This window comes from Shimazuella kribbensis DSM 45090, from assembly GCF_000428065.1.
Lineage (GTDB): Bacteria > Bacillota > Bacilli > Thermoactinomycetales > Thermoactinomycetaceae > Shimazuella > Shimazuella kribbensis.
This window is the reverse complement of record NZ_ATZF01000004.1, coordinates 57,672-173,014: the sequence shown is the minus strand read 5'-3', so window position 1 is coordinate 173,014 and position 115,343 is coordinate 57,672. Positions and strand designations below refer to the sequence as shown.

General features: G+C 39.4%; 125 protein-coding genes, 3 pseudogenes and 1 riboswitch (2 of these 129 cut by a window edge). Of the genes and pseudogenes, 33 read left to right on the top strand and 95 right to left on the bottom strand.

What is annotated here, in order from left to right:
* The 10 genes from A3GQ_RS25635 to A3GQ_RS28215 form a co-directional block, all read right to left on the bottom strand.
* On the bottom strand, positions 1–340 hold the beginning of the coding sequence (locus tag A3GQ_RS25635; RefSeq protein ID WP_028776665.1) for a murein hydrolase activator EnvC family protein. The gene continues 719 nt to the left of window position 1, outside the view; the window shows 340 of its 1,059 coding nt (coding positions 1–340); it begins with the start codon at positions 338–340; the stop codon falls past the left edge of the window.
* 32 nt (positions 341–372) lie between these two features.
* A complete protein-coding gene (gene ftsX / locus A3GQ_RS0108335) occupies positions 373–1,269 on the bottom strand; it encodes a permease-like cell division protein FtsX (RefSeq protein ID WP_028776664.1) in 897 nt (298 codons plus the stop codon).
* Positions 1,259–1,945, bottom strand: a complete 687-nt coding sequence (ftsE, locus tag A3GQ_RS0108330; RefSeq protein WP_028776663.1) for a cell division ATP-binding protein FtsE — start codon at positions 1,943–1,945, stop codon at positions 1,259–1,261. Before ftsE ends, ftsX begins: the two co-directional genes overlap by 11 nt.
* A gap of 519 nt (positions 1,946–2,464) precedes the next feature.
* Positions 2,465–3,895 carry an argininosuccinate lyase gene (gene argH, locus A3GQ_RS0108325; protein WP_028776662.1) on the bottom strand — a complete coding sequence of 477 codons (1,431 nt, stop codon included), beginning with the start codon at positions 3,893–3,895 and terminating at the stop codon, positions 2,465–2,467.
* Entirely contained in the window at positions 3,840–5,099 is a 1,260-nt protein-coding gene (locus A3GQ_RS0108320) for an argininosuccinate synthase (RefSeq protein ID WP_028776661.1), read from the bottom strand. Before A3GQ_RS0108320 ends, argH begins: the two co-directional genes overlap by 56 nt.
* A 221-nt stretch (positions 5,100–5,320) precedes the next feature.
* On the bottom strand, positions 5,321–5,653 hold the full coding sequence (locus tag A3GQ_RS0108315; protein ID WP_156877615.1) for a hypothetical protein: 333 nt from the start codon (positions 5,651–5,653) through the stop codon (positions 5,321–5,323).
* A gap of 387 nt (positions 5,654–6,040) precedes the next feature.
* Positions 6,041–6,451: a hypothetical protein gene (locus A3GQ_RS0108310; protein ID WP_028776659.1), complete on the bottom strand. Its 411-nt coding sequence runs from the start codon at positions 6,449–6,451 to the stop codon at positions 6,041–6,043.
* Between the two features lie 422 nt (positions 6,452–6,873).
* Positions 6,874–7,311 (bottom strand): hypothetical protein, encoded by a 438-nt coding sequence (locus A3GQ_RS26825; protein WP_156877614.1) that lies wholly within the window; start codon positions 7,309–7,311, stop codon positions 6,874–6,876.
* 804 nt (positions 7,312–8,115) lie between these two features.
* The gene (locus A3GQ_RS26820; protein WP_156877613.1) at positions 8,116–8,655 is read right to left on the bottom strand and encodes a hypothetical protein; all 540 of its coding nucleotides are present in this window, start codon (positions 8,653–8,655) and stop codon (positions 8,116–8,118) included.
* A gap of 150 nt (positions 8,656–8,805) precedes the next feature.
* A complete protein-coding gene (locus A3GQ_RS28215) occupies positions 8,806–8,940 on the bottom strand; it encodes a hypothetical protein (protein ID WP_281170818.1) in 135 nt (44 codons plus the stop codon).
* A gap of 308 nt (positions 8,941–9,248) precedes the next feature.
* On the opposite strand from A3GQ_RS28215, the gene corA reads away from it, so the two are divergent.
* Positions 9,249–10,211: a magnesium/cobalt transporter CorA gene (gene corA, locus A3GQ_RS0108290; protein WP_028776657.1), complete on the top strand. Its 963-nt coding sequence runs from the start codon at positions 9,249–9,251 to the stop codon at positions 10,209–10,211.
* Positions 10,208–11,053: a polysaccharide deacetylase family protein gene (locus A3GQ_RS23810; protein WP_037464334.1), complete on the top strand. Its 846-nt coding sequence runs from the start codon at positions 10,208–10,210 to the stop codon at positions 11,051–11,053. Before corA ends, A3GQ_RS23810 begins: the two co-directional genes overlap by 4 nt.
* A gap of 33 nt (positions 11,054–11,086) precedes the next feature.
* On the opposite strand, the gene A3GQ_RS0108280 is transcribed toward A3GQ_RS23810, so the two are convergent.
* The 17 genes from A3GQ_RS0108280 to metK all read right to left on the bottom strand — a co-directional run bounded on the left by A3GQ_RS0108280 (position 11,087) and on the right by metK (position 29,088).
* On the bottom strand, positions 11,087–12,352 hold the full coding sequence (locus A3GQ_RS0108280) for a glutathionylspermidine synthase family protein (RefSeq protein WP_051271412.1): 1,266 nt from the start codon (positions 12,350–12,352) through the stop codon (positions 11,087–11,089).
* Positions 12,318–12,557 (bottom strand): hypothetical protein, encoded by a 240-nt coding sequence (locus A3GQ_RS23805; protein WP_037464331.1) that lies wholly within the window; start codon positions 12,555–12,557, stop codon positions 12,318–12,320. Before A3GQ_RS23805 ends, A3GQ_RS0108280 begins: the two co-directional genes overlap by 35 nt.
* Complete coding sequence (locus tag A3GQ_RS0108270; RefSeq protein WP_028776655.1) at positions 12,554–13,252, bottom strand: TerC family protein; 699 nt, start codon at positions 13,250–13,252, stop codon at positions 12,554–12,556. Before A3GQ_RS0108270 ends, A3GQ_RS23805 begins: the two co-directional genes overlap by 4 nt.
* Before the next feature lie 246 nt (positions 13,253–13,498).
* Positions 13,499–14,605 (bottom strand): ankyrin repeat domain-containing protein, encoded by a 1,107-nt coding sequence (locus A3GQ_RS0108265; RefSeq protein WP_028776654.1) that lies wholly within the window; start codon positions 14,603–14,605, stop codon positions 13,499–13,501.
* An 85-nt stretch (positions 14,606–14,690) separates the two neighbouring features.
* Positions 14,691–15,362, bottom strand: a complete 672-nt coding sequence (locus A3GQ_RS0108260) for a hypothetical protein (RefSeq protein ID WP_028776653.1) — start codon at positions 15,360–15,362, stop codon at positions 14,691–14,693.
* Positions 15,363–15,389: 27 nt separating this feature from the next.
* Positions 15,390–16,202 carry an enoyl-CoA hydratase/isomerase family protein gene (locus tag A3GQ_RS0108255; protein ID WP_245596754.1) on the bottom strand — a complete coding sequence of 271 codons (813 nt, stop codon included), beginning with the start codon at positions 16,200–16,202 and terminating at the stop codon, positions 15,390–15,392.
* A 135-nt stretch (positions 16,203–16,337) separates the two neighbouring features.
* Positions 16,338–17,507 (bottom strand): RNA-guided endonuclease InsQ/TnpB family protein, encoded by a 1,170-nt coding sequence (locus tag A3GQ_RS0108250; RefSeq protein WP_028776651.1) that lies wholly within the window; start codon positions 17,505–17,507, stop codon positions 16,338–16,340.
* Between the two features lie 221 nt (positions 17,508–17,728).
* Positions 17,729–18,839, bottom strand: a protein-coding gene (gene prfB, locus A3GQ_RS0108245; RefSeq protein WP_156877608.1) for a peptide chain release factor 2 whose coding sequence is annotated in 2 segments (ribosomal slippage) — positions 17,729–18,766 and positions 18,768–18,839 — 1,110 coding nt in all. Because the reading frame shifts where the segments join, the coding sequence is not laid out codon by codon here.
* A gap of 18 nt (positions 18,840–18,857) precedes the next feature.
* Positions 18,858–21,377 (bottom strand): preprotein translocase subunit SecA, encoded by a 2,520-nt coding sequence (gene secA, locus A3GQ_RS0108240; protein WP_028776649.1) that lies wholly within the window; start codon positions 21,375–21,377, stop codon positions 18,858–18,860.
* Positions 21,378–21,579: 202 nt separating this feature from the next.
* Positions 21,580–22,824, bottom strand: a complete 1,245-nt coding sequence (locus tag A3GQ_RS0108235; protein WP_028776648.1) for a glycosyltransferase family 4 protein — start codon at positions 22,822–22,824, stop codon at positions 21,580–21,582.
* 1 nt (position 22,825) lies between these two features.
* Positions 22,826–23,890, bottom strand: a complete 1,065-nt coding sequence (gene wecB / locus A3GQ_RS0108230; protein ID WP_028776647.1) for a non-hydrolyzing UDP-N-acetylglucosamine 2-epimerase — start codon at positions 23,888–23,890, stop codon at positions 22,826–22,828.
* Between the two features lie 116 nt (positions 23,891–24,006).
* On the bottom strand, positions 24,007–24,204 hold the full coding sequence (locus A3GQ_RS0108225) for a cold shock domain-containing protein (RefSeq protein ID WP_028776646.1): 198 nt from the start codon (positions 24,202–24,204) through the stop codon (positions 24,007–24,009).
* 311 nt (positions 24,205–24,515) lie between these two features.
* The gene (locus A3GQ_RS0108220) at positions 24,516–24,791 is read right to left on the bottom strand and encodes an HU family DNA-binding protein (protein WP_028776645.1); all 276 of its coding nucleotides are present in this window, start codon (positions 24,789–24,791) and stop codon (positions 24,516–24,518) included.
* Between the two features lie 190 nt (positions 24,792–24,981).
* Complete coding sequence (locus A3GQ_RS23800; RefSeq protein WP_051271409.1) at positions 24,982–25,701, bottom strand: ComFC family protein; 720 nt, start codon at positions 25,699–25,701, stop codon at positions 24,982–24,984.
* A gap of 6 nt (positions 25,702–25,707) precedes the next feature.
* The gene (locus tag A3GQ_RS0108210) at positions 25,708–27,072 is read right to left on the bottom strand and encodes a hypothetical protein (protein WP_028776644.1); all 1,365 of its coding nucleotides are present in this window, start codon (positions 27,070–27,072) and stop codon (positions 25,708–25,710) included.
* 59 nt (positions 27,073–27,131) lie between these two features.
* On the bottom strand, positions 27,132–27,548 hold the full coding sequence (locus A3GQ_RS0108205) for a hypothetical protein (RefSeq protein ID WP_028776643.1): 417 nt from the start codon (positions 27,546–27,548) through the stop codon (positions 27,132–27,134).
* Positions 27,549–27,903: 355 nt separating this feature from the next.
* The gene (metK, locus tag A3GQ_RS0108200; RefSeq protein WP_028776642.1) at positions 27,904–29,088 is read right to left on the bottom strand and encodes a methionine adenosyltransferase; all 1,185 of its coding nucleotides are present in this window, start codon (positions 29,086–29,088) and stop codon (positions 27,904–27,906) included.
* A gap of 262 nt (positions 29,089–29,350) precedes the next feature.
* Here metK and A3GQ_RS23795 point away from each other — a divergent pair, with 262 nt between their 5' ends.
* Positions 29,351–30,400, top strand: coding sequence for an LCP family protein (locus tag A3GQ_RS23795; RefSeq protein WP_051271406.1), 1,050 nt, complete (start codon positions 29,351–29,353; stop codon positions 30,398–30,400).
* A 52-nt stretch (positions 30,401–30,452) separates the two neighbouring features.
* Positions 30,453–31,073 carry a YigZ family protein gene (locus A3GQ_RS0108190; protein WP_028776641.1) on the top strand — a complete coding sequence of 207 codons (621 nt, stop codon included), beginning with the start codon at positions 30,453–30,455 and terminating at the stop codon, positions 31,071–31,073.
* An 89-nt stretch (positions 31,074–31,162) separates the two neighbouring features.
* Here the strand turns inward: A3GQ_RS0108190 and A3GQ_RS0108185 are convergent.
* The 20 genes and pseudogenes from A3GQ_RS0108185 to A3GQ_RS23775 all read right to left on the bottom strand — a co-directional run bounded on the left by A3GQ_RS0108185 (position 31,163) and on the right by A3GQ_RS23775 (position 50,214).
* A pseudogene (locus tag A3GQ_RS0108185) lies at positions 31,163–31,644 on the bottom strand (DUF4241 domain-containing protein).
* 574 nt (positions 31,645–32,218) lie between these two features.
* Positions 32,219–33,634, bottom strand: a complete 1,416-nt coding sequence (locus A3GQ_RS0108175) for an alpha/beta hydrolase family protein (RefSeq protein ID WP_028776638.1) — start codon at positions 33,632–33,634, stop codon at positions 32,219–32,221.
* 456 nt (positions 33,635–34,090) lie between these two features.
* Positions 34,091–34,300, bottom strand: a complete 210-nt coding sequence (locus tag A3GQ_RS0108170) for a hypothetical protein (protein ID WP_028776637.1) — start codon at positions 34,298–34,300, stop codon at positions 34,091–34,093.
* A gap of 762 nt (positions 34,301–35,062) precedes the next feature.
* On the bottom strand, positions 35,063–35,869 hold the full coding sequence (locus A3GQ_RS0108160) for a MetQ/NlpA family ABC transporter substrate-binding protein (RefSeq protein WP_028776635.1): 807 nt from the start codon (positions 35,867–35,869) through the stop codon (positions 35,063–35,065).
* A gap of 85 nt (positions 35,870–35,954) precedes the next feature.
* Positions 35,955–36,623, bottom strand: a complete 669-nt coding sequence (locus A3GQ_RS0108155) for a methionine ABC transporter permease (RefSeq protein ID WP_028776634.1) — start codon at positions 36,621–36,623, stop codon at positions 35,955–35,957.
* Positions 36,613–37,371 (bottom strand): ATP-binding cassette domain-containing protein, encoded by a 759-nt coding sequence (locus tag A3GQ_RS23790; RefSeq protein ID WP_051271403.1) that lies wholly within the window; start codon positions 37,369–37,371, stop codon positions 36,613–36,615. Before A3GQ_RS23790 ends, A3GQ_RS0108155 begins: the two co-directional genes overlap by 11 nt.
* A 75-nt stretch (positions 37,372–37,446) precedes the next feature.
* A riboswitch (SAM riboswitch) is annotated at positions 37,447–37,552 on the bottom strand.
* Positions 37,553–37,727: 175 nt separating this feature from the next.
* Positions 37,728–38,282 carry a GNAT family N-acetyltransferase gene (locus A3GQ_RS0108145; protein WP_028776633.1) on the bottom strand — a complete coding sequence of 185 codons (555 nt, stop codon included), beginning with the start codon at positions 38,280–38,282 and terminating at the stop codon, positions 37,728–37,730.
* Between the two features lie 637 nt (positions 38,283–38,919).
* Positions 38,920–39,213 carry a hypothetical protein gene (locus tag A3GQ_RS0108135; RefSeq protein ID WP_028776632.1) on the bottom strand — a complete coding sequence of 98 codons (294 nt, stop codon included), beginning with the start codon at positions 39,211–39,213 and terminating at the stop codon, positions 38,920–38,922.
* 180 nt (positions 39,214–39,393) lie between these two features.
* The gene (locus A3GQ_RS23785; protein ID WP_051271400.1) at positions 39,394–40,731 is read right to left on the bottom strand and encodes a D-alanyl-D-alanine carboxypeptidase family protein; all 1,338 of its coding nucleotides are present in this window, start codon (positions 40,729–40,731) and stop codon (positions 39,394–39,396) included.
* A gap of 203 nt (positions 40,732–40,934) precedes the next feature.
* Positions 40,935–41,564: an exopolysaccharide biosynthesis polyprenyl glycosylphosphotransferase gene (locus A3GQ_RS0108125; protein WP_028776631.1), complete on the bottom strand. Its 630-nt coding sequence runs from the start codon at positions 41,562–41,564 to the stop codon at positions 40,935–40,937.
* Positions 41,565–41,718: 154 nt separating this feature from the next.
* Complete coding sequence (locus A3GQ_RS0108120) at positions 41,719–42,651, bottom strand: SDR family oxidoreductase (RefSeq protein WP_028776630.1); 933 nt, start codon at positions 42,649–42,651, stop codon at positions 41,719–41,721.
* 67 nt (positions 42,652–42,718) lie between these two features.
* Entirely contained in the window at positions 42,719–43,465 is a 747-nt protein-coding gene (locus A3GQ_RS0108115) for an acyltransferase (protein WP_037464326.1), read from the bottom strand.
* 14 nt (positions 43,466–43,479) lie between these two features.
* On the bottom strand, positions 43,480–44,793 hold the full coding sequence (locus A3GQ_RS0108110) for a nucleotide sugar dehydrogenase (protein ID WP_028776628.1): 1,314 nt from the start codon (positions 44,791–44,793) through the stop codon (positions 43,480–43,482).
* 8 nt (positions 44,794–44,801) lie between these two features.
* Complete coding sequence (locus tag A3GQ_RS0108105) at positions 44,802–45,905, bottom strand: DegT/DnrJ/EryC1/StrS family aminotransferase (RefSeq protein ID WP_028776627.1); 1,104 nt, start codon at positions 45,903–45,905, stop codon at positions 44,802–44,804.
* Positions 45,905–46,951 (bottom strand): Gfo/Idh/MocA family protein, encoded by a 1,047-nt coding sequence (locus A3GQ_RS0108100; RefSeq protein WP_028776626.1) that lies wholly within the window; start codon positions 46,949–46,951, stop codon positions 45,905–45,907. Before A3GQ_RS0108100 ends, A3GQ_RS0108105 begins: the two co-directional genes overlap by 1 nt.
* Positions 46,952–47,080: 129 nt before the next feature.
* Positions 47,081–47,524, bottom strand: a complete 444-nt coding sequence (fabZ, locus tag A3GQ_RS0108095) for a 3-hydroxyacyl-ACP dehydratase FabZ (protein ID WP_037464323.1) — start codon at positions 47,522–47,524, stop codon at positions 47,081–47,083.
* 108 nt (positions 47,525–47,632) lie between these two features.
* The gene (gene pgsA / locus A3GQ_RS0108090) at positions 47,633–48,157 is read right to left on the bottom strand and encodes a CDP-diacylglycerol--glycerol-3-phosphate 3-phosphatidyltransferase (RefSeq protein WP_051271395.1); all 525 of its coding nucleotides are present in this window, start codon (positions 48,155–48,157) and stop codon (positions 47,633–47,635) included.
* A gap of 64 nt (positions 48,158–48,221) precedes the next feature.
* Entirely contained in the window at positions 48,222–48,878 is a 657-nt protein-coding gene (locus A3GQ_RS23780) for a DNA-directed RNA polymerase subunit beta (protein ID WP_037464322.1), read from the bottom strand.
* A 196-nt stretch (positions 48,879–49,074) separates the two neighbouring features.
* The gene (gene spoIIID, locus A3GQ_RS0108080) at positions 49,075–49,356 is read right to left on the bottom strand and encodes a sporulation transcriptional regulator SpoIIID (RefSeq protein ID WP_028776623.1); all 282 of its coding nucleotides are present in this window, start codon (positions 49,354–49,356) and stop codon (positions 49,075–49,077) included.
* A 174-nt stretch (positions 49,357–49,530) separates the two neighbouring features.
* Positions 49,531–50,214: a M23 family metallopeptidase gene (locus A3GQ_RS23775; RefSeq protein WP_083964158.1), complete on the bottom strand. Its 684-nt coding sequence runs from the start codon at positions 50,212–50,214 to the stop codon at positions 49,531–49,533.
* 184 nt (positions 50,215–50,398) lie between these two features.
* On the opposite strand from A3GQ_RS23775, the gene A3GQ_RS0108070 reads away from it, so the two are divergent.
* Both A3GQ_RS0108070 and splB read left to right on the top strand, forming a co-directional pair.
* The gene (locus A3GQ_RS0108070) at positions 50,399–50,614 is read left to right on the top strand and encodes a hypothetical protein (RefSeq protein ID WP_028776622.1); all 216 of its coding nucleotides are present in this window, start codon (positions 50,399–50,401) and stop codon (positions 50,612–50,614) included.
* A 240-nt stretch (positions 50,615–50,854) separates the two neighbouring features.
* Positions 50,855–51,874, top strand: a complete 1,020-nt coding sequence (gene splB, locus A3GQ_RS0108065; RefSeq protein WP_051271390.1) for a spore photoproduct lyase — start codon at positions 50,855–50,857, stop codon at positions 51,872–51,874.
* 85 nt (positions 51,875–51,959) lie between these two features.
* On the opposite strand, the gene A3GQ_RS25625 is transcribed toward splB, so the two are convergent.
* The 7 genes from A3GQ_RS25625 to A3GQ_RS0108010 form a co-directional block, all read right to left on the bottom strand.
* Complete coding sequence (locus A3GQ_RS25625) at positions 51,960–52,151, bottom strand: hypothetical protein (RefSeq protein WP_028776620.1); 192 nt, start codon at positions 52,149–52,151, stop codon at positions 51,960–51,962.
* 562 nt (positions 52,152–52,713) lie between these two features.
* Positions 52,714–53,709 (bottom strand): stage II sporulation protein D, encoded by a 996-nt coding sequence (gene spoIID / locus A3GQ_RS0108045; RefSeq protein WP_245596753.1) that lies wholly within the window; start codon positions 53,707–53,709, stop codon positions 52,714–52,716.
* Between the two features lie 502 nt (positions 53,710–54,211).
* Positions 54,212–55,507: a UDP-N-acetylglucosamine 1-carboxyvinyltransferase gene (gene murA / locus A3GQ_RS0108035; RefSeq protein WP_028776617.1), complete on the bottom strand. Its 1,296-nt coding sequence runs from the start codon at positions 55,505–55,507 to the stop codon at positions 54,212–54,214.
* 21 nt (positions 55,508–55,528) lie between these two features.
* A complete protein-coding gene (locus A3GQ_RS25620) occupies positions 55,529–56,242 on the bottom strand; it encodes a YwmB family TATA-box binding protein (protein ID WP_028776616.1) in 714 nt (237 codons plus the stop codon).
* A 69-nt stretch (positions 56,243–56,311) separates the two neighbouring features.
* Positions 56,312–56,554 carry a DUF1146 family protein gene (locus A3GQ_RS0108025; protein WP_028776615.1) on the bottom strand — a complete coding sequence of 81 codons (243 nt, stop codon included), beginning with the start codon at positions 56,552–56,554 and terminating at the stop codon, positions 56,312–56,314.
* A 716-nt stretch (positions 56,555–57,270) separates the two neighbouring features.
* Positions 57,271–57,804, bottom strand: a complete 534-nt coding sequence (locus tag A3GQ_RS0108015; RefSeq protein ID WP_028776614.1) for a DUF4309 domain-containing protein — start codon at positions 57,802–57,804, stop codon at positions 57,271–57,273.
* A gap of 679 nt (positions 57,805–58,483) precedes the next feature.
* Positions 58,484–58,921, bottom strand: coding sequence for a hypothetical protein (locus A3GQ_RS0108010; protein ID WP_028776613.1), 438 nt, complete (start codon positions 58,919–58,921; stop codon positions 58,484–58,486).
* Positions 58,922–59,125: 204 nt separating this feature from the next.
* On the opposite strand from A3GQ_RS0108010, the pseudogene A3GQ_RS23765 reads away from it, so the two are divergent.
* Positions 59,126–59,398, top strand: a pseudogene (locus A3GQ_RS23765) (DoxX family protein); the annotation flags it as partial.
* Between the two features lie 5 nt (positions 59,399–59,403).
* On the opposite strand, the gene A3GQ_RS0108000 reads toward A3GQ_RS23765, so the two are convergent.
* Positions 59,404–59,730, bottom strand: a complete 327-nt coding sequence (locus A3GQ_RS0108000) for a hypothetical protein (RefSeq protein ID WP_028776612.1) — start codon at positions 59,728–59,730, stop codon at positions 59,404–59,406.
* A gap of 189 nt (positions 59,731–59,919) precedes the next feature.
* Between A3GQ_RS0108000 and A3GQ_RS0107995 the strand changes: the two genes are divergently transcribed.
* The gene (locus A3GQ_RS0107995) at positions 59,920–61,236 is read left to right on the top strand and encodes a helix-turn-helix transcriptional regulator (protein ID WP_028776611.1); all 1,317 of its coding nucleotides are present in this window, start codon (positions 59,920–59,922) and stop codon (positions 61,234–61,236) included.
* An 82-nt stretch (positions 61,237–61,318) separates the two neighbouring features.
* Here A3GQ_RS0107995 and A3GQ_RS27995 read toward each other — a convergent pair.
* A pseudogene (locus A3GQ_RS27995) lies at positions 61,319–61,420 on the bottom strand (IS3 family transposase); the annotation flags it as partial.
* A gap of 307 nt (positions 61,421–61,727) precedes the next feature.
* On the opposite strand from A3GQ_RS27995, the gene A3GQ_RS28490 reads away from it, so the two are divergent.
* From A3GQ_RS28490 to A3GQ_RS0107985, 3 genes are all read left to right on the top strand, one after another.
* A complete protein-coding gene (locus A3GQ_RS28490) occupies positions 61,728–61,868 on the top strand; it encodes a transposase (RefSeq protein WP_083964155.1) in 141 nt (46 codons plus the stop codon).
* 72 nt (positions 61,869–61,940) lie between these two features.
* Positions 61,941–62,468, top strand: coding sequence for a hypothetical protein (locus A3GQ_RS0107990; RefSeq protein WP_028776610.1), 528 nt, complete (start codon positions 61,941–61,943; stop codon positions 62,466–62,468).
* A gap of 198 nt (positions 62,469–62,666) precedes the next feature.
* The gene (locus tag A3GQ_RS0107985) at positions 62,667–63,173 is read left to right on the top strand and encodes a hypothetical protein (protein ID WP_028776609.1); all 507 of its coding nucleotides are present in this window, start codon (positions 62,667–62,669) and stop codon (positions 63,171–63,173) included.
* 321 nt (positions 63,174–63,494) lie between these two features.
* Here the strand turns inward: A3GQ_RS0107985 and A3GQ_RS0107980 are convergent, their stop codons facing one another.
* On the bottom strand, positions 63,495–63,965 hold the full coding sequence (locus A3GQ_RS0107980; protein ID WP_028776608.1) for a hypothetical protein: 471 nt from the start codon (positions 63,963–63,965) through the stop codon (positions 63,495–63,497).
* Between the two features lie 443 nt (positions 63,966–64,408).
* On the opposite strand from A3GQ_RS0107980, the gene A3GQ_RS0107975 reads away from it, so the two are divergent.
* The 4 genes from A3GQ_RS0107975 to A3GQ_RS0107960 all read left to right on the top strand — a co-directional run bounded on the left by A3GQ_RS0107975 (position 64,409) and on the right by A3GQ_RS0107960 (position 68,232).
* Entirely contained in the window at positions 64,409–65,065 is a 657-nt protein-coding gene (locus tag A3GQ_RS0107975; protein ID WP_028776607.1) for a Crp/Fnr family transcriptional regulator, read from the top strand.
* 66 nt (positions 65,066–65,131) lie between these two features.
* On the top strand, positions 65,132–65,689 hold the full coding sequence (locus tag A3GQ_RS23760; protein ID WP_169818263.1) for a peroxiredoxin family protein: 558 nt from the start codon (positions 65,132–65,134) through the stop codon (positions 65,687–65,689).
* Between the two features lie 1,158 nt (positions 65,690–66,847).
* Complete coding sequence (locus A3GQ_RS0107965) at positions 66,848–67,165, top strand: hypothetical protein (protein WP_028776606.1); 318 nt, start codon at positions 66,848–66,850, stop codon at positions 67,163–67,165.
* A gap of 713 nt (positions 67,166–67,878) precedes the next feature.
* A complete protein-coding gene (locus A3GQ_RS0107960; RefSeq protein WP_028776605.1) occupies positions 67,879–68,232 on the top strand; it encodes a hypothetical protein in 354 nt (117 codons plus the stop codon).
* A 45-nt stretch (positions 68,233–68,277) separates the two neighbouring features.
* Here A3GQ_RS0107960 and A3GQ_RS0107955 read toward each other — a convergent pair whose 3' ends face one another.
* Positions 68,278–68,490, bottom strand: coding sequence for a hypothetical protein (locus A3GQ_RS0107955; protein ID WP_028776604.1), 213 nt, complete (start codon positions 68,488–68,490; stop codon positions 68,278–68,280).
* 255 nt (positions 68,491–68,745) lie between these two features.
* Between A3GQ_RS0107955 and A3GQ_RS23755 the strand changes: the two genes are divergently transcribed.
* Positions 68,746–69,144 (top strand): hypothetical protein, encoded by a 399-nt coding sequence (locus A3GQ_RS23755; protein ID WP_051271388.1) that lies wholly within the window; start codon positions 68,746–68,748, stop codon positions 69,142–69,144.
* Between the two features lie 221 nt (positions 69,145–69,365).
* Here A3GQ_RS23755 and A3GQ_RS0107945 read toward each other — a convergent pair whose 3' ends face one another.
* Positions 69,366–69,986, bottom strand: coding sequence for a Vat family streptogramin A O-acetyltransferase (locus A3GQ_RS0107945; protein WP_028776603.1), 621 nt, complete (start codon positions 69,984–69,986; stop codon positions 69,366–69,368).
* Between the two features lie 105 nt (positions 69,987–70,091).
* On the opposite strand from A3GQ_RS0107945, the gene A3GQ_RS23750 reads away from it, so the two are divergent.
* Positions 70,092–70,436, top strand: coding sequence for a hypothetical protein (locus tag A3GQ_RS23750; protein ID WP_037464318.1), 345 nt, complete (start codon positions 70,092–70,094; stop codon positions 70,434–70,436).
* 43 nt (positions 70,437–70,479) lie between these two features.
* On the opposite strand, the gene A3GQ_RS0107935 is transcribed toward A3GQ_RS23750, so the two are convergent.
* From A3GQ_RS0107935 to A3GQ_RS0107880, 12 genes are all read right to left on the bottom strand, one after another.
* Positions 70,480–71,928 (bottom strand): NADH-quinone oxidoreductase subunit N, encoded by a 1,449-nt coding sequence (locus A3GQ_RS0107935; RefSeq protein WP_028776602.1) that lies wholly within the window; start codon positions 71,926–71,928, stop codon positions 70,480–70,482.
* Between the two features lie 3 nt (positions 71,929–71,931).
* Complete coding sequence (locus tag A3GQ_RS0107930) at positions 71,932–73,395, bottom strand: complex I subunit 4 family protein (protein ID WP_028776601.1); 1,464 nt, start codon at positions 73,393–73,395, stop codon at positions 71,932–71,934.
* Positions 73,395–75,239 (bottom strand): NADH-quinone oxidoreductase subunit L, encoded by a 1,845-nt coding sequence (nuoL, locus tag A3GQ_RS0107925; protein WP_245596752.1) that lies wholly within the window; start codon positions 75,237–75,239, stop codon positions 73,395–73,397. Before nuoL ends, A3GQ_RS0107930 begins: the two co-directional genes overlap by 1 nt.
* A 14-nt stretch (positions 75,240–75,253) precedes the next feature.
* Positions 75,254–75,559, bottom strand: a complete 306-nt coding sequence (nuoK, locus tag A3GQ_RS0107920; RefSeq protein ID WP_028776599.1) for an NADH-quinone oxidoreductase subunit NuoK — start codon at positions 75,557–75,559, stop codon at positions 75,254–75,256.
* A gap of 3 nt (positions 75,560–75,562) precedes the next feature.
* Complete coding sequence (locus tag A3GQ_RS0107915) at positions 75,563–76,060, bottom strand: NADH-quinone oxidoreductase subunit J (protein WP_028776598.1); 498 nt, start codon at positions 76,058–76,060, stop codon at positions 75,563–75,565.
* Positions 76,057–76,518 carry an NADH-quinone oxidoreductase subunit NuoI gene (gene nuoI / locus A3GQ_RS0107910; RefSeq protein WP_028776597.1) on the bottom strand — a complete coding sequence of 154 codons (462 nt, stop codon included), beginning with the start codon at positions 76,516–76,518 and terminating at the stop codon, positions 76,057–76,059. The genes A3GQ_RS0107915 and nuoI overlap by 4 nt, the downstream gene beginning before the upstream one ends.
* Before the next feature lie 17 nt (positions 76,519–76,535).
* Positions 76,536–77,513 carry an NADH-quinone oxidoreductase subunit NuoH gene (nuoH, locus tag A3GQ_RS0107905; protein ID WP_028776596.1) on the bottom strand — a complete coding sequence of 326 codons (978 nt, stop codon included), beginning with the start codon at positions 77,511–77,513 and terminating at the stop codon, positions 76,536–76,538.
* Positions 77,513–78,613: an NADH-quinone oxidoreductase subunit D gene (locus A3GQ_RS0107900; RefSeq protein ID WP_028776595.1), complete on the bottom strand. Its 1,101-nt coding sequence runs from the start codon at positions 78,611–78,613 to the stop codon at positions 77,513–77,515. Before A3GQ_RS0107900 ends, nuoH begins: the two co-directional genes overlap by 1 nt.
* 4 nt (positions 78,614–78,617) lie before the next feature.
* Entirely contained in the window at positions 78,618–79,175 is a 558-nt protein-coding gene (locus tag A3GQ_RS23745) for an NADH-quinone oxidoreductase subunit C (RefSeq protein WP_051271384.1), read from the bottom strand.
* On the bottom strand, positions 79,172–79,645 hold the full coding sequence (locus A3GQ_RS0107890) for a NuoB/complex I 20 kDa subunit family protein (protein WP_425423368.1): 474 nt from the start codon (positions 79,643–79,645) through the stop codon (positions 79,172–79,174). Before A3GQ_RS0107890 ends, A3GQ_RS23745 begins: the two co-directional genes overlap by 4 nt.
* Positions 79,646–79,680: 35 nt before the next feature.
* Positions 79,681–80,055 carry an NADH-quinone oxidoreductase subunit A gene (gene ndhC / locus A3GQ_RS0107885; protein WP_028776593.1) on the bottom strand — a complete coding sequence of 125 codons (375 nt, stop codon included), beginning with the start codon at positions 80,053–80,055 and terminating at the stop codon, positions 79,681–79,683.
* Positions 80,056–80,821: 766 nt separating this feature from the next.
* Positions 80,822–81,964 carry a hypothetical protein gene (locus tag A3GQ_RS0107880; RefSeq protein ID WP_028776592.1) on the bottom strand — a complete coding sequence of 381 codons (1,143 nt, stop codon included), beginning with the start codon at positions 81,962–81,964 and terminating at the stop codon, positions 80,822–80,824.
* A 265-nt stretch (positions 81,965–82,229) separates the two neighbouring features.
* Between A3GQ_RS0107880 and A3GQ_RS23740 the strand changes: the two genes are divergently transcribed.
* Positions 82,230–82,799: a M23 family metallopeptidase gene (locus tag A3GQ_RS23740; protein WP_051271381.1), complete on the top strand. Its 570-nt coding sequence runs from the start codon at positions 82,230–82,232 to the stop codon at positions 82,797–82,799.
* Positions 82,800–83,216: 417 nt separating this feature from the next.
* On the opposite strand, the gene A3GQ_RS26800 is transcribed toward A3GQ_RS23740, so the two are convergent.
* Positions 83,217–83,387: a hypothetical protein gene (locus A3GQ_RS26800; RefSeq protein ID WP_156877604.1), complete on the bottom strand. Its 171-nt coding sequence runs from the start codon at positions 83,385–83,387 to the stop codon at positions 83,217–83,219.
* 297 nt (positions 83,388–83,684) lie between these two features.
* Between A3GQ_RS26800 and A3GQ_RS0107865 the strand changes: the two genes are divergently transcribed.
* From A3GQ_RS0107865 to A3GQ_RS0107845, 5 genes are all read left to right on the top strand, one after another.
* Positions 83,685–84,014, top strand: coding sequence for a PadR family transcriptional regulator (locus A3GQ_RS0107865; RefSeq protein ID WP_028776591.1), 330 nt, complete (start codon positions 83,685–83,687; stop codon positions 84,012–84,014).
* On the top strand, positions 84,001–84,558 hold the full coding sequence (locus A3GQ_RS0107860) for a DUF1700 domain-containing protein (protein ID WP_028776590.1): 558 nt from the start codon (positions 84,001–84,003) through the stop codon (positions 84,556–84,558). Before A3GQ_RS0107865 ends, A3GQ_RS0107860 begins: the two co-directional genes overlap by 14 nt.
* Positions 84,555–85,625, top strand: a complete 1,071-nt coding sequence (locus tag A3GQ_RS0107855; RefSeq protein ID WP_028776589.1) for a DUF4097 family beta strand repeat-containing protein — start codon at positions 84,555–84,557, stop codon at positions 85,623–85,625. Before A3GQ_RS0107860 ends, A3GQ_RS0107855 begins: the two co-directional genes overlap by 4 nt.
* 25 nt (positions 85,626–85,650) lie before the next feature.
* Positions 85,651–86,115: a hypothetical protein gene (locus A3GQ_RS0107850; protein ID WP_028776588.1), complete on the top strand. Its 465-nt coding sequence runs from the start codon at positions 85,651–85,653 to the stop codon at positions 86,113–86,115.
* Positions 86,116–86,207: 92 nt separating this feature from the next.
* Complete coding sequence (locus A3GQ_RS0107845; RefSeq protein ID WP_028776587.1) at positions 86,208–86,537, top strand: YciI family protein; 330 nt, start codon at positions 86,208–86,210, stop codon at positions 86,535–86,537.
* 80 nt (positions 86,538–86,617) lie between these two features.
* Here A3GQ_RS0107845 and A3GQ_RS0107840 read toward each other — a convergent pair whose 3' ends face one another.
* From A3GQ_RS0107840 to A3GQ_RS0107780, 12 genes are all read right to left on the bottom strand, one after another.
* Entirely contained in the window at positions 86,618–87,013 is a 396-nt protein-coding gene (locus tag A3GQ_RS0107840; protein ID WP_028776586.1) for a F0F1 ATP synthase subunit epsilon, read from the bottom strand.
* 15 nt (positions 87,014–87,028) lie between these two features.
* Positions 87,029–88,429: a F0F1 ATP synthase subunit beta gene (gene atpD / locus A3GQ_RS0107835; protein WP_028776585.1), complete on the bottom strand. Its 1,401-nt coding sequence runs from the start codon at positions 88,427–88,429 to the stop codon at positions 87,029–87,031.
* A gap of 326 nt (positions 88,430–88,755) precedes the next feature.
* Positions 88,756–89,619 (bottom strand): ATP synthase F1 subunit gamma, encoded by an 864-nt coding sequence (gene atpG / locus A3GQ_RS0107830; RefSeq protein ID WP_028776584.1) that lies wholly within the window; start codon positions 89,617–89,619, stop codon positions 88,756–88,758.
* Between the two features lie 39 nt (positions 89,620–89,658).
* Positions 89,659–91,173, bottom strand: a complete 1,515-nt coding sequence (gene atpA, locus A3GQ_RS0107825; protein ID WP_028776583.1) for a F0F1 ATP synthase subunit alpha — start codon at positions 91,171–91,173, stop codon at positions 89,659–89,661.
* A 22-nt stretch (positions 91,174–91,195) separates the two neighbouring features.
* Positions 91,196–91,726: a F0F1 ATP synthase subunit delta gene (locus A3GQ_RS0107820; protein WP_028776582.1), complete on the bottom strand. Its 531-nt coding sequence runs from the start codon at positions 91,724–91,726 to the stop codon at positions 91,196–91,198.
* The gene (atpF, locus tag A3GQ_RS0107815) at positions 91,723–92,211 is read right to left on the bottom strand and encodes a F0F1 ATP synthase subunit B (protein WP_028776581.1); all 489 of its coding nucleotides are present in this window, start codon (positions 92,209–92,211) and stop codon (positions 91,723–91,725) included. The genes A3GQ_RS0107820 and atpF overlap by 4 nt, the downstream gene beginning before the upstream one ends.
* A 188-nt stretch (positions 92,212–92,399) precedes the next feature.
* Positions 92,400–92,624 (bottom strand): F0F1 ATP synthase subunit C, encoded by a 225-nt coding sequence (gene atpE, locus A3GQ_RS0107810; RefSeq protein ID WP_083964153.1) that lies wholly within the window; start codon positions 92,622–92,624, stop codon positions 92,400–92,402.
* Between the two features lie 22 nt (positions 92,625–92,646).
* On the bottom strand, positions 92,647–93,384 hold the full coding sequence (gene atpB / locus A3GQ_RS0107805; RefSeq protein ID WP_028776579.1) for a F0F1 ATP synthase subunit A: 738 nt from the start codon (positions 93,382–93,384) through the stop codon (positions 92,647–92,649).
* An 8-nt stretch (positions 93,385–93,392) separates the two neighbouring features.
* On the bottom strand, positions 93,393–93,767 hold the full coding sequence (locus A3GQ_RS0107800; RefSeq protein ID WP_028776578.1) for an ATP synthase subunit I: 375 nt from the start codon (positions 93,765–93,767) through the stop codon (positions 93,393–93,395).
* 8 nt (positions 93,768–93,775) lie between these two features.
* Positions 93,776–93,991: an AtpZ/AtpI family protein gene (locus A3GQ_RS0107795; protein WP_028776577.1), complete on the bottom strand. Its 216-nt coding sequence runs from the start codon at positions 93,989–93,991 to the stop codon at positions 93,776–93,778.
* Positions 93,992–94,209: 218 nt separating this feature from the next.
* Positions 94,210–94,839 carry a uracil phosphoribosyltransferase gene (gene upp / locus A3GQ_RS0107790; protein WP_028776576.1) on the bottom strand — a complete coding sequence of 210 codons (630 nt, stop codon included), beginning with the start codon at positions 94,837–94,839 and terminating at the stop codon, positions 94,210–94,212.
* Between the two features lie 413 nt (positions 94,840–95,252).
* Positions 95,253–96,611: a hypothetical protein gene (locus A3GQ_RS0107780; RefSeq protein ID WP_028776575.1), complete on the bottom strand. Its 1,359-nt coding sequence runs from the start codon at positions 96,609–96,611 to the stop codon at positions 95,253–95,255.
* Positions 96,612–96,820: 209 nt separating this feature from the next.
* Here A3GQ_RS0107780 and A3GQ_RS0107775 point away from each other — a divergent pair, with 209 nt between their 5' ends.
* The 3 genes from A3GQ_RS0107775 to A3GQ_RS0107765 all read left to right on the top strand — a co-directional run bounded on the left by A3GQ_RS0107775 (position 96,821) and on the right by A3GQ_RS0107765 (position 98,352).
* Entirely contained in the window at positions 96,821–97,222 is a 402-nt protein-coding gene (locus tag A3GQ_RS0107775; protein WP_051271378.1) for a hypothetical protein, read from the top strand.
* 73 nt (positions 97,223–97,295) lie between these two features.
* Entirely contained in the window at positions 97,296–97,697 is a 402-nt protein-coding gene (locus A3GQ_RS0107770) for a nuclear transport factor 2 family protein (protein ID WP_028776573.1), read from the top strand.
* A gap of 265 nt (positions 97,698–97,962) precedes the next feature.
* The gene (locus A3GQ_RS0107765) at positions 97,963–98,352 is read left to right on the top strand and encodes a hypothetical protein (protein ID WP_028776572.1); all 390 of its coding nucleotides are present in this window, start codon (positions 97,963–97,965) and stop codon (positions 98,350–98,352) included.
* Between the two features lie 138 nt (positions 98,353–98,490).
* Here the strand turns inward: A3GQ_RS0107765 and A3GQ_RS0107760 are convergent, their stop codons facing one another.
* A complete protein-coding gene (locus A3GQ_RS0107760) occupies positions 98,491–99,054 on the bottom strand; it encodes an NUDIX hydrolase (protein WP_051271375.1) in 564 nt (187 codons plus the stop codon).
* Between the two features lie 172 nt (positions 99,055–99,226).
* Positions 99,227–100,456 carry a serine hydroxymethyltransferase gene (locus A3GQ_RS0107755; protein WP_028776570.1) on the bottom strand — a complete coding sequence of 410 codons (1,230 nt, stop codon included), beginning with the start codon at positions 100,454–100,456 and terminating at the stop codon, positions 99,227–99,229.
* Between the two features lie 171 nt (positions 100,457–100,627).
* Here A3GQ_RS0107755 and A3GQ_RS0107750 point away from each other — a divergent pair, with 171 nt between their 5' ends.
* Entirely contained in the window at positions 100,628–101,866 is a 1,239-nt protein-coding gene (locus tag A3GQ_RS0107750) for a macrolide family glycosyltransferase (RefSeq protein ID WP_028776569.1), read from the top strand.
* Positions 101,867–102,757: 891 nt separating this feature from the next.
* Here the strand turns inward: A3GQ_RS0107750 and A3GQ_RS0107735 are convergent.
* The 7 genes from A3GQ_RS0107735 to A3GQ_RS0107705 form a co-directional block, all read right to left on the bottom strand.
* Entirely contained in the window at positions 102,758–103,303 is a 546-nt protein-coding gene (locus A3GQ_RS0107735) for a TIGR01440 family protein (protein WP_028776568.1), read from the bottom strand.
* Positions 103,304–103,747, bottom strand: coding sequence for a ribose 5-phosphate isomerase B (rpiB, locus tag A3GQ_RS0107730; RefSeq protein ID WP_028776567.1), 444 nt, complete (start codon positions 103,745–103,747; stop codon positions 103,304–103,306). It lies immediately after the preceding gene.
* A gap of 6 nt (positions 103,748–103,753) precedes the next feature.
* Complete coding sequence (locus A3GQ_RS0107725; RefSeq protein WP_028776566.1) at positions 103,754–104,203, bottom strand: low molecular weight protein arginine phosphatase; 450 nt, start codon at positions 104,201–104,203, stop codon at positions 103,754–103,756.
* Between the two features lie 103 nt (positions 104,204–104,306).
* Positions 104,307–104,870 carry a manganese efflux pump MntP gene (locus A3GQ_RS0107720; protein WP_028776565.1) on the bottom strand — a complete coding sequence of 188 codons (564 nt, stop codon included), beginning with the start codon at positions 104,868–104,870 and terminating at the stop codon, positions 104,307–104,309.
* A 240-nt stretch (positions 104,871–105,110) separates the two neighbouring features.
* The gene (locus A3GQ_RS0107715; protein WP_028776564.1) at positions 105,111–105,587 is read right to left on the bottom strand and encodes a GNAT family N-acetyltransferase; all 477 of its coding nucleotides are present in this window, start codon (positions 105,585–105,587) and stop codon (positions 105,111–105,113) included.
* An 8-nt stretch (positions 105,588–105,595) separates the two neighbouring features.
* The gene (locus A3GQ_RS0107710; protein WP_051271457.1) at positions 105,596–106,624 is read right to left on the bottom strand and encodes an L-threonylcarbamoyladenylate synthase; all 1,029 of its coding nucleotides are present in this window, start codon (positions 106,622–106,624) and stop codon (positions 105,596–105,598) included.
* Between the two features lie 72 nt (positions 106,625–106,696).
* A complete protein-coding gene (locus A3GQ_RS0107705; protein WP_028776562.1) occupies positions 106,697–107,122 on the bottom strand; it encodes a hypothetical protein in 426 nt (141 codons plus the stop codon).
* Positions 107,123–107,410: 288 nt separating this feature from the next.
* Here A3GQ_RS0107705 and A3GQ_RS0107700 point away from each other — a divergent pair, with 288 nt between their 5' ends.
* Both A3GQ_RS0107700 and A3GQ_RS0107695 read left to right on the top strand, forming a co-directional pair.
* Positions 107,411–108,277 (top strand): hypothetical protein, encoded by an 867-nt coding sequence (locus A3GQ_RS0107700; protein ID WP_028776561.1) that lies wholly within the window; start codon positions 107,411–107,413, stop codon positions 108,275–108,277.
* Positions 108,278–108,775: 498 nt separating this feature from the next.
* Positions 108,776–109,141 carry a hypothetical protein gene (locus A3GQ_RS0107695; RefSeq protein ID WP_028776560.1) on the top strand — a complete coding sequence of 122 codons (366 nt, stop codon included), beginning with the start codon at positions 108,776–108,778 and terminating at the stop codon, positions 109,139–109,141.
* A gap of 112 nt (positions 109,142–109,253) precedes the next feature.
* Here A3GQ_RS0107695 and spoIIR read toward each other — a convergent pair whose 3' ends face one another.
* Positions 109,254–109,892, bottom strand: coding sequence for a stage II sporulation protein R (gene spoIIR / locus A3GQ_RS23735; protein WP_037464315.1), 639 nt, complete (start codon positions 109,890–109,892; stop codon positions 109,254–109,256).
* A gap of 112 nt (positions 109,893–110,004) precedes the next feature.
* Here spoIIR and A3GQ_RS23730 point away from each other — a divergent pair, with 112 nt between their 5' ends.
* The 3 genes from A3GQ_RS23730 to A3GQ_RS0107675 all read left to right on the top strand — a co-directional run bounded on the left by A3GQ_RS23730 (position 110,005) and on the right by A3GQ_RS0107675 (position 112,808).
* Positions 110,005–110,535, top strand: a complete 531-nt coding sequence (locus A3GQ_RS23730; protein ID WP_037464314.1) for a superoxide dismutase family protein — start codon at positions 110,005–110,007, stop codon at positions 110,533–110,535.
* 240 nt (positions 110,536–110,775) lie between these two features.
* Positions 110,776–111,450 carry a response regulator transcription factor gene (locus A3GQ_RS0107680; RefSeq protein WP_028776559.1) on the top strand — a complete coding sequence of 225 codons (675 nt, stop codon included), beginning with the start codon at positions 110,776–110,778 and terminating at the stop codon, positions 111,448–111,450.
* On the top strand, positions 111,447–112,808 hold the full coding sequence (locus A3GQ_RS0107675; RefSeq protein ID WP_028776558.1) for a sensor histidine kinase: 1,362 nt from the start codon (positions 111,447–111,449) through the stop codon (positions 112,806–112,808). Before A3GQ_RS0107680 ends, A3GQ_RS0107675 begins: the two co-directional genes overlap by 4 nt.
* A 215-nt stretch (positions 112,809–113,023) precedes the next feature.
* Here A3GQ_RS0107675 and tnpB read toward each other — a convergent pair whose 3' ends face one another.
* Positions 113,024–114,157: an IS200/IS605 family element RNA-guided endonuclease TnpB gene (gene tnpB, locus A3GQ_RS0107670; protein ID WP_028776557.1), complete on the bottom strand. Its 1,134-nt coding sequence runs from the start codon at positions 114,155–114,157 to the stop codon at positions 113,024–113,026.
* A 184-nt stretch (positions 114,158–114,341) separates the two neighbouring features.
* Between tnpB and A3GQ_RS0107665 the strand changes: the two genes are divergently transcribed.
* Positions 114,342–115,343 carry the 5' end (the start) of an efflux RND transporter permease subunit gene (locus tag A3GQ_RS0107665; RefSeq protein ID WP_051271373.1) on the top strand. 2,067 nt of this gene lie beyond the right edge of the window, so the window shows 1,002 of its 3,069 coding nt (coding positions 1–1,002); it begins with the start codon at positions 114,342–114,344; its stop codon lies beyond the right edge, outside the window.

The window sequence follows — 115,343 nt, the reverse complement described above, 5'->3', positions numbered from 1 at the left end:
AACCCATCTCACCTGTTTGATAGAGATGGATCACTCTCTCTTTTATTTGTTTCTCTTGCTCCTTGAGTAATTTCTCATTGGCTAGGATGTCTTTGTTGGCTTGTGCCAATTGGGTATCGTACTCATCCATTTTCTTTTGGATAGGAGCAATTTCTTTTTTTAATTTATTTAGTTCAATTTGGGCTTGTCCAAGTTGTTTATGTTTGGATTGTTCATTTTTTTGAAGTTCTTTTAACTTTTCTTGTTGCTTTGTTTTTGTTGAAGGTGCTGCTTGGACTTCTGTAACCCATACACTTAAAGCTAGACACACAGACAGACTAGCAATAAATATGCGTTTCATATAATCCCCCCACGTTCTATGGTGTCAAAATTTTATATTTTGAGGAACTTGCGAACGGAGAGCAAACTACCAGAAATTCCGATTAATGCACCTAAAATAAACGTACTTACTGCTAAGTAAGCTCCCAATGCAGAAACTGGCATCATCTGAATAACGGTATATGCTGCCCCTGAATTTATCGTATTGAAAAATGCTTGATATAAGATGAGAAGAATACCAATCGGTAAAATAGCCCCTGTCATCCCGATAAAAGCCCCTTCAATGAAAAACGGCCAGCGGATAAACCAGTTACTTGCACCTACAAGCCTCATCACTTCAATCTCTTTCCGCCTTGCAATAATTGTCAATTTAATCGTATTGGAGATAAGAAATGCAGCCAATACAGATAATGCGACACCAAAAATCAAGATAACATTTCGAACTACGCCCGAAAAACCGAGCAGAGTTTGTGTTACGCCACCACCAGAGTCCGCAGCTACAACACCCTCAATCGCCTTAGCCTGAGTTTCCAGCTCTTTTACTTTTTTCGGATCACTTGGTTCGATGCGAATGATATCAGGTAATGGATTTTGGTCACCCGATTTAAGGCCATCTATGAAGTTAGCGTCTCCCCAGCTCTGCTTCATTTCTTCTAACCCTTTATCTTTTGGCACCAAGTCTGCATTCTTAACAAGTGGATTTTGTTTGATCTTGTTCAAAATCTCTGTCTGTTTTGCTGGTGGCATGTTATCTTGCAGGGAAGCACGCACAGCGAGTTGTTTGTCTAATTCTTTGGTTAGATAATTGATGTTAAATGCAAAAATAAGGAACACACCAAAAATCAATAGTGTAACAGCTACTGTCCCCATTGCCGCAAAGCTCATCCATGAATTCTTCATGATTCCGCGATACGCTTCGCGAAAATGGCGACTTATGGTTTCAATCTTCATAACCGTATTCGCCCTCCAATTCGTCTCGCACAATCACGCCTTGTTCAATTGCAATAACACGTTGGCGCATCGTATTCACGATTTCTTTGTTGTGTGTTGCCATAACAACGGTCGTTCCACGTGCATTGATCTCTTCTAGCAAATACATAATATCCCAAGAGTTCTCCGGGTCTAAGTTCCCGGTAGGCTCATCCGCAATAATAAAGGTCGGATTATTAACAATTGCCCGGGCAATAGATACCCTTTGCTGCTCTCCACCAGAAAGTTGGGATGGCAATGCCTTCATCCGATCACCTAATCCTACTAATTCCAAAACTTCTTGAACACGAGGTTTCATCTCACGTTTGGGAGTTTCCACTGCTTCCATTGCAAATGCAACATTTTCATAGGCAGATAGATGTGGCAGTAGTTTGTAATCTTGGAATACAACACCGATCCGGCGTCTCACATACGGAATTTTCCAGTCTCTTACACGTTTTACATTTACACCATTGATTAACACAACGCCATGTGTCGGTTTTTCTTCCCGGTACATGAGCTTGATAAAAGAGCTTTTCCCTGCACCACTGGGTCCTACTATATAGACAAATTCACCTTGGTCTACTTTCACGTCAATCCCACGTAGTGCTTCAATACCATTGGGATAAACTTTCCACACATCGTGCATTTCTATCATAAAATCACCTTCCGTTTTAGCACAGCATTTGTCGTTAGCGATTTTGCCTATCACTTAGGATAGGTAGTTCAGGTATTTCTCGAAATGTTCTCGGTTTCCTCTTTTAACAGAAATAATAGACATGTAATAAATATTTTCATTTCAACCCTACATAATTTGGCAATATGAAAAAGAGAGATTGTTCATATATTACCAAGCATTGTTTTTTGCAGTTATGAATTTAATAAAATCATCTTACTACAAAGCGAGACTTGTGCCCTTGTCTGTGGTACATAAGTGCAATATGCCTCTGTCCCCGTTTTAAAGGCTTGTGGGCAAGTTTTCTTTAAGAGTAATAGGGATGTACTGCCTAAAAACCTGTTTTCTATTATAGCATCATTCTTTACGTTTCCTAGACTAATATTTTTCTAAATGATGATATATTCAAACTTGACAGCAAAAATCTCCAGTATTAAGAATACTTACTGGAGATTAATTATAACAGATCTTCACTGTTTCATGGTTGGCAAGAAACACCAGCTATACAAGTCGAGTAAGCTCTTGGGCCTCTTGAACAGATTGCAACCACTGATTAGTATGATCAATATATTGTTTTCGTCGGCTCAACTGAACTTGCACTTGCTCCCTTGCTGTTCCACCTTCACTCTTCCTTGCTTCTACTACCTGTTCTTCAGCGAGGAACATGTAAATATCTTCTTGTACAATAGGAGAAAATTGTTGGTACTCATCCAAGGTTAGCTGCAATAAATATTTTTGCTCTGAAATCGCATAGAGTACAGTCTTTCCTGTAATCTCATGTGCTTCACGAAATGGAATACCTTTCGACGCCAAATAATCTGCAAGATCCGTAGCATTGGAATAACTCTGTTGTATATTCTGTAGCATTTTTTCTTTTTTGACCACCATGGTGTCTATTACTGCGGACATCAAAATAAGACAATTTTCTGTCGTCTCGACTGCATCAAATAATGCTTCTTTGTCTTCTTGCATATCTTTGTTAAAGCTCAGTGGAAGAGCTTTAAGCATCGTCAAAAGCCCCATTAATCCCCCAAATACTCTCCCTGATTTACCTCTGACTAACTCAGGAATATCTGGATTTTTCTTTTGTGGCATCATACTGCTGCCAGTGCAATAGGCATCATCCAACTCGACATATTGAAACTCTTCGCTGGACCAGAGAATTAATTCTTCTGCCAAACGCGTCAGGTGCACCATAATCAAAGAACATGCAGACACCAACTCTACGATGTAGTCTCTATCACTTACAGCATCCATACTATTTTCATAGAGATTAGCAAAATGCAAACGATCTTTCACATAATGACGATCAATGGGAAACGTAGTTCCTGCAATCGCACCTGCACCGAGTGGGCACATATCGGTACGTTTGTAACTATCGATCAACCGTCCCATATCTCTTTCCAGCATCCCTGCATAAGCGAGTAAATGATGGGCAAATCTCACTGGTTGTGCACGTTGAAGATGGGTATATCCAGGCAGCAATGTATCGATATGATTGTCTGCTTGTTGCAAAAGAGCATTCGACAACATCACAAGTTGTCCCACAAGTTCTACTGTTTTTCTTCTCGCGAAGAGATGGACATCTAATGCACTTTGGTCATTTCTACTTCTCCCTGTGTGTAATTTTCCACCAACAGGTCCAATGAGATCAATCAACATCTTTTCGATATTCATATGAATATCTTCATGTTCTACAGAAAAAGCAAGTTCGCCTGTTTTTGCTCTTTCCAATAACGTTTTTAATCCTTCTTTAATCGTTTGTGTTTCTTTTACTGTTAATATTTCACTTGCGCCAAGCATCTCCACATGAACAATACTGCCAATGATATCTTCTATTACTAGTTTTTGATCAAAGGATATCGATGCTTGAAACTCAAGCGCTAGTTGATCCGTCGTTTTGGTAAAGCGACCTCCCCAAAGTTTCATCACCTTTCACCTCGTCTTCGTGTATAGTTGCATAAATATGCGTAGGTAATCCCCATAATTTGATAAATCCAATTGCTGCTTGATGGTCAAAGGTATCATCTGTGGAATAAGTCGCTAACTGCTCATTATACAAGGAGTGTTCGGACTCTCTACCTGTCACAACAGCAGTACCTTTGAACAATTTCACCCGTACGTTACCAGATACAAACTTTTGTGTTTCATCAACAAAGGCATCCAAAGCTAGTTTGAGTGGTGAGAACCAAAGGCCATCATATGCAAGCTCCGCCCATTTTTGTTCGATCGAAGGTTTAAAACGAGCGACATCACGGGTTAAAGTAAGGTACTCCAGCTCTCGATGTGCAGTAATCAACGTAATTGCTGCTGGGCATTCATACACTTCACGTGATTTGATCCCGACTAAACGATTTTCAACATGGTCAATTCTCCCCACACCATGAACACCTGCAATTTGATTCAAAGTAGTGATCAATTGATGCAAAGGAAGTTCTACTCCATCCAATGCAGTAGGAATTCCTTTTTCAAACGAAATCGTTACTTCTGTTGCTTCGTTTGGTGTTTGCTCGATGGATTTGGTCAGTTCATAAGCGCCTTCTGGTGGAGCTGTCCAAGGATTTTCCAGTACTCCACACTCACAGCTACGGCCCCACAGGTTTTGGTCTACACTATAAGGATTATCGAGATCAATTGGAATTGGAATATTATGCTCTTGTGCATATTTGATCTCTTCATCGCGAGACATCGCCCATTCTCTAACTGGCGCAACTACTTTCAGTTTTGGATTGAGTGCTTGCACAGATAGATCAAAGCGTACTTGGTCATTCCCTTTTCCTGTACAGCCGTGTGCAACCGCGACCGCACCTTCTTGTTCTGCTACTTGCACCAAAATTTGTGAAATCAATGGGCGGGACAATGCTGATACCAAAGGATACTTTCCTTCATACATCGCATTTGCCTTTAATGCAGAAGCAAGGAAATGTTTGGCATAATGTTCTTTTGCATCGACGACAATCGACTTAACTGCACCAACTCGTAAAGCTTTTTCTTTGACAAAATCTAAATCTTTGCCTTCTCCCACATCCAATGCCACTGCAATCACATCATATCCATAGTTCTCTGTTAACCAACGAATGGCTACAGAAGTATCTAAACCGCCAGAATAGGCGAGTACAATTTTTTCTTTACTCATTTTATCCGCTCCCTCAATTAATAAAAATTCATCTCAATGAGTTATTATACATGATAACGTAAAAAAATAGGGTAGAAAAGTTATTTTTTTTGTAAGTTATTCTTCATAATAGTTAGATGAATCATTTTAAACGACGCGGTGGATAGCGATTCTCTTGAATGAAATCAAAGAGAATTACTATCCACCACTATGACTGGGTCACTCCGGAGAAGTGCGGTCTGCTACTCGTTGGTCGCGTTTCGCTCCGCCGGGGTCGCGTTTCGCGTCGGCATGTCGGTCGTGTCACGCTCCGCCGGGGCGGCGCTTCGCGTCGGCACGTTGGTCGTGTCACGCTCCGCCGGGGTCGCGCTTCGCGTCGGCATGTCGGTTACGTTCCGCTCCGCCGGGGTCGCGCTTCGCGTCGGCGCGTTTCGCTCCGTCGAGGAGACCTTCGACTGCGTCGGGTTCGGCGTGGTCGTCGGCGAATAGCTATTGAAGAGGGCCATGACGGACATGCCGAACAGAATGATGGCCAGAATGATGGCCAGAAAGACCTTGGCGAACGTCTTAAGCACCTGATTTCTCCCAGTCACATACATCTCCTGGATGGAGATTCTTATATCTATCGTAAGGCAAAATAATCAAAAGGTAAATACTTATCCAAAAAATGACGCGGCGGTAGCCGCTCTCCCTGACAGAAGTCGGAAAGAGTAGCTACCGCCGTTGGTTCAGTCGTTGGCGCAGTTACCTACGTTCGCATCGTTACGACCATTGACGATCCTGTCATAGTGGCCGAATTTTATTTTTTGTAAGTTATTTTTTCAAAATAGTTAGACAAATCATGTTGAAGCACACGGTGGGTAGCGATTCTCTCGACCGAGATCGATAAGAACTACTACCCACCACTATGACTGGTTACTTCTTCGAAGAACCCTTCGCCTTGTCAGGCGTCGACGTCCAGCTTACTTGAAGTCCTTCGGGTTCGGCTTCTGGCTGTCACGCTTGTGGTAGAAACAGAAGACGAGCTGATCCTTGCTTCCCTTAACATACGCCAGAAACTCCATGCCGTTGTTGCCCGTGCACTGGTACTTCTCGTTCAGGAGCAGGTCCAGGTCGAGCACTGCCTTCTGCTTGGACTTCCTGGAGGGCTTGTAGCACTCCTGGTACTCGCGGCCCTTGTCCTTCCAGGTGGCGGCAAACTCGTTCTTCGTGCACTTGACAGTCGCCGCCTTGTTCTCCCAGGCAGCGATCACTCCCTGCTGATCCTCCGCAGGCAGAACCGGACCAACGTAGGAAGGCATCGAGCAGCCCGAGGTGAAGAGAGCGACAGCGAGCGCGATCGAGCCGAGGCCGAGAGACTTCTTGGAAATCATGGGTATACTCCCAGTCAACTACATCTCCCTTATGGAGATTCTTATTTCTATCGTAAGTCAAAGTGATCAAAAGGTAAATACTTACCCAAAAAATGACGCGGCGGTAGCTGCTCTCTCTGACAGAAGCGGGAGAGAGCGACTACCGCTGTTGGTTCAGTCGTTGGCGCAGTTACCTACGTTCGCATCGTTACGACCATCGTTGTCTTTCAGATCGTGGTCATCGTGAGGAAGACCGTGACTGTTGGACTTCGACGGACTCGGCTGGACGGATGTCTTTGGAGCATTCGCCATCACCATGGTAGAAAATTTATTTTTTGTTATATTATTATTCTAAATAATTAGATAAATCATTTTAAAGCACGCGGTGGGTAGCGGTTCTCTCGACCGAGATCAAGAGAATCACTACTCACCACTATGGCTGGTTACTGCTTCGGGTTCAGTGTGTCCATGAGCTTGAACTTCTTCGGGTCCGGCTTCTGGCTGTCGTGCTTGTAGTGGAAGCAGAAGACGAGGTCGTCGCGACCCACGACGTACGCCAGGAACTCCTGATTGGAGTGGTTGCATGTGTACGTGAAAATCAGGTCCAGATCGTACACCGGGTCCACCTTGGACGTCCGGAACGGCGTATGGCAAATCTGATCCTTGTCCTTGTAGACAGCGAACCCGTTCTTCATGCAATTGACGGTCGCCGTGCTGTTCTCCCAAGCTGCGATCACCGCCTGTTCCTTCTCCTTCTTTATCTTGTCCGAGGGAGGAACCACACTATAGGTGTCGTAGGTGGTCACCGAACAGCCCGTGGTGGCGAGAACGACAGCGAACACGACCGAGCCGAGTGTCGCGAGGGATTTATTGGAACTCATGGATTTCTCCCAGTCACATACATCTCCCGGATGGAGATTCTTATATCTATCGCAAGGCAAAATGGGCAAAAGGTAAATACGGGGCTTGGGACGAGGCTTCTCCGGAACGACTTCGAAGGCAACAGAAGAGAACCTGTTACCTGTATACACCTTCGAGCAATTCTTCTTGTCTCCGACTATGGCGCTGCACGAGACAGCAACAAGGAGAAATCCGAGGGCATAGAGCGGGATCACCCTACGCCCACGGTTTCCCTCGCTCTTGTAGCCCTTGTGCTGTGCCCTTTCATTGACAACTAAACTGACTTCATTATAATTTTTTCATTTATCCAACAAGCGTAATAGCGAAATACATAACGAAACGGGCAGCCTTCTCTTTGATAGAGATTACTACCCGCCTATTATTATACTTATAAATGATCTACACTATGGACTTATGTCCTTACTTGTTGTGACTCTGTAGAAATCAGAATTATATTTACTTAGCTAACAGAGATCTAGGAGATGTGTCCAACAGCGAAAGCCAGAAAATTACACTTGATGGTACTTTTATTTGTCCTTTCATCAACACAATCTGGAATCAATTTTATTTTTCTTCTTAATGAAGGCTTTTTTATTTTGAATTTAAGAGAAATTGTTCCCTAATTTTACAGAGGAAAATCATTTAAAAATCTCTTTAGGTTTATTTTATAGCACTCTACTTCTACCAGTAATTCACGACAGAAAAATGCTTATTTCCAAACAAAATGACGCGACGGTAGCCGCTCTCCCTGACAGAAGTCGGAGAGAGTGCTACCGCCGTTTGGGTCAGTTGTTCTCGTCGTTCTCGTTGTTCACGTCGTTCCCGCAGCTGTCCGTGGGCGCGGGGGTGGGGTTCCCGGCGACGTAGCCGTCATCGTCGCCCCCGATCTCGACGTCGATGTCACCCTTCTTGTAGGTGCCGTTCTTCCCCTTGTCCTTGGTGACGCCGCCGGAGCTGCTGGAGCCGCCGGTGTTGGGCTTGGTGAGGCTGCCGGAACCGCCGGAGCTGCTCGAACCGCCGGAGTTGCTCGAACCGCCGGAGCTGCTCGAACCGCCGGAGCTGCTCGAACCGCCGGAGCTGCTCGAACCGCCGGAGCTGCTCGAACCACCGGAGCTGCCACGACCGCCGGAGCCGCCGGAGACCTTGCCCACGTAGCCGACGTTCTCCATCTCGATCGTCTGCTCCCCGCCCATCGACTCGGTCGACTGGGTCGTCTGGGTCGCGCAGGGGTCGGGGTTGTTGTCGCTGGCACTGGTGCAACCGATGGCACCAGCGCTGAGCACGACGACAGCAGCGGTCGAAGCGAGAACCTTCTTCATGTCCATGAGATGTGTCCTTCCTGACACTGACACGTAACTGATCCGTACTGTAACTATATAATCTTTTTATATTCAAAACAAGTATAATCTTTCAAAAGTAACATCAAAGTACGACGAGGCGGGCAGCCCTCCCTTTGACTTTTGTCATAGAGATTGCTACCCACCTTTTTTCTCTAACTCTATTTCCACTTCCTCCGCTTCCAGCGATCCTCCAGCGGATGGGGATCGTGGTGGTGTTGCTTGTGTTCTTGTTTGACGTGCCCGATGAGCTGATGTGCCGTGGTCTTCCACGTATCCACACCTACCTGTTGCAGGCTGAGTACACACGCTACCAAGAGAGAAAGCAGAACATCGAGGAATATTTCGTGCCACCGTGCAGTCATTTCTTATTCTTTCTATGCGACGGCATCTGTCTCTTCTTCATCTTACTTTTCATTCGAAAGTCGTATAAGGGTCTATGTATTTTCTTATCCTATTGTTAAATAGATATTCATGGATTCTTAATAGAGAGCGCTTACTATAAATTTTTTGTATAGTTGTGTTCCACCTCTATTCCGTCTAAAATGGATGGTATGTTTTATTTAGGGGGGTTGCTTCACGTGATCCGCATACTTGCCTATCACAAATCCGGGGAAATCATAGAAGATTTGACTCTTGGAGATATCAAACAAAGAAGAGCTGAATTAGCTTGGTATTGGATTGATTTTAATGAACCGACATTAAAAGAAGCGAATGAATTATGCAGTCTTGGTTTTCATGATCTAGCCATACAAGATTGTCTTCATTTGCAGCAACGCACCAAATTGGACGACTATGATGATTATCATTTTTTTGTCGTGAATGCGATTGATAACAAAAGCTTAAAACCTAAAGAAATAGATATTTTCCAGCATCATCACTACGTAGTGACATTTCACTACAAACCACAGCCTGAAATCGATGCGGTATGGGAGAGAATGAAAACAAATCCTGATGCACAAGCACTTGGAAGTAGATTTATATGTTATAAAATAATGGATAAAATAACGGATTCCTTTTTTCCCATCGCGGAACAGTTAGAAGATCGATTAACGGTGCTCGGAATGCGTCCCGAAGTAACTGGCCGAATGCAAGAACAGATGAATGAATTATTTCATATTCGCCGTAGTTTGCTACAGCTGCGTCATGTTATCCATCCCTTGCGTGATCTTGTTTTTCGAATTACCCAATCCGGACACCTGTCTGGTAGTGAGGAAGAACGCCGCTATTATATGGATGTTTATGACTATCTCATCAAACTGGGCGCGATGATTGATTCAAGTCGAGAAATGGCATCCGATATTCGAGATAATCATATTTCCCTAAATTCCAATCGAATGAACAGGATCATGATGACAATGACTTTGTTCACAACCATTTTTATGCCATTGACCTTTATCGCGGGACTTTATGGAATGAATTTTGAGTATATGCCGGAAATACATTGGCGATACAGTTACTATGCCGTCCTTGGTATCATGCTGATCATTTCTATCATCATGCTCTTTTGGTTTAAACGAAAAGGATGGTTTTACAAAGAATGAAAAAAATAATATATGGAATCGTCCTAGCTGGAATGTTATCAAGTTGCTCCATGCTAGCAAATTCCAAACCAACACCAACAGAGACACAAACACCTACCAAACAAGTAACCAGTTCACCAACAACAGAAATCCCAACCGAAACAGAAGTACTAAAACTGTATCAAAAAAGTAAACCAAAAGAGTGGGGAGAAAACATCACAGGAGTAGTAAAAACACTCCCAACAAAGGACAAAGTGATCGCTCTTACCTTTGACGCTTGTGGTGGAAACCATGGGAGTGGAGTGGATAATGATATTATCCGTTATTTAATGGAGGAAAAAATCCCAGCTACCCTATTTATCAACGCTAGATGGATTGATGCAAATCCAAAAATATTTGCGGAACTTGCAAAAAACCCTCTCTTTGAGATTGAAAACCATGGTACAGAGCATCGACCACTATCTGTTACTGGTCGTAGTATATATGGAATTAACGGAACAAAAGATATCACCAACGTCTATCATGAAGTAAATGAAAATGCTCAAAAAATAAAAAAGCTAACAGGCAAATCTCCTGCATTTTTCCGCTCTGGAACCGCTTATTATGATGATGTAGCGGTCAAAATTGCCAGTGATCTAGGAGAAATCCCAGTAAACTTTGACATTATCGGCGATGCTGGGGCTACTTATCATGCCGGGCAGGTAGACTATGCCATGCAACAAGCCAAACCTGGCTCCATTGTTATCCTACATATGAATCAACCAAATGGAGACACAGCGGAGGGAATAAAACGATCTATTCCAAAACTGCTTAAAAAAGGATATCGATTTGTAAAATTACAAGACTACCTGTCATCAAAATAAAAAGCGCCTTCACTAGGAAGGCGCTTTTTTACATTACGTTACAGACAACGGCAGAAAATAAGATAAATCTACTGTTATTCCTTTATCCACACGCCCCATAATAGCGGATGGCTTACCACCTAATACAAAGGAACCAAATAATAACTTTCCTGTATAAGATCCATTTGACGTATCCACCGTTATGGTAGGAAGGTCTACTCTTTGTTGATAAACCATTGGTTGATTCCAATAGTGTTTTTCTTGATCTGCTTTCTCCAGTTCTCCATTTGCATCAAATAAAGAAACAGCACCGCCTTCTCTTCCGAAGAATGGTTTTTTGACATAGGCATGTATTCCATGAAACTCATTTTCCAAATAAGTCGGAAGACAATAAGTAGCGATAATTTCTCTTTCTTCTGGAGAGAAAAAAATATTTGATTCATATAAATTCCATATGAGTGCTTGTAGTGCTTTTGTTTGTGCGATAAATGCAGATGGTGGGTTTATGAGCGTGAGTTTTTTTCTTTTAACCAATTCTAATAGCTTTGGACCTATAGGAAACCCTTTTGTTGTACGATCTTTGGCCATTATTTCCAACGCATGCAGTCGATAAAGAACATCAATCGGTTGAAATTCTCCATTGGGTAATCTTGCAGTTAATTGCTGTCTTTTCGGATCATAAGCAAGTTGATTAATAGGAGAATAGATAGCGGATAAACCCGATTGTTCCAATAAAAACTTTGATGTTCCTTTATCTTCATCATCATCAGAATCACAGCAAAAAACGATATGTTTGGTTTCATAACCCTTTTCTTGGTAATACGAGATAAGACCTGTAAACGCTTGCTTAATATCCATTTTGGTACTAGCATTGATATCTTCTACTTGATAGTATTCACAAACTTTGCCGTTGGCATAAAATGCTTCGACTATATTGGTAGGCGTATCACTGTTAAATTCCAACATCTTTAACCCTTTTGGTGTATAAGCGAAATCAAATCTACCAATAGTTGTTACCGCTTTATAATCTGTTGATAGGGAGATCGCTTGCCACGTCTCTTTTGGATAACCTAGTTCTTTCCATAACTCTTCTGATCCTAGCCGCACTACTTCTGCGACCCTATAAAATATGCCTGATAATAATTTGGTAGCAAGCGAAATCTCTTGTTGTAACTCCCTATTAACAGATGCATAAGATGCTAACGCATACTCTTGACCATTCCAAATATCCCATGAAAATACATCTCTTATCGGTTCATATATATTTTCCCGATGTTTGTGATAATCACCCACCACTACTGGATGAGCTGTAGCTATCATAAACGATATATGCCTCCCGTTTACCATCGATCACAACATAGGAATTTGGGTTAATTGGATCAGAAGTATCGTCACAGTATAGGTCATTATTATTGTCATAGCAAAGAGTATAATCATCCAGATCATACTCATCTAAATCTCCACACCCTGCCAACAATAGCATGCTTGATGCGAAAAGCGTAACTACATACTTACTTTTTTTCATCCGTTTCCTCCCATTGTATGAGTTATGTCTTGTTTCTTTTGCTTACGTATACCTCCAGCAAGCAGTACTAACACTATTAATACTATATTTCCTGCGTAATGAATCCAAGGAAAATCTTTTATAAATTGATGAATGATTGGCTCTTCCGCAATCATTCCACCTGCTGTCCATGCTAAAACCGCAGATCCTATATATAAAATAATTGGGTATTTATCTACTAATTTTATAAATAATGTACTTCCCCAGATAACAATTGGGATACTGATGATAAGCCCTATTACAACCAGTAGAATGCTGCCATGTGCAGCTCCACCAACGGCCAAAACATTATCCAAACTCATGATTGTATCTGCTATGATGATCGTACGAAGCGCCGACCAAAAACTGCTACCTGCTTTCACATCGTCGTGATTATCGTTATCCGCAAGTAGATTATAGGAAATCCAGAGTAGGATAAGACCTCCTACCAAAAGCAAACCTGGTATTTTTAAGAGCCAAACGATCGTCACTGTTGCAATGATTCGAAGTGATATCGCACCAACTGTCCCCCATAAAATTGCCTTTTTTCTTTGTTCTATCGGCAGCTTGCGAGAAGCTAAACCGATAACGATAGCATTATCACCTGCTAAAACAAGATCAATCGCGATAATGGTAGCGAGTTGTGTTAAAAATGTAAGCGTGAATATTTCTTCCATTTTTCCCCTTCCTTTCCTAAGCATAATAAAAACCCTTACTTGCTAGCATTAAATAAAGCTAGAAGTAAAGGTCTCGCAAACAACATAAATGTTGCCAACAAAGCCGGAGATTTCTCTCGTAATGACGACTTTATTGTACAGCTACTCCCCTTTATCCCATAAAGGTGATATTATTTTCATCCTCATCATACTTGACAAGACCAAATCCGTCAAGTTGGTTCAAAATTTTAAAATTATATTGTATTTTTATTTTTTACTATTAATTTTCAATATATCCATAATTTCTACATATTTATGCTCTTGAGCCAACTGCAATGCGGTCTTTCCTGCTTTATTTTTTTTATCCAATACTGCTTTATTGGTTGCAAGAATCGCAGCAACACTTGATTTCTTTTGACTCGTCACAGCTCTCATCAAAGCAGTGTCTCCATAATCATCGACTGCATTTACATCTGCTCCACTGGCGATCAATAGTTGTACAGTAGAAAGATTTACTCGGTCTATAGCTATATGTAGCACTGGCTCTTTATACTTATCTTTGGCGTTAGGGTTCGCACCACTTTTGATGAGTTCTTTGACTTGTGTATAGTATTGTGATTCTATTGCCTCTATTAACAAAGGCTCATTATCCCTTTCCACCATATTTGGATTCAATCCATTGTCCAACATAGATTGAAATTGGTCTGGATTATCCAAATGCTCATAAGCAGCACTTTCTTTTTTATTATTTTTGATATCTAATTTTAACCCCTTAGCAACTAAATATTTAATGGTTTCATTTGCATTTGCTCTAATATCTTGAAATATCACATTTTCACCAGCAAAGTTAGTTGCATTTATGTCTGCTCCGGCTTTAACCAACAGATCTAATATTTCTACATTTCCCGTTTTTGCAGCATGCCAAAGTGCGGTCTCTCCGTTTTTGTCTATCTGGCTTACATTTGCCCCTAGATCTATCAAACAATCTACCATTGAAATATCTTCTCGTTCGATCGCTTTTTGTAGTAATGACATTCCGTCTTTATCTAGCGTATTTACATTCACTCGGTACTTGGCCAATAACCTCAGCCCATCCATGTCCCCAGACTCTACAGCATAAGTAATAGCAGTATTTTGATATTCATCACTCGTATTGGGACTCACACCTTTCTTCAGCAATAAATCCAATCGCTGATAATCGTGATCGTGTAAAGCATCCTGAAACGCTTGGATATCTTCTTTACTTACATTTTTGTTCCAATCATTTATTCCATCTTGGTCGTCTCCTCCTACATCATTCATCCAAATATAAACAATTGCAAATGCCAAGAGGAGTATGACAAAAATAACACTTCCGATTTTCCAACCCTTCATCCTATGACCTCACTTTCTTATCGTTATTTCCTGCCTCTATTATCACTTTTAATATGAATAAAAAAAACCACCATTTGCAGGTGGTTTAAAACATCCTCTTGGAACGTCGATTTGGAAAACGAGGTGCGGAATTATCCTCTGTACTGTTAGATGTAGTGGCATCTTTACGTAAAGAGGGATAAGCTGTTTTGTTTGTAGCTGAACGACGAACAGAAGAACGAGAAGTTGTTGTAGCATTTGTTGTATTGTTGTTGGAGCTCATAGGAGTTCTTCGTGCAAAAGAAGGACGTTTATTTGTAAGTGTGCTCTCGTCTGTTGTAAGTGCAGTAGTTCGCGATTGTAAAATATTCGATTTGAATTGCTGTCTGTTGAACTGACGATCCGATGCAAAGGAATCTTGAACGGCAGGAAGATTTAAATTTTCTTCTTCTGGTATCAGATCCTCGAAATCATCCTCTTCTTCTTGTTCTTTTTGTACATATTCTTGCTTTTCTAACTCCAATACATCTTCACGAGGTTGACGACGAGGCAAATGTTGGGATGCTTGCTTCCTCTGTTGACGAGCTAAAGTAGAACGTCTCACTTTTTCAACAGAAATACGGGTCGTATTGTCCAATTCTCCATCTGGAAAATACGTACCTAATTCGTCTACTTCTTTACTACGTTTACTACTTATTAGGGCTGATAATACAATAATAGCAACAACCACAAGTGCTACACCAATCCAAAAAATTGGACTCGTTACTAAACTCATCATGTTGTATCCTCCATTCCCTGGGAAATATTACTCTCCCTGAAAAGTTGGTTTCCTCTTCTCCAGAAAGGCGTCCATTCCTTCCAACCGATCCGCTGTTTGAAAGGTGAGCCCAAAGTAAGAGGCTTCTAGTTGTAATCCTTTTTCCAAAGGCATCTCTAAACCATTATGAATGGATCTTTTCATGTATTGTAGGGCAATTGGTGCCAGTTTTGCTAACTTTTTTGCAAGTCCTTTTGCTTCTGGTAATAATTGTTCGAGCGGGAATATTTTTTGTACAAGTCCGAGTCGATAAGCTTCTTTACTATCAAACCATTCACCGGAAAAAATATAGTACTTTGCATTTTTTTCTCCGATAGCACGCGCTAGCCTCTGGGTACCTCCATAACCGGGAATAGTGCCTAAATTGACTTCTGGTTGTCCAAATTTGGCACCTTCAGCAGCATAGATGATATCACCAGCAAGTACTAGTTCACACCCTCCACCTAAAGCGAAACCATTGACTGCCATAATAACAGGGATCGGCATATTCTCCACCATATCAAATACTTGTTGCCCAAGTAAAGCCTGTTTTTCTGCTTCTGGTCCATTTTTAATCTTTCTTAACTCTGTAATATCAGCTCCAGCAGCGAATGCTTTTTCTCCACTTCCTGTAAAAATAAGCACTTTTATTTCTTTTTGAGTAGTGACATATTGCAAAGCATTCATCAATTCTTGTAACATTTGCTGATTTAAAGCATTTAACACTTTTGGACGTGACAATGTAAGTATCCCTATTGAATCCTCGACTTCAAGGGTAATACAATTCCAATTTGTCATTTGCTTCGCTGCTACTAAAAACATAGAAAAACATCCCTATGCTAGAGTTTTCCTGCTTCTACGTGTCCTGTCTCGCCACAAAACTTGCTACTACAGTTTGCTGTAACACTCCACAGGCGTAAATTCCCGTGTAGCCCACGGTACAGATAGATCCTCTCGTTAAGGGAGAAGAACATATTCGCTTGCTTGCATCAAATTGACTGCTGCATTGTGATCGCGATCGATATTTCGTCCACAGTGTTCGCACGAAAACACTCGTTCCGAGAGGGACAATTTCACTTTTTTTATGCCACAATGCGAACACAATTTACTAGAATGATAGAACAGTGCCACTTCTCTTAGTTCGATTCCCATTTTGCGACATGCATTTCCCAACTTTTGTTTGAAATCATAAAATCCCTGATCGGAAATCGATTTCGCTAGGTGCCGATTTTTCTTCATTCCTTGGACATTTAGTTTCTCGATAGTGATGAATGTGGGCTTGGTTTTCGCGATCACACTCACCACCCATGCACGATAGGCATCTCTCATGCGAGCAAGTCGTTGATAAATCTTTTGGATTCGGAGGATGTTTTTTACTATGTTACTTCCGTTTTTGGTAGCAGGTTTTTCACCTCGCTTGTTTTGGAATTCGTACTGACGAGATAATGCTCGTTGTACTCGTTTCAAACGTTTCTCTGTACGTTTGATGATGGAAGTCTTATTGATATTCTGAAATACTTGCCCCTGACTGGTGATTACAAAATCTTTGATTCCCAGATCGATTCCTATTCCATCTGAAACCCGTTTTGCTTTCTCATTTTTCCGTTTCTTCTCGTAAATGGAGGAAAATAGAACCGAAACATAGAAACGATTGGCTTTCTGTTCGATGGTACAACTAGAAGCAGATCCATGGATGGGAAGGTATCCTTTTTCTTTCAACCGAACCCAACCCAAAGTGGGAAGTTTGATACGATGACGTTCTATTTCCAGATCTCTTGGATTATTTTTCGGAAAATACAGCTTCACGGTTTGAGCCTGTTTCTTTTTGAACCGTGGTTTTCCTGCTTTTTTCTGGAAGTAACGTTGAAAGGCTGTTTCTGCATTCACTAAGCTTTTCTTCCTCGCTTTGCTTCCACATTCTTTGATCCAAGGATAAACGAGAGACAGCTCGTGGTTCACTTGTTTATCAAACTGATTCGCCGAAAGGATTTGTTGTTTTTGTTGGAGAAAATCCAGATTCTGTCCGACATATTGGTTGTACAGAAAACGACAAACTCCAATGGAGGATACGATTTTCTTGATTTGCTCGGGATTCGGATGTATTTCGGTTTTGTATGCGATCTTCATCGACTCATCCTTTCTCTCGAACATATATTCTGGATATATATGTTCGAGAGAGTCCGCTAATATCCTTCTTCCTTCGGATAAAAAAGATCAAAAAAGACATTTATCTACTTGTTTCTACTTTTGTCTATGTTTTTGGAAACAGGCTACCCCCTATTTAAGAATCTTTCCTATTTTAACATAGAAAAGCGAACCCTCCAAACAACGAGCGGGTTCGCTTGTAATTATCGTTTTGATTCTACTTGCTTTTTCAGGAAAGCTTCCATAAAACCATGTATGCTTCCGTCCATCACCGCTTGAACGTTGCCATTTTCTACAGCAGTTCGATGGTCTTTAACCAAACTGTATGGGTGGAATACATAAGAACGTATTTGATTGCCCCAACCGATTTCTGTCTGTTCACCTTTGATCTCGTTTAACTTTTTTTCTTGTTCTTCTAATTTCTGTTCATAGAGACGGGCTTTTAAAACTTTCATCGCTTTGTCACGATTTTTGATCTGGGATCGTTCGGATTGGCAAGTAACAACCACTCCAGTAGGAATATGGGTGATCCGCACAGCAGAGTCGGTTGTATTAATATGCTGTCCACCAGCACCGCTCGCTCGATACGTATCTACTTTTATATCTTCTGTACGAATCTCAATTTCCACATCATCATCAAGTTCTGGCACCACATTAACAGAGGCAAATGATGTATGCCTACGCCCAGAGGCATCAAATGGAGAGATACGAACCAAGCGATGAATGCCTTTTTCGGTGCGAAGGTAACCATAAGCATTGATCCCTTTCACCAATAAGGTTACACTTTTCAATCCAGCCTCATCGCCGGGTAAATAATCGATGATCTCAATCTTAAAACCGCTTTTCTCGGCCCAACGTGTATACATCCTTAAGAGCATCTCTGCCCAATCTTGCGATTCTGTCCCACCAGCGCCAGGATGCAATTCCAAAATCGCTGAATTACGATCATAAGGGCCGCTTAGTAATTGTTGAAGCTCAAATTCATTAACTTGCTGTTGAAAAGCTTTTAAATTTGATTCACATTCTTTCAAGAGCGATGGGTCTTCTTCTTCTTGAAGAAGCTCCAATAAAACTTGCAACTCATCGTTTTGTGCTGTTAATAGCTGTATTTGTTCTACAATCTCTTTCACTTCTCGCATTTCTGCAATCTTTTGTTGTGCTTGTTGTTGATCATTCCAGAATGTTTCAGCTGACATTTCTGCTTCAAGGGCATTCAGTTTGACTTGATGCTCTTCTAAGTCAAAGAGACCCCCTAAGGTCAGCTAAACGTTTCGCTGTAATATGAAACTCTTGTTTTAATAATTGTAAATCCAACTTCGTCAGCCCCTCATGCTATTTCTTATAGTGACAGTTTTTATATTTCTTACCACTTCCACAGGGACAAGGATCATTTCTGCCCACTTTATCTGCTCGGCGAAGTGGTACTACTTTTGGTTTTTCTTCATTGGTATCTCCACCTGATACAGGGGTAACATTTGTTGCGACATCTTCTCTTGTTAATGTTTCTTCTTCTTGCACAACAGCCTTCATCACATATTTTACAACTTCTTCTTGGATCTCTTGAACCATCGCTTCAAACATCGCAAAACCTTCAAACTGATAAGATCGAAGAGGATTGTCTTGGCCGTATGCTCGAAGATGTATACCTTGCCGCAACTGTTCCATTGCATCGATATGGTCCATCCATTTGCGATCAACCGTGCGAAGGACAACTACTTTGGAAAATTCACTCATGCGTTCTTCTCCAAGTTCTTCACGACGCTCTTCGTAATACTTTTGAGCTTCTTCGTAAAGGAATGTACTCATCTCTTCATGGTTTTTCTCTTCTAGATCGTCTTCATCAATCCGGTCCTCTGGTAATACATTTCCTTCCATGTAATCCAAGATCGCTTCTAATTCCCACTCTTCTTCATCACTACCTGAGGTGTGAACTTCTACAATTCGTTCGATCTCCGATTTAATCATAGGCAGAACCACATCGTCTAACTTTCCACTTTTCAAAACTTGACGACGTTGTTTGTAAATAATCTCCCTCTGTTGGTTGAGCACATCGTCATACTGCAAAACCCAACGTCTCGCGTCAAAGTTGTTATTCTCCACTTGTTTTTGTGCATTTGCAATGGATTTGGTAAATATATTACCCTCTAAAGGTTCTCCATCATTCATTACACGACTAATCATGGATTTCACTCGATCTGGAATAAATCGACGCATCAAGTCATCTGCAAAAGAAAGATAGAACTGAGTCGAACCAGGATCTCCTTGACGACCTGCACGTCCACGAAGCTGATTATCAATCCGACGACTCTCATGGCGTTCTGTACCTATTACATGAAGACCGCCTAATTCAGCTACACCTTCACCTAGCATAATATCAGTACCACGACCAGCCATATTCGTAGCAATGGTTACTGCCGCATGTTGACCAGCAGCAGAAATGATTTCCGCTTCTTTGGCATGGTTCTTGGCGTTTAATACTTGGTGTTGGATACCTTTTCGTTTTAGGAGCAAAGCTAACTTCTCAGAGTTCTCAATCGAGACGGTACCAACTAGTACAGGTCGGCCTGAAGAGTGAAGTTGTTCAATTTGTTCGATAACAGCTGCAAATTTTTCTTCTTGTGTTCTGTACAACACATCTGACATGTCATCACGAACCATAGGGCGGTTTGTTGGTACGATCACAACATCCATATTGTAAATACGTCGGAACTCTTCTTCCTCTGTCTTTGCGGTACCTGTCATTCCAGACAATTTTTCATAAAGACGGAAATAATTTTGAAGTGTTACTGTAGCAAGTGTCATGCTCTCGTGTTGAACTTGGATGTTTTCTTTTGCCTCAATTGCTTGGTGTAATCCATCACTGTATCGCCGACCATGCATCAAACGTCCTGTAAATTCGTCAACAATAACTACACCATGCTCTGGATCTACTACATAATCTTGATCACGATGCATGGTAACATGTGCTTTTAATGCCTGTTGAATATGATGGTTTTGTGTAATATTTTTCATGTCGTAAAGGTTGTCTATCTTTAGCGCTTTTTCTACCTTTCTCACACCATCATCTGTTAAGGCAATTTGCTTGGTTTTGATATCAAGCGAATAGTCATCTTCTGCATTTAGTCTGCTCACTATTTTATCTGCAGTATAATACAGATCCGTCGCTTTATTTGCTTGTCCACTAATGATAAGAGGGGTTCTAGCTTCATCGATTAGGATGCTATCCACTTCGTCCACAATTGCAAAATTCAAGTCGCGTTGGGTCAATTGCTCTTCGTATGCAACCATATTGTCTCTTAAATAATCGAAACCAAATTCATTATTGGTGCCATACGTAATATCTGCTTGATACGCTTCTCTCTTCTCTTCTGGTGAAAGGAAAGGAACATTTAACCCAACAGTCAGACCCAAAAACTCGAATAGTTGTCCCATCCATTCTTTATCTCGTCGAGCAAGATAATCGTTCACCGTAATGACATGTACCCCTTTACCGGTTAATGCGTTGAGATAAGCTGGTAAGGTCGACACCAATGTCTTCCCTTCCCCTGTTCGCATCTCTGCTATATCCCCATTATGCAGAACCATTCCACCAACTAACTGCACATGGAAGTGGCGCATCCCAAGTACTCTTTTGGATGCTTCACGAGTTACCGCAAATGCCTCTGGAAGAATATCGTCTAATGTTTCTTCTTTTGCCAATCGCTCTTTAAACTCTGTCGTCTTTGCCTTCAATTCTTCATTTGATAAACTAGCAATGGATTCTTCTAATCCATCAATCTTATCTGCAATCTGAAAATATTTTTTTACTTGACGCTCGTTCGGATCGAGTAAACGTTTCAGTGTTTTTAACATCAGGGTTCCTCCTGCAATCTATCTATCGGATCACTTTTCACTTATAAGTAAGCATACTATTTACTAGTGTAACAAAAAATAGGATTTTTTTCACTTATCAAGCGGAGATTGGTTTTCTCTTCTCCCTAAATCCTAAGTAAAAACTACTTAAAAAACCTAGCCCGGTGTAGGGACTAGGTTAAACATATAGATGTTACAATCCTTACTTCTTGTTTCTGTTCGAAACCAGTGTCTGTAAAATCCCATAAAACTTTTTAGCTAGCTTTTGACGGTCGCCTTCCCGATCAATAAACGCACGGCCATTTTCTTTGATTTCTTGCAAATGTTCGTCTGTGTAGCTGCTAACTTCCAAAATGGCTTCTGCTAAACCTTTGGAGTTTTCTGCCCCGCTAAATACACCTACTTTGTTTTCCTCTACAATTTGTCTCACTTCCCCATCAACCGTTGTGATGATAGGTTTACCTAAGAAAGTATAGTCAAATAATTTATTCGGTCTTGCTCCTCGGAAAACTTCATTATCAGCAAGGGAGATAATACCAAAATCAGCCGCATTTGTATAATCAAATATTTCCGCTTTTGGCACTGGATCCATCAAATGAACATTTGTTAAACCAAGTTCCGCTACCTGTTCTTTTAATCGTTCCTTATCAGGTCCATCCCCTATGAGAATGATAGAGTATCCATCTTGTGGTAAATGCTGCCCAGCTTCAACTACATGCTGCAAAGCATTGGCTGGACCATGCGCACCCGTATAAACCGCTACATAATCGGATTCGGGAACCCCTAATTTAGTACGATATTCTTTCCTTTTCTCTTCATCAGGTTGCCAAGACCCAACTACAACACCATTGGGAATTAAATCAATTTTATCAAGTGATATGCCTCTTTTAGCAATATACCCACGTTGATGTTCTGCTAAAACAATGATTTTATCAGACTTTTTATAAAGCTGATTTTCCATCCATGTTAACACCTTGAGCACAACACCATCATTCACTCCACCCATCTTTACAAGGGAATCAGGCCAGAGGTCTCTCACTTCAAAAACGAATGGTATTCGTTTGATACGAGCTACGAGAAGTCCAGCATAGGCCAAAAATAGATGAGGAGAAGAAGCAATAAAGACATCTGGTTTGCGACGAAAAAGAGTAGCAAAGAAAAAAACAAATGCAAAACTGATCATATTAATGATACGACGAAAGTCATTGACCTTATGAGGAAAAGACCAGAGCCAGGCAAGTTTCAACCCATCTACTTCTTCAATCTGTGCTTTTTCTTCAGGTGTAATAAAGGTTCGACGCGGGTGTAAAAACTTGGACATAAACAAAGTGACTTCTGCATCTTCTTCTTTTGCCCATTCTCTTGCTAATTCAAAGTGCCTTGTAATCCCAGCAATATTTGGCGGGACAGCATAATGATTTGCTAGCCAAATTTTAAACCGTTTCATGTTATAAACCCCGTTTAATGATCTCTACCAATTTTTCAGCTGTATGTCCATCTCCAAATACATTTGGAATACCAGTGAAGTCTACATTGAATTGGGATACAGCTTGTAAGATAAGGTTTGTATCTGCACCTACTAATTTATTTGCTCTATAGGAAACCGTCTCTGTCCACTCTGTCTCATCGCGCATCGTAATACATGGAACTTGTGCAAAAAATGCTTCTTTTTGAACTCCACCAGAATCGGTCAAAATCAATTTTGCTTGGAATTCCAAGTGGATCATATCCAAGTAACCGACAGGATCAATCACATGTACGTTATCATTGGTGATACGAAGTCCACTTGCTTTCAGCTTGCCCACTGTACGTGGATGAAGTGGTAAAACTGCTGGAATAGGCAATTGATTGATAGCGTCTACAATTGCTTTTAACCTTGTAGGATCATCGGTATTTTCAGCACGATGCAGCGTAATGAGAGCATAGGATTTTGCTTTTACTGGTAGACTGTTAAGCACCGTCGCTTTTCCTTCTGCCAATTTAGTATTGTATTCAAACGCATCCAGCATAACATCTCCAACTACATGAACACCTTCTGTAATTCCTTCTTTAGCCAGATGGTTCAATGCTGTATCTGTTGGGCAGAAGAGCCATTTGGAAATATGATCTGTAAGAACACGATTCACTTCTTCCGGCATTTTGCGATTAAAACTTCTAAGTCCTGCTTCTACATGCGCAACAGGAATATGTAATTTTGCTGCAGCTAAAGCACCTGCAATAGTGGAGTTCGTATCTCCATAAACCAAAAGAGCATCAGGTTTTTCTGCTAATAATACCTCTTCCACTTTTTTCAACATTTCACCAGTTTGTGCACCATGCGACAAAGAACCAACATGCAAATGATATTCTGGAATTGGTATCTCCAGCTCTTCAAAGAAAACGTCAGACATAGATTTATCATAATGTTGACCAGTATGTACTAAAATCTCTTCTCCCTGAGCACGAAGTACACGGGAAACCGGAGCCGCCTTAATAAATTGTGGACGAGCACCAACAACTGTTACTACTTTCATTGTGAGAAACCTCCCTTAGTCCTAAACAACTGCCACTATAATAACACAAGAGATTGCTTAAAAAATTGTATAAATCAAAAACTCCCCACATTTACGTGGGGAGTTAAGCTAATTTCTTATTTTTTTTCGACGTTAGAAGCTTGTGGCCCACGGGAACCATCAACAATATCAAATTCTACCGTTTGACCTTCTTCAAGTGATTTAAAGCCTTCGGATTGAATCGCAGAAAAATGAACGAATACATCGTCACCATCTTCGCGCTCGATGAAACCAAAACCTTTTTCTGCGTTAAACCATTTTACTTTGCCTTGCATGGAAAAACATCCCTTCTTCTCAAAACTGAAATCTTAGCACAAGAACTATTCTTATGTAATTTCAATATAACATTTGGAAAAAATCAATGTCAAGCAACCAACATTTCCCTAGAGAAAAATCAGCTAATGGTTACTTATACACATTATTATCCACAATATCCACAAAAACTAATATATTCTGGCATAATTTATTGGTATTTCTCCCAATAGAGCAAATTCGACAAGCCAATACATTTTCATTCCAACCTATAATTCCAAAAAAATAGATGGTACCTACTTTGCTGTCCAGCAATAGGTACCATCTATTTTTTCTATGAGTTAACGGATTCTTTCAGTTGTTTACCTGGTTTGAAAGAAGGAACACGACTTGCTTCGATTTGAATCTCTTCACCTGTTTGTGGATTGCGCCCAGTTCTTGCAGCACGTTCACGAACTTCAAAATTTCCAAAACCAATCAAAGTAACTTTATCTCCATCTTGAAGAGCTGATGAAATACAACTTAATACTGCATCCACGACTTGCCCTGCATCTTTTTTTGTTTTCCCTGTAGATTCAGCTACTTTTTCAACTAGTTCTGTTTTATTCATGTTTCATTTCCCCCTAGAATTAGGTATTTTCAGACAGTCTCCCATATATTTCAGGAATTCTTAGCATCTCCACACATCATCATGCACTGGGATAACCAAGCCAACCCCCGCCTGTCAAACGGTTGAAAGTATAACCGCTATCACTGGTTTTGCCCAGTAACCGCATTTCCATACCTTATCACCTTTTTATTTATCTAGCAAAGGTAACAGCATAGATAGTTTGAACACCTGCTTGACGAAGAACTTTTGCACACTCTCGTATTGTAGTTCCAGTCGTGTACACATCATCCACAAGCAAAATTGTGTGGGGTGTAAGATCTAGTTGTTGCCCATCCTGATTGATTCCAAAAGAATTTCGCAAAGACAGTATCCTCGCATTTCTACCAAGACTAGCCTGCGGCGGGGATGGTTTTAATCGTTCCAATATGGTTTGAGTTGGTAAGCCTAGATATTTCCCAATATAGTCTGCTAGTAGCTGGGATTGATTAAAACCACGTTCTACTATTCGATTCTGGTGAAGAGGAACGCTTGTTATCAAACTGAATGGGACCTGGTGGTAATGCTTTTCCACCGATTCGTACATGATAGCGCCTATATATTTTGCATACCGTTCATCTCCAGAATATTTAAATCGAGCTAAAACTTTCTTTGCCTTACTCGTGTAAGAAACCGCACTCACGTTTGGAACTCTATCTTCCTGTTTTACAAGCAGACAATCAACACAGAGATTTTCATCCCCATCAAGTGGTCGAAAACAGACATTACAGACAGGTTCACAAATAGGAGATAAACACGCTGCACAATCAGCACAAACTTTTGACCATGCACTAGAAAAACAAAACTGCTTTATGGATCGATCACAAAACCAGCAACTGGGATTATTCGGAAATAACGAAGACCACCACCTCATACGGTATTACGCCTCCTTTTGCAAATATCCTTCTTTTTCGGCTAATAGATTTAGATAATTGTGTTCTTTTTTTGTCTGAATGATCATTTCGGTATTTACTTCTGCGATAAACCATGTTTCACATTTTGGAAAATAAGCGTTTTGTCCGATAAAATGACTTAATTCTACTAGCCTTTTTCGATCCAACGAAGGATGATCTGCATGAAGCAAACAAAGATGCAGATTAGCAATTTTCATACTTTCTGCTAATTTTTGCGGCATGATTAGAAATCTAAATTTTTGATCTAAAAATAAAATTCTTACCTTTTCGGCTTCTTCATCTTCGACAAAAATACGACCTACTTTATCTGTTATTTCCGGCAATCTCTTTTTGATCCATGTCATTGTCACTTCTACATCTTCTTTTGTAGGTACAAGAATCAGCCCTTGTCCATTTAATGCTTCTACTTCATTTAGAAACAATCGAAAAGGAGGAACGTCTTTACCATTACTCAACTTGTTTCGAAGACCATGCTGTCGTATAAAAGTTGGAATCGGTAATGGATAGCGATGTAATCGAACAGGATGAACAATATCAACTTTACGAAACCATCCCGGCAAGGTTGGGCTGATCGTTATTTGCCCGGCATCAGCCGTGAGAGCTCTTTGCGATAACCCAAATAATTCGGTTTGCAGGTTGTCCCATATCACAACATCAAACTGGTGATAGTAAGTTAACAAGTCCCAACGCGTCCCCAAGATGATGGACGAATGGGATGTATCGCCTATCTGCTTAAACAATCTAGGCAAAACGAGCGAAATGTAGTTCGTCGTTTTCGCAATATCTTTTTTCTCTTGGCACCAAAAGATGCGTTTATTTTTTGAAAGAACATATTCTAAAAAACTGCATAAGATCAAAATCTCTCCACTGCCAGGAATAAGCACTGTTTTTATGTCCTTAACCCCCGCTTTAAACATTGCTTTTAATTTGGAAAAAGTGTTCCTCTGTGCATCTAACAACGGGTATGTAGACTCTATTTCATACTTGCCATCCCAACGAATGGGAGGAAAGGAGTAAATACTTGTACAAGATTTTGCTCTTCCTTGAAAAAGACATTTGGTACAGTATGCACAGTGATTACTTCCACAGCTGGCACAATGACTAACTTCTATGTAGGAAGAACCTGCATCACATTTGTTACATTTTCTTTTTATTGCCCAAGAAGACGATTTTACAGCAGGCTGTATTTTTACCAATCCTTGGTGTTCTAGTTCTTCTACAACTAATTGAAACTCTTCCAGCTCCCAATCAGGCAAAATTCGTTTTATTTCATTCCACAACAAGCATCGACCTGCAAGTTGCTGATACAAAAATAGGGGTGATCGCTTCATAATAACCTCCATAAAAAGAAACCAGTCACATGGAATGGTGACTGGTTTCACATCTTTGGCTATGCAGTTTCTTTGTCCTCGTCTAGATCACGGAGATCCATGACAACTACTTTTTCTTTTTGCTGTTCCGCTTTTAACCACTGGGTTAGCTCTTCTTCCGAAGAAAGTTTATGTGAGAAAACATCTAGTTGATCGTACTTTTGTTTTAATCGTTCAATAATGGAAATAGTGTCGTCAGACGAGCCCATATCCAGACAGGTAATTCTCCCTTTTTTCAAACCACCTGCTCGCAAGTGATTTGCCATGTGATAAGAACGAATCAACCACTCAATAGACTGTTGACTGTTGTTCGTTATGATCACAAGGTGGGATGCTTTATGGTGATATAACCCCTTGCCAAATGTGAGCAACCTTCTGTATAGGAACACGAAAGCGACGACGAGAACTGCCCCGATCAATAGGTACCAGTAACCCATACGCCCATCCTCCTCTAATATGCAGTGTGTTTCGGTTACTTTCAGGAAAGAGTTTACCCGTAATATATGCGCTTTTTGTTGTGATGTACATTGATTCTGTCGAAAATGTAATACTATTTTCATTTTACCACTTTACTCATGAAAAGAAAATGGGTAGATATGACTGGCATCTACCCACATGCATGGTAAAAATATTTCCCTTTCCTATATAGATCTTAATAACCAAACATCCAAGCAAATAGATACATTAAGTTGATTAACATTTCAAAAATGAATAAAATAAATCTAAGAAGAAAAAACACCCTTCTGATTTTGTCCAGAAAGGTGTTTGTATGGATTGATCCTAGCTGACATCTTATGCTTCAGAACGAAGAATATCTGCTTTGTCTGTTTTCTCCCAAGGAAGTTCAATGTCTGTACGTCCAAAATGACCATAAGCAGCAGTTTGCTTGTATATAGGACGACGCAAATCAAGCGAACGAATGATTCCCGCGGGACGGAGATCAAAATGCTTTTCTACTAATTCAACAAGGCGATCTTCCGAAACCGTGCCTGTTCCAAATGTATCTACACGTACAGACACAGGACGTGCCACTCCAATAGCATAAGCAAGTTGGACTTCGCATTTCTCTGCTAAACCTGCTGCAACAATATTTTTTGCCACATAGCGTGCAGCATAAGCAGCGGATCGATCTACTTTTGTAGGATCTTTCCCAGAGAAAGCACCTCCACCGTGACGAGCATATCCACCATAGGTATCTACAATAATTTTACGACCTGTCAAACCAGCGTCACCGAGTGGTCCTCCAATAACAAATCGACCAGTAGGATTAATAAAATACTTAGTTTGATCATCTAGCATATCTTTTGGTACGATTGGTTCAATTACATGTCGATGAATATCTTCTTTGATTTGTCCTAATGTAACTTCTTCTGCATGTTGGGTAGAGCAGACAATCGTGTCGATCCGTACTGGTTTATTACCATCATACTCAACTGTTACTTGGATTTTTCCATCAGGGCGTAAGTAGCTGAGTGTACCATCTACACGAACTTCATGTAGACGACGTGCCAATTGATGAGCTAAAGATATAGGAAGCGGCATAAGTTCTGGTGTTTCATTGACTGCAAATCCAAACATGAGACCTTGGTCACCAGCACCAATTGCTTCAATTTGTTCTTCCGTCATGGTACCTTCTTTTTTCTCATATGCTTCATCTACACCTTGGGCAATATCGGCAGACTGTTCATCGATAGAAGTCAATACCGCACAAGTTTCAGCATCAAAACCATATTTTGCTCGATCGTACCCTATCTCCTTAATAGTGGAACGAACTAGTTTTGGGATATCCACATAACAATTGGTACTGATCTCTCCAGCAACTAAAACCAAACCAGTAGTGACTGATGTTTCACATGCCACACGAGCATTGGGATCTTTGGAAAGTATGGCGTCTAAAATAGCATCTGATACTTGGTCACAGATTTTATCTGGATGTCCAGCTGTAACGGATTCAGATGAAAACAGAGTACGACTCATTTGTTATCCTCCTTTTTTGCTTTTCACAGAAAAATATTTTCCGTCCTTTTCGGCACAATAACCATAGATTAACGTATCGCATCGAGAAAAACAATAACGAATAAAAAAGATATTTCTATTTAAACTACAAACGAAATGCCAGATAAAAAAAAGTAGTCAAGATTGTGTTTTTTTTCCTATATCCTTGAAAAAAACTATCATTACATTGTAGTATGTTTTATAGTGCGAAATTATTATCTTTTATTAGGAAGGAAATGGACCGATGATGGAACGCGTGGAACATAGCCGTAAAAAACGGGTTGATCATAAAAAACGAAAAAAATGGGTTCTACGGATTTCTCTGTTCTCTTTAGTGGCCATTTTGATTGTTGGAATTTACTTTGTTGGTACGATCTGGGGAGCTCTTACAAAGGGACATGATTCAGACCAAGAGAAATCAAAATTCCGAACCCAAGAAGTAGATATAAATAAAGATCCCTTTACTGTTTTGTTTATTGGTACAGACCAATTTGATACCAAAGCTGAAGCAGAAACATATCGTACAGATGTGCTCATGGTGGCAGCTGTCAATCCACAAAAGAAAACGATTAAATTGGTAAATATTCCAAGGGATACGTATGCGGAAATAGCAAATACCGAAGGATTTAAAACAAAGATTAACTCTGCTGCCTATTGGGGAAAACAAAAAGGTATAAACCCCATTCAAAATACCCGTGAAACCGTGGAAACTTTACTGTATGGAGTACCTATTGATTATTATGTAAAAATTAACTTCAAAGGATTCATTGATATTGTTAACGCAGTTGGGGGGATTGATGTAAACGTCCCTATGACATTCCGTATCAGTACCTTTGACCGTAAAGTTCAATTTTACAAAGGTCCTATGCATTTGAGTGGTGAAGAAGCTCTTCCATATGTTCGAATGAGAAAAGAAGATCCACAAGGTGATCATGGACGCAACAAACGTCAACAAGAAGTAATCAATAAAATTTTAGATAAGATTGTTAGTTTCAACTCCATTTCCAACTTCTCAAAAATTACAGATGCAGTTGGTAACAATTTATCTTACAGTATCAATCCAAATGAATTTTTAAGCCTTGCTACGATCTACAAAAATACACCTAAAAATAAAATCGAAACGTTAACAGCAAAAGTCGAAGATAAGAAAGTCAGCGGCGTGTGGTACAGCTTTATGCAAGAATCAGAACGAAAACGGATCAGTACTACCTTAAAAGAGGTACTAGGACTCCCAACGACAGACAATGGTGAAGTAGATTCGGAAAATGGCTCAGGTGAAAATGGTCAACCATAACGACATGATAGGAGAACGGTCTTTGTGCCGTTCTTTTTTTTGAGGTGATTAGATGGGTAATACAATAGGAGCTTATGGAAAAACAGAAATAACCATACAAAAATCCCGCTTTATTTGCCAAGCCAAAAGAGTGACTTCAGAAGATGAAGCGAATCAATTTTTAATGGATGTACGAAAAACGTATTGGGATGCTACCCATAACTGTTATGCATATGTCATTACCAACCACATTCAAAAATCATCTGACGATGGGGAACCTGCTGGTACGGCCGGTCGCCCCATTTTGGAGATGATTCACAATAACGATCTGAATCACACTGCAATCGTAGTAACGCGTTATTACGGAGGCATAAAACTAGGCACAGGAGGTTTGGTCAGAGCATATGGCCAAGGTGCAAAAGCAGCCATTGAAACAGCAGGAATTTTAACAAAACATGTTTATCAGGAGATTTGTATCGATTTTGATTACGGGCTCCTTGGAAAAGTAGAACAAGAACTACGCTCATTTCCAACGATTCTTCATGCACCTGAATATAGTGAGAAAGTAACATGGTCTTTCTGGGTTGTGTCTGAGCATGTACAGAAGCTGGTTCAAAGACTCAAAGATGTAACCGCAGGAAAACTAAATTTACAACTGGGGAAACAAGAAGAGAAAATAGACGATAAAGAGTAAACAAAGCTAATGGCAAGGCATCTGATGAGAAATAGACCTACTAGATAGATAATAGTAGCCCTTCCTCTTTAGGTGTATAACTTTTTATGTCAATCATCAAACAAACCAACAAAATCAGTTACTAAACAGCAAATTTCATCCTTTTCATCATAACCCCAATACGAAGGATAACTACCGTCTCCAAATCCACTTGAAAAGGTAATAATATTACCTAACTCGTCAACCTTATAGTTAGTCCAACACCTTGTATCAACATAGTTTTTTATCATATCCTCTAAAATAAGCTCTTCGTATTTGGGGTTATTTTCCAAAATTTCACTATATCTTAGAGCAGTTTCATAATCCATAAAACAACCTACACCACTATCAACAGGATATCCAAAAAAATCACCATCTTGTAGTGTAGAAATATCATGATCCTTCGTTAATGCCAGTTCCCACTGACTACGCTGCCTTCATTAAATTGGATCATTGCTGCACCAATACGTTCGTCATTATTATCTGAAAAATGAATTACGCTGGCTACTACTGGATATATACTAGGAGCAACTTTAGCTGAAAAAGGTTCCATATCCCCTAAGACAAAAGGATCACATGTAACAATTTGACCTGAAGTAACATGAATCGATCCTAAATTCACCGTTTTTGTAACAGCTTTTCCCACATAGGAATCTTCCAATTCTATCCTTTCTTGAAAAAATCTTGTCAAGTCTATAATATTATGATCCATTGAACAACCAGCTCCCTCTATTTAATTGTAGTTTTTATTATTTTTCATGAAAGATAATTACTTTAATTAGAATCAACTTTAACTAACTACTGATTCCTATCTACCTTCGTATAATGAACTGTTGTGAATTGAAGTGGATAAAGATCCTTTATTGATAATAAAAAGCAATTCTCTTCAGTTTTACTACACGAGCTCTTCAGGCCCATTTGAATCTCCGGTTCATATAAAAACCTAACAATTTTATAATAAACGAATACGTAATAGAATTAAAATCCACTCTTTAGAAGTTTTTTCTATTTATCCCCTCCCTTATCTTAAACATTCACACTTCCCACTTTTTAAATTAACCAGTTAGCAAATAAACTAATGCTTAAAGCAAATATCCGACATTATATTAACGTCGGATACATAAACCTTAAGCCCAACCGTATAGTCCCCAATACCAAGCCCAAATGACAAAAGTGGCCCCTAGGACAAGAAGCAATATATAGCGGAACATATCCGTTTTTATATTTTTACTCATCCCTCGTACAGCTAACATAGCACTTAACCCAGTAGCAAGGACTGCAAAGATCTGAATGATGAGCCAAATGACTGGTCGATCCCATACGATTGGTCCTAATATTTTCCCACCTTTGGCCCAAATCATAGTGAAGTAAACCGCAAAACCGAGTGTTGCAATGAATCCTGAAGCAATTGTCCAACCAGCAAATCCTTTAATTGGAGAATCTTTTTTTCCTTTTTGTTTAAACATGGAGTTACAGATAGCAACAATATAACCAAGTAGTAAAGCACCAAGAACAGCAATTTGAAATCCAAGAGAATCGTACCAGCTTACATCTGGAATCAAATTTTGATATACTTTTACATCTTGTTTCGGCTCTTGTCCGATTACCTTGGATAGAGGTGGATGACCTTTGACAACTTGATCCAACCAAACCACCACTTCGTTTTCATAACCAGATGCAAATGCAGAGAGTCTTTCAAACCCCTTTTTGTCTGTTTGATGTGCAGCATGATCAGCGTCAGCTACAAATAAAATCGATCCATGTTTGTTGCCATTGTCTTTCCATATTTCCATTAGCTTTTGCGAACCCTCAACAGTTGGAGTAAGACGATCCTTAGCACCCCAGACGGCGAGAATAGGCTGCTTTACTTGGGATAAATAATGCTCAGCATCATGATCCGCTTGAGGAAACATACCCGATTGATAGACAAATCGTGCTCCTTTATTTATGAGGGAATCAATCGCACTTTGAGAAGTTACACCATTTTGAATCAATCTATTCTGAATATGAAAATTTTGTTGTTGTATCGGAGTCACTACAGGTGTACCTAATAACACAACAAAAGAAATATCTGTTGATTTCGATGCTGCCATTGGAGCTACCCAGGCCCCTTCACTAAAACCCCAAATCCCTACTTTATGCGGGTCCACATTTGGTTGTGATTGTAACACTTGCACTGCTGCTATTGCGTCTTGAGATAATACTTGGAATGTACGGGCTTTTGATTTTTCTCGTTTATCGTAAATCAATGCAGCAAACCCTGCTTTTACAAATACTTCTGCATCTTGCCTGAGTTTCTCTCTTTCTTTCTGTCCAGATCCATGAAGCAAAACAATTCCAGGATGTTTGCCATCGTTTTTCGGCATCAAAACCGTGCCATGCATCCTAGTTTTGTTACTTTCAAAAACGATTTCTTTTTCATGATAACTGTTCGTTGGGGCTGCTTCTGCATTTTGTGTACTCGTAAAAAGAAGGAAACTAACCATAATCATCGTTGCTAAAAAACAAATAAAACCTTTCGGGAACTTAAATCGTTGTGTCATATTTGTATTTCCTCTCTATGGAAAGATGAATACCATCATTCTAAGAGATAAGAAACAAATGAAGAACAATCGAGAGAAGGAAACCCATTTGGACTTAGGTCTGAATTGGAACTAGGCATAATGGATATACGTGTCGTACCGACTCATCAGAAAACGATTTATTTTATAGAAAAGATTAAATCGTGCTATTCCTGTATATTCTTAACAACATGAGTTTTTTGCAGTAATCCAGTATCCGAAAGAGAATAATTTTTACCAATTGGAATATTTAACAAAACTTAGAACATTTCAAGATTACACCTATAAACAGTACATGATAAGAAGGATTCTATTTGCCTTTGATCGTATTATTGCTATATATGATTAGTAAATAAGGAAAAGAAAAGTAAAATCTTGAATTATTTTAAATAAACATATCAAAATAAAGACCGATTTATTTCAAAATAACCAATTTTTTTACTTCCCATTCCTAATTCGAAGGGATGAATATATGTCACTGTTTATTTTACTTTGTCTTTTGTTTTCACGCTTTGCACTAGCTGGGATGATTGCTGGGATGATTGTATCCTTTTTTATTAAAAGGTTATTAGCAGATAGATAATCCATGATGATAGAGAGTAACCAATTATGTTTATTTCGTCTTCTCGTAATAAGTTTCTCATCCATTCACCCTCATAAATTTCACACAAATAATCTAGGACAAAGAGTTGATTTTGGGGAAGATCTTGCGGAGTTTACATAAGAGCAATTTAAGACGAGGCGAATTTAGAAAACGTTTTCAAAAATAAATGTGTGCCCCCTACACTGAGACCTCTTCCATCAGAAAAGGAATCTTAACATAGGGAGCATCACTCAGGACGCGAGATCAACGACCTCAGCCTCACAGCCCCATTGATCACCGAAAGAGTCGAACGGGTACAGCCCGAAGACGAAGATGATCCTCTTGCGCTGACCACCCACCTCTCCATCGAAAGTAACAGAGCCCAGCGCCTCCATCCGAGACCGCTCTCCAACAGGGAGTGAGACCAATTCAATCGGGAAACGGCTGGCCAGCTCCTCGACCGACATATCATGGTCCTGTCGCTGCCATCCTGTAGGGATGTTGGCAGTCAAAGGCATTGCTGCGTCCGGCCACGTGAACCGAAAGGCACGCAGTTTCTCTACTACCTCAGGGTCGTGGGGACGAGGCAACAGCTTCACTCCTTCCTTGAGGAGAGAGGCTGCTGCTGCCTGACGGCTACGCTCTCGACGATCTTTCTTGCTGGGACNAGTCCTCTTTGCCATCCGATACTCCATTCCTTCTCGCCTAGAAGGGCATCCTGTGTGTTTGGTTTGATTTTATTTTATCAATTGATATGTAGTGGAACAAATTTGATTATAGATCATTTATCACATTATTGAAAACAGAAGACCAATTGGTCTTCTTTTTTAGAACGCAGGTACAACTGCACCTTTATATTTATCCTCAATAAACTTTTTGACTTCAGGCGAATTTAATACTTTTGCTAGCTTTTGAATACGAGGATCATTTTCTTGTCCTTTTTTTGTTGCTAGTACATTTACATATGGTGACTTAGAATCCTCGATAAAGAGTGCATCTTTGGTTGGATTTAGTTTTGCTTGCAGTGCATAGTTTGTGTTAATAACAGCAAGATCCACTTGATCCAATACACGTGGTAGCATTGCTGGTTCCAAAGGTTTAATCTCTACATTATTTGGATTGGAGACAATATTTTTGGCTGTTTTCTCTCCATCTCGATTATCCAATTTGATAACATTACTAGCATCAAGCAATAACAAAGCACGGGTGATCTCCGAAGTTGCATTTGGAACTGCTATTGTTGCACCTTTATTGATTTTGGTTTTGTCTTTGATTTTTTGAGAATACACACCCATTGGCTCAATGTGAACACCAGCTACTTTGACTAAGTGGAAACCATTTTCTTTATTGGTTGTTTCCATCCAAGGGATATGTTGGAAATAGTTAGCATCGATTTGTTTTTCTTCTACGGCGCGATTAGGTAAAACATAATCTTGAAATACTTGTATTTGAAGATCAACACCCTCTTTTTTCAAGAGTGGTTTTACATAGTTTAAAATTTCAGCATGTGGTACTTGTGTAGCGCCAACTTTTAAAGATTGTGATTCGTTTCCTTTGTTCTCTTCTGCATTTCCACAAGCAGAAACGATTAAAGCTAAGATAAGGGAAAAACTGAGTAAAAATACCTTTTTCATCGGATATACCCCTTTATAGTTTTGTGAATGAAGTAGTCATAAAACTACGATTCCAAGAATCGCACAGCTTCATCCGTGTAGAGTGTCAAGATTGTAAGTTTCGTTTATCTAATCGACGAGATACAAAATCCCCAATCCATTGAACCATCTGTACCAATACAACAAGTAGTATGCCACAGGCAAACATCATCTTCTCATCAAACATTTGGAATCCATACCGGAGGGCCAAATCTCCCAAACCTCCGCCACCTACCATTCCAGCCATCGCTGAATAACTGATCAAACTGACACAAGAAACGGTCAGACCTGAGACAATCGCTGGCATTGCTTCTGGCAAAAATACCTGCAATACAATCGTAATCGGACTTGCTCCCATCGCTTCCGCAGCTTCTACTACTCCTCGATCAATCTCACGAATCGCTGTTTCGACCATACGGGCAAAAAATGGAGCCGCGCCTGCAATCAATGGAATCGTCGCTGCTGTAGTTCCAAGTGAAGTACCCAAAATCCATTTGGTAACAGGAAATAAAAATAAGATCAGGACAATAAACGGTACAGCGCGAAACGTATTGACGATAAAACCTAAAACCTTTTGCAGCCAAGGAATTTCCCAAAACTGGCCTCGATCCGTAATCACCAATAAAATGCCTAACGGTATGCCAATCAATGCAGAAAAGAAAGTAGAAATAGCTACCATCAACAAGGTTTCTCCAGTTCCTTGCCAAATAAGTGCCCAGTCCAAGCTAGGAGACATTACGATCCCCTCCTTTCTTAGGTTTTAGTCCTAAAAAAGATTGGGTGACATCGTGCTGAGGATTGGAGAATACATCTGCTACGTTTCCAGTCTCTACAATGTTCCCTGCCTCTAAAACTGCTACATGGCTGCATACTTTTTCCACTACCGACATCTCGTGAGTAATAAACACAAATGTAATCCCTGTCTCTCGATTGATTTCTTGAATCAACTGTAGAATCGAGTCTGTTGTAGCAGGATCAAGTGCAGAGGTAGCCTCATCGCATAGGACAATCTGCGGCTGGTTAGCAAGTGCTCTTGCAATCCCCACTCGTTGCTTTTGCCCACCGCTGAGCTGGGATGGGTAAGCATTTCGCTTGTCTGTTAATCCCACACGATCCAATAACTCTTCCACACGTAAAGCAATCTCGGATTTTTTTCTCCCTACAATCTGCATAGGAAAAGCAATGTTTTGATATACTGTCCGAGAAGAAAGCAAATTAAAGTGTTGAAAAATCATGCCAATCTTACTGCGAAGCTTTCGTAGATCTGACTTACTCAGATGGGCAATATTTTTACCTCTGATAAAAACTTCACCATCTGTAGGTTGTTCCAAACCATTTATCATTCGAAGCAAGGTACTTTTACCTGCTCCGCTATGACCAATAATCCCAAGCATTTCTCCTGTCTGTACATCTACAGACACACGATCCAATGCTGTCACTTCAGCATATCGTTTGGAGACGTTTTGCAACTGGATCAAACTCAATTTCAAAGCACCTCCTAAAATAACAAAAACCCTTTCTGCACAGATGCAAAAAGGGATATGATTTCATATCGCCTTCTCTCATCTGTCAGAACCAAAAAATTCTGTAGGAATTGGCACCTTTCCTTTACGGATGGTTGCCGAGGTATCGTAGGGCCTGTCCCTCCACCTCTCTGGATAAGAGAACTACATATCAAGTTAAGGTTATTATATACGATAAAAATATAAATATCAACATGTAAATATAAATATCAAACTTTATACTATCACAACCAAAAAGATTCAGAAATAAGACCTCATCATACACATAAACAATTACGATTAAAAAAACAGGCTTTTAGCCTCTTATTATTTATAACTTATTTATTTTTATAAAATTCTTCCGCTAAGAGACTAAAAAGGAAGTGGTCTTCCCATTTGCCATTAATAAACGCATTTTTACGACATAGGCCTTCTTGTTGAAAATCTAATTTTTCTAAGATTCGTATGGAACCTTTATTCTTTGGCATTACCTTCGCTTCAATTCGATGTAATTTCAAATCGGAAAATACATACTCCAACCCTAGACGTACTGCTTCTGTTCCATAACCCTTTCCATTACATGTTTGATCTAAATAATAGCCCAAATTGCAGCTTTGAATACTGCCTCGTATCACATCCGTTATGATAACATTCCCAATTAGTTTGTTGGATTCTTTAAGAAAAACTCCAAATAAATATTTTTGTCCCTGCTCTTCTAATTTTTTTGTATCAGTAAGCATTTCACGTTGTTTCTCAATTGTGTAATACGAGTCATCAACTGTAAATAAATAATGTTTAAAGAAGTCCCGGTTTCTTGTGTTTAAATGAAGTTGTTCTTCCGAATCAGATATTTCTAATAATCGCAAGTAGATACGCTCAACATTTATGCTCATCAGATATGGTTCCTCCTAATACATCTAAATATACTACAAATAAAATTATATATTTGGATATAAAAAACGCAACTTTTATTAAAATGGAACATTATTCTATATTAATTGAATATAGTTTATGGAAATAAAATACTATTGAATTCAGCCTGTTATTAATTTACTTCTTGGAACCTGCACTATAAACAATGAATTATAAAATGGGATATTCCAATTTGTAATTGAATAGCATTATTCTGAAACATACAATTGCTAGTTTGTAACAATACTAAATGTTATTACCCCAACATTACAGTTCATTTACATTTCCCCCCAATTCCTTTAAACTTGACGCTTTTGGAATATAATAAAGACATCAGATCAAGCGGAGGTGTCTTTGATGCAATACACAGTGGTAGGTAAGTTTTTCTGGTTTGGAGTTATGAATGCAGTGTTACTCAGTATTCCGATGTGGGGTCTTATCTACTTGGCGCTAAAAAGCATTTTTTAGACCCTGTGTAGTAATTCGGGACACATATAGATAACAATAGGAAAAACCGAGTACTCGTCTAGTACTCGGTTTTGTATTTGATAAGTAAAATCAGTGGCATGACGGTTGCAGGCACATATTGGGCCTGCAACCATCTGCCGATTGTCATCTCTAGTTGAGAGGGATCATCTTCCACTCGGAACAGACGATGTACTTGATTCGAACGACCTTGTGCTGCTTGGTGCAGCTAGCAGGATCGGGAACCAGAACCGACTTCTGGGTAAAAGTCGGTGAATTGCACATCACGACGTCCTGCCCCTGATGTGTGGCCATCCCACACTTCAAGCCAGTCTTGTCTGGCCGTTCCAAGCCCTTGACAAAGGCAAAAGCTAGAGTTGCAGCAGCAGCTACAACTATGGCTAGAGCAGCTACAGATACAGCAGTTGAGACGCGAATGCGTTTCATGATCTTAAACCTCTCACCTACGGTCCGACAGAGGAATTCCCAGTATTTCTAGGAATGCTACCTTTATTATATATCAATCTTGCCTTTAAAAATCTTTTAAAAAGAAACCAAGTGCATATACGCACTCGGTTTTATTTATAGAATCACCCTAATCTTTTGACAAAAATATGCTCTGTACCACTAACTAGCTATTAAATCAGAGATATGGTCAAAGAAATTTGCCTCTTTGACTGCATCCTTGGTTACAATCGGAATCGGTTTAAACCCTTCTATTTTATGACCTTTGAAATAAAGCTCTACCATTCCTACAATCGTACCCTTTTTTAACGGAGCTTTCAAATTATTTTTAACTTTCACTTGATAGCTGTAATCTTTCTTGTTCTTAATCTGCACAGGAACAGGAATATGGATATTTTTTGCTATCACCACTGTTTGTCGCTTCTTTTTTGCATTTGCAACCGTAACGGATCGATGTTGTGGAACAGATTGTCCCGCCTCCAAAAAAGTAACTCGTTTAAAATGACTATACCCATAATCATATAATTTTTTTGTCTCTGTAAAACGTTTGTCCTTGGATTTTGTTCCCATGACCACAGATATAAAACGTGTCTGTTCTCGCTTCACTGTTCCAGCAAAACAAAAACCTGCTAATTGTGTAGATCCTGTTTTTATTCCTTGAACACCTTCATATTCATGCTTCAGACCAGGTAACATACTATTCCAATTGTTCACTTTCTGTTCTCTTGTCGTACCAGAATGAAATGTATATGTAGCAATAGTAGTGAAGTCAAAAATTTCTGGATGAACAGCCATCAATTGGTTTCCAAGCTGCACTATATCTTCTGCTGACATCACATGTTCACCTTGCGTATCTGGAGGATCAGGATAATCTTCTTGATTGAGACCTGAACAATTGAGAAAATGAGTATTTTCCAATCCTAAATTCTTGGCTTTTTGATTCATTAACTCTACAAATGCTTCTTCTGATCCAGCTACATGTTCTGCCAATGCTACTGCTGCATCATTGGCAGATTGAACCATCAATCCAGTGAATAATTCTTTTATCGTTATTTTCTCGTTCTCCTGTAAAAAAATTTGCGCCTCATTTACATCAGCAGCTCGTTTGCTCACTATTACCTCGTCTGTCCAATGAAGTTCCCCGTTTTTAATTTTATCTAGCACAACATAAGCAGTCATCATTTTCGTTATACTTGCTGGAGGACGTGCATGATTTTGATTTTTTTGAGCCAAAATAATTCCTGATTCATAATCCTTTAAAAGATAGGATTCTGCTTCAATATCTGGCTCCGTTCCATTTTGTGTCGGTTCAGTAGGAGTGGATTCTTCTGTATTTTGACCTTTAAACATAGATTGTTTCTCTTTTGGAGAATCAACAATTTCATCTTCAAACGGTGTCTGTGGGAATATTTTTGCATTTGATTGAGCGAAGCCACTAACAGGCAAGATCAACAATGACAAGCTCATTGTTAACAGAAACATGGAAAAGTGTTTTTTCATTGGATAACTCCTTCATTTATAGGCCTTTTTTCTTAATTATCATGAGGGCTGAATTAATTATATAAGAGCGAATAATCTTCTTACAGTGATTATTTTTACAAATTTGAAAATAAAAAAAAGACATCCCCCAATTTGCACATTCGGGTTTGTCTCCGACAAAGGTTCCTAGTATACAAAAAAGATGAAGCATATGCTCCATCTTTTTATCTTGCCCCGTCCCCTGTAAATACTACTTTAATGGTACGGAAGAAGATTTTTGTATCCAATTTGAAAGATTGTTTTTGGATGTAATACATATCCAGATCTAGCTTTTCAGCTGGGGTCATTTCATAACCACCGTTTACTTGTGCCCAACCAGTAAGGCCTGGTTTTACCAATAAACGGTTTTTAAATCCTGGGATCTCTTTGTCAAATTGCTCGGTAAACATTGGACGTTCTGGACGTGGACCAATTAGACTCATTTGTCCACTAAAGATGTTGAACAGTTGAGGTAACTCGTCAATCCGCGTTTTGCGTATAAAACTTCCTACTTGAGTTACACGTGCATCATTTTTTGAAGCCCATTGTGGTCCATTTTTCTCAGCGTCATTACGCATTGATCTTAATTTCCATACATTAAATAGTTTTCCGTTTTTCCCAACTCGTTCTTGTTTGTAAAAGACCGAACCAGGTGACTCAAGTTTGATCGCAATCGCAGTGACGAGAAGCACCGGCAATGTGACAATCAGCAACAAGAGGGAAAACAATAGCTCAAGGGAACGCTTTATCGCAGGATAGAAAACCCCACTCATCCCTGTTTTCCCAAAATACAAATGTGACTGATTTCCCACCATTACTTTGGAACGCATCTCTTCACCACTCCTACCTCTATATATATATCCAAATTTGTCTCATTTCATTACGAAAGTAACATTAATGTTACAGGAATATTTCATGACCTGTAACCTAGTATAGAATACATGTAATGAAAGTACAAGAGGTTAATTGTTACAATATTTTTGTAGAATATAGATCCAGGTAAAATCGATACGTTTTGAGCAAACCTTCATCTAAATTGATCGTTGGTGACCAGTTTAAAGCACTTTTTGCTTTATCTATGGTGAAATAGCTATGTTTAATATCACCCAGTCTTTCATTTTCATAATTGACCTTGAAAGTATGACCACTTATTTCCTGTAACTTCTCTACCAGTTGATTAAGCGTAGTATGTACCCCAGTGCCAATGTTAAATACTTCTGAATCACCAGCTTGCAAAGCTGCAATATTTGCTTTTGCTACGTCTTCTACATAAATATAGTCACGTGTTTGCTCTCCATCTCCAAAGATGGTAAAAGGAGATTTTTCAATTGCTTTATCAATAAAGATGGAAATAACTCCACCTTCACCATGAGGATCTTGTCGGATACCGTATACATTTGCATATCGTAAAATAGAGTAACGAAGCCCATACATATGCTCATATACACGCAAATACTGCTCAGGGGTATACTTGGAAATCCCATAACCAGAAAGTGGGCCTACTGGGTGTATCTCATCAATCGGCACATACTGTGGATCCCCATATACTGCTGCAGAAGACGCATATATAAATTTTTTGACACCATAAATACGAGCAGCTTCCAATAAATTGATCGTGCCTAGAATATTCATATGCGCATCATGCATTGGCTCCCGCACAGAAGTCTGTACAACGGTTTGTGCAGCTTGATGAATGACTGCATCTGGTTTTTCTTTATGAAAAACATCATGTATCCTTGGATTTTCCATATCGATTCGATAAAAAGAAGCTTCCGGGTGAAGATTGGTTTCTTTGCCCGAAGACATGTTATCGATAATGACAACCTGATGACCTGCAGTTAGCAGCTGATCAACAATATGGGAACCTATGAAGCCAGCTCCACCTGTAACAAGTACCTTCATCTTCTTCTCTCCTCTCTATAAAAATGGGAACAAGTCCAATAGTTTGCCTTGTTCCCTTATTTTTGTATTACCCTTGGTTTTCCAATTTTTCTCTTTCTGGTACATCACGCAAGGTACGAGCAGGGACACCTACATATACTTTTGCAGCTTCGGTATCTTTGTTCACCAATGCACCAGCTGCGATAAAGCTTTCTTCTGCAACAGTCACACCAGGTAACAAGATTGAAGCACCACCAACTCTTGCACCTTTTTTAATAACCGGACCGCGTACCAATTTGAATCGTTCTTTGGTCCTTCCCATAAAGTTATCGTTTGTCGTGGTGACAGTTGGTGCGATAAATACACGCTCTTCAATAGTGGTATAAGCAGTTATATAGGCGTTCGTCTGAATCTTGGTATAAGACCCTATCTCTACTTGATTTTCTACGGCTACTCCACGTCCAACCACTACCGAATCGCCAATGGTTACTTTCTCGCGGATGGATGCTTGGTCTCCGACCATTACTTCTTTTCCCAGTTTGCTCCCTCGATAAAGAACAGTATTGGCACCTAATGTGGTTCCTTCTCCTAATTCTAGGGCAGGTAAACTAGTATCTACTTTTACAGTAGACGCCTTGGCTGGTCTTGGCCAACGTCCTACAACACAATTATCGGAAATAAAAACATGTGAACCAATAATGGTATCAGCATGAATCGTAACATTGTTACCGATCGTAACATTGTCACCGATAACAGCTCCTTCTTCGATTACAGAGAAGTAACCAATCGTGACGTTATTACCGAGTTGGGCTGTGTCATGAATGTAATGTTTCATGAAGACACCTACTTTTAGAGTTTTTCGTAGTACGCTTTGATGTTTTTGATATCTTTCATTGCATTGCGGGTATCAAAAATAGCAGCAGCATGATCGCCAATTTGTTGATAGTCAAAAGCAGAGTGATCTGTAGTGATCAACACCAAATCTGCTTCTTGTAGTTTTTCTTCGGTCAATTCTACTGTTTCATAAGTTTTTCCCTCTAAACGAAAAGATGGAATATGTGGATCAACCAATTCAAAGTTAGACTGATAGCTTTCTAATAACTTGATGATTTCCATTACAGGAGACTCACGGAAATCGTCGATATCTTTTTTATAAGCTACTCCAAGAACCAACACTTTTGCACCACTGAGTGATTTCTTATAGCGGTTTAAAATCTTCATCGTACGATCGACGACAAAGTTTGGCATTTCATTGTTAATTTCACCAGCGACTTCAATCAAACGAGTATGGTAGTTGTATTCACGCGCTTTCCAAGTAAGGTAGAACGGATCAATTGGGATACAGTGACCTCCTAGACCTGGTCCTGGGTAAAAAGCCATAAAACCATAAGGTTTTGTTTTGGCTGCTTCAATTACTTCCCAAAGATCAATACCCATTTTATTACAGAGAATAGCCATTTCATTAGCTAAACCGATGTTGATATTACGGAATGTATTTTCCAAAATCTTTTCCATTTCTGCTATTTTGGGGCTTGATACTTCATGTACATCGCCTTCCAAAACACTACGATACATAGCAGCAGCTATTTTCGTACATAGGGCAGAAACTCCGCCTACTACTTTTGGCGTATTTTTTGTATTAAACGTTTTGTTTCCTGGATCTACACGCTCAGGAGAATATGCCAAGTAAAAATCTTCTCCTACCTTTAATCCTGTCGCTTCTAAAATCGGCTGCAATACTTCTTCTGTCGTACCTGGATATGTTGTACTTTCTAAGACAACTAACATATTTGGGTGCAGATACTTTGCGATTTCTTTACCAGAAGCTTCTACATAAGTAGTATCTGGTTGTTGATATTTATCTAAAGGAGTAGGTACACAAATCGCAACTGCATCTACTTCTTGAATTTTGGAATAATCAACAGTAGCAGTCAATTGACCAGAATGAATGATTTGCTTTAGCTCATCATCCACAACATCGCCAATATAATTGATACCATCGTTTACCATGTCTACACGTTTTTGTTGTACATCAAAGCCAATAACTTTGTATCCCGCTTTGGCTTTTTCCACTGCCAAAGGAAGCCCTACATAACCAAGGCCTACGACGCCGATAACTGCAGTTTTTGACTCAATTTTCTCGAGCAAACCGTTCACGAGCATTCATCCCTTTACTCAAAATAATTTCGGACCACTTGGACAATATGGTCGATTGTTTCTTCTTCTAGCTCTGGATAGAGAGGAAGAGCAAATATTTTCTGGGAAATAGTTTCCGCATTAGGCAAATCGCCTTCTTTGTATCCCAGTTCTTTGTAAACTTCCTGCAAATGAAGCGGTAATGGATAGTAGATACCTGATGCTATACCATTCTCTTTCAGATGTGCCATCAAGCCTTCGCGATCTTCTGTTTGTACATTGTACAGATGATAAATATGTTTGCGGTTTTCTGCATGGTGAGGAGTTACGATTGGTAATTCAGCTAGTTTTTTGTTGTAGTACTCTGCTTTTTCCGCACGTGCATTGTTCCAATCATCCAAATGACGCAATTTGATACGCAAAGCAGCAGCTTGAATCTCATCTAAACGGCTGTTGTAACCAATCATGCTATGGTAATACTTTGGACTACTTCCATGAACACGTAAAATACGAAGCTTTGCAGCGAGCTCGTCATCATTTGTTACAATCATTCCACCATCACCGTAGCCACCGAGGTTTTTGGTTGGGAAGAAGGAAAAAGTAGCTGCATGACCCCAAGAACCAATTCGCTTACCTTTAAATTCAGAGCCAATGGCTTGAGCTGCATCTTCTAATACAAAAATATTATGTTCATCTGCAAGCTCCATAATTTGATCCATTTCTGCTGGTTGACCAAAAATATGCACTGGAATAATTGCTTTCGTCTTTGGAGTAATCGCTTTTTTCAGTTGCTCAACATCTAAATTGTAAGTTTTTGGATCAATATCAACAAATACAGGAGTAGCTTTTAGTTGAGAGACTACTTCCGCTGATGCAAAGAAGGTAAACGGAGTCGTAATTACTTCATCTCCCTCTTTTACTCCAGCAGCATCCAATACTAGTTGCAATGCATCTGTACCATTACCCACACCAATAGCATGTTTTACACCACAAAATTCCGCTACTTCTGCTTCAAATGCTTTGGTTTCAGGACCTAAAATATAGTGTCCGCTTTCCAACACACGATCAATCGCATCTCGTACTTCTTCACGAATACCATTGTATTGCTCAGTTAAATCAAGCAAAGGGATTTTTTTCATTATTTCATTGCTCCTTCATGAGTTTTTAACAACGCATCCATGCGTACAGGTTGTCCTGTTTCAGCAGCTTGTTGGCAAGCAATTACAAAAGCTAAGGCTTCTCTACCTTCTTTACCAGAAACAACAGGGATATAATCTTGCTCAACTGCATTTGTCATATCTTGAATAATACATTCATGTCCTGGTATACCAAAGGGGTCTTGTTCTATTTTTTCTATCGTTTGTTGTTTCTCTTCTTCACTTACGCCTTCGAAATTCCAATTTTTAATCCAGTTTGCATTTGGCCCACCAATGGTAGCTGTTCCCGTTTCCCCAAAAATAGATAACGATTCTTCCAAGTTTTTAGGGTAGATCGTAACCGCTGCTTCTAGCACTCCTAATGCACCATTCTTAAATCGGATCACAGATAATGAAGTATCTTCTGCTTCAATATCGCGTAGTCGTGTAGCATTGTAAGAACTGACTTCTTCAATGTCTCCCATCATCCAAAGCATCAAATCCATATTATGAATCGCTTGATTCATCAACACACCGCCATCCATGGCTTTTGTTCCTCGCCATGGCGCCTGATCATAATATGCTTGGTTTCGATTCCAACGTACAGTCGCATTGGCATGTCCGATTTTACCAAATGCACCTTTATCCAATTGTTTGCGAAGCTCCATAATGGCTGGACGAAAACGATTTGGATGGACGACTGCCATTTTGACATTATTTCTTTCACATGCTTCAATCATGGCATTTGCATCTTCTAGCGTGAGAGCCATCGGCTTTTCGACTACTACATGTTTTTTTGCTTCTGCAACTTGAATGGTAAGTACTTTATGTAGTCCACTTGGCGTACAGATGGAAACAACATCTACTAGATCACTCTGTAACATTTCTTGTAAATCCAAAAATCCTTGGACACTGTCGGTGACAAACTCTTGTAAACGTTCTTCATTGGTATCACATACAGCAGTCAAAACAGCACCTTCTACATTGGCAATTGCCCCAACATGTTTCTTGGCGATGTGACCGCAACCTACTATTCCATAGCGGATCATGTTACTCCCTCTTTTCAAGCAACATTAATATTACAGTAACATTACGATCACTGTAACATAAATGAAATGTTTTTGGTATAGCTGGACATAAATAGACACACTTTTTTGTAAAAAATTTGAACTTATGTACTACTTTTCAGTATCCCCATCCATGATGGCAAACATGATTTCTCCATCACACACTACTTTATCCCCTACACGAGCAACCGCATTTCCTTTACCCACTTTTCCACGAAGACGAGTCATTTCCACTTCTAACTGGAGTACATCTCCTGGTTTTACTTGCCCGCGAAAACGCACACGATCAATCCCAGCAAAAAAGGCTATTTTCCCTTTGTACTCATCCAACACAAGAATAGAGCATGCTCCTACTTGTGCCAGCGCTTCCACAATTAAAACACCTGGCATTACAGGATAATCAGGAAAATGGCCTTGGAAAAATGATTCGTTCATAGTCACATTTTTGATTCCAACTGCTTTCTTTGCTGGAATAACCTCGATTATCTTATCCACTAATAGAAACGGATAACGATGAGGTATCACTTCTTGAATTTTTTTTATATCCCATTCCATTAACCAAACATCTCCTATCTAGTACCTTTCATACTCCGCTACAGTTTAGCATACGCAACGGAGCATGACGAGTGAGTATAGAACTCACCTTGGCTATTTCCATCCTGTTTAATCGAGATTTTTGTTTGCTGAACGTATCAAAAAGAAATAGATGAGGGTTGTGAGGTAGGATAAACCAATAACGAACCAAAGAAAAGTTAAAGCTCCTTCTACAGAAAAAAGTAATGCAAACAAAGCCATATAAAAGAGTACAGTTGTCAATTTCCCCATAATATTTGCAGGTATTGTTTTCTTTCCTTTGAGATGAAAGAAAGTGGAGTACAAAATCATGGAAATATCACGCAAAAAGACAGCAAATGCTGCCCATAAACTTATCTTATCCGTAATGAGGAGGGACAAAAATACAGCGATAATCATTAACTTATCTGCTAAGGGATCGAGAAGACTGCCAATTTCAGTGACCAGGTTATAACGCCTCGCAATAAAGCCATCTACCACGTCTGTTATTCCAGCAAGCAATATAATCGCAACAGACCAATACAATTTGCTTGGTATATCAGAAAAATAAACAATTAGATAGGTAGGGACTAAGAAAAAGCGAAATATAGTAAGGATATTTGGTATGTTTATCATCTAAGACCCTCCAGCCTACCACAAAGAATCCCGTCTTTGTGGTAATTCACACAGACGGGTTATTTTATCCATAAATTAAATTGTATACATGCATCCACATGCCCATATCGAAAATGTCACTTACCGGTTGACCGCCAACCACCGTGTGACCAATTATTAAACTAACAAATAAAACGATAACTAGTAGTGCCGGTACTCCAAGAATCCATATACTACGTTTTACCCATTTCGAATCGGAACTATACTCTTCCTCCACTTCTTCTTCATCATGCCTGTTTTTGACATTTTCTGATGGAAGATGAAACTCCTGCTTACGATCGAATGTTTCTAATTCATTCTCTGTCTTTTGCTGGTTTAGCGTATTCATTTCTTGTTCGATTGCTCTTAATTGCTCTGCATCAAACTCATATGTTTTAAAATCAATCGGAGTTAATGTATCCTCAATTCCAGCAAGCGGATCTTTTTTTACTTTTTCTTCCTCATGTGAAGAGATGGTAGTTTGTTCTTCTTTTTCCAAATCCAGTAAGGTAGCAGAAATTTCCTCATGCACGTTATCTTTCTTAGATGGTTTTTCCTCTACGTGCCCTTGTTCATTCTTTTCATTGCTGTTACTTTCTTGATCCTCTTCTTTACTCCACTTTAATTCCCCAACAGGCAAACGATCTTGCTCATCTTTACCTTTTTCATTCTTTAAATCCTTTTTATCTTCTGATTGACTCATGTGTCATACCTCTCCAATTACATTAAGCTTGTCCATCCTTCTCACATAACAAAAATATAACAAAGCTTACATCTATTCGTCTACTCACAGCCGTGAATATTATAGGTTATATTTTACCATATAATCAGAAGGCCGGAGTTAAGATGATTATGTAAATTTTGAATACATCCGACCTTCCAAATTTCGGGATAATTATTTATATAGAAATCCTCGCTATTTCCTTGCTGCCAGCTTTACGCTTATATTTTATTTTAGTTGCTTCTCCGCCACGTAGATGTCTTATCGACTTATGATATTCCAATATTTCTTTCACTTCATTTGCAAGATCTGCATTTATTTCTGGTAATCGTTCTGTTAAATCTTTATGAACCGTGCTTTTGGATACACCAAACTCTTTCGCTATGACACGCACAGTACTCTTTGTTTCCACAAAATATTGCCCAATTTTTATGGTTCGCTCTTTTATATAATCATGCAACTCCCCTCTCCTCCTTTCTGCTTGTTTGATACATTATATGAAGCGTACAAACGGTTATGCTGGTACAAGCCCGTAAAGAAAAAATCCAAAATGTTTGTTTGTTCTTTACCTCGCTAGACTCCAATCTTCATTCATTTCCAAAATAAAAAACGCCCTTGCTTTGAGGGCGTTTTGTTACTTTACGTATTCATTTGGGTTTAATGCTTGATTGTTTTTACGAACTTCAAAATGAAGATGAATTCCTTCGTTCTTTTCAAATTGGTTTTGGCCAGCCTGTGCAAGGATATCCCCTTTGACCACAGCTTGATTCAACGCTACTTGGACATTAGACAAACTTTGGTAAATGGTCGTCAATCCGTTTTCGTGCTTGATTTCTACCAACTCCCCAAGCACTGGATTTTTTTCGACTCGAACGACTTTCCCAGATGCACTAGCCACTACATCAAACGATTTCCCATTCTTCCTTGCAAAATCAATTCCTGTATGAGGCCAGTATGTATCTGCATATTTCACCAAAGCACTTTCTTTTGCTTTATCTGTCGCATTTGCATCATAAAAATCCATGGACTTGATAACAGTTGGATCACTCGTTACAGGTAGAGAAATTTGTTGCAAATTGTCTGTTGGTACTTCTTCTACAGGTAAAACGGTATCTACATCAGGGCTATTGGTACGTGTCACATCTTGTTTGGAAGACTGATACCACCAAGCCATTCCGAGTACACAAACAGCAACTGTCATGTAAATTGCGGGAAAGACCCACTTTTTGTCTAATAAAGCTTTTTGTTTTTTTGGATCTTGGCTTTTGTTTTCATCCAGAAAAGAAACTTTGTTTTTTGGTTCCTCTGGTTTCATCATCTGATCACCTCTAGTGACCAGTGTCGACGCATATGATAAGGAATATACCTAAATTGGTAAATTTTTGTATATAATGTTCGATTATTTTTCATATTGCTCCATTTTAGAAAAACACATAATATGAAAATAGGCGCAGTGCTCTCCCAACCGGGATGGAGCACCCCGTTTCTCGAAAGGAAATGAAATGGCAATCACCATCCAGAAGCCGAAGGTCACCGTAAAGCCGACGACCGACGAACTCGAGGTCACACTCACGTTCGAGGACCTCACGTTGATCGCCTCACACCCGCTTGTGAAGGGAAATCACCACATCACCATGCAGGGGTGGTCGAATGACGATCCCGAATACACGGTGCTGATCTCCGTCAACGAGGCTGGTGAGGTCACCGCTCATTTCTAACACTCCATCCGGGACAGGTTAGATCGAGGATACCTCTCTGGTCTCTCTGAGATGGAGCCCGCTGTAGGTAGGTCATACTTACAGCGGGACCTGCAAATAACATATGAAAATAAAAAGTTTTCAACCTAGTCAGTTTAAATGGCTGGGTTTTTCTGTATATAACAAGGTAATGGAAAAATTTAATCGTGTTGTTTCCTTATCGCATGGGGGAAAGTAAAACAAACGAAACAGGAGATACATATGAAACCTTTCACACCTGACTTGGTATACTTTGAACCAGCGGCATTAGACTATCCACTTGGACGAGAGCTATACGAAAAATACAAACAAACAGATATTCCAGTAGAAATGACAACCTCTCACAACCGTATCACGGGGCTCCCAGGTGAGACAGAGCTAGAAAAATATCGCATCGCGAAGAGAACGTTGGTCGTTGGAATACGAAAAACGCTCACTTTTGATACTTCCAAGCCCTCAGCAGAATACGCCATCCCATTAGCGACAGGCTGTATGGGTCATTGCCACTATTGTTATCTGCAAACAACCATGGGCGCTAGGCCTTATGTACGAGTCTATGTCAACCTTGATGATATTTTTGCAGCAGCAGATAAATATATGGTAGAAAGAAAGCCAGAGATCACCCGATTTGAAGCAGCTTGTACGTCTGATCCTGTAGGGATCGAACACATTACAGGCTCCCTAAAAAAAGCAATCGAGTTTATGGGGGAACGAGAACTTGGAAGACTCCGTTTTGTAACAAAGTATGCCAATGTAGACAGCCTGCTCGATGCCAAACACAATGGACATACCCGATTTCGTTTTAGCGTAAATGCAGATTATGTCGTCAAAAACTTTGAACCAGCTACCTCTCCTCTGGCTGACCGCATCGAAGCAGCAGGAAAAATTGCCAGAGCTGGTTATCCGTTCGGTTTTATTATTGCACCAATCATGATTTTTGATGGCTGGGAAGATCAATATGCAGACTTGATGCACAAACTGCATGAGACATTGCCACATGCCGAAGATCTGACTTTTGAACTCATTACCCACCGATTTACGAAAACGGCAAAAAATATTATTGAAAAACGGTATCCCAAAACAAAACTAGAAATGAATGAAGAAGAGCGGAAAAAGAAGTGGGGGCGGTACGGCCGGACGAAGTATGTGTATCAAGATGTGCACATGGAGGCGATTCGTGTGCATATGAAGTCGTTAGTGGAGCGGTATTTTCCTCAGGCGGAAATCAGTTATTTGACGTAGATTAATAAAAAAGCCGTAAAATTAGGATCAGGATGAGCCCGGATCACTTGCGTGATCCAGTCCCATCCTGAGGTGTCCCGGAGGACTACTTCTTGCCGCGGCGCCGCTTCGTCTGGTTCGCCACACGCTTCTTCGAGCTCCCCCCGTAGGTGCCGGCGACGACCTTGCCTCGCGACGACATCGAGCGGTCGGTGGCGAAGGCGGCGGCGATCTGGGAGTTGTTCATCGTGCCGACGTTGAAGGTGGCGACGGCGGGCTTGGAATCGGGCTTGGCCACGAAATCCTCCTGAGAGTTGTTTCTGATTTAAGATCAGTATACTCAAAAAAAAAGAAACTTTCAACAATTATTGATAAAAATTGCGATCAAGAAAAGCTTTATTACCTTTCTCATTGATTTTTTCTATTCCCTATTGAAATCCTTTCTTGTCTATCTCCTACATCTACTTTTTTTATTGTTAGAGCAAAAACACCCTTCTTTATATATCGGAAAATACGATGACCTGCCATAGTTCTCACTATGGCAGGTCAATTTCACCTGAAGACTTACCTCATGCTCGCCCTCAAGTCCGGCCTGTCACCCAACTCCTTCCTGCGTGCCATCGCAGCGATGACATCAGGCGTCACATAGATGACTGTGTTATCACGCTTCTCAGGGACACGACGAGGCACACCATCTTTGTCTACATAGGCAGGCAAGTGGGTATTGGGCTCGATAATGTTGCCTTCTTCGTCTCGGACACGATTCTCTGTTGCGTTCAGCTTATATATGTCCACGAAAACGAGGCTTTCTCTTTAGTTGAGTAAAGTCTGTTTGATTATAAAAAAATTACAAATCTATTTCAAGTCTTTTTTATATTTTTAATTTCCACACCTCGATAGTAATACATGATAATGGCTTCCCCGTCTCGTCCTTGTTTGGCCAATAAATTCGCGCCCCATTGACTCATTCCGACACCGTGACCAAATCCGTAAGTAGTAAAGGTTATTTGATTGTCTTTCTGTGTCCATGAAAAATCCGATGAAGCTAACCCTAGTACTTCTCGTATTTCTCTTCCTGTAAAAATACGATCGCCTACTTTTACTTGAGCAATTCGTTTTCCAGTCGTTCTTTTTAAAATTTTTATTCCATTTCTACTAGAAAATGCAGTTACTGCTATTTGCTTGCGTGTCTGTTTCTCCAATTCTTTGATAATGGATGCAACAGACATCGTCTTGCTACGCGTAAATTTAGGAGATTGTTTGTCCCATGTAGAAGCGACACTTCGCAAGTAAGGATATGGTTGTTTGAAATACTCCTCTGAGTTCTCCGTATACCCATTACTTGTAGAAAAAAAAGCTGCATAAATAGGTTTGCCATGAAACGTTATGATTTTCCCCTTGGTAGAAACGACTGCACCACTCACTTTTGCTATATTTTTGTCAAAGGTTCTTCCCCATCTCTCTTTTAACTTCTCATCTGTTGCATATACTTGATCTTTCACGGTATCCGTTACGGTTGCTTCCTTATTTTTCACTCGACTGTAGATATAAGTACGGGCTGCCATCGCTTGTGCTCGAAGAGACTCCTTTTCAAACTCAGCCGGCATCTCAGATGCGACCACTCCACGTATATAATCTTCTAAAGGTATGCGAATCGTCTTTTTGGGATTGGATAACTTCACGTTTATATAAATATCTGTATCAGCAGATGAATCATTCATCGGAGAAGATAATGCATCCACTTTCCCGGCTGCTTCTTGAAAATCTACTAATACCATTGGAATTAACACCACCATGCAAGGCAATAACACCAAAAGAAAACACAGTAAGCCAACTATTTTGTAGTGGTAGGACAAAAAAAAACCTCCCAATAGGATCTTTCTCTTATCCTATTAGAAGGGTTAGTAGATTAGAACAGCAAAAACGATCAAGATTGTTTTCCTATACTCTAGTTTTCATCTATGTGAACATCAATCGGTGAGCTATTTCTATATTTATTCTTGCTTGTGTGAACTTCAAAAGTCCACACAAGCAAGAAAGACTCCAATTACTTTTGGAGCGCCTCAGTCAAGCACCAAGCGATGAAGCAGAGAAGGACGATGCAACTCATGAGAACAGCAAACGCCTTGTTCTGGGAGCAGGTATATTCTTTCTATCCCTTCCTGTTCTCTTGTGCATCAGAACCCTGCTCCATTTGCAATTTAGCAAGGAAATACCCGAAGAAACCAAAGAAACTCACGTTTATGCCCTTCTTTTTGTCTATTTATGGACACTCTTCTATTTTATATGATTATCTTCATTCCCACCATCTTCCATATAAAAAAACCGCCCATAAAAGGGCGGTTTTAATCGTATCTATTATGCAAAAGAATGCTCTGTTGCTGGAATTTCTTCATCAATAGAAATGCGATTGATCTTTGCACCAAGTGCTTTCAGTTTACCAACAATATTTACATAACCACGGTCTACATGATGTAAGCCAGATACTTCGGTAACACCATCTGCTACTAGGCCTGCTAAAATAAGGGCAGCCCCAGCACGAAGGTCAGTGGATGTGACTTGAGCACCAGATAAAGGATGACCGCCTTCAATTACTGCTGTCCGTCCATCGATTTTGATGTGTGCGCTCATTCTTTTCAGCTCTTCTACATGCATAAACCGATTCTCAAATACCGTCTCTGACATCAGGCTAGTACCACTAGCTGTTAATTGCAGAGCCATTACTTGTGACTGCAAATCGGTTGGGAAACCAGGATATGGAAGCGTTTTGACATCAATTGGTTTTAGTTCTCCTTCAGCCCGAACCAAAATGCCATCCTCACTCACCATTACCTGTACTCCCATTTCTCGAAGCTTTGCAATCAGAGGAGTGAGATGCTCTGCAATTGCTCCTTCGACAAACACTTCTCCTCTTGTAATCGCTGCAGCAGCCATATAAGTACCAGCTTCGATACGATCCGTGATCACGGTGTATTCCGTTCCATGTAAGAAATCTACTCCATCGATCCGAATTTCATCGGTACCGGCCCCACGAACATTGGCGCCCATCGCATTGAGGAAATTAGCTAAGTCTACGATTTCAGGTTCACATGCTGCATTCTCGATAACGGTACGGCCTTTAGCTAAGCTAGCTGCCATCATGAGGTTTTGGGTAGCACCAACACTTGGGAAATCAAGATAAATGTCAGCACCACGCAAACGATCCTCTACCCGGCCTTCGATATGTCCTGCTTCGATTTCAAATTGAACACCCATTGCTTCTAGACCTTTTAGATGTTGGTCAATTGGACGGCTTCCAATTGCACATCCACCAGGCAGAGGGATACGTGCATGGTTTTTTCTTGCCAAAAGTGGTCCCATGATCAGAAATGATGCTCTCATTTTCCGAACCAAATCATAGGGAGCTTGTGTTGTCTCAAATGTTTGGGCATCAATCTGTACTCTATCTTCACCGAGTTCGGTCTTAATCCCCAACCGAGACAACATTTGCGTAATAGTTTTCACATCATCAAGCATAGGTACATCTAAAATAGTAATGCTTCCTCTTGCTGGCAAAATAGAAGCAGCAATCAAAGGGAGCACTGCATTTTTAGCCCCATGTAATTTTACTCTCCCCTGCAAACGGTTACCACCTTGAACAATAATCTTTTCCACATGTATTCCCCCCAGATGATTTTAATATTCTACGGTAATGATCGGTGAACCAATCGTTACGACTAGCTTGCCATCTTTTACATTGCGATGGGTTGCTACTTGGAGGTTCATCTCTCCCCCTCGAGTTTGAATGCCTTCTGAAAACATAGGTGAATATGCGGATATACTCACCGTCTGACTGGTCTCCATTCCCTCTATTTCTTTTGCATGTAATTGTTTGATGAGATTATGTGCTACTTTTAATGTATCTGATGAATGATCTATATTTCCCTGTATAGAGTAGTGCAGATGTGTAGGAATCTCTTGTTCGAAAAGGAATTTTTGGATTCGTTCTGCCGCTAATGGCCAATCTTTTTTTGGTCGCCCATGACCAGTAACTTGTATCGCTATGTATGGTTCCGACATGTTTGCATGAGGTTGGTCTATGATCATATGAAAAGAGACCTTAAGATTATCCCAAATACCTGTAGCATCATAACGAATACCATCTTGATCGACACGTTTTTCCATCTTTCCTAGTGAAAGCTCATTTACCCATTGTCGCATGTTTTGTTCTGCTTGTGAAGGAGACACCGAACGCCCGATCCGACCACTATGATGAACCACATAAGTTGTGGGCGAAATCTCCATTTTGTCTATGGTGAAAAGAAGCCTTTGTGGTATAACAGACCCTGCTTGACTACTTCCCATCAAAAAAATACTGCTCATAAGCAAAATACCAATCCAACGCAACATCGTAAACTCTCCCTATAGCCATTTGCTATCCATTTTGTACGGGAAGGGCAGAGTTTATACCAATTTTAACTAGAAAAGAAATTGACCAACGACCCTTGACCAATCTAAATAATTGATAAAAAAGAGTGCCAACTGATGTCCAATGATGATCGACAACATCATCATGACAATAAACGCAAACCAAGGTTCTTTAATCTTCAAAATCGCTTCGATCCGAACACGAAGTAGTACCCACCATGTAAAGGCAATCAAAGTTAAAGAGAAAATGATGTTTGTGAGTGCAGAAACACCAAGTTCTGTTGCTTGCTCCATGATATGCACCCCCCTATGTTCACGGTTCACACAACATGTCTATCGTACACAAAACAGTGGAATACCGCAAAACATTTTTTGAGATTATTCGAGAAATGGAGCAATATTACATCAATAGAAGACATAGGAGAAATGATAGAAAGCGTAGCGGTTAACGTTATGATGATGGAGAATCTCAAAGAAGGCAGCGAGTTAGTATCTTGTAATTTCTAAAAGAAACAGATGCTCCGATTGTATTACAATAGGAAGACTCTAGAGTTACTAGATGATAAATAAATAAGCCTGACCAGCGATAGCCAACCAGGAATGGAGAAATTATAAGATGTTAGAACAGAGTATATCACTAGTGAGGGGGAACCCATAGCCATCAAGCTAAGAAATAAGGTTGAAAGAGTGGGAGAAAGTCGGGATTTTGGAGCGGATTTGGAGAAAATTATTGGGGATGTTGCAAGAGAAAGGCATCTATACTGGGAGCAATCATCGAAGATTGTTGTCCGTTATGAATGGTACATTCAACACTATAAAGTATTTTTTAAATTATACATAGTCAAAAGAAATTGTCTTCTTCATGAAACTCTTTTGCTGGAATCAACTAAAAATAATTCATAGAAGATCCAATTTAATATTTAAAATTCAAAGTCATGGTAACAGTTGGGAAAAATCTCTTAGAGGAAACGGCTCCAAAAGGAGCCTGATCTACCCGACACCCCTTGTAGCTAGGAAAGATATTCCATTACCAATACATCTTTTACTTTTCCGATTTTCCCTTTTTTATCCTTATGAAAAGCAAATATCAGATGTTTTTTTCCATAAATGTACTCAAGGTCATATTCTTCTGGTGATGTATAGGTCTCTGAAGGTTTACCCAAAACTTGCTTCACTTCATTAGGTGTTATAGATTGATAGTTTTTATCCGTAGTTGCCAATGCGAATACCTTCGGTTTAGGATCTTCATTTGGGATATAAAAAACGGTTTGATGTTTGCTGTATTTTAATTCTGCATCTTCAGAGTTTCCGTCCTTTTTTCCCCATTTTTTCTCTATTTGTTTTGGGGTAGAGCCAATCCCAAACTCTTCACTTGTCGTTACTTTTCCTTTTTTAGATAAATCTCTTGTTTCAATCAATAATTTTTTTTCTTGGGCAGTGGGGGTATTAGTAGCTGCACTTGCACCGCCAATTTGTGTTACACCTGCCAATAATGTTCCCACAGTTAAAGTTGTTGCTATCAGTAAATTTATTTTTTTGTTCATCCTAACTACTCCTCTTAAGTAAATGAAACTTACAGCATTTATTATAAATGCAATTCATTAGTCATAATCCCCATTGTTTTCACAAATATATGTTAATAATTATATAAATATAAAATAATACCATTTATTCTTATTATTTTCAGGAGAATAAGTATTTTTGCACCATCATAATAGAATATTTCTTAAGTGCACTATATAAAAAAAAGAACTGGTTCAATTGATGTGAACAGTTCTTATCTTATTGAAAAATCATGACTTGGGTAGGACGGTCGTCTGTACATCTTCTGACCGAGGATCAATCCAGTATGATGCGTCTCTGGCTTCTCTTGCTGGTATCAACCTCGCACTCCATGAGTGGAGTCCAATTTATAAAGTTCTTTCGTTCACATATACAAAACGACTTGAGTCTTTAATGGACACACTCAAGTCGCTTTTTCATTAATTGGGCAAATTAGGGTTTATCGTTCGGATGCTGGTTCTAGGCCTCATAGGTTGATGGGTATGTACGGTGACCCATAAAAAAATGGGTTCATCTACTTTCTTAATCACCATATCAAAGATTTTTTCATTTGCTTCATTTTTACATGTAACTGGATTTTTATAAGAGATAACAAAACTGCACTATCATTATAAAACCCTATTGCCAATTTCTTTATTATCGTTATTCTCTAGATTTAATCTATTGCTGAGGCTTTTCGGCTGTAAATTGTTTTTCTTTTGATAGTTTTATCGGAGTATTATCTGTTTTCCCGTTAAACTGAACAATCAATTTATATTGTTGACCAATTTTTAGTTTATCTCTACTAAAGTAAGCAAAACAATATTTGAGATCTGGACTACAATCCTTTGAAGAGGCATTACCCACCCCTTCAATTTGAAAATTCCAATCACCACTTATCTTTGCATCTGGTTTTATTTTTATTAAATCCGCACTAGATGAATAAGCAGAATCCATTTCAGTTGGTTTAACATCACCTATTTTTATTTCTGGAATACTAGCAACATCTGAGCTTGTTTGTTTAGAACTTGATTTAGAAACAGAATCACCATTTGAATTTGTACAACCAATCAACGGCACACATAAAAAAATGGATAAAATAATAACGAGATTTTTCATAACCTGTCCTCCTAATGAATATGAGAAGATTTTAACTTTTTTAATTACTATAGTCAATATTGATTAAACAGAAAAAACTGCAAGAAGCCCAATGCTAGTGGTAATCTGAGGAAAAAGGGCAAAATCCGGGGAAACCCTCGCTTTTTTATGCGTAAAAGTAGGGTCGTCTGAATGAATTGATCCAGACGACCACTGCTCCCTCAGGAGCTTGCAGGGAGTCATCGCTTCATCGTGCCAGGTTTTCCCCGGCTTAAAGAATGGGCTTATGCTGGTATCTTCTTTCTAATGACTGGTGCAGCATTATCTCATGTGTTTGCTAACAATTATGGTGACTATGGATTTCATATTATCATCCCGCTTTTCTATACTGCACTCAATATCGCTTCATGGGCATTGAAACCACAAAGCCGCATCTTAGGGAGTTTGCTTGGTAAAAAATGCAGGATAATCAAAAAGGCGCTAGGGCCTCGGCTCTAACGTCTTTATTTTTCTTCGGGTACAGCGAAAATATCGAAGTTTTTTCCAATAATTAGCGTAGTACCTGATGCCATATCTACGACCTTGGTGTCGAGTAAATCAATCGTAATGTGTTTCCCATTCGTTGTTTTTAAATTTACTGTAGTTATATCTCGCTTATCTCTTTCTTTTAATTGGTTTTGTTCGTCGATATAATATTCTAATCTCGACTCGTGTTTGTTAATAAAAAATTTACTACTATGATAAAAACGAAATAGTTTTGATGCCCGCACCTTCTCGATCAACCTTTGTATTTTGTTGTTTTCTCCTTCAATAATCAACCTTGATGACATGTCCAGCACCTCCAATTGATATTATTTTTTAATTTCTGTATTATAAGTTTATTCTGTTTATTGTATTTGGACAAGGTCAACATTTTTGCCTACTTATACCGTATTTCCTGTATAAAATTGAGCTTTTCGTTTGACATAAATGAAATAAACGGTATATTCCAACTATTATTACGGTAAAGGATGATTATCATGTGGAAAGATCTAGTGGGAGCGATCTTATTACAGGAGCGAAAAATTCAAGGGAAGACCATACAAGAAGTAGCGGACGAAATGGGAATAGGAACTACTACAGTTAGCGGAATGGAACGAGGATTACCGAACGTAGCTGATGAAAAGTATATTATGTATGCAAAGTATCTAGGGAAAGCAGAAGAATTATTTGCTTTAGAAGATGAAAACAAAGTAAGAGAGCAAGCTATATTTAATGACTTGTTGCACATCGAAGATATCTTAAACGCAGTACCAAATACAGCACAAAAACGCCTAGATAAGATCGAAGATTTACATATGTTTCGTGATGCAAGCGTTTTCGCTACTTTTTTGCGTGGTAGGATTCATTACGAGCAGAAGAATTACACAAAAGCAAAGGACTTATTAGAAAAAACATTACAAGATGTAGACCAATGTCCCAGTTTATTAGATTCTAATATACCGTCTATTTGCTTCCATGAATTAGGTATAATTGCATTTCATAAAAATAAGTACGAAGAGGCACAGCAACTAACGGAAAATGCGATAAAGGTATTTGATAAAAAAGGGAAACGACAACATTACCGACCGTACTTATACTTAAATTTAGCAATATACTTAGAAATTCTAGATAAAATAGAGGATGCGTGTGTCCCATTAAAACATTTATTGAGAATGGTTGATAAAGTTAAGTCAAACATAGCTGTAACAATTCAAGCGTATGAGCGATACGCTAATTTATTATTGAGTCTAGGAATGCCACGGAAGGCGCTAAAATATGGTCGCGAGGCACTCCAAATAGCTTGGAATAACAAACAGTATAGACGTTTATTCTCGGTTTGGTCGACACTAGGAAACATTTTAACCGAGATTGGACAGACTGAAGAAGCTAAACAGCGATATTATAAGGCGTTAGATCTCGTTTCTTTTGTTTCCGATAACAGTATTATTGTTGGAGATACTTATTTTAGATTGGGTAAACTGTTAATAAGAACCGAAGTATATGCTGAAGCTGAGGAAATGTTGATTCATGCATGTCAATATTTAGAGAAATCCAATGAAGAACAAGACAAACTAAATGCTTACATTGAGTTAGGAAAATTACAGAGTTATCTAGGTAAGAAACAAGATTTCGAAAACACGTTCAACAAAATTAATAAAGTTATGGAAAACATGCCCGAAAAAAATATTACATTTGACATGTGCATGATAATGTGTGAATTTTATATTAATATAGGAAATAAAGATAAATTAGATCACTACCAAGGAATGATATGGGAAAAATGGAGGAAAGGAGAGATTAAAAATGCCAACTAGAGGAGAACCTGATACACACTGAAAAACTCCTTTTTATACTGAACCCCAAAAGTTGGACTAAGAATAAAGCAGCAAACTGGTTGGAATGTATCCTGTATTGGATAGGGCTCATTCCTTCCAGTTTTTGTTTTATCCGTTTGTTGTTGTAGTAATGGATATAATTTTCAATAGCTATTTTCAAATCCTCTTACATTGTGTATTTCACATCATAATGCATCTCTCTTGTTTCAATAACCCAAAGAAATCGGCTATTGATTTCATGAGAAACACGGATTCTACAAAACATCAGAAGAAAAAAAGCTATTATTATATAGAAAAAACATAAAGTAAACTACAGTAAAAACATATCGCATTTACTGTTGATTTCCCTTTTTATTGTAAAATATCCAATTATCCCATTAATATACCGTATAATAATCAGAAAATATTGATATTGCCACTATTTTATTTATTCAATAAACTATTGTTAGATTCAATATAAATAATTCCTAATAAGGTGGGGTAAAAATGAGCAGCCAAAATGTCCAAACTGTGGAAAAACGGATAAAGTAGTGAAAACAGAAGATGGAAACTATGGTTGCCAAGATTGTGGGGACTTTTTCGATTCCCGTGGTAACAAACTAAAAAGATAAAGAGGAAAATTGGTTATAATAAGGAACTATCTTTTGTGGGTAGTTCCTTATTCAATATATAGAGGTGTTATTATGGCTAGATTAGTTGATGTTGACGCTTTTTTATTGGGGATGAAACCTGCTCATTATGGTAATACTGGATGCCCCACCACTATGAAGTATATAGACAAGCTTAAGCGTTACCCTTATGTGACAAACGGTATAGATATTTCAGATGATGATTACTTTCTTTTCTTCCAAAACAATGAACTAAAAAATGAGTTTCTGGACAAGCTGAAAAATGTCAAACCCCGTTCTCCCGAATTTCATAAGCTATTAGGGGTAACACTGGGATATCCTCCGGCTGCTGCACGCTTTTTTGCTACCTGTATGAGTCGAACAAGCTTGGAATCATACAGACTAGCTATTCACTATGCAGGTATCCGTTGCGTTAGTCATGTAGATGATTTGGTAGAAAACGCTATATGGTTATGGGATCGCTACACAGAACAGGAAGATATGAAAATAATGGTTAATACAAGTCTTTACCCTGTAATAAGATACGATATCGAGCGACTAAACGAAATAAAACGTATTCAGCAACAACAAATAATTGCATAATCACAACCACCCGTTCACACGGGTGGTTTGCTCTGCGGCTGAAAGCCTTTATTACTGACCAGCCCCTGAAGGTGCTCTGAATGGTTCGCAACTGTACTACTTTTACTCGCTAGCCTACTCTCCTTTTTATAGAGGTGATTCAATGAAATTTACCGAAATCAGGCCAGAAGACGCATTTCTATTTGGTTATAAACCAACTTGCACGAGCCAAAAGGGAATCCAAGGTTAAAACCGTGGTTAGACCGCTTATTAGCTGCTGGTTATCCCTATGTTTATCCACACAATATTTTAGGTGATGGGTACCTATTTTTCCACTCGGAAAAAGAAAAACAAGATTATATAAATCTTATGGAAGGTGTACAAATAAATTCAACAGAATACGTCCGCAATCTTGGGCATGTGTTAGGATTCCCGACTAACTCTATTTCGTTCTTTACAGACATGTGGCAAATGGAAGAAGAGGGGAAAAACGTCGATCACTTAGAAAATCAAACGATTGGTGTGAATATGAGCGGGATTATGTTTTCTGCCCATATTCCACATTTAATGGAAGATATATCGTGGATGTGGCAACGATATAACCAGACAGAAGCGAAACAATACCCTACCATTTTTGATACTACAGACGAAAAAACAATTATAAAACACGGGGATTATACACATTTAGAGATTTTACATCAACAATTAGAGTGGGCGTTATGGTGATAGAACTAATAGGTAGAAGAATAGAAGTATGAGAGGTCACAGAGGTTGACTTTTTAATGTACTCCACCTCAAATATATGAAAATTCCACTTTTTTAGTATATAGAAAAACCTGGGCGAGTGTCTCGCTCGATGAAGTCAAACAGCTTCTTTGTGTCTCATGACTGTGGCTGGATATTTCTATTATGAATTTGCTCAAGTGGAATTATTAATTAATCTATGTAAGATTCATGAAAATCTGAATGGGGACAAAGTAGAGCATTATTTCAGGAATCACAAAGTTGAAGAAAAGACGATGGGATTATTTTGCGTAATCCTGATTTCTATAGAGGTACTTTGTATTGCAGAAGCAGTTTTGATAAAAGTTTGATTTTGTAAAGATGTGGCTTATTTTCTCCTATAATGCACGGAGCGCGTGACACCAACAGATGGGGCTTCTCGTACTTCATGAGCGCGGTGAGGGTTCCCGAGATAGTTGGCCAGAACGGGGCCCGACCCTTGAACTGGGAGAGTGGTTCGTATAGATCCCTTACCTTCTTGATGTCGTTGCGAAATCCATCGACCCAGGGCCAGGTTTGAGCCTCAGCTCCCGGCTCGACCTTCATCTGCTCGACCCCCTTGGGGAGCAGATAACCTCGAACCAAATCGCCAAGCAACCAGATGGCCTGCCGCATATTGAGTTCGAGTTCGAGAGCCAGTTTCGACTCGAGGTACTTGTTGAACAGATCGATCGTGGACACCGCATTAGCGGCGCTCGCGCTCGTCAGGTGGAGCAGGGACCTGAAGTCACTCACGGTAGCCTCCCTAGGCTTGTAGGTATGTACATTATATAAGATTTGCCTATTAGTAGAAACATTTCTATTGTGAATTTTCCTTAGATATAGGGACTTATCTTTATATAATTAAGATTTTTAAGGTGGTGCATGAATGTGTTTCAACTATATGATAAGTATCTATCTGTACTAGTTATAAATCCTCAACAAGTGTTAATAAGTCTTGAATTCCTTAAACATATGCAATTTCAACACTTAAAAAATATCCCCTTTCAAAATCGGTTACGCAGCCGATGACGGTGTAGCGCTCCATTATATCGGTGAGAAGTTACACCGCGTTGTAAGCTCTAGACCAGACGCGCGAGCGTACCACGTGAAATCCCTTTTATCTTGGCCCGTATATACTGAAAACCCATTCTCTCTTCTATAGTAAAATGACAACAGAATAAGGGGGTCTTGCTATTATGAAACATACCGATCTACTTAACGTTTTCCCAAGCTTCCGTTGTTTGAGTGCACAAGAATGGGAAATGGCCAAACCAAACATCCGAAAATATCCAGCTAGAACCTGCTTTTTTGAACAAAAAGATGCTGAAGTCTATAGCATGTTTCTACTAAGTGGAACAGCCCAAATTACATTAATAAAAGAAAATGGAGAAGAATTGGCATGCAATACATTATCTGCGGGAGAAGTTTGCGGATTTTTAACGTTAAGCGGATTAAGTAGCAGGGATTATCCGGGCTCTATTTTATCGATCAGTGATGTAGTCGTTTTATATGTACAAAAAAGCAGTTTTCTTACTTGGCTGCTGCATCATCCTCCCATACGTCAAACCGTTTTTGGCGGACTATTTACAGGCATGCTTCGTATGAGTGAACACTTACACCATCGACATGAAGAGCCGGTTGAAGAGCGCATTGCCAAATTATTATTAAATAGAAGTACAGAGCAACACCCGCTTGTCACTCTTACCCATCAAGAACTTGCATTGGAAATCCATACTGCTAGAGAAGTGGCAAGTAGAACCTTACAACGTTTTCGTAAGGCAGGTTGGATAGAAACAGGTCGTGGACAAATAAAAATAATACATAGAAAAAAATTAGAAGATTTATGTGACTAGGTCACAGAAGAAAATCTCTCCACCAACTAATATAGCAATATAACTTCCTATTAGGAGATGAGCCAATTGATAAAAAACTTACAAAACGGAGACCTCGCACCAACATTTCATGGTGTAGATCAGAACGGACAAACCATTTCTCTAGAGAATACACGTGGAAAAAAAGTACTTGTTGCATTTTTTCGCAATGCTGCTTGTGCACTATGCAATCTACATGTACATCAACTCATCAATCGATTCCCAGAATGGAACAAACAAGGTTTGGAAATCATTGCTCTTTTCGAATCACCCGTTGAAAACGTACATGCTCATGTAGGCACACAACAAGCTCCTTTTCCTTTGCTAGCAGATCCAAAAGCAGAAATCTATGATCTATACTCGGTAGAAACATCAAAAGAGAAAATGGATGCATTGCTTAAGGATGAAGAAAAAGTGAAAGCTCTCACCACGAAAGCAGAAGCTGCCGGTTTCTCACTTGTACACGAGGAAGGTTCCAACTTCAATCGTCTTCCTGCTGAATTTTTGATTGATGAACATGGAATCATTTATACAGCCCACTACAATGAGCATGTAAGTGATCATCTCCCTTTCGAAATAATTGATGAGTTTGTATATCGTAAATAATTGTCTATTTTTTTAATTATCCTACTTGTCGTTCTCTTCAAATGAATATATAATACAGGTACAGGCCTGCAAAGACCCGACGACTTGGAAGGTAACGTTGCCTCGTTCACCGCCGTGAAATCCTGTTTCATTGACGCCGAGATGACTAACAGTGAACTCCGCCCAACGAGAGACAAGGATCCGCAGTGACCCTGCATTCTCATCCGCCTTAGGTACCTATTCCTGGTCCCAAGGAAAAGCGAGCGAAAGAAAGCAGGATACGATGCGTTTACTTCAGCCGGTCTAGGGCCGGCCACCACCCGATTAGCTGGTTGCTCGACGGATTGACGGAATGACGTCCCCGTACTTCTGTCGAGGCCAATTGATTGGGATGTCTGACTCATTTTGGCTTGTGTACATTGGTTGTTCGCGATGACCAATCACAATACAATTGAGGCAGACGGTGCAGCTCCTAGCTGCACCCCCGCCTATAATGATCTACCATATATAATAAGAATCCTCTTCCAAATAAATGGAGGGGATTTTTTATTAATATAACTTGTCATACAGAAGGTTTACACTTTAAAAAGGCGCATCGTAAAAAATAATAAAATTAAATAACATATAAAATGATCTATTCATAGCATAACAACCTTTATCGAACATCCTATATAAATTCCCCGATTTTGCAATTGTCAGTGAAAACCTCTCTTAAGTATACAGAGAGGTTCTTGTGTTGAAAAATCCAAAAAGCAATCCCAAAACCAAAGGTAAATAGTAATAAAAAGATAATAATAATCCCGATCAATAAGCCATCTACCCAATCCCTAACCCTGAATAAGAAATTGTGTGTTATATGTTCTTTTCAAACTCACCTATAACAACCTACCTAGATATCGACAAAAAAACGTTCTAATTTTTAGAAAATTATCTTCGTTACCTCTTTCCTCTTTTTCAGATCACATACAAAAATTTAGACCTTCAACTTCTTATCCCCCTCCATTGCATTGAAATATAAAAATACAGAATAAGTTACGCAGAGGAAAATGATAACAAGGAAGATAAGAAGTACTTTGCTTTTATTTCCTATTTCCCTGAGTTACTCCTATTCTTAGACGGAAATTTTTTTCTTATCTAGTATAATTGAATGGAAAACTCCCTCCAAACTAAGGAATTCCTATGATCGGTAAGCTCACAGTAGAAAATGAACAACTCGCCCTTCTCCTTGATGACCAAGGCAGTAAGATTGTTGTCAGAGAATGTGAAGTCGGGTCCGGTCCCCTTGTATTCCACGGAGCAACTTTCCACTTTGTTATCACTGAAGGAAGGACAATCAGTGGAAAGGGAGATATTTCATGCGATGAAGACTACGAAGGTTCTGGTGTGTTGATCAAGGTTATGAAACCTTCCACTGACCAAGTGATGATCGAGTGGCTACTAGGAGAAACCTACGTAACCCTTGTTTTCAGTTTGGAAGATCACTTCCAGATTAACTGAGTGCCAGACACCCAACCCGTAATCGCTTTTCCTGATTTCGGAAGGAACAGCTGAGTGAAGCTGCATCGTTGGCCGGCTTGAGGTCATGTACTTCAAGTCGGTGATAAAAACCAGCCCCAACTTCATCCTAACCTAGCATCGTCCGCTGATACTACAACATAATCATCAAAATGGGATTCGCCGAACCCAGTCGTAGGTTACTGGCTGATAGGAAGGGTTGCTAGTCAGCATCGCTGATCAGCATTTATAGTTTGAAGTGGGAACAAACTTCAAAGTCCCGCTTGTCCGAAGTTGCATAGGTGGTTCATCCTTCGATACACACTTTAGACAAGGTCGACCTGGTGCAGTGATCTATAAATAGATCACTGCACCCCGTGTATACAATAATCGATCATATAAAAAAGAAAGAACCCCCTCCCATCATAAAGTGGCGAGAGGGTTCTTGTTTTCCAGTTATATCGATTATCAACTTTATTCTCATGTTGTCATAAAACATTCAAAATACAATTTATATTCATTCATCACTTGTTAACCTTCACAAAAGCATAACTATCAATAATCAAAAATAATGATTCCATTGCAAATCGAAAATCATTGAAAGAGTAATCGATAATGTTAATAGCAAAAATAACTGTTTATGACTTCTATTATATTTGAATAGTTTGTATAATTCATCTACGAACTATTACTCTACACAAAGGGGTAGATGCTCCATGAAAAAAGTGTTGACTCTTGTCCTTACCTTAACACTATGTCTTCCATTTACAAGCGCCTTTGCAAATGGAAAATGGGAAGCTGTTGGGGAAGACAAATTTAAAGTAAGAAGTAAAATCATCAAATCTGGTGGCGGAGATTTTAAAATCTGCTTGGTAAGTGGTCCGAGTGGTTATTATACTTTGTATGAAGATGATTCTTTTAAAGACGACGAAATTGGAACAAAAACTTTGTCCAAAGGGAAATGCGCTGTATTTCGAAATATTAATCGATACTTGGAAGGAAACCGAGCAGAGCTATACTTGAAAAAGAACCCTAATTCTGGTATTGCTCATGTCAAGTTTTATGACTAAAGCACGACTTGAAACCCTCTCTTTATGTCCAAGAGGGTTTTTCTTTTAAAAAAGCCAATAGGCAATCCCAAAACCAAAGGTAAATAACAATAAAAATATAATTACAATACCAATCAACAACCCAGCTACCCAAATTCCTAACCCTGGAATAGAAATACGTTGTGTGTGATACGTTCGTTTTAAACCCACATACAACAATTTTCCAAAGAAAAATGCTGCAACTGGCAAAAGAAAAAGTGCTAATTTTAAGAAAATCATTTCCTCTGTTACCTCTATCCTCTTTCAAATCAACGAAATGGAATTATCAATTTTGTCATCCTTATTTTACAACGAATCCATTGATGACATCATCTGGATAGATAGATTTATTTTTAGATATAAAATGTAAACAATGAACAATTAAGTACAAAAATACTAATTTGACAAATAATGTTCACTCAAAATAAACTTTTTATTTTGTATAATCCATCTATAATATGTTTTCCAGTAATTATAAAAAGGGAGCTGATCTTTATGAAGAAATTGTTTGCTTTTGCACTTACTCTATGTCTCTGTCTTCCTGTTGTAACTGCACATGCCGAGAAACATGGTAGTTGGAATTATGTTGGTGAGGACAAATTTAACGAAAGAAGCAAAATCATCAATTCTGGCGGTGGAGATTTTAAATTCTGTTTGGTAAGTGGACCAGGTGGCTATTATACATTGTGGGAAGAAGATGGGTATTTCCGTAATGGTTATAAAATGAAAGACGAAAAAGTAGGGACAAAAAAATTAAAAAAAGGACAATGTGCTGTATTTAAAAATATCAACAAATATGTAGATGAAGGACCATATGAATCTTCCGGACAGGCTGAGTTTTATGTTACAAAAAGCAAAAAGTCTGGAAAAGCACACGTTAAATTTTACGACTAATCTATAAATAGATAGAGTGAAATATAAAAATTAGATAGCATCTTTGAGTGATAATATCGAATGCTCTATGAAGAAACAAGAGGACTTTTTTTAAAAAGGTTCTCTTGTTTTATCATTTTTCCCAAGAACAATCCCACTTCTATAAGTGGTGAGATAAATTGGGTGTTGTTCTATATCTCTAATTAGGATATTGCCAAGAACAACCATTTTGGTTCACTGTATTATATTCTTTTTAAACCCTCTATATCCCCACTAGTAATCTTATCTATGTTTGCAGTGATATGCCCAATCTCCCAATCCCACCATTTTATTGCTAACCAATCTTTGATCCACTCATCAGAAAATCTTCTTTTGATCAACTTCGCAGGGTTTCCGCCTGCGATCGTGTATGGGGCGACATCTTTGGTGACAACCGATCGAGTAGCAATGATCGCACCATCTCCAATTGTCACTCCTGGCATGACGGTCACATCTCTGCCGATCCAAACATCATTCCCGATCACTGTATCTCCTTTGAATGGCAGTTCCTCCAATGATGGTGTAAACCTCTCCCAGCCATTGCCAAAAAGATTAAATGGATATGTAGAGCCATCCATCCGATGATTGGCACCATTCATGATAAAGGTTACCCCTCCAGCAATGGAGCAAAATTTACCGATGATCAGTTTGTCTCCAATCACCTCGTAGTGGTGTAAGACCCGTTTTTCAAAAGCTTCCCCTGCATCAGAATGATAATAAGAATAGTCTCCTGCTTCGATATTCGGTTTTGTGATAACGTTTTTTATAAATTGCACATTTTGGTTCTGCTTCATTGGATATTTGGATCGTGGATCTGGTCCTATCACGTTTTTATCCCTCCATATGGTATATTGCTGCAAAAATCTAATATTGAACACATATGATACAATGATAACAATCCATCACGTTTGGGGGTATAAAAGATTAATATGACAGATTTTATCCATATCAAACGATATTCAGGTGAATTGGTAATCTCTCAGGTGAAATACCCATTTCGATATACATTAACAAAAAAAGAATTTATCTTCCAAAAACCAAACACGACCTATCATCTCATGCTCTCAGATATTATTGGGATGATTCCCTATACACCACCTACAAAAGACCTCCAACACCCTATATGGGAACACTACCAAATTCGTGCCAAAATATTGTATGTACTTAACCGCAATGGCACATTTGAAAAAGAATCAGCTGATCTGGTTCTAGCCCTTCATCCTCGTATGGTTGGCGAGATGGCAAAGTTGGATACTTTCACACAAATCGCATAACAAAACAAAGAAACACCCAATCGACTTGGGTGTTTCTTTGTTATCATCCAATCCAATTACTAAGATTTTGCAATAGTACATTGGGCATGATCCCAAAAAAGAAAGTACCTATCAAACTAAACGTAATTACAATCCCTATCGACCAATGCATGGTGACTTGTGATACATCCTCATCTTCTTGCCAATACATTTGACGAATAACTCGAAAATAGTAGAAATAGGAGATTACCGTAGTGAGTAACATGGTACCAGTTAACCAATACATACTATTTCCAAACGCACTTACTAGAATGGTAAATTTGCCAATAAATCCTGCTGTAAATGGAATACCTGCTAATGACAAGAGAAACACAGACAAACTAAATGCCAAGCCGGGTGACCTTTTGTATAATCCACTCAATACTTTGCGATCCGGACTGCGGTCTTTCGCAATCACATGTATGGTCGCAAACGTACCTGCACTAGCCAATAAATAAGCCACAAAATAATAATACAGACTTGATAAAGAGGACTCCTGTTTATCTAGCAATATGCTGATAACGGCAACCAGCATGTATCCTGCATGACCAATACTGGAATAAGCTAACATCCGTTTTAAATGATGTTGCTTTAATGCTGTGACATTACCAAAAATCATAGAAAGCATAGAGAGAATCAACAGAGAAGGAACCACCATCGAATGTAAAATAGATTGAAGCCCTCCCGATGCAAATAGCATACTTATGAGGCGTAAAGCAAATATAAATCCAGCTATTTTGGAGACAATAGCTAAAAAAGTAGTTACTGTTGTAGGTGCACCTTGATAAACATCCGGAGCCCACATGTGAAACGGAACCGCGGCTAGTTTAAAGCCAATCCCTACTAACAGAAGCACAAATCCTAAATAAAGAAACAACTCATAACCATTTACATAAGCAACTGCTAAGTTTCCCGAGATTTTTGTTAAATTTGTTGTTCCTGACAAACCATAGAAAAAGGACATACCATAAAGAAGAAACGCTGAAGATGCTCCTCCATAAATCACATACTTCCAAGCTGCTTCACTTGATACTAATCGATCCTGTTGCATTCCTACCAGTACATAAGCAGAAAGACTGAGTAATTCCAAACTAACAAACAGGAAGATCAAATCGGAAGAGCTAATTAATGACATTGCTCCAAGGAGTGCCGCTAAAACAAGTAAATAATATTCTCCTTTGGCAACTATTTTTTCCGTCCAAGATAGCAGGAGGACAAACAATGTTCCTGCAACCAATAATCCTTTGATAGAGCGAATGAAAGGATCACTCGTATAACTGCCATCAAATAAAGTTATTACTTCTTTCCCTTGCAGTATTAATAATGTTCCAGATCCTAACACGGTTAATATCGCAATTATTCCCAACATGGAGCGTGAACTATCTTTATGCAGCAATATTTCCCCAATTAGCACCAAAGCGATCCCTACTAATAAAATCCACTCCGGAGAAAGATGCATGACCATTTCCCTCATCTGTTACCCCCTCCATTCAGAAGCTATCGTTTCTAATGTACCATTTAAGGTATGGCTAATCAGGTCCGGATAAATACCAATGGATAGGATGATCAGGACTAGGGCAAACATTGGCAAGCCTTCTTTCCAACCAATATCTGTTGTCGTAAAAATCTTTTGTTGTTTCCCAAAACTGACTTCCATCAAAGCGCGAAGTGTATATACAGCCGCCAAGATTAAACCCAATGTACCTACAGCTGCATAAATGGGATACTTCTCAAACAGACCCAATAAAGAGAAAAACTCACTGACAAAACCAGATAAACCAGGCAGACCCAACAACCCAAGACTAGCAATCATTAATATACCAGAGTATACCGGCATTGATTTTGCGATTCCACCAAGATCTTCAAGCTGGGTAGATTTTGTACGTTCATACAATGCACCAACTAGGAAAAAGAAGAGAGCAGATATCAATCCATGTGATACCGACTGAAGAACAGCACCTTGCAGACCAATAACATTCCCTGCTGCTACCCCTAACAAAATAATTCCCATGTGACTGATGCTCGAATATGCTAACACTCTTTTTAACTCTGTTTGTGCAAAAGCTAGGATAGCCCCATATAAGAGGTTAATCAATCCTAACACGACTAGAATAGTAGCAATGTAATTCATATGACTCGAAAACATGCTGACACCAAATCGAAGTATCCCATAAGCACCGATTTTCAGTAAGATCCCGGCATGTATGATAACAACAGAAGGCGGGGCCTCGACATGCACTAAAAGCATCCAACGATGGAAAGGGAAGATAGGTAATTTGATCGCAAAAGCCAAAAGTAAACAAACAAACAAGGTCCAAGATAGAGGACTAGGTATATCTAGGGCAACTAACTTCCTTACTGTTTCATACTCTACTGAACCAAAAACGACATAGATGCCCACGATAGCAATAAGCAAAAAAGCAGATCCTAGACCGTTATAGATCAAAAAGTGATATGCTGCTCTTTCTTTTTTGTTGTAACCCCATATTCCTATTAAGAAAAACATCGTAACGAATGTAATCTCAAAAAACAGGAAGAAAAGAAAGAGATTTGTGGCAAGAAATACTCCCATCATTCCAACTTCTAATAACAAAAAGAGGGAAAAGTATGTTTTGGTTCGTTTTTTGATATAAATGGAAGCGACAGAAGCAATAAAACTCACAAAGGTAGTCAACACCAGCATTGGTAGAGACAGTCCATCTAATCCTAAACTATAATCGATACCACCTGATGATCCAAAAGAAAACCAATTCGTATGCTCGACAAATTGTAGCGATGGATCTATTGAAAAAGAGGAGAACAGATAGATGGAAACACAAAATACTACAAAAGTAATAAGATTGGATACCATCCGGTGATAAAACACTGCTTTATTTGGCAAGCACAATAGAAGCAATATACCAATGAACGGGATAACGAGTAAATAGGAGAGAATTCCCATCAGCTGATAAACCTCCCTACTGTTATAGATAAGAGTAGTAATAATAATCCAATAACACTTATCAGTATATAGCGCTGCACTTGACCATTTTGGATACGAGAGCTCATTTCACTTAATTGTATTGGCATGGATTTCATAAACAAAGCAATTCCTCCAACAAAGAAACGATCCCAGCCCATCAAAATCCATCCTAAACCTTTTAGTGACCAAACAAATAAGGCTTCATAACATTCATCTATATAAAACTTTCGATAGGACAATCGATATCCAATACCACTTAACTTTGCCAGTGTATGAGCAGATACCCAGCGTTTTTGGTAAACGGCATAGGCAAGAAAAATTCCAAAAACAGCCATGAGCGTAACCACTACAGGTATCCACCATAATGCTGTTTGTGTTGTTTCATCCAGCCACCCAGAAATCAAATGTTTGGGATACTGTAAAAAGCCAGCAATGACAGAGAATAATGCTAATATCCATATTGGCACCTTAAAATGCCATGACAAAGTTTTGGTTTTCTCTTTGGTTACTTTCCCAGCGAAGACCAGATAAAATAGACGAAACATATAAAACGCGGTACAAAAAGCTGCTAGTAATGCGGCTACAAATAAATCATATCTACCGCTTTGAAACACTGCTAAAAAAATCTCATCTTTTGAAAAGAAACCAGAGAATGGAGGTATACCTGCAATACTAAAAGCTCCTATGAGAAAAGCTATACCTAGCCATCTTTGTTGTTTCCAAAGCCCACCCATCTTGCGAATATCTTGTTCATGACTGTAGGCCACAATTACTGCACCTGCTGCTAAAAATAGCAGTGCCTTGAAAAAAGCATGGGTCAACAAATGGAAAAAACCGCTACTTAAACCTAAAGAACCAAGTCCTAGCATCATATATCCAAGCTGGCTCACGGTAGAGTATGCAAGTACTCGTTTGATATCTGTTTGGGTTAAGGCAATGAGAGCAGCAAACAAAGCTGTGAATCCACCTATATAGGAGACAATCGCAAGTGCTGTGGACGATTCCTCAAATAACCAAAACGTCTCTGCTACCAAAAATACACCTGCTGCTACCATTGTTGCTGCATGAATCAGTGCACTGACTGGTGTAGGGCCTTCCATCGCATCAGGCAGCCATGTATGCAGAGGAAACTGACCAGATTTTCCTATCGCACCAACAAATATAAGGATTGCGATAAGGGTGATCATACCAGAAGACAATTGATTGGCATCAACGGCTTGCTTCACCACGTCAAAATCAAAACTTCCAACTTCCCAAAATAGGAGACAGATCGCGATAAATAGACCAACATCACCGATCCGCGTTACAATGAAAGCTTTTTTGGCGGCTTGTTTAGCTGATTCTTTATAGAAATAAAAACCAACCAATAAGAAAGAACATACACCGACTAATTCCCAAAAAAAGTACAATTCTAAAAAGTTAGGTGCAATAACTAATCCAAGCATAGAAAAGGTAAATAACGATAGATAGGCAAAAAAAGTATTGCTACGCTTATCTTCCTTCATATAACCCATCGAATAAATCTGCACTAAGCAACTGACCAAAGATACGATAAAGAGCATTGCAACCTGAATCGGCGTAAAACTAGCACCCACAGTAACTACATTTGCTCCTATATGTAACCAATTTACTTTCCATTCTGGAATGGTTTGATTCCAAACCAAACTATGTACGACGAGATAAACGGAAAAGACAAAACTCAGAAACGTCAAGACTACACCCAAGCTCGATACCAACTTTTTATTGCCTTTTGTACGTAATAACAGTTGTACGACAAAAGCAAAAAGCGGAAACAATGGGATTGTCCAAGCATAACTTAACATTGTAATCACCATCCTTACCCTTTCATAGAGTTGTATTGATCCGCTTCTGCTGTCTCTTTCTTTCTATACAATGCGATCAAAATCGCTAGTCCTACCGCGGCCTCAGCGGCTGCTACAGTGATGGTGAAAAAAGTAAAAATTTGCCCTTCTACATTTGGATAAAAACCTAATCGAGAAAAAGCAACAAGATTGAGATTTACGGCGTTTAACATCAATTCCACACTAAACAAAAGCATCACAGCATTACGTTTGGTTAGAATGCCATATAGTCCAATACAAAAGAGAATAGCAGCTAATGCGAGATAAGAAGTAAGATACATCTTTTATTTCTGCTCCTTTCTCGCCAATACGATGGCACCGATCAATGCTACGAGTAATAAAATGGAGGCTAACTCAAAAGGAATAGCGTAGTTTTTAAACAAGATACTCCCGATACTCTTTACAGAAGCACTCGTTTCTTTCCCCGCTGGTGTCAAGATAGGAGTTTGGTAGATAATCGTCATGATGATAACAAAAAAACCTGTGACAGTTGCTAAGCTGATCCATTGATGATATTGAAAAGATCGACTTGGGGCTCCTTCTTCAGGTTTTGTTAACATAATACCAAAGATCATCAAGATAGAGATTCCGCCTGCGTATACCAAGACTTGCACCACTGCTAAAAACTCGGCCTGCAATAATAAATAAATACCAGCAAGACTAAAAAAGGTAAATGCAAGTGCAATCGCCATATGCATAACCTTTCCTGCATTTAAAAAGAAAACTGCCCCTCCAATCGCAAAAACCGATAGGATAGAAAACGCTAAAAATTCCGCATTCATGATGATGCTCCTCCTGCTGGTTTTTTAACGGGTATAGGGTTCAATGTATTCTCAGAGCGAATATTTTTATCGTTCTTAAATAACCATTCTTTATTTTTAAATAAATCATCACGGGAATACGTAGATAGTTCAAAATTATTGGTCATTACAACTGCTTCAGTTGGACACACTTCTGTACATAAATCACATAGAATACAGATTTCAAAATTAATATCGTACGTATCGATTACTTTCCCTTTTTGTTCAGGATCTGGATTTTTCTTTCCTGTTAAAGAAATACAGTCCGTGGGGCATACTCGGACACATTGATTACAAACAATACATTTATCTGGGTCAAAATACTGGATCCCCCGAAAACGATCTGGCATTTGTAGTGGTTCTTTGGGATAGTTATAAGTCACCTTTGGTTTTACCATGTTTTTTAATGTGACATTTAATCCTTTGATCAGCCCTATCATAACGCATAACCTCCTTCTTAATAATAGTGAGCCAAAAATGGAACTTCTTTTAACAAAGCAGTAAGTACAATATTGGCTAACGCAACCGGAAGCAATACTTTCCAAGCAAACTGCATCAATTGATCCACACGGATTCGCGGCATTGTTGCTCTCACCCAATACAAGAAGAAGACCACAAGACTAAATTTTATGATGAACCAAAGAATGCCTGGTAAAAAAGTCCATCCAAAAGGTGCATTCCAGCCTCCCAAAAAGAGAACAGTTGTTAGAGAAGACATAGCAAAAATATACACGTACTCTGCTAACATAAAGAAGGCAAACCGAAATCCACTATACTCCACATGATACCCGGCAACTAGCTCCGATTCTGCTTCTGGAAGATCAAAAGGTGTCCGGTTTAATTCGGAGACAGATGCGATGATAAAAACGATAAAGCCGATTATTTGTGGGAAAATAAACCAAGTCTTTTGCTGAGCAGCAACGATTTCGTTCAAATTCAGCGAACCGACAGTTAGAACGACCCCAACAACCGATAAAACTAGGGGAATCTCATAACTTATCATCTGAGCGGCTGACCGCATACCACCAAGCAACGCATATTTATTATTGGAAGCCCATCCACCTACTAATATGCCAATCGTAGTGATGCTAGAAACAGCCATGTAATAAAGAAGGCCTACACCAATATTTGCGAATTGGATTTGGGCACTAAACGGCATGACGGCAAGCACAGCAAATGATGGTACAAATGCAAGTATTGGTGACAATTTAAACAAGGTGCGGTCTGCATTTTTGGGAATGGTATCTTCTTTGATCAATAGTTTTAAAATATCCGCAACGGTTTGCAAAAGCCCCCACGGTCCTACTTGATTAGGGCCGATTCTCCCTTGTATCCAACCAATTACTTTTCGCTCAGCCAAAATCGCATACGTTACAAATCCGAGAACGATCAACAATAAAATAACTGGTCCAAGATACAAAAGCAATGTATCCATCAACCATCCACCTCTCCCAAAACAATATCAATTCCACCTAGGATAGCGACCAAGTTAGAAAGATTTTCATCTTTTAATAAAATAGGCAGTATTTGCAAGTTATAAAAAGATGGCCGGCGGAACTTGAGGCGCCATGGCTTATCCTTTCCTTTGCTTACAATATGACAGCCTAACTCTCCACGTGGAGATTCAATCCCAACATATACTTCACCCTCAGGAACGCGCAGAACCCGTGGAACTTTCCCCATAATTTTCCCTTCAGAAGGAAATTCTCCAACAGCTTGAGCAACGATCTTCAGCGATTCATCGATCTCCTTCATGCGACATAAATACTTCTGATAAAGATCGCCATCTTCGCCCACAGGTACTTCGAAAGCAAAGCGCTCGTAAATCGAGTAGGGAGCATCTTTTCGCAAATCCCAATTCAACCCCGTCACCCTTAGATTGGCCCCTGATAAAGCATAACGAATTGCCGTTTGTTGATCATAGCTGCCTATTCCTTTGGTTCGCCCAATAAATATTTCATTCCCTGTTACTAAGTCATGGTATTCTTTGATCTGTTTTTGCATGTAGGTTGTAAATTGCTCCACTTTCTTGATCCATCCAGCAGGAGCATCCCATTTTACTCCTCCGACTCGCATGTAGTTATAGGTCAATCTAGCTCCACACAGCTCATTGAATAGATCCAAAATTTGCTCTCGATCACGAAATGCGTATAAAAATGGACTCATGGCACCGATATCAAGGAGATATGTACCCATCCAAACCAAATGGCTTGCTACTCGGTTTAGTTCCATGACGATCACTCGTAAAAACTCAGCACGTTCCGGTATTTCCAAACCCATTAATTTTTCTGTTGCATGTACAATTGCGTAGTTATTGGTCATTGCAGACAAATAATCCATTCGATCGGTATAAGGTATGATTTGCGTATAGCTTAGATCCTCAGCCAATTTTTCCGTTCCTCTGTGCAAATAACCGATAACTGGCTCTGCTTCCACAATTCGCTCTCCATCTACCTTTACCAACAAACGAAGTACACCATGTGTGCTGGGATGCTGAGGTCCAACATTTAAGAGCATTTCTTCTGTTCGAATCACGGTTTTAAACCTCCTTATCAAACGCTACGTAGTCTTTACGAAGCGGATGACCTACCCAATCATCAGGCAACAAAATTCGTTTTAAGTCAGGATGACCCGTAAAAGTAATTCCCATCAAATCAAACATTTCCCGCTCATTCCAGTTCGCCGCTGGAAATAACGCTGTGGAGCTTGGAAGTTCAGCATTTTCATGATCCAGCCTCACCTTTACTGCAATCATCTCTTTTTTTTCTAAACTGTGAAGATGAAAAACCACTTCTAAATGTGTTTCATAATCGATAGCAGAGGCGTTTTGCAAGTAATCAAATGGAGTACTATGTTCATCTCGTAAAAATTGCAACACAGGAAGCCAATTTTCCCGGGAAATAATCAACGTACATAGATGATCATTCGGTTGATTGATGTATCCTTCCATTACTGCTGATTCGCCAAATTTCTCTTTTAATGTAGTTGCTAAGGCGTCCATTACCGGCTGTTTTGGTGATGGAGGTAATGGCTTTGGCTCTGGTTTTTTCGCAGCTGGTTTTGGACGAACAGGAGGCTTTTTCTCTTCTTCACTCATTGGCTCGTCACCCGCTTTCCTGTCTTCGCTTCATAACGAATTTTCTCTTGCAGCTTATGAATACCATAAATCAAAGCTGCCGGATTTGGTGGACAGCCAGGAATATAGACATCAACAGGTACGATCTGGTCGACACCTTTTACAACAGAATAAGACTTTACATAAGGTCCTCCTGCTGTTGCACATGATCCCATGGCAATAACCCATTTTGGCTCTGGCATCTGATCATAGAGACGACGGAGTAGCGGAGCCATCTTTTTCGTTACTGTCCCTGCCACGATCATAACGTCAGACTGTCGAGGAGAAGCACGAAAAATAACTCCAAAGCGATCGAGATCATAGTGTGAACCACCCGTACCCATCATCTCAATTGCACAACAGGCAAGTCCAAAAGTGAGCGGCCACATGGAATTGCTTCTCGCCCATGCTTTTACTTGGTCCAAACTCGTAGTCAATACGTTTCGTTCCATCGATTGACGTGTCAAAGGGTCGATGTTCTCAAAATTTACTTCCACTCTAACACCTTCTTTTTCCAAGCATAAATTAGTCCCAATATTAAAAATCCAATAAATAAGCCCATCTCCAATAAAATTGCCAATCCAACTTCTGAACGCAGCACATCATAGGACGCCGCCCATGGAAAAAGATAAATAGCCTCTACATCAAAAATCACGAAAAGAAGTGCGTACAAGTAATATCGAACATGAAACTGGACCCAACTGCCCCCGACCGGATCTGCACCACTTTCATAGGTGGTCGCTTTTTGCTCTGTTGGCCTGGATGCCCGCAGCAGACGCGCCATTGTCAGAGCAGCTACAGGAAGCAAGATAGCTACAACAAAAAAGATAGCAATAATAAGAAAAGATTGGCTGATCGGCATAAATGAATCCCCTTTACTTCTATCTTCTTTCAAATTAAAACGCTTTCAGTTTTTTAACGATTTAATCCCTACTCCACCTTTAAGATAAAGAAATGTCAGGAAAGATTTTCCAATTCATATCTATCCCAAAATTAGACAAAATTTTAGTAAAAAAATCAATCTTTCGAACTGATTATAGCAAAAAAAGAAGAGTTGTGTCTAATTATGCACAGAGTATAGAATACTTTTTAACAATAACAAAACTCCTTTTGTTGAATTGACTTTTCCCTAAAAAGGGACATAGAAAAATAGGAATATGTCGGAAAATACAACAATGATGAAATTTACATTTCTTGTTAAATTTATGAACGATTGCAATGTCCATAAACTCACAAACCAAATGTCTTCTAACGAAAATACGACCCCTCGTTAAAAAGAGGGATCGTATTTTCATTGATATTATCCTATCCTCTGTTGGAAAGAGTGGTCGAAAGTATAAGTTGCATTTACACATAGTACTGATTATTTAAAGATGAAAACATACCAGCCGAAATAGCAAGATAGCATGATTGAAACACACCAAAGAGGATCAACGAATCCATCAAGTAACGACGAACTAACGCTGATATTCCCCTTTTTTTGAAGAAAAATTTTATTTATCATGATGTTTGTATTCCGAATTTATTTTCATATGTATATCGTTAGTTTTAGGTATTCATGAAATCAGCGGCGGGCAACCAATAGGTTGCCCGCCTGGACGCAAAGCGATGTCTCCTTCAGACGCTCTTCACACAAGCATCAGTGTGTCGAGCGTATCCTGCAGTTCTCCTTCCAACTTCTGGGCCCTGGCGTCGAGCATAATCCTGAACTTGAGACCACGAGAAACCTCATTGGTGATCTTCTCGATCTTCTTCGCCAGATCGTCGAATTCCCACTCGAATCCATCCAGTTGGCGATCGATCGCCTCGATGGTCTTACCCTGCTCATCCAGCCATTCGAACTGGCGGTCGAGCAGGGTTGTGGTGAGGTCGGCTTCTCGGAGTTCACGAAGGGAGCCGAGCTGCTCCATCGCCTGAGCGAGGAGAGCCTCCAGCTTTTCTCGCAGCTTAATCTGGTTCTCCTCACGCTCGCGCAGCGCTTGCCCAAGCCACTTTGTCCGCAACGACATTGCCGAGTGCACCTGATTATTGGCTGTGTGGGTGCGCAGGTACAAGAGGCTGTACTGGTTGATCAGCTCCTCATGATCCATCGGGTGCCAATTCAACCTTTTGCCCCACACGCTGATAGGTGTCAGCACATCCCGAACCAGCTCCTGTACCCGCACACGATAACACGGGTGGAACTGTGAGCAGTCGACGCATTCGCAGTCTCGCGCATGCGTGAACCAGTTCTGAAAATCCTCGATGACCGAACCGCTCGAACCAGTCATGACCGGAGGATTCTGCTGCTCTTCCGGATCCAGAAGCTTCTGGATGCCCGTGCGGAAGTACTCGTTTTCGTCAAGGGAACCCTCGACGTAAGCACTTCGGATCAGGTCCACGACAGCGGAAAGTACACGCCTTCCATTGCTCGGGTGAACAATCCCCGTCAGGAGCACACCATCCGGACACTGGCAGTTCCCGTGCCTCAGAATGATGTTCAGCTCACCCACTTCCGCTTCGAGATAGATTTCCATTTCACGAGAGGGCCAGCAGTCTACACTTTCTTCTACGAGGGGTACAGCAGACAGAGCACGCAGCTCTGTAACTGCGTTCTGGATGTTCTCCTCGGAGCTTGACTTGTCGAGTGCGATCTCCATGAGAGACACGACAATCGACAGAATCATCCGTCCATACGTCGGATTGATCCAATAATCCTCGGAATAGTTCTTGATCCCCCAGTACAGCTTGTGGACGATGGAGTTCCTGCGCAGATTACGCGGAAGGTTCACTTTGCCTCCTTAGACTTATGCTAACTATAGCATATCGCTTATTTTTATAAAAATTCAATATTCAATAGTTTCCATTTAACAAAAAGAGTACAAAATACTAAAATAACGATTCGTAAAATTTCTCGCATCCTTTACTCTCTGATTTTCCCATCGTCATATCTTGTCTAAATTGAGTCTCGAAATGAGTCCATATTTAGAATTTGCATTTATTTATAGAGGAGTATAAGAAGAAACATCAAAAAAGGGATACACGGAGGTGTATTTCTTGAAGAAATGGAACTACAGCTTTTTGTCCTTTTTGCTATTCTTATCTTGTTTTACCATCTTTCCTTCCACTCCCAAAACAACTTATGCTGCTCCTACTTTCCAAATGCCATTTCCGTGTGATCAGACCTGGAATGGCGAAACAAGAAAAAAACATAATCCTAAACTCGCCATTGATTTCACGCGAAAAAATGGACACGGTGATCCAGTCGTCGCATCTGCATCTGGAAAGATTAAAAAAATAGGTGATCTTGGCAACAAAAGCTTTGGGAAATTTGTGTATATTGATCATGGGAATGGTTGGGAAACACGTCACGCACATCTGAGTAAAATCACCGTTAAAAAAGGGCAGTTGATTGAAATCGGCCAACAAATTGGAAACGTAGGCAATAGCGGAAACTCTACGGCTTCGCATCTTCACTATGAACAAAAACATAACGGAGAAGTACAACCAATCTACTTTGGTTCGAGTAAAGCCTATTACTATGGAAAAAAAGAATATAAGAGCAATAACAATTGCACAAAAAAGCAACATACAGGCACTGTAAAAACAGAGAACGGCAAAAAATAAGATGTACATCGAGAACCAACAACTTCTTCCAAAGTAGTAAAACAATTAGAAAATAATAAAAAAGTTACGATCTATTGTCAGACAAAAGGAACTACGGTCAAAGGACCTTATAGAACGAGTAGCTTATGGGATAGAATCGGTACCGATCAGTATATTCCTGACTCTCATGTCTACACCGGATCGGATGGTCAGGTAGTGCCGAATTGTTAATAAAAAGGATAATAATACAATCACTTTTAAAAAAATAAAACATCCATTGTCTTACTCATTTCTCAGACAAAGAAGTAAAAAAGCCCATTACTTTAATAAGTACTGGGCTTTTGCTATGAAAATCGGATATCTATTACATAAAAATATTTCTTTATGAAATCCATCTGGTCATCAAGGAGATGACCAGATGGATGCCTAGATACAGGACTATGATCGATTGACAACCTTCACTCGGTTGACATTTTTGTCCTTTTCTACCAGTTCTCGCATGACTGCGATAACTGCATCCTTATATTTCTTAAAGTGACACTGATCACCACTGGGATCAGATCCACCACGGCTGGAAGCAGGATGAGTGTTCACACTTCCCTCATCCACAATGACAATCCATCCCTCAGAAGGGTGGAGACCACAAGGTTGAATAGTGATGACTTGGTTGGTTCGTCACTTTTTCTCTTTCATCTAGGCAATGGTAGTAATCATTATAACAAAATCCCCATTCAAGTAGGCGTCATAAGTGAATCTTTACATACATTTAACTATCGCAAACCTACTTCACTCAAGCGAAAAAATAAATTTTCCACAGTACCTTGCAATGTATAATAGTGCATGATATTATTCTATCAGCAGGTACACTACATTGCACAGTACCTTAAGATAATTGGATGTGATCAGATGAATGTACAGTTTAAAAAAGGGGTTCTCACTTTATGTGTGCTAGTACTGACGCTACAAAAAGATAGATATGGCTACGAATTGGTTCATACGATATCGGAAAAATTTTTAATCGCTGAAGGGACCATTTATCCACTACTTCGACGGCTTACGAAAGAAGGGTACTTTACTACCTATTTAGTGGAGTCGAATGAAGGGCCGCCACGCAAATACTATCAACTGACGGATATAGGGCAGGAATATGCAGATGAACTTATTCAAGAATGGAAAGAATTTTCGCTTGGGGTAAATCAGTTGATCGAGGAAGGGATTTTAAATGAACAAAAATGAGTTTTTATCCGAACTAAACCGTCACTTACAAAAGCTGCCAAAGTCTGAGCAAGAGGCTGCAATCGAAGATTATGAAGAACACTTCGAACATGGTGTCTTTGAAGGTAGATCAGAAGCAGACATAGCGACAAGTCTAGGAAATCCGAGAAAAATAGCCAGAGAATTAGTCACCGAATACCACTTGGAGCATGCGGAACAACATAACTCCTACTATAGTATCACCAGAGCTGTATTTGCCTTCCTCGGCCTTGGATTTTTAAACCTTGTATTTGTACTTGCTCCATTCATCGCAATTGTAGCTGTAATTATTGCTAGTTATGCTGTCTCTTTTGTATTCGTTATTTCACCATTATCTGTCTTTGTTGCCCTCTTTGGTGACGACAGTTGGCAATCGATCCTATTACTCCTATTTGCGACTTTGGGATTACTAGGAGTTGGCTTGATTCTCGGCACGGTGACCACTAAGTTTTCGAAAATATTTTTCCAATGGTTTACCCGCTATTTGAAATCCAATCAAAGAATCATTCGAGGTGAGAGAAAATGAAAAAAATTATATATGTAGGTATTATTCTATTTATCATTGGTTTAGTTGGTTCAGGTGCGATGATTTACAAAAAAGTAGGATTGAAGACAGAAGCACCTTTTAAACATGAAGAAAAGGCAGATGGTACATTAATAACGAATGTAATGGTAACCAGTAAATCTGTCGATATAGAAATCTATCCGAGTGCAAATAACCAAATAACTGCTACCTTTACTGGTACCAAACAAAAAAATGTAACAACGAACTTACAATTAACTACAAATGGTAATACCGTTCAAATAAATGCAAAACGAGAGGAAGTAAATTCAAGATCATGGATAAATTTTGATCTAAATACAATAAAACAACCTACCAAAGTTGCAGTATATCTACCTAAAAAACAATATGAAACTTTAACGTTGCAGACGAATCATGGAGATATTAAAATAGAAGATTTCAAAGGCAAGATAGCCAAAGCGACAACAAATAACGGAGATATAAGACTAAAGAATACAGATGCAACCCTCGCGGTTCAGAGTTCGCATGGGGATATACAATTGCAAGAATCCATTACGCTAAATGGGAACAATTCCATTTCGACCACATCAGGAGATATTGATGTTCAGTCAAACTACGATCCTAATAATACTTCAAACAATAAAACGACATCGCTGAATTTACAAACCTCACATGGAGACATTCATTTGAATGGATATCAAGGAAATCAATTAACAGCAAAAAGTAATTCTGGAGATGTTACGGTTCAAAATATCGACACTACCTTTAACATTCGATCGAATAATGGAGATATTCAGATTCAATCTATTAAGGAGTTTCGAGCAAATAATCAAGTAAACACCAGCAATGGAGATATTGCAGTCTCTGTTGGTCATGATCCAAAATCACTAAATGTCCATTTTGCTGGAAGCGAGATTCAGTCCGATTTCCCAATCCAGACGATGGGTACAACTACAACATCAGACTACGATAACAACCAACCTTTAAAAGGTGTAATTGGTGCCAATTCAGCCGATTCACCTATGTTAAACATGCAAACAAACCATGGAAATATCTCGTTTGGCAGATAAATAACATCAAGATGGAGGATAAAAAATGAATATACCAAAAGAAATTCAACGAGCATATCTTTTTTGGATACTTGCCATCGCATCAGGGATGGCAGAAACAATTTTTGTGGTAACCGATTCTTTATTAAAACACTCTACTTCTATTCAAAGCTTATTTATGGGAATTCTCGTCCGTGGAGTCATCTACACCATCTTTATTCTCGTCACCATTCAGATGAGAAAACAAAAAAATTGGGCGCGAATCGTCTTAGCTATAGGGTTAGGGATTGTTGGTACCTTATCCTTAATTATGGACCCTATTACTTGGCTGATGGAAGGCCATGCGATCAGTGAAGCATTTGTAGGGATGGATGTACTAACTGTCTTGTTCACGCTAAGTAGAATTATCCATATACTCTGTGTTTTTATAGCATTATTTTGGATGTTCCAACCAAATGCCAATCAATACTTTCGTTCATCGGGTAAGAAAGATTCCCATCATGCAATATAATGACTACCCCTTTTTCCAACATGCTAGAGAATATTCGATCATCTGGGTTTTTAAACTATAAAAATCAAAAGGCCTGCAAAGGAGCACTGATGATGCAGTTTATGGTGATTGGTTATGATGGAATTGACCCAATGGCATTGAGCCGTCGTCTAAAGGCAAGAGAAGATCACATTTCACTAGGAGATAAACTGGTTAAAAGCGGTAATATGTTGTTTGGAGTGGCATTATTGAAAGATAATAAAATGGTTGGATCAATGGTAATTGTGGACTTTCCAACACGTGAAGATTTGGATAAATGGCTAGCAATAGAGCCTTATGTAACTGGTGATGTGTGGCAAAAAATCGAGATAAAAAATTGTCAGGTAGGTCCTTCTTTCATCAGTATGTTAGGTCAGACTGAGGTTTCGTTATTAGATAAATAATATTGGAATATTTTTGAATAAACTTAAAACAAGATACAAAAAAATCTCCCTTATTACAGGGAGATTTTTCGACTCTATTTCTATTTCCATTTGGAAACTTCAAGACGATTCGCAGCACGTTTTAGAGCAAGCTCTGCACGTGCAAGATCACCATCGTGTTCTGCAATACGCTCTTTGGCTCTAGCCTCAGCAGCCTCCGCTCGATTCACATCGATATTGGAAGACAACTCTGCAGTTTCAGCAAGAATAGTCACACCACTAGGACGAACTTCCAAGAAACCGCCACTAATAGCAATACGTTCTTCTTGTCCCTCGTTTTTTACCCGCACTACGGTTACATGTAATGGGCTAACGAGTGGTGCGTGATGAGGCAAGATACCAATGTCTCCATTTGCCGCACGAGTGATAACCATTTCCACGTCTTTGGAGTAAACTTTTCGTTCTGGGGTTACAATATCGAGCTGCATTTTACTCATATGACATCACTCCCACTAGACGGTAACGCCAAGGGATTTTGCTTTTTCAATGGCTTCATCGATATTACCCACCATGTAAAAAGCATCTTCAGGAAGATGATCGTGTTTACCTTCCAAAATTTCTTTAAAACCGCGAACGGTTTCTTTTACTGGTACATATACACCAGGTTGTCCAGTAAACTGCTCTGCAACGTGCATGTTTTGAGAAAGGAATTTCTCGATCTTACGTGCACGAGCTACCAATTGCTTGTCATCTTCAGATAGTTCATCAAATCCAAGAATCGCGATGATATCTTGTAATTCGTTGTAACGCTGTAAGATTTGTTGTACACCACGTGCAACATTATAATGCTCTTCACCAACAATGGCAGGGCTCAAAATACGAGAAGAAGATGCAAGTGGATCAACCGCTGGGAAGATACCTTTTTGGGTAAGTCGGCGTTCCAAGTTGGTAGTTGCATCCAAGTGCGCAAAAGCTGTTGCTGGTGCTGGGTCTGTGTAGTCATCCGCTGGTACATAAATCGCTTGGATAGACGTAACAGATCCAGACTTAGTAGAAGTAATACGCTCTTGCAATTGACCCATCTCTGTTGCAAGTGTAGGTTGGTAACCTACCGCAGATGGAAGACGTCCAAGAAGTGCGGATACCTCAGAACCTGCTTGGGTAAAACGGAAGATATTGTCAACAAAGAACAATACGTCTTGTCCTTCTGTATCACGGAAATACTCTGCCATCGTGAGCCCTGTAAGAGCAACACGCATACGCGCACCTGGTGGTTCGTTCATCTGACCGAAAACCATTGCAGTTTTACTGATAACTCCAGAGTCTTTCATCTCATGGTACAAGTCATTACCTTCACGGGTACGCTCACCAACACCGGAAAATACAGATAAACCACCATGTTCTTGAGCAATATTGTGAATCAATTCTTGAATAAGTACAGTTTTTCCTACACCCGCACCACCAAAGAGACCGATTTTACCACCTTTGGAATATGGAGCAAGTAAGTCTACAACCTTGATACCCGTTTCTAACATTTCTTGTTCGGTAGATTGTTCTGCGAAACTTGGAGCTGAACGGTGAATTGGTAATACTTCTTTCGTATCAACTGGTCCAGCTTCGTCAATAGGCTCACCCAAAACATTGAAAATACGACCAAGTGAAGGGCGACCTACAGGTACAGAAATAGGAGCACCTGTATCTTCTACATCCATTCCACGTACCAAACCATCTGTAGATGACATAGCAATTGTCCGTACATTGTTGTCTCCTAGATGGAGTGCTGTTTCTAAGGTTAGCGAAGTTCCATCGCTCTTTTTAACTACTAGTGCGTTATTGATTTCAGGTAACTGTCCACGTTCAAATTCAACGTCAACGATTGGACCCATTACTTGTAAAATTCGTCCTAGTCCCATCTTATTTCCCTGCTACTGAAAACATAGAATAAATCCTATGTCCAGAGTTTTCCTGCTTCAACGTGTCCTGTCTCGCCAAAAACCCGCTACTACAGTTTGCTATAACACTCCACAGCGTAAATTCCCGTGTAGCCCACGGTACATATACACAAAATCGTTTAGTGAAATTAGTGTATTCAACTCGGCTTGGTTTTCGCCATTAGGACATAGTTTTACAGCAGCAGGAATTCACCTCCTTTTTTAAAAATAATCCCAAAAACATTTTTAAAGCACTATCAACGCTTTTGTGTTTTATTGAGAACGAACTTGTGTCTCCTTAACAAAAGCTATAAAGCGGCAGCTCCACCAACGATTTCTGCGATTTCTTGCGTAATAGCTGCCTGACGTGCACGGTTAAATTGAAGGGTCAACTTACCGATGATCTCAGTAGCATTTTCTGTAGCATTTTCCATCGCATTCATCTGAGCGGCATGTTCGCTCGCTTTTCCTTCTAAAAGTGCATTGTAAATCAATGTTTCCGCATATCGAGGTAGTAATTCTGCTAATACCTCTTCTTCCGATGGCTCATATTCATAAGCGGTTTGACTTGCTTTTTCTTGGTTTAATTCTTCAGATGCCAGTGGCAAGAGGCGTTTCTCCACAGGGCGTTGAATAACTGGATTTACGAACTCGTTATACAGGAGATACAACTCATCAAAACTGCCATCTGCATAATTGCTAACGGCTTCTTTGGCGATGTTTACTACTTCCGCAAACTGTGGAATAGCAGAAATACCTGTAGTTTGACCGATGATTGGTAATCCACGTTTTTGTAGCACTTCCAGTCCTTTGCGCCCGATCACGAACACCACATACTCATCCTTGGAAGCATGGCGTTCTTTGAGTTTTTCCGTTAACAGACGAATAAGGTTACTGTTATAACCACCTACGAGCCCACGATCAGAAGTTACGATCAGATATCCAGTTTTGGATACAGGACGTGACTCTAACATCGGATGCTTGACACCTGAAGCACCTTGTGCAAGACCAGTAATTACATCTTTTAACTTATCTGCATAAGGACGAGAGGCCTCTGCTTGTTCTTGAGCTTTCCGCAGGTAGGAGGCAGCTACCATTTTCATCGCTTTGGTAATCTGCTTGGTTTTTTCAAAAGAATTGATCTTTATTTTGATCTCACGCATTGTTGCCATCGTTTGATTCACCGCCTTTCTTTTCAGGCTTGATCCATCTTACTCCGTTGGTGAAAAACCTTTTTTAAAGCTAGCAATTGCAGCTTTCAGTTTTTCATCATTCTCATCTTCCATTTTCTTGTTGTCGCGAATACTAGCCAAAATATCTTCATGGTTTCCATCCAAGAAGGAAAAGAACTCTTTTTCGAAGCGACGTACATCTGCGACAGCAATATCATCCAAGTGGCCTTTGGTTACCAAGTATATCGAGATAACTTGTTTCTCTACAGGCAATGGTTCATTTTCATCTTGTTTTAGAATCTCAATAACACGTTCACCACGAGATAGTTTTGATTGTGTAATCGGATCTAAATCAGAACCAAACTGCGCAAATGCTGCAAGCTCGTTATATTGTGATAAGTCTAGTTTTAGACTTCCTGCTACTTTACTCATCGCTTTAATCTGAGCAGCTCCACCTACACGAGATACAGAGAAACCTACGTTTACTGCTGGACGTACCCCAGAGTAGAAAAGATTGGATTCCAAAAAGATCTGACCGTCCGTGATAGAAATCACGTTGGTAGGAATATAAGCAGAAATATCCCCAGCTTGGGTTTCGATGAATGGAAGTGCTGTCAACGAACCACCACCACGCTCATCAGATAGTTTTGCCGCACGCTCTAATAAACGGGAGTGTAGATAGAATACATCCCCTGGATATGCTTCACGACCGGGAGGACGACGAAGAAGAAGGGATAATTCACGATAAGCAGCTGCTTGCTTAGACAAATCATCATATACGCAGAGAACGTGTCCTCCATTGTACATGAAAAATTCACCCATGGAACAACCCGCATATGGAGCCAAGAATAAGAGCGGAGCTGGGTCAGATGCGCTAGCTGCTACAATGATGGTATATTCCAAAGCGCCATGGCGACGTAGTTTTTCCACTACTTGTGCAATGGTTGACTGTTTTTGTCCGATTGCTACATACACACAAACAACATTTTTGCCTTTTTGGTTGATAATGGTATCAATCGCAATCGTTGTTTTACCAGTTTGACGGTCACCAATAATCAATTCACGCTGTCCACGACCAATTGGCACCATCGAGTCAATCGCTTTGATACCTGTTTGCATTGGCTCATGCACGGATTTTCGATCAATTACGCCAGGTGCAGGGGACTCAACAGCACGAAATTCAGTGGTTTGAATTGGGCCTTTTCCATCCAATGGCTGACCAAGAGGATTAACAACTCGACCAAGAAGTGCTTCGCCCACTGGTACCTCCATCAAACGACCTGTGCGTTTCACTTGGTCACCTTCACGAATATCGCTATAAGGACCAAGAATAATAACCCCAACGTGATTCTCTTCTAAGTTTAGAACCATTCCCATAATGCCACCGTTAAACTCCAAGAGTTCACCAGCCATAGCATTTTGGAGACCATAAACACGAGCAATACCGTCTCCAACTTGGATAACAGTACCGACATCGCTTACTTCTAGATCCGCTTCATAATTTTCGATTCGTTCTTTAATCAGCGAACTGATCTCTTCTGCACGAATGCTCATACCGATTTTTCACCCCTATGCTTTAAGCATTTAGACGTTCCTGAAAGCGGAGGAGTTTGGTTTTGAGGCTGCCATCATAGAGACGATCGCCTACTTGCACAATTACTCCACCCAATATATCTGAATCTACTTGTTCTTCAATTACTAGTTTTTTACCGATGATTTTTGAGAAGGTAGTGATCAACTCAGCTTTTTCACTTGTAGTCATGGAATAAGCTGTTGTCACAATCGCTTCAGCCATATTGGAAGCTTCTAAAGCGAGTTTGCGATATTCAGCTACGATCCCTGCCAACTCATTTTCCCGACCTTCGTCTACTAACAAAAACAAAAAGTTTTTGGTCATAGCCGAAACAGTTGCGAAACTATTTTCAAGAATTGCCTTTTTGCGTTCTGCAGATGTTGCAGGATGGGATAGCCATTTTGCAATATCAGAACTTGTTAGCGATTCGAGTACAAGCTTTAAATCAGCCTCTACTTCTTGGAGCAGACTATGTCCTTGGGCGACTTCAAACAATGCTCTTCCATATCGTTTCGCTACCAGTGAATTACTCATTGCATTCTGCCTACCTGTTCCAAATAGCGGTGTACCAACTTAGATTGGTTTGTTTGATCCAATTCTTGGCCAATCAATTTTGTAGCAAGTTGTACACTCAACTCTCCTACTTCAAGACGAAGAGCAGACAATGCTTTTTCTTTCTCACGGTTAATCTCATTTGTCGCCTCATCTATTAACCGTTCTGCTCTTTCATTGGCCAAACGAATGATTTCTTCCGCTTCACGCTCTTTTTGTGCTTTTGCACGCTCCACGATTTCCTTTGCTTCTTCCCGAGCTTGTTGCAAAGCTGCCTTTTGGTCCTCAACGAACTTTTCAGCATCTGCACGATGTTGCTCCGCAGATTTGATCTGGCCATCGATGTAGTCTTGTCTTGTACGCATCGTAGCTAGCAAAGGACGAAGTGCAAACCGAGATACCAAGAGCATCAGGATAAGGAAAATCACCAACTGAGCTAGCATCGTACCGAAATTTAAGCTTAACAAAGGAGGTCACTCCTTTCGGTTTTATTAAAAACTTAGCTTATGTCCCATTTCTTACAGTGAATGCTACTGCCATTCACTAAAAACTTATAATTTCTCAAGTGATAATAATAGCGGGAGAATACGTGCCCCCGCCCCATTTGCCTAGACCCTCATTAATCGTTGTGGGTGGACTATCACATGAATCCGATTTAGATAACTCCAAACAGAAGAAGGATACCAAGTGCAACACCGATAATTGGTAGTGCCTCGATCAATCCGAACAAGATCATGGTCTGACCAAATAGTTTATTTTGGGATTCAGGTTGACGAGCGATACCTTCGATGTATTTAGCGAAAAGATTACTGTTACCAATAGCTGCTCCGAGTGCTGCGAAAGCGATCATGATTGCACCTGCAAGAATATTCAAATCCATTTATATGTTCCTCCTAAAAAGTTTAGTGATCTGATGTCATTTTTTGTGCGATATACACATTGGCTAGTACGGTAAAGATGTATGCCTGGATCGCTCCAACAAAAACAGAGAATCCCATCCATGCCAACATAGGAACACCTGTTAAATAGATAGGCCCTTTTGTCAACATGATAACAATCAATACTTCTCCAGCAAAAATGTTAGCCCATAGACGCATCGCATGTGTTGCTGGCTTGGAGAACTCTTCAATGACATGAAGGATTCCAAGTGGACTTAGAAAGTGTTTAAAGTATCCCTTTACACTTGTACGCAATCCCATATAATTAGCAAATAATGCCACAGCAACAGCCATGGAGATTGTTACATTTAGATCAGCGGTAGGAGACTTTAACCAAGATATCTCATGAGATTGCTTCAAAAGTTCCTCTGTGATACCGAGGGAAGGAATCGCATGATGTGCTTCTGTCGATACCATCATAATTACTCCAAGTTGGTTCGCGATCAAAATAAACAAAAAGAGTGTAAAAGTAAAACCAAGATATTTCTCTGCTGTACGGTCATCATAACTCATACGTGCAATGCCACGGCTAAAGTCAATAACCATCTCTACTAAATTCTGTAGCTTACCCGGCCTCATTTCACGCCCACGTGTAGCGAGAATAGTAAAAATGAGTACGATAACAGCAGTCAACAACGAGCCGATTATGATAGCTAGATCAAAGGTTAAACCGAGAAAAGTGATCTTTGGTGTTAATTCCATTCTGATAGTCACCCCCTTTGTGCTTTAGGAGTTGTAAAGTAGGAGAAGATAGATAGGATATAGCAAAGCGGTAGCCCTACGAGAACAGTCCTCACATCAAATATCGCAGGAAGTTTTGCAGCGATAAGCATAGCGAAGGCTACCACCAAGAAACGATTGATCATTCCAGTTCCTCTAATTCTGTTGCCTGATAGTGCACTTTCTAGTACCATTCTTAACTTAAAAGATAGATACCAAAAGTTATACAGGCTAACAGCTGTCCCCAAGAGGAGTCCGCCAAAAATAGCACGGTATGGGGTTAGAAAAACCATGATCAGAAACATGATGAGGAGTCCAGTAGTGAGGACCATCACGCGACGGCGAGTGGTTAATTTTAGTTGCATGAGGGAAGTCATTCCTTTAAGAAAGCTTTTAACGTGAAGGCAGCACTGACAAAACCGATCAAGAGACCTACAACGAGGCCTATAAGAAGCCATAATGGCTTGGTATGCCATGTATCGTCTGCCAGTTTCCCTAACCAAGCGCCACCAACAGCGAGGATAATCACTTCCGTACCCATAGAACCAACCATCGCTACCAGACGTAACGCACTTTTATCTTGATTCACACGGAAAACCCCCTAATGATAGTTATTTAATGGGGTATAGGTGAAAAATTTGTTGGTTCGAGGGTAATTGTCTCAATAAGTCGTTTCCCCTGCTAATACTACCGGATGCATTCTTTCATTGTCAACGCTTTCGTACGTGAGAATGTGAATAATTCGTCACACATTTGCAATATCCTTGAATAAACCGTGTAAAAACAATGTAAAATTAGTGAAAAATTTTACTTGGTTCCATACAGTCGATCCCCTGCATCTCCCAAACCTGGTACAATATAGCTTTTATGGTTTAATTTTTCATCTACTGCTGCAACATAAATATCTACATCAGGATGATCCTCTTGCAGACGAGCAATTCCCTCTGGCGCTGCAATTAAACACATAAACTTCATACTAGTCGCTCCGATTTTTTTCAACTCATGAATGGCTACAGATGCAGATCCTCCGGTTGCAAGCATGGGATCAATAACAATCAAATCACGTTCTCCAATATCTGAGGGCATTTTTGCATAATATTGGACTGCTTCAAGTGTTGCTGGATCTCGATACAATCCAATATGTCCGACTTTAGCAGCTGGTATTAATTTCAAGACACCGTCCACCATACCAAGACCTGCACGAAGAATTGGTACCAAGCCAATTTTCTTTCCTTCGATCATTTTACAAGTGGTAGTTGTTACAGGCGTATCAATCTCTACTTCCTTAAGTGGGAGATCTCTTGTAATTTCATACGCCATTAAAGTAGCGACCTCATCTACTAACTCACGAAACTCCTTCGTTCCTGTGTTTTTGTCACGAATATACGTCAGTTTGTGTTGAATCAAAGGATGATCAAAAACGTATACATTGCTCATCTTCTCATTCCTCTTTTCTACTATTCATTATCGACGATGTTTCTTTTTCAGATACCTAAAAAAACCACCATATTGAATATAGGGCTTTTATAAGAAAATTACTAGCTTTAAGTAGAAAAGAGACGAAAGACAGGATAAAACCCCCATCTATCCTTTGACTAGATTACTATCATCTGATGGATATATACCTTCTAAAACTCCCACACAATAGGTTTATCTAATAAAAACCCGCTCGTTGGTAAATCGATGAGATAAACTATGTTCTTATACCTGAATCACAATAGAATATCAACCTCCAAGTGATTATATTTTTGAACTTGGGCTCACTGCTCCAATCACTATCACTATAGGAAGAAAATTATTGCCAAACCGATACATTATACTTCCAAACAGTGCTGATTCCACATATTCTTTCATAACTTACTCTTTAAATGCGTTGCAACTAGCTGAGCTGCTGTCTGGGACCAATTGTAAAAAGTCCGCTCAGGAACACACGTCCGGAACCATTCTAATGCTTTCTGTTCTTCTTCAGAGAGTTGTGAATTGAAATATCGTTTGCTATATGGTTTTATTCCTACAACATAAGGAAAATAGACAGCATTATAAAATCTCCATTCATCCGTTGCCCCAAAAGACTTATCCTGCTGTGGTTTTATCTGTTCGATACACTCCAAAAGGATAGACTTCAATTCGTTGGCTCTATCTAACATATCTGTTGACATGCCTTTTTCTTGTAGTCGATGATCAATTATTTTTAATTGTGTTAATGGATTGGATGATAACCTCTTCAGGTCACCAAAATGGCTCAACGCACGACGAGTCATTTTGACTAATTGTTCTTCATCCATTTGTTCTGGTTCTGCTTCTTCGTTGATTGCTAATGTAATTTCTTCTGTTGTTCGAAGCCGAGAACGTTCCACCCTCAACTTTGGAAATGCAGAAAAAGCAATGTAGTCAAACCCTGCTTGTATTTGTCCAAAAAAGACCTGAACGATAATAGATATAGCTATGCTATTCAATAAAAGCAAAATGGTTGTTAGATGAAAATCGGAAGCAATGGCGATAACTAAAGCTACTTGTCCGCTAAATAAGAATGTTAACAAAATTGTATAGTCAAACGAGCGGATGAAATCGGGAAGCCATACCTCCCCTTGTTCACGAACGATCGAAGCATATAAGAATACACCAATACTAAATAAACTTAACGATTGAATGAGAGATAATGCTATTGCATATAAACCGAACGAGATAACACTTATAATCAAACACCCTATATACAGAAAAAGAAAAACGAGAAAAGAAAGTTTTTTTATCAGAGTAACAGTTTTCTTCCTAATCACAGGCAATAGGAGTGACACAGTTATCAGAAAACAAAGGATACACACCAACAAAAGGATTCGAGCGTATACATCAACCCACTTCTCATTTCCTAACAAAAGAAACACAGTTCCCGAAATAGTAAACAAGGGAACCAGTACAAAACGCCACACTTTTATGAACATGATCCGTTTGGAATCTCCATCTGTTTGATAATGCAATATACCACCCGACAACAGGATGATAGAAAAATACCAACAAAGATCCTGAAAACGCATCAAGTACAAATTTTCTGTTGTATTAAAATTTATGATTTCCACAGCCAAACGAACGGATGAAGTTATTAAACTCAAACCAATTAGTACAAATAAAGGATTTTTTATATCTCGTTGTATGATATAGAGCCCAAACCATAGCAATAACCCAAAACAAAGTACACTGAAAATATAATACATCCTTCCTACCTCCCCACATCTAAAAATATACCTTTATTTCAAACGTAAATAAAATACGTTTTGAGATATGGAAAAAGCTTATTTTTTTATCCTGACATACGGTTTTACCACAACACGGCACTGTTTGGCAGAAAAAAGGGTAGGTATGGCAGTAAAAAACAAGCGATGATACAAGCAGAACTTATCCCATTGAAAAGCGAGGAATACAAATGAATCAAACCGGAACAAAACAAGTGGATCTAACAAAAGGACTTCGTTGGTTATTACTTTTTAATGCAATCTCAACAGGTGCATTTGGATTCGTTCTCCTTTTATTTGGACCATTTGTAGGAGAAATAGCTGGATTAGACCATTCATCAGCCATTCGATTGACTGGATTTGGATTACTGGTTTTCATCTCTTTTGTATATTGGGCCTCTCGACAACGAGTGATGTCTGCAAATATGTTGCTCGTTTTCGCATTCATTGATCTGATCTGGGTAGTAGACAGCATCTTATTGGTATCTTTCTTGAACTTGACTCTAATAGGCTTAATTGGAACCTTGCTTGTTGCCATGCTCGTTGCCGTATTTTCTATTTTTGAATTCTACTACTATCGCACCAGATATTAAGTAGATTCTAAAAGAATTACTAAAACGAATGAAACCCTTAAAATTCAAATAGTTATAAAAAGGATGAGTTGAAATGAAAAAAGCAGAACAAGTACTGAAAAACTATCTTGAACATTTATATGATCCAGAACTAGCACTCCAATTTGTACATGAGGACGCGAAATTTATCGCTGCAAAAGAAAATGCTTCTGATAAACATCATTTCTATGGAACATATCATGGTGTGGCTGGAGTACGAAACCTCTTATCGAAATTCCAGAAAGATCTTGATACACAAGTATTTACTGTCCATAAGATGCTGGGTGACGAAACTACCGCCTTTGCTTGGGGAAAATTTGAACACCGAATTCGACCAACCAATCGATTATTTGCAAGTTATTGGGCTGTTGTGGTCGAGATTGAAGATAATAAGATCAAGTTTTTTCAAGGGTTCGAAGATACTGCTGGTTTGGAAGAATCATTTCGCATGGAATAAACGACATTCCATACTGTATTCTTATAAAAAGCACTTGGTTATATAATGTAAACCAAGTGCTTTTTATATTGATATAGTAACTTTTACCATGGCTAAACACGGGAAATTACATAAAACGGAAGTTTTACCAATTCAAATCAGAAGACAATTATACTCATAAAAGAGGAAAAAACAACATGAGACTTTACCCTTTATTTAACTTGTATTTCATATTAAGATGGAAAGTGTAAACAGAATAATCTAAATCATCAGAGGAGTGTTTTCATTGAAAAAATGGTTGGGAGCTTTATTTGCTTTTGTTATGGTATTTGCAGTTCAAGCTAATGTGACTCATGCTGCTACAACTTACTGGTCTGGTTACGCACATTTTAGTACGCACTTTACGACAAAAACATTTTATTTGCCAAATAAACCACTTGTACTCGATTTAGAAAAATATGCTAGTCCGAAAGACGGTTCCTTTCGAATTGAACTACGCAAAAGTACAGGCCAAATAGTAGATGATTGCGTAGGGGATGCATATGCGAGCAAAATTGGCTACTATGCACAATGCTTTTTCAATCAAAAAAGACCAGCAGGTAACTATTATTTCAAATTTGTTAACGAAACCAATGGTACGACGATTCATATCCCAAGCTATACGTTGCATGACTAAAAATCAAAAAAAGATGGCATTCTATTTGCAGAAATGCCGTCTTTTTTACGTTACAAACATCTATATACAAATATAACTTTCGACCGGCGATCTATTTCCTATTAAAAGATCATAGATCGCCTTCCCCTGCTTTTGCAATTACAGACTCTTTCTTATTTTTCCTATGAAGTCGGTTAATTTAATTTTCAATTGTCGCATAGGCATTTCCTCAAAAGATAACCATGTATAATCTGTCACTTCTTCTTCCTGTAACATAATTTCCTGAGTAGAATCGAGACGAAATACAAATCGGAAATCGGCATGCCAGTGTTCAGGTTCGCCTTTTTTGGAGTTATGGGGTATCCGATGTAAATCGATATCAATTGGTACATTTTTCCCCTGTATTTGAATAAGACAACTCGAAGGAATCCCAGTTTCCTCAGTTGCTTCCCGCAAACTAGCATCGATCAGGGAATGATCTGTATCCTCACAATGCCCTCCTGGTAGTAACCATTTCTTTAAAATCTTATGCTTGATGTGGAGCACCCTATCATTTTTGTCCACAATCACAGCACTAGTAGTGACATGTCCAGGTAGATTTGTACGTGAAGTTATATGCGGGCTTAGAGATTCATATAGCGGTTGTAATGACTCTACATTTTCACTTGGAAATTGGATGGAATACAATTGGATTGACTGCTTTAATTCTTCTAACATGATCATCAGAACACATCCTTAGTATTAGCAATTAATATAAGTTAACCATGTATTTACAATGGTCATTTCTAGATAAATACAGGGACCAACCATTGCCATATATAACAGATAACAAAATATTCCAATAAAAACACAAAAGAGTCAAGGATTTCGGCATCCTTGACTCTTTTTCACCTATTTACACATATAACTTATACTGACTTGTTAATTCAGCTACCATTTTACGTGCTTCTTCGATAACAGAAGCATCATCTCTTTTTTGCAACGTAAACGCAATGATGTCTGCAATATCTATCATCGCCTCTTCTTTCATTCCACGGCTGGTCACAGCTGGAGTACCGATCCGAATACCACTTGTTACAAATGGACTTTCTGGATCAAATGGGATCGCATTTTTGTTGGTGGTAATCCCAACTTGATCTAAGAGATGTTCCGCTTCTTTTCCAGTTAAACCAAGATTCCGAACATCGATTAGCAATAGGTGATTATCTGTTCCTCCAGAGATCAAATTCAAGCCATTCTTCACTAATTGCTCACCAAGTACCTTCGCATTTTTAACCACTTGGGACCCATATGCTTGGAAAGAATCCGAAAGTGCCTCACCAAATGCTACCGCTTTTGCGGCGATCACATGCATCAATGGTCCACCTTGAATACCAGGGAAAATCGCTTTGTCGATTGCTTTTGCATATTTTTCTTTACAAAGAATCATGCCCCCACGAGGACCACGAAGTGTTTTGTGAGTTGTAGTGGTAACAAAGTCTGCATATGGAACTGGGCTTTGATGTTGACCTGTAGCAACAAGACCTGCAATGTGAGCCATATCAACCATAAACAATGCATCTGCTTCGTCCGCAATTTCTTTTAATTTCGCAAAATCAAATTCGCGAGGATAGGCACTAGCACCGGCTACCAATAACTTTGGTTTGTGTTCCAATGCTAAATTACGCACTTCTTCATAATTGATGCGATGCGTTTCTGCATCCACTCCATAAGCGACAAAATTATATAGAATACCAGAGAAATTAACGGGGCTACCATGGGTTAAGTGACCACCATGAGCAAGATTCATACCAAGAACGGTATCTCCTGGTTTTAGGAATGCATGGTAAACTGCCATATTTGCCTGCGCACCAGAGTGAGGTTGAACATTGGCATGCTCAGCACCAAAAAGCTCTTTTGCACGATCCCGAGCTAAGTTTTCCACAATATCGACATGCTCACAACCACCATAGTATCGCTTAGCTGGATATCCCTCTGCATATTTATTTGTCAGAACAGAACCTTGTGCTTCCATGACTGCTGGACTTACAAAATTTTCAGAGGCAATGAGTTCAATATTGTTTTGCTGTCTTTTCAGTTCGAGCTGAATTGCATCAAAAACTTGGGAATCTTGATCTTTTAACATGGGTTTTCCCCCTAATACCGAATATTTGTCTCATCTATCATAACAAATGTTAAGCTTCTATGCTATAACCTTCTCACTCAGAATCATAATCTGATTCTTCTAAAAAATTCACGATTCATCCAAATAAATCCCAAATTCACTTCGTATAATACACAAAAGGAGTGTTTTTTCATGTCAAAAGTACTATTTATCAATTATCTAGGGGAAGGTCATATCAATCCTTCGATTGGTTTGGTTCACGAACTCATCCAACGTGGTGAAGAAGTAGTCTATTATACGAGAGATCCGTACATAGAAAAAATAGCAAAAACGGGTGCTGAAGTACGCTCTATTTCACAAAAAGCAGAACAATTCATCCAAGAAAGCCTCCAACAACTGGTTCATTTGGATCCAAAAGAGCGTTTAGCCAAAGGGAATATCCCTTTTAATATGGATATCATGGAATGGATTGTAGACGATATACTGATAGACATCAAATTAGAATCGTATGACTATATTCTTTATGATTCCATGACTTTCCCAGGAAAATGGATTGCAGATATTAAAAAATTACCCTGTGTTCCCGTATGGACGACTTTTGCCTCTAACGAAAAATCAAATATGTTTCTTCACATCATGCAACAATGGAGCCAAGAAATGCAACATGCTTTAGAAAAAATGCGGGCCGAAACGACAAAACTCAGAAATCGCTTAGAGCAAAAATACCAAATAGCTATTCCTGATTTCTTTCATAGCTTCTCCTCCAATACGGATTTCCATCTTGTATTCACTTCACGTCTATTTCAAATGGATGAACAGCATTTTGGTGATCACTATCATTTTGTCGGACCTTCTATTATGGATCGACAAGATAAATTAGAAAACTTTCCATTCGTAAAAGATGGTAAGCCGATTGTTTATATGGCACTAGGAACCATCGCGAACAATCGACCTGATCTATATCGTAGTTGTATCGAGGCTTTTCAAGATCAAGATGTTAAAGTCATCATGAGTATTGGAAATCAGGTACCTATGTCAGAACTTGGCCCCATTCCGGCAAATGTTTTCGTGTATCCTTATGTGCCTCAACTTCAAGTATTGAACATCAGTGATGTATTTATTACCCATTGTGGTATGAATAGTACGAATGAGGGCTTGTATTTCGGCAATCCGTTAGTCATGTTACCCTTGATGAATGATCAACCCATTGTTGCACAACGCGTGAAAAATCTAGGGGCCGGCCTCATACTCGATCATGAAAAAGTAGATGCTACCATGTTACGAGAAGCAGTACTAGAAGTTTTGAACAATCCGGTATATAAAGAAAACAGCTTGAAAATCAGCCATTCTTTTCGTGAAGCTGGTGGTTATATCAAAGCAGCAGATGAATTAATAAAAAAAGTAAGGTGTAAACAAAACATTTGTGAATAGCTCCCTTACTGCAATGAAAAATAACACTCTTCAAAAATTTCCGAGGAGTGTTATTTTTATTTTTTTAAATAACTTTTGAATTACAATCTATTGGTATTGAAAGATACTTTTTATTGCTCCAAGGCTCTAAAACCCTTATGATTGAAGGCTTTTATCGCTTCATTGAAACAAATAGCAGCACTCGAGGTTGATAACTATCGTATATAACTTTTGTGGATTATTGTTACTTAATTTACTTTTTTCAGAAAAATAAAATAGAGTAATTTATCTCCGTTACTATATTGAACATTGAAAGTGCCCTTTCCCATCTGCTTCATCCGATTCCCCTTTATCAAGTACTTTCTGACTTCCTTGTAGGCTATGGAGTTTAATTTTTTTTTCGTAAAATATGACCATGATGGTTTGATTGGAAGATAAATGGGTCTTTCTCAATCGTTACAGGTTTGTCTGGTGAAACTACTTTCATGCTTTCCATTTTTACTTATTCTCTCCGAAGTTTAGATACAAGATAAATGAATTACAATACAAAAACCCACGATAAGCATCGTGGGTGACAGGAATTTTCCGAAAAAGAAATGGTTTCTCCTTTGACACTCCATACGGCTAAAGCCGTAGGATTCTTGGGACGGTAGTCTCGTGACTACTTCATTACCAAGCTAACCCCGTGAGCCCCACGGTTCATTACAACAGAATAGTCCTACTGCTTGGTTTTCGCATTTCAAACTATCCAAGAAATGTAATTGATGGTAGTTTATCATCAGAATGTATGTTTGTAAATATATTTTCTCAAAAAAGTGTTGGACTTGTGAAAGGGCTGAACCCTTTCTCGTCCAACGCTTGCTTTCATCCCACGATTTAAACCGTGGGTTTTCTCACTCGCAATCTATAAAATTATTCTGGAAGCACATATACAGCACGGCTTCCGCCAATTAACTTAGGTCTTGTCATCGCCATGGTAACATGAGCTTGTCCGATACTTGGGTTTTGAGGTCGAATCGGAACAGCTACTGGTTTTAGGTGCATACCAATCAATGTGCTGCCAATATCAATACCTGCATCAGCAACAATCGACTCTACCAACACACTACCATCAAGATGACGATAAGCATAGGAGGCCATCGCTCCCCCGGCATGTCGAATCGGAACCGCTGCAACTTCTGTAAGTCGAAAAAATTCTGCTGTCTCCTTTGATACGACGAGAGATCGATTTAAATGCTCACAGCATTGAAAGGCCACCATAAAACCATGTTGCCGCCTAAAATCCAAAACAGTATTAAAAAGAGCTTCTGCAACATGGTCACTTCCATAGCTTCCGATTCTCTCTCCCAATACCTCACTTGTACTGACTCCAAGCACTAATAATTTCTTTTCATCCAAGGGAAAAGCAGCATGTAACTCTGACAATACAGCTAAGGTTTCCCTACGAATCTGTTCCATTTAACGTAATTCCTCAAGCTGGGCGATTTTCTCAATTCGCCTCTCATGACGACTACCTTGAAAAGTAGCTTCTAACCAAGCATCAATAATAGATAGAGCTAATCCCCTGCCTACCACACGCTCGCCCAAACAAAGGATATTCGCATTATTATGTTCACGGCTCATTCTCGCAGAAAACGCATCAGAAACAACGGCTGCTCGAATCCCTCTGATTTTATTTGCTGCGATGGACATGCCAATGCCTGTCCCACAAACCAATATTCCTAAATCTGCTTCCTTATTCACGATTTTATTGGCAACAGGTGAGGCATAATCTGGATAATCCACTGATTCTTCTACAAAAGCTCCAACATCTTCAACACCAATTTCTTTGGACTCTAGATAAGCAATAATCTCTTTTTTAAGATGTATACCACCATGATCGGAACCTACAACTATTTTCATCATCCACTACTCCTTTGACCACTTTTCCATCAAGTTTTCCAGGTGTTCATATATTTCTTTTGCACATCGACGATATACTTCTACGGATGAACCATATGGGTCCATAATATCAAAAGAATCATCTGTTATATATTCCGTTAATGTATAAACTTTTGTATCTGATATAGGTGACTCTAATAATATGGCATTTTTGTGCTGCTGTGTCATAGTGAGAATCACATCTGCCCATTCCAACAAGTTTTGATCCAACCGCCTTGCACAATGTTCCGAAGATATTCCTTCTGAAGAAAGGACTTCTTTCGCTTGTGGGCTTATGGTATCTCCAGGTATAGCATAAATTCCCGCTGAACGAACTTCTAGCGGGAACTGCTTTTGCTTGGACATATGGGTTAGAATCGCTTCTGCCATTGGACTTCGACACGTATTACCAGTACATACAAATAAAACGCGCTTCAACTCATTTCCCACCTTTCTACATTCTTTTTCAGTGGACCTCTACGCCATGAAAAAGCCCTCTACCTTCCATGTATAACACATACAGAAAGTATTTGCCAATTCCCTACATAATAAATTGAATACCTAGTGTAATCAAAACGATCCCACCGAATACTTCTCCATATTTCCCGATCCAACTCCCCATTAAACGCCCAAAATATAAACCTATCAAAGACATCAATCCACCCGCCACACCACAAAGGACAACTGTCAGAAGAGGGTCTGTTGCAAAAAACCCCATACTTAGTCCCGCTGATAAAGAATCTAAGCTTACGCTAAATGCAATCAATACCATACCTAGAATGGTTCTATCACTAAATGGCAATACATCTTCTCTATTTTGAATGCTAGACCAAAACATCTGCAATCCAAGAAAACAGAGCAATGCACCACCTACAATTACTGCAATATGATGAAAATAAATACTTAGAAATTGACCTATCCAGATGCCGATCAGGGGCATGAAGACATGAAAAACAGCAATGAAACTACTGATGAGTATCGTTCGATTGCGTGTTGGTTTACGCATACCAAGGCCGAGACCAAGTGAAAATGCATCCATTCCTAGAGCAATTGCTATGATACTAAGCGTGATCAACTGTCCCCATGCAAAGGTACTGATATCCATGGTGAACCCCCTTGTCCTTGGTTCATAAGACAAGGTTATGCTGGATCACACAAAGATAGAAGCTAATCAAGTAATCTAAAGCTATGATAAACCTGATTTTTTTGTGTCTTTTGTAACATAAACTATAAATACAAAAATCATACAAAAAAACTCATATAAACAAACTCCTCACAAGAAGGATCTGAAGAAAAATTTCAATAAGGAATTTCATTAAACATAATAAAAAAAGAACCCCTTTCATTAGGTTCTTTTTTGGGGTTTTTCCGATTTTCTTTCTAGCATGCTTAATGATAGTGTCGGACTGACCAATATCTGCTCTACTTCTTTAAAACCTAGACTTTTATAAAGCATTTTAGCAGGATCATTTTTTGTACCTGTATGTACTTTGAAACAACTAACTTGGTCATCATATTCATCTAATACATACTGAAGCAAACGTCTACCAATGCCTTGGCGAAAATAGTGAGGATGGACAACCAAGCGATGAACATCCAGCACTTTTTCAAACAGCTGAAATCCAATCACACCTACAATGCTGTCTTCTTGATAATATCCATAAAATTTTTCTTTGCTTGTTTGCAGCGATTCAACTGTATCTCTCAACGGGGGAATCTCATCGAATCCGATAATTTTTGCTTCTACTTGGTAAGCAGGTTTCTGGACTTTCAGTACTTTGGTTGCTATTTGGCTATTCGTAATGTCTAATAATCTAATCATGAAGTCACCTATTTAATAAAATATTTGCCTTCTGCTGCTTTTAACAATCTGTTCATTACAGACAGATAAATATCAGTCATCGGAAAGGTTTCGGCATAGATTAAATCTACACCTAATGTATCAAACTTACGTAATGCGTCATATAATTGTCGCGCTACGGTATCAGGCTGCGATCGATTACCGCAGATGACTGTTTTGGTACTTTTGTACTTATCTTTATTCTCTTCTGTTGTAAGGACACCAATTTGATATCCTTCTGCCATCTTTTCCTGGGAAATATATTGGATTTTTTTCACCATATCATCCCCATCTACCAACCACATCTCCCCTTTTGGGGCATAGTGCCGATACTTCATTCCAGGAGAGCGAGGCTGTTCTTTTTGATTTGTATCGACAGAAACTTCTCCTACTACGGCTTTTAATGCTTCTAAAGTAACTCCTCCTGGACGAAGCAAGATAGGAATCCCTTCAGTAACATCCACTACGGTTGATTCCACCCCAACGGTAGTGATTCCTCCATCTAAAATCAAATCAATTTTCCCAGATAAGTCTTCTGCTACGTGACTAGCAGAAGTGGGGCTCGGACGACCAGAGCGGTTAGCGCTAGGAGCTGCAACTGGCACATCAGCTAGCTCCAATAGAGCCAGTGCCAAAGGATGATCTGGAATGCGAATACCTACCGTATCAAGACCAGCAGTGACACTATCAGCAAATCCTCCTTGATGTCGCATAACATAGGTGATAGGTCCAGGGGAAAAATGCTTCATTAATCGCTTGGCAAGATCCGGAATATCCGATATCCATTTATCCATCTGCTCGATTGTTGCAAGATGTACAATCAACGGATTATCACTAGGTCGACCTTTTGCTTGAAAAATTTGTTTTACTGCTGATTCATTGGTTGCATCCGCACCCAATCCATAGACTGTCTCTGTAGGAAACGCGACTAAGCCGCCAGTTTGTATGAGCTGGGCGGCTTTTTTTATTTCGATTTGATGACGATAAAAATCCAATGCTTTTTCGCGCGGAAATTTGATTACAGTTGTCAATTTTATACCCCTTGTTTGTTATTACTTTCAAGGTATCGAAATACAGACAGAAATGCAAATCTATGCGTGAAGTGGATAGGACAATAAAATACCATTTGATGAAACTTGATGATAATGTGCCGATTTTTGCAAATCTATGGGAACATCATTACACTTTTCAAATCCTAGCTCCAACATCCATGAAGATGTAGAAGGTGCTACTAAATAGAGTTGTTTTGTACCTTGTTTGTGACAGTATGACATCAAATAATCAAACAGTTTACCCAATTTATCAATTGCAGGAGCTCCATTTGTAAATCGCAAAGAATGTAAATAAGCGACATCCGAATACATCTCTAACGCTAACATTCCGATTGGCTTTTGGTCTATAACCGATTGCAAAATAAAATAATCGTCCATGTTGATAATATTTTCCCTTGATACCCCTAAATTACAAGTATTAATCCAATTTCGATCTGTTTCTATTGCTTTTCGCAGGAAAAACATTTGAAAACTCCCTTGTCCATAGTCTTGCTACTAATCTATGAACGAAAAGCTGATTTAGACCTATTTTTGTAGTTTTGTATCGAACAGAAAAATTGATTTACTATCATTTGTTTCACTCTTTCACTAGCACCTGTTTCACTTTGATAGAAACGCGACGATTCAATCATTTCACCATATGCAGTAGAAAAGAATAGGACTTTAGGCTGAATGAATATCAGTCTATTGTATCTGTTTCCTCTTTTCTGAGTTTTATATGCTTTATATAAATAAAACCAGAGGTGAAACAACATGTCCCTTGCATCGACTTTAAAGGAAACGACAAAAAACATTTACCATCAAGAAAAAGGATTAGTTTGGACGGGATTGATCGGCATGATAATCGCGTTATTATGTGGAGTTTTATTTATCGTGTATGGAAGTAATAATATACCTCCAGAGGGAAAATTCTCGAATATTATCTCATTTGATCTAGCTATTGGTATCTATGCTCTAAGTACAGCAGCTCTTTTGACCGTTCTGGAATTATCAACACCCTTTCGTAAAAAAATACTTTCGTATCCGTTGATGATTACTTCATTGGTAGCATATCTTTGCGAGACGATTCAAAATTTAAGGGGGATAAATGCCCGCTTCACCCAAACAGAGCTCCCTTTCCATTTTCTAAATAACCTCATTACTACGTCTGCCGCAATGCTGATATTATTGTTTATCATTTTTACGGTGATCATCTTCCGAACAAAGAAAGTAAAGTATCCATTCCTTCTTCTTTCTGTTAAATATAGTTGCTTTGCAGTCCTTTTAGGTGGGATCGTATCTGGTTTATGGATGAGCATGGAGCAAGGAAGATGGGTTGGAGATGCAGGAAATATCATGACCATCCATTTTGTTGGATTTCATGGCCTTCAAGCTCTACCGATTATCGGTTGGATGCTTGAAAAAACTAGTGTATCTCCTAATCAAGCTAAAAAAATCGTTCATGTTAGTGGAATCGCATGGCTAGTTTTGATCCTTTTGTTATTTGCTCAAACTGCCGTTGGTAAATCTATTTATGATCCTTCTATCTATCTGCTTTTCATTCTTATTTCCGTTATGGTTTGGTTTGGATGCTTATTATGGAGTTTCAGAAAAGCAATCCCAACTAAAAACAAGAGATAAAGAATACAAAAAGAACATTTATCTTGCTGGGAGTAGATACAATAACTTTTATTTTGCCGGTATTGAAATGGAGACCTGTACAGTTAAACAGGCTCCATTTTTCATGTAAAACCATACCAATAGAAATATAAAAAGAGAGTAAATGAGGCCACCAAAGTTTTTAATCACTTTATTTTTCAAAATAAGACGTTAATGATATACAAGTTCCAATTGGTTTTTGTTCCCTAATAGAACAGATTGCAAAATATCATCATCCGTGTTGTTCTTGCTTTCCTTAAACACCCCTAAAAGCCTACCCAAAGTTCGTTCCTATTTCTTTGTACTACATAAAGGGAATATTCCAAATATTCCTTACCCATTGTGAATGGATCACTTTAGGTCTATTTTTTGTAACTTTATAACATCTATACATTTATTGAATACATATAATATTCCTTCAAGAGTTTACGATGTTGTGTTATGATGAGTGAAGTAATCCACAAACGAGAGGCTTTACCGATGGACTTCTCCCGTGCCAACGCTGTATTCCAGAATGCCAGGGGCAACACCCAGCGCCTCGGGATCAAGGACTCCCGTCGTCCGGCTCCGGTCGAGGGCCGTCGAGCCCAGCCCGTGCAGACGCGTGAGGTTCCGTCCCGCGACCGTCAGCAGCCCGAGCAGACGCGTGAGGTTCCGTCCTGCGACCGTCAGCAGCCCGCGCAGACGCGTGAGGTTCCGTCCCACGACCGCCAGCAGCCCGGCGAGGTCCGATCCGATGTGTTCGGCTTCGAAAAGGGCAAGCGTGCGGCTCAGCCGGCACCGGATCGCGTGGTCGACGGCGTGAGCGTCTTCGATCGCAGCATCACCTTCGGTATCAAGCGCTGACACATCTGTGCCAGTATAGGCGGCGTTGCATATCCATGTGTAAACATGTGATACTGCAGTGCCGCCGCGTCATTTATGGGATAAATAGAGAATTTTCTCCGCTCTCCCCACGTTAAAATGCCTTCTTCAGCTTATCCAATAATAAAAACCGTACTTCCAAACGATTTGCTTTTGTTTCTTTCTTCTCTTTTGCGGAATCCGCATATACTTGCCGTTCTGGGCGAATTTCGGTAGATAACACCGCACCATTGTCTTTTTTCGGGAATGCTTCCCCTTTGCCCATGTCAACAAAACATAGTGGAGGAAACAAGACACACCACCAATTGTCTCCTTCACCAGAACCGATGGTCACCAAAAGCGCTTCATAATCTCCTGCTGCATATACTTGATCCCCATATAGTTTTGTTGGAAATGGAACTTGTCCAAACGCTACTTTCACCGGATAGGTATAACCATGTTTGTTTATGGTTTCTTTTGCTAATTGTTGAAATGCTGGAAGATGTTTTTGGATCATTTGTCGTGCTTCTACAATCGATTTTGGCTTATGTACCCACAGTTTCATTTCGTTTACAATTTCATTACGAACTTGACGTTTGAGCCACTGATCTTGGGCAGAATCACTATTGGCAAGAATACGAAGTCTCACAGCCTCATTTGGAATACTAGGAATGCTTGTTTCAGCAATATGTTGGCTGGATACCATCCAGAATGATAAGAAAAATGTTATAAGTGCAAACAACTTTTTCAACATGTCTTTCCCTCCTCCCTAACAGTATGGACAAGAGGGCGAAAGTTTAGTCGTGTTATGATTCGGAAAATTTTGTTATACTTGTTACAAATACATAAACAAGGAGGAAATCGGCTTGCAGAAGTACGTTTTTTTATTTTTATTCGTTTTATCTTCTGTTTTTGTAGGTTGCTCCCCTATGCATGCTTCACAAGAAGCAACCGCAACACTTATTGATTCGAAGGGGATGAATGTTGGAACAGTCAAAACAACAGAGAATCAAGATGGAGTCCAAGTAAAGGTACAAGCGCAAAATTTACCAGCGGGCCTCCATGCCTTCCATATCCACCAAGTAGGGAAATGTTCTGCACCCGATTTTAAATCCGCAGGTCCGCACTTTAATCCAGCAGGAAAACAACATGGTCATCTCAACCCACAAGGAAATCATTTAGGTGACTTAGGAAATATAACAGTCCAATCGAATGGAACCTTTACCATGACCAAAAAAGTCGAGGGTGTTACATTAGAGTCAGGAAAGAAAAACTCACTATTTCAAGCAGGCGGTACTGCTTTTGTGATCCATGAGAAGCCTGATGACGAAAAAACAGATCCAACTGGTGGCGCAGGCAGTCGTATTGCTTGTGGTGTGGTAAAAGCTGCAAAATAATTAGTACTCACATAAAAAGGAAGTGCTCGATTGGGAGTACTTCCTTTTCGTATTTAACTAACTGACTATATTAAAAATGAATATTTATATAATTATAAGTAGAAAATAGATAAAAGAATCTATCCTCTTAAAAATATACAAAATACAGAGAAGAAGGAAGCCGAATAGAACCGTCTTTCCTGTTTGATCTCTTGGAACATACATGGTAATCTTGCCCAAAAACACCCGTGAGGAAAACCAATGGTACATATACTCATCGTAGAAGATGATTTGCATATTCGCAAAATGATTGCTTTTTATTTAAAAAAAGAAGGATTTGTAGTAGTCGAATCTGACAATGGGAGTCATGCTCTAACCATCATAAACTCCCAAGCGATCGACCTAGTTGTGTTAGATATCATGTTACCGGAAAAAGACGGTTGGGAAGTTTGCCGGGGAATTCGAAGACATCGTGACACACCGATTTTGATGGTAACTGCAAAACGAGAAACGAATCAAAGAATCAAAGGTCTGGAGATGGGAGCAGATGATTATATCAGCAAACCATTTGACCCATTGGAATTGGTTGCACGCGTCAAAGCGTTGCTACGGCGTGCCCGCATGACATCGAGCAACCTGGTGCAATTTGGCGATACCACCATTGATGCAAACAGTTACACAGTCAGCATAGGCAACGAAACAGTAGAACTGCCTCCCAAAGAATTTGAGCTCCTATTCCAATTGGCAAGCTACCCCAGTCAAATATTCACAAGAAGTCAATTAATAGAACGAATCTGGGGAGTCGATTTTACAGGCGAAGAACGGACAGTGGATGTCCATATTAAGCGCCTGCGAAAACGATTTGATCAACAAACTAGCGCCTTTCAGATCACTACTATTCGGGGTCTTGGGTATCGATTGGACGTGACACGATGATCCGAACCTTATATTTTCGACTAGTCATCACCTTTATTGGCATTGTGCTTGCCAGTCTTATCCTCTCTTTTTTCATTAATACTTTGCTCTATCGCCAAGAAGTAGAAACGCAAATTCAACAAGCTTTAATCCAACAAGGGAAAGAAATCATCACTTTATACCAACAAAACCCTTCCTCAAACATTGATTCTTATTTAAAAAGCATTTCACGACTGCATTACAACTTTTGGTTATTTACGAACAAAGGAAAAGAAAAATATTTTGGTTTAAGACCAAAAGAAGACAGACCCTTTACAAAAGAAGATATCACCCATGTAGTAAAAGGTGGGATCTATCTTAAAGAAAACAAAGATCAATCTCCTCAAATCGTAGGTTTACCATTTCAAATCAATGACCTTCATTATGCGCTCTTCCTTACATTTCGTGGAATTCCATTATTTGAGAAGTTTGATGAGATTATTAACACGATCCTTATCATCGCATTTATTATTGGAAGTATTTTGATTTTGATTGCATCGCGTTATTTAGTCAGACCCCTGCAAGCCATGACTTCGGCAACAAAAAAGCTCGCCCAAGGTAACTTTGATATACATGTGGAAATAAAGCGAAAAGATGAGCTGGGGATCTTAGCAGACAGTTTCAACTTAATGGCAAAAGAATTAAGTGAATTGGAGCAAATGCGCAAAGACTTTGTGTCCAATGTGTCCCATGAAATCCAATCTCCACTCACTTCCATTCGCGGGTACTCGGAAATATTAAAGGATGAAGCCATTTCATTCGAAGAACGAAATGCATTTCTTGATATCATCCAGCAAGAAACAGAACGTCTATCCCGTTTAAGTGAAAACTTGTTAAAACTAGCTTCACTCGAATCCAATCATCATCCCTTTCACCCAGAATCTTACCAATTGGATGAGCAACTCCGTAGGCTTGTTGCCTTTTTAGAACCACAGTGGTCAAAAAAGCAACTCAAGATGGATGTCAGGCTAGAAAAAATAAATATCATTGCTGATCAAGACCAACTCAGCCAAGTATGGCTAAATCTCCTCAGCAATAGTATCAAGTTCACACCTGATCAAGGAAATATTCAAATCGAACTTACTAGTAAAGAACAAAAAATAATCGTGCGTATCACCAATACAGGTATCGGTATTCCAAAGGAAGCTCAACAACACATCTTTGATCGTTTTTATACAGGAGACCCAGCAAGGAATCGGAAAAAATCTGGAAACGGGTTAGGATTATCGATCGCCAAAAAGATAGTGGAATTACACAATGGAGAAATAGAAGTAGAGAGCGAGGTAGAGAAAGCAACAACATTTACTGTTAGCTTACCAGGAACCTTAAAAAAGACATGATCCTGTACATCCCTATACGTTTTTATGACTCCTGAAAAACAGCCCTTACAAAAAAAGGCTGTTTTTTCCATCATCATTTTGTCAAAAATACAGCCTGTTGTTCATACTGAGTTCATCTTAGGCCATTACCTTTATATCAGCCAATTGGCACTCCACACGACTAAAGCCGTGGGATTCTTGGGTAATCCTTAGTACCCCAAGGAAGTTTACCAAGCTTAGACCGCAAGCCCTGCGGCAATTAATCGTAAACCTTCTTGCACTATATTTTTAGCTGCGTTGATGTCTCGATCATGATGTTCGTGACACGAAGGACATGTCCATTCGCGCAGGTTTAGATCTTTTACTTCTTTGTTTTTGTATCGGCAGTCTGGGTTGGAACAACGTTGGCTAGAGGGAAATGTTTTCCCTACCTGTATGATTGTTCTTCCATACCACGCAGCTTTGTATGTTAACATCGTAACAAATTCCGACCACGAAGCATCCGTAATCGATTTGGCTAAGTTGCGATTTTTTATCATGTTTCCGGTTTGCAGACTCTCGGTACTGATCACTTGGTTTTCGTGTACCAGTTGGGTAGAGAGTTTATGGAGGAAATCATGACGTTTATTCCCAATCTTTTCGTGAATCCGAGCTACTTTTATCCGAGCTTTATGCCAATTAGAACCGCCTTTCGTGCGTTGTGATAGGATTCGTTGTGCTTTCGCCAATTTTTCTTCGTACCGACGAAAGAAACGACTTGGATTGATTTTCGTTCCATCATCGAAAATCGCAAAATCCTTTAATCCCAAATCAATGCCAACAGCTTCCTTTTGTGCAGGAACAGATCGGAGATAGCAGCCTTCGCAGAGGACCGATACTTGGTACTTTCCCGATGGGGTACGACGAATCGTAGCAGACAAGATGCGACCACTGATTTCACGGGTTCTGACAAACTTTACCCAGCCTAATTTCGGTAGCTTGATTTTGTTTTTGACGATTTCGATCGTTGGTCTCCCTTGTTTGGGATAGTTACACTGACTCGTATAAGTTTGAACGCGATTTCGCTTACTTTTCAAACGAGGGGCATCGTTTTGCTTTTGGAAAAAACGAGAAAACCCATCGGCTAGGTGTTTTAAGGTATTTTGCAACGAAGTGGAGTCGACTTCTTTTAACCAAGTTAGCTCGCGTTTTTTTGCGGTTAGTAGTTGAGAACATGTGGGATAGCTTAGTCCTTTGCCTGTTTCTTGATAGCTTTCGTTCCATTTTCTTAGGAAATGATTGAAAACAAAACGACTGCATCCAATCGATTTATGCATGAGAATACGTTGTTTTGTTGTGGGGCGAAGCCGAAATTGGAAGGCTTTGTGCATCGATTTCACCTCCCTAAATGGGATTTTGAGGATATTATAGAACGTGCGTTTGTATATGTCAAGGATTTCAAAAAATTAGTCAGACGAGAGACGATCTCTGACATCTCTCGTCTGACACTCGCTTTCATCCCACGATTGAAACCGTGGGTTTTCTCGCTCACGAATCTATAAAGGAGGAGCCTTTGTGATTAAATGGAGTTTGAAAAATAGTATCGTTATCATCCTGCTCGCCATTATTGTAATCGTGTCAGGGGTACTAGTTACAGGAAACCTAAAACTAGAAACGATCCCAGATGTAAGTAATCCTGTGCTTACCGTGCAAGCAAATCAAGCTGGGGCTAGTGCAGAAGACATAGAGGAAAATGTAACAAAACCGCTTGAAAATACGATCAAACAACAAAATGATTATGAAAGCTTTACAAGTACATCAAGCGATAATATCGCAAATATCCAAATTGTATATCCCTTCGGGACAGATTTGGATAAAAAAGAACAAGAATTAAATAATAATTTCTCCAAACTGGTCTTACCAGAGCAAGCAGATTTTCAAATCAAACGTATTAATTTAGATGATTTTCCTGTTTATTCAGCTTCTCTTTCCACAAAATACGAAGCTGATTTACAAAAAGAACTAGAGGATAAAATTATCCCTGAGTTAGAAAAAAAGGAAGGCATTAATGAAGTAACAATAAAAGGTACCAAAACATCCACTGTTGCAATAAAGGTAAATCTAGAAAAAGCGAAAGCAAAAGGTCTAACGCTCGGCACGATCCAACAGTCTATCCAAAACGAAGAATATGCTTTACCTGCCGGCTCTGCTGAAACCAAAGACAATACCATTGCTGTTCGTTTAGTGGGAAACATTCAAAAAGTAGCTGACTTGAAAAATATTCCTATCATCCATGCAACAACAGGAGCGAATCCACAACTAACTGCATCCGCTTCTCCGGTCAAACTAGGGGATATTGCCGAAATCAACACAACCTCCGAACAAACAGAAATCAGCAAAGTAAATGGAGAAAGTGCCTTTCAAATCGAGGTCACCAAAGATCAAGATGCAAACACAACAGATGTCTCAAAATTTACAAGAGATATATTAAGCAAATATCAACAAAATGTCGCTTTTAAAATCCATCCCATTGCAGATCAAGGCGCAGAAACAGAAAAATCAATCAACAGCTTGATT

Coding starts and splice junctions, on each gene's coding strand:
- A3GQ_RS0108175 (WP_028776638.1), bottom strand. CDS start 33,634: ATGACACAACGATTTAAGTTCCCGAAAGGTTTTATTTGTTTTTTAGCA.
- A3GQ_RS0108210 (WP_028776644.1), bottom strand. CDS start 27,072: ATGAAGCGATCACCCCTATTTTTGTATCAGCAACTTGCAGGTCGATGC.
- A3GQ_RS0108025 (WP_028776615.1), bottom strand. CDS start 56,554: ATGGAGCAAGCAACAGAACTTGGTGTTTCTGCACTCACAAACATCATT.
- A3GQ_RS0107840 (WP_028776586.1), bottom strand. CDS start 87,013: ATGAGTAAAATGCAGCTCGATATTGTAACCCCAGAACGAAAAGTTTAC.
- A3GQ_RS23780 (WP_037464322.1), bottom strand. CDS start 48,878: ATGAGTCAATCAGAAGATAAAAAGGATTTAAAGAATGAAAAAGGTAAA.
- A3GQ_RS0107845 (WP_028776587.1), top strand. CDS start 86,208: ATGCAGTTTATGGTGATTGGTTATGATGGAATTGACCCAATGGCATTG.
- A3GQ_RS0107780 (WP_028776575.1), bottom strand. CDS start 96,611: ATGTATTATATTTTCAGTGTACTTTGTTTTGGGTTATTGCTATGGTTT.
- A3GQ_RS0107820 (WP_028776582.1), bottom strand. CDS start 91,726: ATGAGTAATTCACTGGTAGCGAAACGATATGGAAGAGCATTGTTTGAA.
- wecB (WP_028776647.1), bottom strand. CDS start 23,890: ATGAAAGTAGTAACAGTTGTTGGTGCTCGTCCACAATTTATTAAGGCG.
- A3GQ_RS0107995 (WP_028776611.1), top strand. CDS start 59,920: ATGTGGAAAGATCTAGTGGGAGCGATCTTATTACAGGAGCGAAAAATT.
- secA (WP_028776649.1), bottom strand. CDS start 21,377: ATGTTAAAAACACTGAAACGTTTACTCGATCCGAACGAGCGTCAAGTA.
- A3GQ_RS0108070 (WP_028776622.1), top strand. CDS start 50,399: ATGGCAATCACCATCCAGAAGCCGAAGGTCACCGTAAAGCCGACGACC.
- A3GQ_RS0107775 (WP_051271378.1), top strand. CDS start 96,821: ATGAATCAAACCGGAACAAAACAAGTGGATCTAACAAAAGGACTTCGT.
- A3GQ_RS0107750 (WP_028776569.1), top strand. CDS start 100,628: ATGTCAAAAGTACTATTTATCAATTATCTAGGGGAAGGTCATATCAAT.
- nuoH (WP_028776596.1), bottom strand. CDS start 77,513: ATGGATACATTGCTTTTGTATCTTGGACCAGTTATTTTATTGTTGATC.
- atpB (WP_028776579.1), bottom strand. CDS start 93,384: ATGGAATTAACACCAAAGATCACTTTTCTCGGTTTAACCTTTGATCTA.
- metK (WP_028776642.1), bottom strand. CDS start 29,088: ATGAGTCGTACTCTGTTTTCATCTGAATCCGTTACAGCTGGACATCCA.
- A3GQ_RS0108320 (WP_028776661.1), bottom strand. CDS start 5,099: ATGAGTAAAGAAAAAATTGTACTCGCCTATTCTGGCGGTTTAGATACT.
- ftsE (WP_028776663.1), bottom strand. CDS start 1,945: ATGATAGAAATGCACGATGTGTGGAAAGTTTATCCCAATGGTATTGAA.
- A3GQ_RS0107800 (WP_028776578.1), bottom strand. CDS start 93,767: ATGCAACTAAAATTAACCACTCGCCGTCGCGTGATGGTCCTCACTACT.
- A3GQ_RS0108220 (WP_028776645.1), bottom strand. CDS start 24,791: ATGAATAAAACAGAACTAGTTGAAAAAGTAGCTGAATCTACAGGGAAA.
- A3GQ_RS0107935 (WP_028776602.1), bottom strand. CDS start 71,928: ATGAGGGAAATGGTCATGCATCTTTCTCCGGAGTGGATTTTATTAGTA.
- A3GQ_RS0107755 (WP_028776570.1), bottom strand. CDS start 100,456: ATGTTAAAAGATCAAGATTCCCAAGTTTTTGATGCAATTCAGCTCGAA.
- A3GQ_RS0108015 (WP_028776614.1), bottom strand. CDS start 57,804: ATGAACAAAAAAATAAATTTACTGATAGCAACAACTTTAACTGTGGGA.
- ftsX (WP_028776664.1), bottom strand. CDS start 1,269: ATGAAGATTGAAACCATAAGTCGCCATTTTCGCGAAGCGTATCGCGGA.
- A3GQ_RS23750 (WP_037464318.1), top strand. CDS start 70,092: ATGACAGATTTTATCCATATCAAACGATATTCAGGTGAATTGGTAATC.
- A3GQ_RS0107850 (WP_028776588.1), top strand. CDS start 85,651: ATGAATATACCAAAAGAAATTCAACGAGCATATCTTTTTTGGATACTT.
- A3GQ_RS0107770 (WP_028776573.1), top strand. CDS start 97,296: ATGAAAAAAGCAGAACAAGTACTGAAAAACTATCTTGAACATTTATAT.
- A3GQ_RS0108205 (WP_028776643.1), bottom strand. CDS start 27,548: ATGGGTTACTGGTACCTATTGATCGGGGCAGTTCTCGTCGTCGCTTTC.
- A3GQ_RS0107965 (WP_028776606.1), top strand. CDS start 66,848: ATGATCGGTAAGCTCACAGTAGAAAATGAACAACTCGCCCTTCTCCTT.
- A3GQ_RS0108155 (WP_028776634.1), bottom strand. CDS start 36,623: ATGTCTCCTAGCTTGGACTGGGCACTTATTTGGCAAGGAACTGGAGAA.
- A3GQ_RS0107855 (WP_028776589.1), top strand. CDS start 84,555: ATGAAAAAAATTATATATGTAGGTATTATTCTATTTATCATTGGTTTA.
- A3GQ_RS0108135 (WP_028776632.1), bottom strand. CDS start 39,213: ATGAAACGCATTCGCGTCTCAACTGCTGTATCTGTAGCTGCTCTAGCC.
- pgsA (WP_051271395.1), bottom strand. CDS start 48,157: ATGATAAACATACCAAATATCCTTACTATATTTCGCTTTTTCTTAGTC.
- upp (WP_028776576.1), bottom strand. CDS start 94,839: ATGAGCAATGTATACGTTTTTGATCATCCTTTGATTCAACACAAACTG.
- A3GQ_RS0107675 (WP_028776558.1), top strand. CDS start 111,447: ATGATCCGAACCTTATATTTTCGACTAGTCATCACCTTTATTGGCATT.
- A3GQ_RS0108110 (WP_028776628.1), bottom strand. CDS start 44,793: ATGCTCGTGAACGGTTTGCTCGAGAAAATTGAGTCAAAAACTGCAGTT.
- atpA (WP_028776583.1), bottom strand. CDS start 91,173: ATGAGCATTCGTGCAGAAGAGATCAGTTCGCTGATTAAAGAACGAATC.
- A3GQ_RS0108270 (WP_028776655.1), bottom strand. CDS start 13,252: ATGGAAGAAATATTCACGCTTACATTTTTAACACAACTCGCTACCATT.
- A3GQ_RS0107760 (WP_051271375.1), bottom strand. CDS start 99,054: ATGATCATGTTAGAAGAATTAAAGCAGTCAATCCAATTGTATTCCATC.
- A3GQ_RS23795 (WP_051271406.1), top strand. CDS start 29,351: ATGATGGAACGCGTGGAACATAGCCGTAAAAAACGGGTTGATCATAAA.
- splB (WP_051271390.1), top strand. CDS start 50,855: ATGAAACCTTTCACACCTGACTTGGTATACTTTGAACCAGCGGCATTA.
- A3GQ_RS0107680 (WP_028776559.1), top strand. CDS start 110,776: ATGGTACATATACTCATCGTAGAAGATGATTTGCATATTCGCAAAATG.
- A3GQ_RS0107960 (WP_028776605.1), top strand. CDS start 67,879: ATGAAAAAAGTGTTGACTCTTGTCCTTACCTTAACACTATGTCTTCCA.
- A3GQ_RS0107975 (WP_028776607.1), top strand. CDS start 64,409: ATGAAACATACCGATCTACTTAACGTTTTCCCAAGCTTCCGTTGTTTG.
- nuoL (WP_245596752.1), bottom strand. CDS start 75,239: ATGTTAAGTTATGCTTGGACAATCCCATTGTTTCCGCTTTTTGCTTTT.
- spoIIR (WP_037464315.1), bottom strand. CDS start 109,892: ATGTTGAAAAAGTTGTTTGCACTTATAACATTTTTCTTATCATTCTGG.
- fabZ (WP_037464323.1), bottom strand. CDS start 47,524: ATGGAATGGGATATAAAAAAAATTCAAGAAGTGATACCTCATCGTTAT.
- A3GQ_RS0107955 (WP_028776604.1), bottom strand. CDS start 68,490: ATGATTTTCTTAAAATTAGCACTTTTTCTTTTGCCAGTTGCAGCATTT.
- A3GQ_RS0108000 (WP_028776612.1), bottom strand. CDS start 59,730: ATGTCATCAAGGTTGATTATTGAAGGAGAAAACAACAAAATACAAAGG.
- A3GQ_RS0107735 (WP_028776568.1), bottom strand. CDS start 103,303: ATGGAACAGATTCGTAGGGAAACCTTAGCTGTATTGTCAGAGTTACAT.
- A3GQ_RS0108260 (WP_028776653.1), bottom strand. CDS start 15,362: ATGATGAGTTTAGTAACGAGTCCAATTTTTTGGATTGGTGTAGCACTT.
- A3GQ_RS0107930 (WP_028776601.1), bottom strand. CDS start 73,395: ATGGGAATTCTCTCCTATTTACTCGTTATCCCGTTCATTGGTATATTG.
- A3GQ_RS23810 (WP_037464334.1), top strand. CDS start 10,208: ATGAAAAAAATAATATATGGAATCGTCCTAGCTGGAATGTTATCAAGT.
- A3GQ_RS0108280 (WP_051271412.1), bottom strand. CDS start 12,352: ATGATAGCTACAGCTCATCCAGTAGTGGTGGGTGATTATCACAAACAT.
- atpE (WP_083964153.1), bottom strand. CDS start 92,624: ATGGATTTGAATATTCTTGCAGGTGCAATCATGATCGCTTTCGCAGCA.
- A3GQ_RS0108145 (WP_028776633.1), bottom strand. CDS start 38,282: ATGAGCATAAATGTTGAGCGTATCTACTTGCGATTATTAGAAATATCT.
- A3GQ_RS0107700 (WP_028776561.1), top strand. CDS start 107,411: ATGTCCCTTGCATCGACTTTAAAGGAAACGACAAAAAACATTTACCAT.
- A3GQ_RS0108170 (WP_028776637.1), bottom strand. CDS start 34,300: ATGGATGAGAAACTTATTACGAGAAGACGAAATAAACATAATTGGTTA.
- ndhC (WP_028776593.1), bottom strand. CDS start 80,055: ATGCCGATCAGCCAATCTTTTCTTATTATTGCTATCTTTTTTGTTGTA.
- nuoK (WP_028776599.1), bottom strand. CDS start 75,559: ATGTATCTTACTTCTTATCTCGCATTAGCTGCTATTCTCTTTTGTATT.
- A3GQ_RS0107990 (WP_028776610.1), top strand. CDS start 61,941: ATGGCTAGATTAGTTGATGTTGACGCTTTTTTATTGGGGATGAAACCT.
- A3GQ_RS0108125 (WP_028776631.1), bottom strand. CDS start 41,564: ATGGTGGGAAATCAGTCACATTTGTATTTTGGGAAAACAGGGATGAGT.
- A3GQ_RS25620 (WP_028776616.1), bottom strand. CDS start 56,242: ATGTTGCGTTGGATTGGTATTTTGCTTATGAGCAGTATTTTTTTGATG.
- A3GQ_RS0108235 (WP_028776648.1), bottom strand. CDS start 22,824: ATGAAACGGTTTAAAATTTGGCTAGCAAATCATTATGCTGTCCCGCCA.
- A3GQ_RS0108250 (WP_028776651.1), bottom strand. CDS start 17,507: ATGAAGATCGCATACAAAACCGAAATACATCCGAATCCCGAGCAAATC.
- A3GQ_RS0108105 (WP_028776627.1), bottom strand. CDS start 45,905: ATGAAAAAAATCCCTTTGCTTGATTTAACTGAGCAATACAATGGTATT.
- A3GQ_RS0108010 (WP_028776613.1), bottom strand. CDS start 58,921: ATGAAAAATCTCGTTATTATTTTATCCATTTTTTTATGTGTGCCGTTG.
- tnpB (WP_028776557.1), bottom strand. CDS start 114,157: ATGCACAAAGCCTTCCAATTTCGGCTTCGCCCCACAACAAAACAACGT.
- A3GQ_RS0108255 (WP_245596754.1), bottom strand. CDS start 16,202: ATGTTTTTAGTAGCAGCGAAGCAAATGACAAATTGGAATTGTATTACC.
- rpiB (WP_028776567.1), bottom strand. CDS start 103,747: ATGAAAATAGTTGTAGGTTCCGATCATGGTGGTATACATCTTAAAAAA.
- A3GQ_RS0108190 (WP_028776641.1), top strand. CDS start 30,453: ATGGGTAATACAATAGGAGCTTATGGAAAAACAGAAATAACCATACAA.
- nuoI (WP_028776597.1), bottom strand. CDS start 76,518: ATGATAGGGCTGATCAAAGGATTAAATGTCACATTAAAAAACATGGTA.
- A3GQ_RS0107695 (WP_028776560.1), top strand. CDS start 108,776: ATGGACTTCTCCCGTGCCAACGCTGTATTCCAGAATGCCAGGGGCAAC.
- A3GQ_RS0107915 (WP_028776598.1), bottom strand. CDS start 76,060: ATGAATGCGGAATTTTTAGCGTTTTCTATCCTATCGGTTTTTGCGATT.
- A3GQ_RS23745 (WP_051271384.1), bottom strand. CDS start 79,175: ATGAGTGAAGAAGAGAAAAAGCCTCCTGTTCGTCCAAAACCAGCTGCG.
- A3GQ_RS0107715 (WP_028776564.1), bottom strand. CDS start 105,587: ATGATTAGATTATTAGACATTACGAATAGCCAAATAGCAACCAAAGTA.
- A3GQ_RS0108265 (WP_028776654.1), bottom strand. CDS start 14,605: ATGAAGGGTTGGAAAATCGGAAGTGTTATTTTTGTCATACTCCTCTTG.
- A3GQ_RS23800 (WP_051271409.1), bottom strand. CDS start 25,701: ATGAGGTGGTGGTCTTCGTTATTTCCGAATAATCCCAGTTGCTGGTTT.
- A3GQ_RS26825 (WP_156877614.1), bottom strand. CDS start 7,311: ATGAGTTCCAATAAATCCCTCGCGACACTCGGCTCGGTCGTGTTCGCT.
- atpD (WP_028776585.1), bottom strand. CDS start 88,429: ATGGGACTAGGACGAATTTTACAAGTAATGGGTCCAATCGTTGACGTT.
- A3GQ_RS0108310 (WP_028776659.1), bottom strand. CDS start 6,451: ATGATTTCCAAGAAGTCTCTCGGCCTCGGCTCGATCGCGCTCGCTGTC.
- A3GQ_RS0107865 (WP_028776591.1), top strand. CDS start 83,685: ATGAATGTACAGTTTAAAAAAGGGGTTCTCACTTTATGTGTGCTAGTA.
- A3GQ_RS0107720 (WP_028776565.1), bottom strand. CDS start 104,870: ATGGATATCAGTACCTTTGCATGGGGACAGTTGATCACGCTTAGTATC.
- A3GQ_RS0107860 (WP_028776590.1), top strand. CDS start 84,001: ATGAACAAAAATGAGTTTTTATCCGAACTAAACCGTCACTTACAAAAG.
- A3GQ_RS0107890 (WP_425423368.1), bottom strand. CDS start 79,645: ATGGAACGAAACGTATTGACTACGAGTTTGGACCAAGTAAAAGCATGG.
- A3GQ_RS0107705 (WP_028776562.1), bottom strand. CDS start 107,122: ATGTTTTTCCTGCGAAAAGCAATAGAAACAGATCGAAATTGGATTAAT.
- A3GQ_RS23755 (WP_051271388.1), top strand. CDS start 68,746: ATGAAGAAATTGTTTGCTTTTGCACTTACTCTATGTCTCTGTCTTCCT.
- A3GQ_RS23805 (WP_037464331.1), bottom strand. CDS start 12,557: ATGAAAAAAAGTAAGTATGTAGTTACGCTTTTCGCATCAAGCATGCTA.
- A3GQ_RS26820 (WP_156877613.1), bottom strand. CDS start 8,655: ATGGACATGAAGAAGGTTCTCGCTTCGACCGCTGCTGTCGTCGTGCTC.
- A3GQ_RS0108115 (WP_037464326.1), bottom strand. CDS start 43,465: ATGAAACATTACATTCATGACACAGCCCAACTCGGTAATAACGTCACG.
- A3GQ_RS0108160 (WP_028776635.1), bottom strand. CDS start 35,869: ATGAAAAAGGTATTTTTACTCAGTTTTTCCCTTATCTTAGCTTTAATC.
- A3GQ_RS0108225 (WP_028776646.1), bottom strand. CDS start 24,204: ATGCAAGGCAAAGTAAAATGGTTTAACGCAGAAAAAGGTTTTGGTTTC.
- A3GQ_RS23775 (WP_083964158.1), bottom strand. CDS start 50,214: ATGATGAAACCAGAGGAACCAAAAAACAAAGTTTCTTTTCTGGATGAA.
- A3GQ_RS0108100 (WP_028776626.1), bottom strand. CDS start 46,951: ATGATCCGCTATGGAATAGTAGGTTGCGGTCACATCGCCAAGAAACAT.
- atpG (WP_028776584.1), bottom strand. CDS start 89,619: ATGGCAACAATGCGTGAGATCAAAATAAAGATCAATTCTTTTGAAAAA.
- A3GQ_RS0108120 (WP_028776630.1), bottom strand. CDS start 42,651: ATGAAGGTACTTGTTACAGGTGGAGCTGGCTTCATAGGTTCCCATATT.
- A3GQ_RS23785 (WP_051271400.1), bottom strand. CDS start 40,731: ATGAAAAAACACTTTTCCATGTTTCTGTTAACAATGAGCTTGTCATTG.